Genomic DNA, 114,521 nt, shown 5'->3' with positions numbered 1-114,521 from the left:
CCGGCACGACGTGCACGCGGTGGGCATCGGCGCGGCCGGCTGGGTCGACGCCGACCGCTCCCGCGTCCTCTTCGCACCTCACCTGGCCTGGCGCGACGAGCCGCTGCGCGACGCGCTCCAGTCCCGGCTCGCCGTCCCGGTCATGGTCGACAACGATGCCAACACCGCCGCCTGGGCCGAGTGGCGCTTCGGCGCCGGCCGCGGCGAGGACCACCTCGTCATGATCACGCTCGGCACCGGCATCGGCGGGGCCATCCTGGAAGGCGGCCAGGTCAAGCGCGGCCGGTACGGGGTCGCCGGCGAGTTCGGCCACATGCAGGTCGTCCCCGGCGGCCACCGCTGCCCCTGCGGCAACCGCGGCTGCTGGGAGCAGTACAGCTCCGGCAACGCCCTGGTCCGCGAGGCCCGCGAGCTCGCCGCCGCCGATTCCCCCGTCGCGCACAACATCATCGCCCGGGTCGGCGGCAACGTCGCGGAGATCACCGGACCGCTCATCACCGAGCTGGCCCGCGAGGGCGACGCCATGTGCGTCGAACTGCTCCAGGACATCGGCCAGTGGCTCGGCGTCGGCATCGCCAACCTCGCCGCCGCCCTGGACCCCTCCTGCTTCGTCATCGGCGGCGGCGTCAGCGCCGCCGACGACCTGCTGATCGGCCCGGCCCGGGACGCCTTCCGCCGTCACCTGACCGGGCGCGGCTACCGGCCCGAGGCCCGCATCGCCAAAGCCCAGCTCGGCCCCGAGGCCGGCATGGTCGGCGCCGCCGACCTCTCCCGGCTCGTCGCCCGACGCTTCCGCCGCGCCACGCGCCGGCGCGTCGAGCGGTACGAGCGCTACGCACAGCTCGGCCGGCCAGACGCCGCCGTCGGCCCCGAGGACCAGGACCAGCAGTGACACCGCCGCCCACCCTGCCCCACCAGGCCTCCGCACCCGACGGGGACTCCGTACCGCCGCCCGCGGAGGACCGCAGACACGTCGTGCGCCGCCGCTGGGTGACCGCGATCATCATCCTGCTGCTGGTCGGCGTCCCCGCGGGCTACCTGGCCGTCTCGGCCCAGCAGAGTCGCCAGAGCGGCCGCGACAAGGCCGCCAAGGTGGGTGCGACGAAGGTCCGCCCCGGCTGGCCGTCCAAGGTGCAGCGCAGCATCTACGAGGTGCCGATCCCGGACAAGGCCTGGCGGGTCGGCTTCCTGGAGACGAACAACTGGCGCACCAGCCGGCTGTACACCCAGTTCGCGGTCTCACCCGCCGACCTGGACACGTTCCTGGCCTCCGTCGGCAGCAGCCGCGGGGAGCTGACCCCCGGGGTCGCGATCTCGGCGCACGACACCGAGATCGCGGGGTGGAACTGGAAGACCCACGAGGACTGGCTCGGCACCACCCTCGAACAGGACGACCCCCGTCCCACCCGCGACATCACCGTCGACGTCACCGACCCCCGCATCGCCAAGGTCTACGTGGTCTCCTCCACGACCCCCTGAACCCCGCGCGCCCGGCGCCGGGCCGTCTAGCCTTGCCCCCATGAAGCTCACCAAACGGCTGCACTCCTGCGTCGAGCTGGAGAAGGACGGGCGCAGGCTCGTCATCGACCCGGGCGCCTTCAGCGAACCGGACGCGGGCCGGGGCGCCGACGCCCTGCTGGTCACGCACGAGCACCCCGACCACTTCGAGGAGGGCCGGCTGCGGGCCGTCCTCGACACCAACCCGGCCGCGCGGCTGTGGACCCTGCGCAGCGTCGCCGAGAGGCTCGCGCCGGCCTACCCCGGCCGGGTGCACACGGTGGGCCACGGGGACTCCTTCACCGCGGCCGGCTTCGAGGTCCAGGTACACGGCGAGCTGCACGCCGTGATCCACCCGGACATCCCGCGGATCACGAACGTCGGCTTCCTCGTGGACGGTTCGCTCTTCCACCCCGGCGACGCCCTGACCGTGCCCGGCGCCCCCGTGGACACCCTGATGCTGCCGGTGCACGCCCCGTGGAACAAGATCGCCGAGGTGATCGACTACGTCCGCGAGGTCAAGCCCCGCCGGGCCGTCGACATCCACGACGCTTACCTCTCCGACCTCGCCCGGCCGGTCTACGACGGCGCCCTGGCCGCCCTGGGTGGCGCCGACCACGGCCGACTCACCGCCGGCGACAGCACCGAACTGTGACTGTCGGTGCCAGGCGATAGGTTGGCGGGTATGCGTATCGCCACGTTCAACGTCAACTCCATCACCGCCCGGCTGCCGCGCCTGCTCGCCTGGCTGGAAAGTTCGGGCACCGACGTCCTGTGCGTCCAGGAGACCAAGTGCTCCGCGGAGCAGTTCCCGCACGCCGAGCTGCGCGAGCTGGGCTACGAGTCGGCCGTCAACGCCACCGGCCGGTGGAACGGCGTGGCCCTGCTCTCCCGGGTCGGCCTGGAGGACGTCGTCCTCGGGCTGCCCGGCGGGCCCGACTACGAGGGCGTCCAGGAGCCCCGCGCGATCTCCGCCACCTGCGGCGGGGTCCGCGTCTGGTCGGTGTACGTGCCCAACGGCCGCGAGGTCGCGCACGACCACTACGGCTACAAGCTGGGCTGGTTCCGCTCCCTGGCCGCTGCCGTCGCGCAGGACGCGGCCGGCCCGCGCCCCTTCGCGGTGCTCGGCGACTTCAACGTGGCCCCGACCGACGAGGACGTCTACGACCCGGCCGTCTTCGAGGGCGCCACGCACGTCACCCCCGCCGAGCGCGCCGCCCTGGAGGCGCTGCGCGACGCCGGACTCTCCGACGTGTTCCCCCGCGCGCTCAAGTACGACCGCCCGTACACCTTCTGGGACTACCGGATGCTCGCCTTCCCGAAGAACCGGGGCATGCGCATCGACCTGGTGTACGGGAACGCGCCCTTCACCAAGGCCGTCACCGACGCCTACGTGGACCGCGAGGAGCGCAAGGGCAAGGGGGCGTCCGATCACGCACCGGTCGTCGTCGACCTGGACCTGGAACGGTAGGGCGCGCCCCGGGCCCGAACGGTACGGCTAAGGCGCGCCCTGTGGCCAGTGGCGGATCCTGGTGCGAGTCTGGGTGATATGAACATCCCTTTCCTGGACAACTGGCTGAACCGGCACGAAACGGAACGGGGTGCGGGGCTCGCAGCCGCCCTCGCCGATGATCCCGACGGCATCACCGAGTTGTTCTCGGAGTGCGAGATGCTGCGCGTCCAGGCGAGGGTCGCCGGGCTCGAACTCGACGAGAGCACCGCCTCGTTGGAGGCGCTCGACCAGCTGATGCCGCGCTGGCGCCGGGACCCCGAGGCGGTGCCGTGGCTGGGCAACGACGCGGGCTTCTACCTCGGTACGGTGATCGTCCGCTCGATCCCCGGTGCCGCCTGGCAGGTGTGGCCGAACGGCCAGCCGGTGATCCGGCTGGCCTCGGGCCGGGAGCTGAACGTGATCGAGTCGGGGGTGTCCTGGGCGATGACCGGTTCCCCCGAACTCAGCCAGGCCTACGCCGAGGCCTCCGAGGGCTGATCACACGCAGATGTAGCTTTATGCCCCCTTTAGGCGTGTCGAGGAGAAGTGCCCTTCCCGGGCTGGATAGTTTGCGCTGACCTCGACACCGACAAGTGGGCAGGGCAGCGCATGGCCGTCGATCCGTTGATCGAGCTGCGGAACGTGAACAAGCACTTCGGAGAGCTGCACGTACTCCAAGACATCAACCTCACCGTCGGCCGCGGGGAGGTGGTGGTGGTCATCGGCCCCTCCGGTTCCGGGAAATCGACCCTGTGCCGGGCGATCAACCGACTGGAGACGATCGAGTCGGGAACGATCACCCTCGACGGCAAGCCGCTGCCGGCCGAGGGCAAGGAACTGGCGCAGCTGCGCGCCGAGGTCGGGATGGTCTTCCAGTCCTTCAACCTGTTCGCGCACAAGACGGTCCTCGCCAACGTCTCCCTCGCCCAGATGAAGGTGCGCGGGCGCAAGCGGGACGAGGCGGACAAGCGGTCCCGGGACCTGCTGGAGCGGGTCGGCCTCGCCGACCAGGCCCCCAAGTACCCCGCCCAGCTGTCCGGCGGCCAGCAGCAGCGCGTCGCCATCGCCCGCGCCCTCGCCATGAGCCCCAAGGCCCTGCTCTTCGACGAGCCCACCTCCGCGCTCGACCCGGAGATGATCAACGAGGTGCTGGAAGTCATGCAGCAGCTGGCGAGCGAGGGCATGACCATGGTCGTGGTCACCCACGAGATGGGCTTCGCCCGCTCCGCCGCCAACCGCGTCGTGTTCATGGCCGACGGCAGGATCGTCGAGGACCGGACCCCGGAGGAGTTCTTCACCGCCCCCGAGAGCGACCGGGCCAAGGACTTCCTCTCCAAGATCCTGAAGCACTGAGGGACGGCGTGATGATCCGTACCCGAGCCCTCCTCGTCGCCCTGGTCGTCCTCGCCTGCTCCACGGGCTGCGGCAAGTCCGGCAGCCCCCCGGTCAAGGGACCGCAGCCCGAGGACCTGCCCGTCTACACCGTCGACACCGGCTTCCGGCTGCCCGACTCCCGCACCTGGGAGCGGGCCAGGAAGCGCGGACACCTCGTCGTCGGCGCCAAGGAGGACCAGCCGTACATGGGGGAGAAGGACCCCGCGAGCGGCCTCTACTCCGGCTTCGACATCGAGATCGCCAAGATGATGTCGGCGTCCCTCGGCTTCGACCCCAAGACGATCGAGTTCAAGACGATCGCCTCCGCCAACCGTGAGACGGCCCTGCAGAACGGCCAGATCGACTACTACGTCGGCACCTACACCATCAACGACAACCGCAAGAAGCAGGTCGGCTTCGCCGGCCCCTACTACATGGCCGGCCAGTCCCTGCTGGTCCGCAAGGACGAGAAGGACATCAACGGTCCCGACGACCTCGCGGGCAAGAAGGTCTGCTCGGCCGCCGGCTCCACCCCCTACCAGCGGCTCCAGAAGGAGTTCCCCGAAGCGGTGCTCGTCGCCTACGACACCTACTCCGTCTGCGTGGACAACCTGCTGACCTACCAGGTCGACGCCGTCTCCACCGACGACTCCATCCTCCTGGGCTACGCGGCCAAGGTCCCCGACGAGCTCAAGGTGGTCGGCAAGCCCTTCTCCCAGGAGCCCTACGGCATCGGCGTCCCGCGCAGCGACAACGCGCTGCGCTTCGCCCTCGACGACGCCCTGGAGGCGCAGGAGAAGAACGGCAACTGGAAGAAGGCCTACGAGGCCACGCTCGGCCTGTCCGGCGAGCCCGCTCCGACGCCTCCCGCCATCGACCGCTATCCGGCGAGCTGAGCGAGAGGGCCACCGCCATGAACGTACTCACCGACAACTTCGCGCTCTACGGCGAGGGATTCCTCGGCACGGTCGAACTGACCGTCTACGCCTCCCTGCTCGCCCTGGTCCTCGGCTTCCTCATGGCCTCCTTCCGGGTCGCGCCCGTCGGCTCGTTCCGGGCCTTCGGCACGGTCTGGGTCACCATCCTGCGCAACACCCCGCTCACCCTGCTGTTCTTCGCCGTCCTGCTCGGGCTGCCGCGCTTCGGCCTGGTCCTGCCCTTCCAGTTGTTCGCCGTCCTCGCCCTGGGCTGTTACACCTCCGCGTTCATCTGCGAGGTGCTGCGCTCCGGCATCAACACCGTGCCCAAGGGCCAGGGCGAGGCGGCCCGCAGCCTGGGCATGTCCTTCGGCCAGACCCTGGGCACGGTCGTCCTCCCGCAGGCCTTCCGCTCCGTCATCCCGCCCATCGGCTCCACCCTGATCGCACTCGCCAAGAACTCCGCGATCGCCGGCGCCTTCAGCGTCACCGAGCTGCTGGGCACGTACAAGACCCTCAACGAGCTCGGTTACAGCATCATCTGGACCTTCGTCTGGATCGCCGTGGGCTACCTGATCATCACCCTGTCCATCAGCGCGCTCTTCCACGTGCTGGAGAAGCGCTACGGAGTGGCCCGATGACCGCGCACGCGCTCCACGGCGACCTGGAGTCCACCGCCCTCTACGACATCCCGGGCCCCCGGGCCCGGCGCCGCCACCTGTACTACGGGATCGGCTCCACGGTGCTGCTCCTGCTCCTGGCCGGCTGGCTCCTCTACCTGCTCTTCGACACCGAGCAGTTCACCGCCGCCAAGTGGAGCCCCTTCACGTACGCGGGCATCCAGGAGCTGCTGCTGCGGGGCCTGGGGAACACGCTCAAGGCGTTCGCCTACGCCTCGGTGCTCTCCCTGCTGCTCGGCGCGGTGCTCGCCACCGGCCGGCTCTCGGTGCACCGGCCGGTGCGCTGGCTGGCCACCCTGTGCGTGGAGTTCTTCCGGGCCATGCCGGTACTGGTGATGATCTTCTTCATCTTCGTCGCGCTGAAGGTCCAGCCGCTGCCCGCGCTGGTGGCCGGGCTGACGCTCTACAACGGATCGGTGCTCGCCGAGGTGTTCCGCACGGGCGTCAACGCGGTGGAGCGCGGGCAGCGCGAGGCGGCGTACGCGCTGGGCATGCGCAAGACCCAGGTGATGTCCTACGTCCTCGCCCCCCAGGCGGTCCGGGCCATGCTGCCCACGATCATCAGCCAGCTGGTCGTGGCCCTGAAGGACACCTCCCTCGGCTACCTGATCACCTATGAGGAGTTCCTGCACGCGGGCAAACTGATCGCGTCCAATCTCGACTACGACCTGCCCTTCATCCCCGTCGTGATGATCATCTCGCCGATCTACATCGGCATGTGCATGCTGCTGTCCTGGTTCGCCACCTGGGTCGCGCGCCGCCAGCGCCGCAACCCGCAGACCCAGGGGGCCGGCGAGCCCCCGGCCGATCCCGCGGCGATGCTGCCGGGAACGGTGTAACTCCGAAGAGCCACACCCCGCCCGGCAGCAGCCGTGGATCACTGCTCGCGCAGCGGCACCGAGACGTACGAGGGATCGGTGCGCGGCGAGGAGAAGGTCAGCTGCGCGCCGGAGGGGTTGTGCTCGATGTAGAGCGGGTCGACGGTGTCGACGACGAGTGCCAGCCGGTGCCCGGCGGGCACGTCGTAGGCGGTGGAGAAGAGCTCCAGGTCCACGCCGAAGGCCTGGCCCGGGGTCTTGCCGTGGAAGGTGTACGGGGCGTTGCTGACGAGCTTGCCGATGCCGAGCGGGCCGACGTCGTAGAGGTACGCGACGAAGGTGCCGTCGCCCTTGGTGGGCGTGACGGTGGTGTGGAGCCGGACGTCGCCGCGGACGCGACGCTCCCGGTCGTAGCGCGGCGACTGCCATACGGCGGCGAAGGAGCGGGGCAGCAGGGGGATGGAGGCCACCGGCGGGGTCTTGACGAACTGGTCGAGGAGGTTGGAGAGCAGGACGATCCCGCCGTTGGCCCCGGAGTCGGCGTTCGCGAAGACGTGCTCGCTGTCGGAGAGCGCGATGCGCTCGGTGCCCGCCGCGCCGACCGACTTCCAGTCCGGATAGCCCTCGTAGCCGCCGGTGCTACGGGACTTGAGCTGGACCGGAGCCTCGGTGTCCACGCCGTTGCGCTCGCCCTTGAGGTAGCGGTCGAACCAGCGGTGGGCGCTGGTCCAGGTGTCGTTGGGCAGGCCGAGCAGACCGGTGAGCTCGGCGGTGGCGTGGTCGCCGGGGCGGAACTCCAGGCGCTTGGGGCCGGTCAGCTTCTCGAAGAAGTCGGCGTACTGGTTGGGCGGGAAGATGGTGTCGCCCCAGGCGTTCCCCATCATGATCGCGGGGGCGTTGGCGTTGATCCGGTCGACCTCGAAGGCCGCCGAGCGCTTCTTGCCCCAGTCGATCATCTGCTGCTCGCGGTCGAGCCGGGAGCCGAGGAAGTCGCTCAGGATCGACTGGAGTTCGGGACCGGGCCGGCCGGTTAGGTTGCCGGCGACGCCGAGCAGCCCGGCGGCCTGGAGGTGCTGCGTGCGGCCGGAGTAGATGGAGGCCACGAGGTCGGCCCAGCCGCTCATCGCGACCACGGCCTTGATCCGGGGGTCGTGCGCGGAGGCCAGCAGGCTGATGCCCGCGCCGTACGAGACCCCGCCGAGGCCGATGCGGTCCGCGTCGGCGGGGGTGTGGGCGAGGGCCCAGTCGATGACGGCGGACACGTCGGCGACGTCCGGCGGGCCGGCCACCTCGATCTCGCCGCCGGAGAGCCAGAAGCCGCGCGAGGTGTAACTGACCACGACGTAGCCGGAGTCGGCGAGCTTCTTGGCCTGGGCGATGTATTCGATCTGCGGCAGGCCCCAGCTGGTGGGCAGCACGATCAGCGGGTACTTCCGGCCCTGCACGGCTCCGGCCGGGGTGAAGACGTTGCCCTTGAGGGTGATGCCGCCGGAGCCGGGGATGTCGTGGAACCGCAGCTCCGACGAGGCGTCCGACACGTCCGAGACGTTCGAGGTGACGGCGGTGGCAGGTGCGGGGGCCGCCTGGGCCTGGTGGGGGGCCAGGCCCAGGGCGGCTGCCGCCAGCAGGGCTGCCACCGCCGCGGCGGTGGTGGTGCGTTCCATCAATCGCTCCTCGCGTACGCCGGGGGGTGAAAGTGACCCGACGGTAACGGGGAGGGATTACCGAAGGTAACCCATCGGTAAGTTACGTGGTGGTAACAATTGAACGAGAGTCAGTGATGGGGGCGTCGGGGGTCAGCCGTTCTGGGTGCCCCCGGTCAGTGCGCTCTTGGCCCTCCAGTCGTCCCAGGACAGGTTCCACTCGCCGTAGCCGTTGCCGATCTCCGCGTTGCCCTTGGAGCCGCTGCCGACCACCTCGAAGGGGTCGCCGACCTGGACCTTCGCGTAGAAGCCGCGGGCGTCCGCGTCGCTCATGCCCACACAGCCGGAACTGGTGTTGGCGCGGCCGAAGTTGCCGGAGTTCCACGGGGCGGCGTGGGCGTACATGCCGGACCAGGTCAGCCGCATCGAGAAGTCGACCATCTTGTCGTAGGAGTCGCCCAGGCCGACCGTCTGGGAGTCCATCCGGATGGTGCCCTCCTTCGACATGAGGACCATCTTTCCGGACCAGGACGCCTTCTGCCCGCCGGGAGTTCCGGCCGAGACCGGGATCGTCTCGACCACCTGGCCGTCCTCGCTCACCTTCATCTTCCGGGTGTCGAGGCTGACCTCCATCCGGCGGTCCTTGCCTATCTTGAACTCGGTGGTGTAGTCACGGGCGAAGAGCCCGCCGCCCTTCCCGGAGTCCACGCCGTTCAGGTTCATGTCGACCTTCACGTCGGTGCCGGACTTCCAGTACTCCTTCGGCCGCCAGTCCACGCGGTCCTTGCCGGAGTAGTCCTTGAACCAGCCCCAGGACCCCTCGGTGTTGTCCGAGGAGGTGACCTTCAACTGCTTCTCGACCTCGGCCTTGTTCGTGACCGGGTTGTCGAAGACGAGCGAGACCGGCATGGCGACGCCGACCGTGCTCCCCTTGGGCAGGTTGATCGAGACCTTGTTCACCTTGTCGGCGGGGGAGGTCTTGAACTGGGTGCCCGCGCTCTGGCTGTCGGTGTTCTGCGCCTCCACCTTGTAGTCCGTGCCGGGTGAGGCGTTGCGCTCGGAGGTCCAGGTGCGGCCGTCGTCGGATATCTTCCCCGGCAGCTCCCCGTTCTTGCCGTCGGTGACCTTCACCAGGGCCAGCTTGCCCTCGGCGACCGTCACCGTGACCGGCTCGCCGGCCTTGACCTGATCGCCCGTGAGGTTCACCGAGACGGCCATGTCCGGCTTGGGCTTCAGCTCCGCCTTGCCGCCCCCGGCGGCCGCGTCGCCGCCGCCTCCGCAGGCGGTCAGGGTCGCGGCCAGCAGCGCGGTGCCCGCGGCGGCGGCGTGGCGGACCCGGCGGCGGGACAGGGCGGTACGGCTGGTGCGGCTGGTGCGGCTCAACGAAATCCCCTCCGAAGTCATCATCGTTCGCAAAAGGAGAGCGAACACGGGGACTCTAGGTTGCGCATTCTCCGGAAAATCCCTCCATTTCGGTTGTGACGTGCACCGCAGCGAAACGGTCATCGTCCGGTCACAATCGCCGCGCGGAGCGGTCACCGGCTGCTGTGAGAGTCCTGTCCATCCACGCCCGGACGTACAGGAAGGACGACTGCCGTGTGCGCACTGCTCGTGAACACAGCCCAGCAGCACCATCGACAGGGGCAGGGCCCGGACGCGTCGCGCGGCCGGGACGGGGAGCCCGAGGTGTGCACGCTCTCCCTCGGCGAATACCGGGCGTTCCTCTCCCGGAACCCGCAGGCGAGTTTCCTCCAGTACCCGTCGTGGGCCCGGGTAAAGGACCAATGGCGCTCGGAAAGGGTCGGATGGCACTACCCGAACAGTGAGATCGAGGGGGCCGGACTCGTTCTCTACCGCCAATTCCCCGGAACCCGCAAATACTTCGCCTACCTCCCCGAGGGGCCCGTCGCCGACTGGTCGGACCCGCGCGTGGACCGCTGGCTGACCCCGCTCATGCGCCACCTGAAGGCGGCCGGGGCCTTCGCCGTCCGCATCGGCCCCACACCCGCCTACCGGAGCTGGGACGCGGCCGCCGTCAAGTCCGGCGCCGGGCCCGGCCGGCAGATCTCCGACGTCCTCGCCACCGAGGTCGACCCGGTCGGCGCGGCGCTCGCCGACCGGCTGCGCACCCGCGGCTGGAAGCGCTGCGGCGGCGAGGACGACGGCGACGCCCAGCCCCGCCACGTCTTCCGGGTACCGCTCGCGGGCCGTTCCCGCGACGACCTGTGGGCGGGCCTGAACCAGGAGTGGCGGCGCAACGTGCGCAAGGCGCGGAAGGCGGGCGTGCGGACCGTCGTCGGAACCGCGGCCGGCCTGCCCGAGTTCTACCGGCTGCTGCGGATCACCGAGGAGCGCGACGGGTTCCGCCTCGGCCGCTCACTGGCCTACTACGAGCAGCAGTACGCGGCCCTCAACGCGGAGGAGCCCGGCCGGATGCGGCTCTACCTGGGCGTCCACCAGGGCGAGGTCCTCGCCGCCCACACGATGATCGTGGCCGGCGGCCGGGTCTGGTACCAGACCGGCGCCTCCGCCGACCACCGCCGCGAGGTGCGTCCCAGCAACGCCCTCCAGTGGCGCATGCTGTGCGACGCCCACGACCTCGGAGCGCACGAGTACGACATGCGCGGGGTACCCTCCACCCTTGACCCCGGCGAACGTTCTTTCGGGCTGCTGCGCTGGAAGCTCGGCACCGGCGGAAAGGTAGTCGAGACGCTCGGCGAGTGGGAGACCCCGATGGACGGATACGCCAACGCGGCGCTCTACAAGGCCTTCCAGGCGTACCTGGCCCGCCGGTGAGGAACGGCACCACAGCCGATCCGGGCACCCCGGCCGCGCCCGTACCCGAGTCGGCGCCCGTATTTGAGCCGGCGTCCGTATCCGAGCCGGCGCCGATATCCGAGCCGGCGCCCGTACCCGCGCCCGCGTCCGTACCCGCCAAGGCCTCGGTACTGCGCAGCGGCGCGCTCATGGCGGCCGGTTCGATCGTCTCCCGCGCCACCGGCTTCGTCCGCTCGGCGGTCGTCGTCGCGGCCCTGGGCACCGGCCTGCTCGGCGACGGGTACGCCGTCGCCAACACCGTGCCGAACATCATCTACATGCTGCTCGTCGGCGGCGCGCTGAACGCCGTCTTCGTCCCCGAGCTGGTCCGCGCCGCCAAGGAGCACCGCGACGGCGGGGCCGCCTACACCGACCGGCTGCTGACCGCCTGCACCGCGGCCCTCGTGCTGCTCACCGCGGCCGCCGTCCTCGCCGCCCCGCAGATCGTCGAGGCGTACACCGGCTACGACGGCGCCCAGGCGAGCACGACGGTGGCCCTCGCCCGGTACTGCCTGCCGCAGATCCTCTTCTACGGGCTCTTCACCCTGCTCGGCCAGGTACTGAACGCGCGCGGCCGGTTCGGCGCGATGATGTGGACCCCGGTCCTCAACAACGTCGTCATCATCGGCGTCTTCGGACTCTTCCTGTACGTCTCCCACGGCGCCGCGGACGGGCTCTCCGCCGCCGAGACCCGGCTGCTCGGCCTCGGCACCACCGCCGGCATCGTGATCCAGGCCCTCGCCCTGGTCCCGTCGCTGCGCGCCGCCCGCTTCCGCTGGCGCCCCCGCTTCGACTGGCGCGGCAGCGGCCTCGGCCGGCCGCTGCGCAACGCGGGCTGGCTGGTCATGCTCGTCCTCACCAACCAGATCGCCTACTGGGTCGTCACCCGCCTCTCCACCACCTCGGGAGCGCGTGCCGTCGAGGCGGGCCTCGCCGGGGGCGCCGGCTACACCGCCTACAGCAACGCCTACCAGCTGTGGATCGTCCCGCAGGGCATCATCACCGTCTCCCTCGTCACCGCCCTGATGCCCCGGATGAGCACCGCCGCAGCCGACGGCGATCTCGGCGCCGTCCGCAGGGACGTCTCGTACGCGCTGCGTTCCAGCGCTGCCCTCGTCGTGCCCGCCGCCGCCCTCTTCGCCGCCCTCGCGCCCTGGGTGATCGGCGGCGTCTTCGAGTACGGCCGTACCGGCGCCGCCGACATCGAGGTCATGGCGGGCATCCTCGTCGCCTTCGCGCCCGGCCTGGTCGCCTTCTCCGCTCAGTACGTCCTGTCCCGCGGGTTCTACGCCCTCTCCGACACCCGGACCCCGTTCTTCCTGAACCTGGTCATCGCCGGGCTGAACGCCGCACTGTCGGCCTCCGCCTACTTCCTGCTGCCCCCGCGCTGGGCCGTCACCGGCATGGCCGCCGCCTCCTCCGTGGCCTTCGCGGCGGGGGCCGCCGTCACCGCGCGCACCCTCGCCCGCAGGCTCGGCCCGCGCACCGGCACCCGTACCGCGCGGCGCGCGACCGCCGTACGGACCCACTTGCGGCTGCTGGCCGCCTGCCTCCCGGCCGCCGCCGCCGCGCACGCGGCCGCCCGCGCCTGCGCCCGGTTCGGCGACTTCGCCGCGGCAGGGGCGGGAACCGCCGTACTGGCCCTCGTCGTCGTCCTCCTCGCCCGGCCACTGCGCCTGACGGAGATCACCGATCTGCTGGACTCCCTGCGGCGCAAGACCGGCCGTTAGCGGGAGGAAAGCGATGAACCACCTTGGGATACTGAGCGGATGCCACGCGTACTGCTGATCGAGGACGACCCGTCCATCCGGGAGGGCGTGGGCCTGGGCCTGCGCCGCCGCGGCCACGAGGTGAGCACCGCCGACACCGGCGAGGCGGGCCTCGCCCTGATGGGCGGCTTCCGGCCCGAACTCGTCCTGCTCGACCTGATGCTGCCCGGGATGAACGGCGTACAGGTCTGCCACCGCATCCGCGAGACCAGCGAGGTGCCGATCATCATGCTCACCGCGCGCGGGGACGACTTCGACATCGTCATCGGCCTGGAGGCCGGCGCCGACGACTACATCGTCAAACCCGCCCGCACCGAGGTCATCGAGGCCCGCATCAGGGCCGTGCTGCGCCGGCTGGCCGATCCGTCCGGGGTCCGCCCCGAGGTCGAGCACCACGGCGAACTGGCCATCGACCGCGCCGGGCTCACCGTCGCCCGATCCGGTGACCGGATCGCCCTGGCCCCCAGCGAGCTCAAGCTCCTGCTGCACCTGTCGGCCTCGCCCGAGCAGGTCTTCTCCCGCCAGCAGCTGCTGGAGTACGTGTGGGAGCACAGCTACCACGCCGACGCCCGCCTCGTGGACGCGTGCGTCCGCCGCCTGCGCCACAAGATCGAGGACCCGGACGCGGCGCCCCGATACATACAGACCGTGCGGGGATTCGGCTACCGCTTCGGCCCGGTCCAGGGCGCGCGACGGTGAGACGGATCGCCCCGTTCGGCCTGCGCACCCGGCTGATCGCCGCCTTCCTGCTGGTCGCCGCGATCAGCGCGGTGAGCACGGCCGCCCTCACCTACCAGAAGGCGCGCAACGCGATCCTCGCGCAGAGCCAGGACATGGCCGTCAGCACCCTGCGCGACCAGCTCGACTCCAAGAACCTCCGCATCCCCATGGACCAGGAGACCCTCCAGGCGCTGGTCTCCGAGTTCGCCAAGCGCGGCAAGCCCCGCCCGTGGGCGGTCTTCGGCGAGTACGCGGACCTGCGCGCCTCCTCGCACATCAACCCGCCGACCTCCTCCGTGGTGACCGACGAGCTGCGCCGTCAGGTGGTCTCCGCGAACCCCCACGGAGCCTTCCAGCGGGTGGAGGACGCGAGCGGGACCCCGTACCTCACCGTCGCGATGCCAGCCGTGTTCACCCACCAGGGGAAGCGCGAGCCCACCGGCCTCGTCGTGTACGCCGTGATGCCGCTGACCACCGAGCGGGAGACGGTCGACGCCATGGTCGACGCCGCGAAACAGGGCGCCGTCCCCGGCCTCGCCATCGCCGTCGTCCCCGCGTTGCTCGCCGCGCGCGGCGTACTGCGCCCGGTACGCCACATGCGCCGGGCCGCCGAGCGGCTCGGCCGGGGCCGCCTCGACACCCGGATCGAGGTCAGGGGCGCCGACGAGCTCGCCGGGCTGGCCCGCACGTTCAACGAGACCGCCCGCGCCCTGGAGCAGTCCGTGAGCGAACTCCAGGACGCCGAGGTCAGGGCACGCCGCTTCGCCTCCGACGTCTCGCACGAGTTGCGCACCCCGCTCGCCGGAATGCTCGCCGTCACCGAGGTCCTCGACGAGGACGCCGAGCGCCTCGACCCCGATACCGCCAAGGCCCTGCGGCTGATCAGCGCGGAGACCGGCAAGCTCGCCGACCTCGTCGAGGACCTGATGGAGATCTCCCGCTTCGACGCCCGCGCCGCCGAACTGAACCTCGACGACGTGGACATCGCCGTCGCCGTCACCAAGACCCTCGAACGCCGCCACTGGGACGACGGAAGGGTCACCGCCGAACTGCCGAGCGGCGTGCGCGCGCGGCTCGACCCGCGCCGCTTCGACGTGGTGCTCGCCAACCTCGTCGGCAACGCCCTCCAGCACGGCGGAGCCCCCGTCACCGTGACCGTCACCGCCCTTCCCGGTCCCGACGGCGAGCGGCTGCTGATCGAGGTCGCCGACAGCGGGCCCGGCATCGCCCCCGAGGTGCTGCCGCACATCTTCGACCGGTTCTTCAAGGCCGACGCCGCCCGCACCCGCTCCGCGGGCAGCGGCCTCGGCCTCGCGATCACCCTGGAGAACGCCCGCCTGCACGGCGGCACCCTGTACGCCGCCAACGGACCCGGTGGGGGAGCCGTCCTCACCCTCGACATGCCCCTGGAGGCCGACGCGTGACCCGGCTCCGGAACGCCGCGGCCGCCGTCGCCGCCCTCCTCGGTCCCCCGCTCCTGCTGGCCGGGTGCGGCATCAAGCCCACCGGGGTGGTCGAGAGCGGCGCGGCCGCGAACGTGGTGGTCAACGCGCCCGACCGCGCGGGCGTCGTCTACTTCGTCACGCCCGACGACAAGCTCGTCCCCTCGCCGCAGGTCGACTCCACGCTGCCGTCCCCCGTCGGCACCGTGCTGCGGCTGCTCTCCGGGCCCGGTCCGCAGGAACGGGCCGCCGGGCTCGGCACCCGGCTGCCGGGATGGGAGGGCGGTGCGCCCGCCGCGGTCAGCGTCTCGTTCACGTCCCCCCAGTCCATCGAGGTCAAGGTCCCGTTCACGGTCATGGACCTCCCTGAACTCGCGATGCGCCAGCTGGTCTGCACGGTGGCGTCCGTCGCGGGGAGCGAGATCCCCGACGTACGGGTGACCGTGAGGGGCCCGGGCACCACCCTCTTCGGCGAGAGGTGCGACATCGGCCGCTGAACCCGCCGGGGCCGAACCCGCCGGGGCCGAACCCACCGGGCGCCCCCTTGCGGGCGGTGGCCGCCGGGCGCCACGGTGGCCCCATGGATCACGAGGTTCCCTACGTGCCCGGTGTCCCCAACGTGCCCGGCGTGCCCGGTGTCCCCGAGGCCGACGGCATCCCCGGCGTCTTCGACCCCCGGATCTACGCCGAGGGCATCCCGCACGCCCGCTACCGGCTGCTGCGCGACCACCACCCGGTGGCCTGGCAGCCGGAGCCGGAGATCGCGGGCTGGCCCGCCGGCCCCGGCTTCTGGGCCGTCACCCGGCACGCCGACGTCGTCCGGGTGCTGCGCGGCCACCGGACGTACTCCTCCTGGCTGGGCGCCACCCAGATCCGCGACCCCGACCCCGCCGACCTGCCGTACCTGCGCCGCACCATGCTCAACCAGGATCCGGACAAGGACGCGGGGGACCACGGCCGGCTGCGCCGGCTCGTCTCCCGCGCCTTCACCCCCGCCCGGGTGGAGGCCTTCGCGGAACGGGTCCGCGAGCGGGCCCGTACGCTGCTGCGCGCGGCCCGCGACGGCGCCGCGGACGGGAGCGCCGACCTGGTCCGCACCGTCACCGACGAGTACGCGCTGCTCAACCTCACCGACCTGCTGGGCATCCCCGCCGCGGACCGGGGCCTGCTGCTGGACTGGACCGTACGGGTCATCGGCTACCAGGACCCCGAGGACGCGCCCGCACCCCTGACCGGCCCGGACGGCAAGCCGCTCAACCCGCGCTCGCCGGCCCTGCTCGGCGAGATGTTCGCGTACGCCCGCGAACTGGCCGACCACAAGCGCCGCCGCCCCGGCGACGACGTGATGACCTCGCTGGCGCTGGCCGGACTCGACCCGGCCGAGCTGGAGATGTTCTTCTTCCTGCTCACCGTCGCGGGCAACGACACCGTACGCAGCGCGGCCCCCGGCGGTCTGCTGGCCCTGGCCCGGGACCGCGACGCCTACCGGCGGCTCGCCGACGGCCTGGTCCCGGTGGACCGGGCCGTGGACGAACTCCTGCGCGTCCACCCGCCGGTGCTCAGCTTCCGCCGCACCGCCACCGCCGACACCGAACTGGCCGGCCGTACGGTCCGGGCCGGGGACAAGGTGGTGGTCTTCCACGCCTCGGCCAACCACGACGAGCGGGTGTTCACCGATCCGGCCCGCCTGGACCTCGGCCGCACGCCCAATCCGCACGTCTCCTTCGGCGACGGCCCGCACGTCTGCCTGGGCGCCCACTTCGCCCGGCTCCAGCTGCGGATCCTGCACGAGGAATGGCGCGCCGCCGCCATGCCCGCGCCCGAACTCACCGCCCCGCCGAAGCGGTTGGTGTCGAACTTCATCAACGGGATCACACGGCTGCCGCTGCGGGTGTCCGGGCCGCCTCGGTGACATCGGCGATCAGCTCGGTCACATCCGGCCCGTAGGCATCGGAGTTGACGACCTTCAGCAGCACGCAGAAGGACGAGCGGCCGTACGTGCGGGCCAGCCGCTCGTGCTGCTTGGCCAGGTAACGGGCCGCGGCCTGGTTGCTCGTCGCTGTCTGCCCCGACAGCAGGAACACCGGACGGGAGCCCTGCCCGGTCGTCAGCCGCGCCAGCAGCACGTGCTCGGCCACTCCCTTCTCCCAGCGGTAGGACTCCCCGCCCACCACGATGGCCCCCCGGTCCGGGCCCTGCTCCGCGCTGATGTCCACGCGCACCCCGGGGAGCATGGACGCCAGGTGGGCGGTCGTGCGGGTGTTGGAGACCGGGCCGCCGACGCAGAACTCGGCCCGCTCGCCGAACCCCTGGCGGGCGGTGTCGTGGGTGACGATCTGGACGTTCGCCCCGCAGTCCTTGATCAGGGTGGATATCTCCAGCAGGGCGAAGGCGTCGTTGCGGTGCAGCGACGCATCAGTACCGCCCATCTGCCGGTTGACCACGAACAGGCAGTCCGACCCGGCGGGCAGTCCGAAGAAGGCCTGCTTGCGGCGCAGGGCGCGGCGCCACAGGTAGGTCCGGGAGAACCAGCCGAATCCGCCGCTCACGGCGCTGGCCATCACCCCGAGCACGATGTTGCGCACGTCGTCGTCCATGCGGCGGATGGTAGCCCGCGGCAGGTGTTCCTGACGCGGGGGGTGCGGTGAAGTTAGAGTGCGCAGCCCAGGCCTGGACACGTCCTGACAGGCCGTCGACTGGAGGTACGGATGCGTCGCCCCGCCGCTCGTCAGTTAGCCCTCGTCGCCCTCGCCGGAGCCCTGGTGTCCACGGGCGCCGCGGCCCCGCCGCCCGCCGGCCCCGGGGGGATCCCGGCCAAGGTTCCGGTCGCCGCCGGCTACGGCGGTGCGGTGGCCAGCGTCGACGCGGAGGCCTCCGCCGTCGGCATCGCCGTCCTGCGCTCCGGCGGCAACGCCGTGGACGCGGCGGTCGCCACCGCGGCCGCCCTCGGCGTGACCGAGCCGTACTCGGCGGGCATCGGCGGAGGCGGCTACTTCGTCCACTACGACGCGAAGTCCCGCCGGGTGCAGACCATCGACGGCCGCGAGACCGCCCCGGCGAGCGCCACCCCGGCGCTGTTCCAGGAGAACGGCGTCCCCATCCCCTTCCCGGAGGGCCAGACCAGCGGCCTCGGGGTCGGCGTCCCCGGCACCCCCGCCACGTGGAAGAGCGCCCTCGACAGCTGGGGCAGCCGCCCACTGGGCCAACTGCTGCGCCCCGCCGAGAAGCTGGCCCGCGACGGCTTCACCGTGGACTCCACCTTCCGCGCCCAGACCCAGCAGAACCAGGACCGGTTCAAGGACTTCCCGGCCACCTCGAAGCTGTTCCTGCCCGGCGGCGCCCTGCCGGTGGTCGGGTCCACCTTCAAGAATCCCGACCTGGCCGCCACGTACGCCGAGCTCGCCCGCAAGGGCACCGGCGCGCTCTACCGGGGCCCGATCGCCGAGGACATCGTCCGGGCCGTGCGCAAGCCCCCGGTGGACCCGGCCGCCACCCGGATCGTCCGCCCGGGCGACCTGACGGCCAAGGACCTGAAGACGTACGCGACCAAGCGGCAGGCGCCGACGCGGGTGGGCTACCGGGGCCTGGACGTGTACAGCATGGCGCCCTCCTCCTCCGGTGGGACGACCGTCGGCGAGGCGCTGAACATCCTGGAGCGCACCGACCTCTCGAAGCTCTCCGAGAGCCAGTACCTGCACCGCTTCATCGAGGCCTCGCGGATCTCCTTCGCCGACCGCGGCCGCTGGGTCGGCGACCCGGCCGCCGAGGACGTGCCCACCCGGGAGCTGCTCTCGCAGCGGTTCGCCGACTCGCGCGGCTGCCTGATCAAGCCGGACCGCGCGCTGACCAGTCCGCTGGCCCCCGGTGACCCGCGCGAGCCGGTCGCCTGCGGCGGTACCGGACAGGCCGCCCCGACCACCTACGAAGGCGAGAACACCACGCACCTGACGGTCGCCGACCGCTGGGGCAACGTGGTCTCCTACACCCTGACCATCGAGTCCACCGGCGGCAGCGCCATCACCGTCCCGGGCCGCGGCTTCCTGCTGAACAACGAGCTGACCGACTTCTCCTTCGCCCCGGCGGCCCCCGGGGTCCCGGACCCGAACCTGCCCGGCCCCGGCAAGCGGCCGCGCTCGTCCATGTCCCCGACCATCGTGCTGGAGGACGGGCGTCCGGTGCTCGCGCTGGGTTCGCCGGGCGGCGCCACCATCATCACCACCGTCCTGCAGACCCTGACCGGCCACCTCGACCGCGGGCTGCCGCTCGTGGACGCAATCGCCGCGCCGCGCGCCAGCCAGCGCAACCAGACCACCACCGAGGTGGAGCCCGGGCTGTGGAACAGCCCGCTCCGCGCGCAACTGGAGGCGATCGGCCAGGCCTTCCGGCAGAACCCGGAGATCGGCGCGGCCACCGGCGTCCAGCGGCTGCCCGACGGGCGCTGGCTGGCGGCGGCGGAGACGAGCCGGCGGGGCGGGGGCTCGGCCATGGTCGTCCACCCGCACGGCAGGCCGTAACACCGACGGGGGTGCGACGGGCCGGGGCGGGCGTGCCGCCGCCGGGCCCGTCGCGCCGACGCCTCAGAGGGCGGTGAGGATCCTCGGGCCGTCGGCGGTGATCGCGACCGTGTGCTCCGCGTGCGCGGCCCGGCTGCCGTCGACGGTCCGCAGGGTCCAGCCGTCGCCGTCGCACGTGTAGTCGTCGACCCCGCCGGCGGTCACCATCGGCTCGATGGCGAGCACCAGGCCGGGGCGCAGCTTCATGCCGCGCGCCGGCGGGCCCTCGTTGGGGACGCCCGGGTCCTCGTGCATGGTGCGGCCGATGCCGTGGCCGCCGAAGCCGTCCGGTATGCCGTACCCGGCGGCGCGGCAGACGCTGCCGACGGCGTGGGCGATGTCCCCGATCCGGTTGCCGGGCACGGCGGCGGCGATGCCCGCCGCGAGGGCCGCCTCGGCGGTCGCGATCAGCCGCAGGTCCTCGGGACGGGCCCGGCCCACGGTGAAGCTGACCGCCGCGTCCCCGACCCATCCGTCGAGCTTCGCCCCGCAGTCGATGCTGACCAGGTCCCCGTCGCGGAGCCGGTAGTCGCCGGGGATGCCGTGCACGATCGCGTCGTTGACCGAGGCGCAGATCACCGCCGGGAAGGGTACGGGCGCGAAGCCCGGCCGGTAGCCGAGGAAGGGGGAGGTCGCACCGGCCTCCTGGAGCACCCCGCGCGCCACCTGGTCCAGGTCCCGGAGGGGCACGCCGACCCGCGCGGCCTCCCGTACGGCCGCCAGGGTGTGGGCCACGACGCGGCCGGCGGCGCGCATCTCGTCGATCGACTGGTCTGTCTTCAGTTCCACCATGCCAATAACTATACCGGTATAATTGTAACGGGATAATTGTTGGGGTGGCGGGTATGGTGGGGGCATGGTCCGAACTCCTCTCACCCCCGAAGAGCGCGAGCGCGGCGAGCGCCTCGGCGCGCTGCTGCGCGAAGCGCGCGGCACGCGCAGCATGGTCGAGATCGCGGCGGGCGCCGGCCTCTCGGCCGAGACCCTCCGCAAGATCGAGACCGGCCGGGCCCCGACTCCGGCCTTCTTCACCGTGGCCGCCCTCGCGGGCGTCCTCGGCCTCTCCCTCGACGAGGTCCTGCGCCGCTGCGCCCTTGTACCCGCACCCGCACCCGCGCCGGTGCCGGTGGCGGTCTAGCCCGTACCGGGTGTCGGTGTCGGTGCCGGTCTGGGGCGTCCCTGCCGGAACGTGCCGGACGAGTTCGCCGCCCCCGGGGTGCCGGCGGGGGTCGGCCGCCTAAGGTCGCGGTATGAATCTCGAAGAGCTCGGCCGGGCCCGCTACATCAGCCTCACGACCTACCGCAAAGACGGCACCCCCGTGGCCACCCCGGTGTGGGCGGTGGTCGACGGCGGTGAGCTGTGCGTGTGGACGCGAACCGACACGTGGAAGGTCAAGCGGATCCGCAACGAGGGCCGGGTCAAGGTCGCCCCCTGTGACGTGCGCGGCCGCATCGCCGAGGGCGCGCCCGTGCTGGAGGGCGAGGCCCGGCTGCTGGACGACGCCGGGATGCGGCGGGTGCGGAAGATGATGTCGCGCAAATACACGTGGCAGTTCTGGGCCGTGGACGTCCCCGCCACCCTGTGGCGCCGGGGGAAGCGGCCGCACACCGGGATCGCCGTCAATCTTTGAGACTCCCGTAGCCCGCCCGTAACACGGGTGGGATCCAATGCGGGCATGGAGACCGCGACTGCACGTGTGATCGGGCAACTCGCCGAGTACGTACGCGAATTGACGCAGAGGCTGGATTCCGGGGCGGGCTGGTACGGGGAGTTCCTGCGCCGCGATCCGGAAGGCGTGCGGGCCTGCGTGGAAGGGGCCGCGATTCCGCCGTGGGACGTGGTGGAGTCGCTGCTGCGGGACCTGGCCGGAGTCCGGGGCGCGGAGGCGGCGGCGCGCGAGACCGTATACGCGGGCCGGCTGCGGGCGGCGGCCGTCGCGGCCTGGGACCGGCTGCCGGGCGGGGCCGAGGAGCTGCGGACGCTGCTGGCCGCCGCGGCCAGCCAACGGGCCGACGCCGAGCGGGCGTTGCGGGACCTGACCGCCCGGCTCGGCGGCGCCGCCGACCACGCGGAGGCCGACGCGCTGGGCCGGGAGCTCTCGTGGACCCGGGACGACGCGGCCCGCGCGGCCTCCCGGTACGAGGACCTGCGGGCCCGCCTCGCGGCCCTGCCCCCGGAGGCCGCGGCGCCGTACGGCGAACCGCTGGCGGGGGTGCCGAGGCAGCGGGAAGCGGCGGCGGCCGGGGCCGGGGCACTGGCACCGCAGGCGCCCGCCAACGGAGTGCCCGCCGCCGGGGCGCAGGGTGCGGCGGCCCGGCCGGTCGGGCGGGCCGAGGGCCGCTGGCTGCGCGGGGCCCGCACGTCCGGGGGAGCCCGGTACGCGGGTGCGGCGGCCTTCGCCGCCCCGGTCTTCACCCCGCCGCCGGGCCATCCCGACGGCGGCGTCGCCCCGGCCGGCCCCGGTCCGGACGGCGCCCCGGCCCCGGCGTCGGGCCCGTCCCCGCAGCCGGGCCCGCCCGCCCCCCGCGGCGCCCGCTTCGGCCGCCCCGCGGCCGCGCCCCGGGCCCCGTCCCCGTCCCCCTCGGCCACCCCGTCCGCGCCCGCGGCGGCGTACGGGCCCGACGGCCGGGTGCCGGCTCCGGGGGGCCCGGGTCCGGGTCCGGGCACGGCCCAGGCCGAGGCGCCCGCCCCGGGCCGGTCCACGCGGGCCCTGGTCGGGGAACTGCTCGCGCTGCGCGGCCAGGGGCGTACCGGGGAGGCGCACGCCCTGCTCTGCGAGGCCGCCGCGTGGCCCGCCGACCGGCTGTCCGGACTGGCCGCCGAGCTGGGTCGCGCCGGGCTCTCCGCCGACTGGTCCACCCTGCTGTGGGAGGCCGCCGCCTCACTGCCGCCCGAGCGGCTCGCCGAGCTCGCGGACGCCCTCGGCGAGGCCGGGCGCGAGGCCGACCGCGACCGCCTGCTGCGCCAGGGCGTGGCCCGGCCCGCCGCCGAGATCGCCGACGCGGCCCTCGCGCTCGACGCGGCCGGCCGGGGCCGGGAGGCCGAGGCCCTGCTCGGCGCCTTCGTACGGGTCCGCACCGCCGAGGAGGCCGCCGCCCTCGCACGGCGCGCCCCGCAGTGGTTCGCCCCGCGGCTGCTCCGGGCCGCCGAGGGGCTGTCAGGGACCCGCCGACGGGACCTGGTGCACGCGCTGCGCGTGGCCGGAATCGCCCCCGTGTAGCCGGCGCAAGCGGTGCAAGGGGCCTATACCGGCCGCCCGGTGACCGGAAACGACCGCCGTCCGACGTATCTTGATCGACTACTCCAACCGCGCACGGCGCTCTTGCCCCACGCTGTGACGCGGCCTACGTTCTACTCCCTACGTACTCCGTCTACGTGCGTAGAGCCGTGGAAGTCGACGTCGGTTCCCCGTCGCGAGGAGCAGCTCATGGCCCAAGTCGTCCGCGCCGCACTGGTCCAGGCCACCTGGACCGGAGACACCGAGTCGATGATCGCCAAACACGAGGCGCACGCCCGCCGGGCCGCGGCCCAGGGCGCGAAGATCATCGGTTTCCAGGAAGTCTTCAACGCCCCCTACTTCTGCCAGGTCCAGGAACCCGAGCACTACCGCTGGGCGGAGGCCGTCCCCGACGGCCCCACCGTCCGCCGCATGCAGGACCTCGCCCGCGAGACCGGCATGGTGATCGTGGTCCCGGTCTTCGAGCTCGAGTCCGAGGGCTTCTACTACAACACCGCCGCCGTCATCGACGCCGACGGCAGCTACCTCGGCAAGTACCGCAAGCACCACATCCCCCAGGTCAAGGGATTCTGGGAGAAGTACTACTTCCGGCCGGGCAACCTCGGCTGGCCCGTCTTCGACACGGCCGTCGGCCGGGTCGGGGTCTACATCTGCTACGACCGCCACTTCCCCGAGGGATGGCGCGCGCTGGGCCTGGCCGGAGCCCAGCTGGTCTTCAACCCGTCGGCCACCTCGCGCGGCCTGTCCGCGTACCTGTGGCAGCTGGAACAGCCCGCCTCCGCCGTCGCCAACGAGTACTTCATCGCCGCGATCAACCGCGTCGGCCAGGAGGAGTACGGCGACAACGACTTCTACGGGACCAGCTACTTCGTCGACCCGCGCGGCCAGTTCGTCGGCGAGCCCGCCAGCGACAAGGAGGAGGAACTCCTCGTCCGCGACCTCGACTTCGGCCTCATCGAAGAGGTCCGCACCCAGTGGGCGTTCTACCGCGACCGCCGCCCCGACGCCTACGGAGGGCTCGTACAGCCGTGACCAACCCGATCCCCCTGCACAGCCGCCACCGCACCGTCCTGCCCGACTGGCTCGCGCTCTACTACGACCGTCCCATCGAGCTCACCCACGGCGAGGGCCGCCACGTCTGGGACGCCGACGGCAACCGCTACCTCGACTTCTTCGGCGGCATCCTCACCACGATGACCGCCCACGCCCTGCCCGAGGTCACCAAGGCCGTCGCCGAGCAGGCCGGGAGGATCATCCACTCCTCCACCCTCTACCTCAACCGGCCGATGATCGAGCTGGCCGAGCGCATCACCGCGCTGTCCGGCATCCCCGACGCCCGGGTCTTCTTCACCACCTCGGGCACCGAGGCCAACGACACCGCCCTGCTGCTCGCCAGCACGTACCGCCGCTCCAACCAGATCCTGGCGATGCGCAACAGCTACCACGGCCGGTCGTTCTCCACCGTCTCCATCACCGGCAACCGCGGCTGGTCCCCGACCAGCCTCTCGCCGCTCCAGACGTACTACGTCCACGGCGCCGTCCGCACCCGCGGCCCCTTCGCGGCCCTTCCTGACGCCGAGTTCACCGCCGCCGCCGTCGCCGACCTGGAAGACGTACTGGGCCAGGCGCGCGGGGGAGTGGCCGCGCTCATCGCCGAGCCGATCCAGGGCGTCGGCGGGTTCACCTCGCCGCCCGACGGCCTCTACGGTGCCTTCCGCGAGGTCCTCGACCGGCACGGCATCCTCTGGATCAGCGACGAGGTGCAGACCGGCTGGGGGCGTACGGGCGACCACTTCTGGGGCTGGCAGGCCCACGCCCAGAACGGACCGCCGGACATCCTCACCTTCGCCAAGGGCATCGGCAACGGCATGTCCATCGGCGGTGTCGTCGCGCGCGCCGAGGTGATGAACTGCCTCGACTCCAACTCCATCTCCACCTTCGGCGGTTCCCCGGTCACCATGGCGGCCGGCGTCGCGAACCTCGCGTACCTCCAGGAGCACGACCTCCAGGGCAACGCCCGCCGCGTCGGCGGCCTGCTCCTGGAACGGCTGCGCGCCATCGCCGCGGCCGCGCCCGCCGTACGGGAGGTCCGCGGCCGGGGCCTGATGGCCGGCCTGGAGCTGACGAGGCCCGGCACCGACGAGGCCGACCCGCAAGCGGCCGCCGCCGTCCTGGAGGCCGCCCGCGAACGCGGCCTGCTGCTCGGCAAGGGGGGCGGGTACAACACGAGCGTCCTGCGCATCGCGCCGCCGCTCTCCCTCACCGTCGCCGAGGCGGAAGAGGGCGCGGACATCCTCGAACAGGCCTTGCGCAGCGTCCAGTAAGGGAACCCCATGAGCATCCGCACTCTCATCCGCGGCGGCCTGGTCGTCACCGCCGCCGACGAACTGCACGCCGACGTCCTCATCGAGGACGGCCGCGTCGCGGCCCTGGCCGCGCACGCCTCGGCGGCCGCCGGGGCGTGGACCGCCGACCGCGTGATCGACGCGAGCGGGAAGTACGTCATTCCGGGCGGCGTCGACGCGCACACCCACATGGAGCTCCCCTTCGGCGGCACCGCGGCCTCGGACACCTTCGAGACCGGCACCAGGGCCGCCGCCTGGGGCGGCACCACCACCATCGTGGACTTCGCCGTGCAGACCCCGGGCCACGCCCTGCGCGAGGGCCTCGACACCTGGTACGCCAAGGCGGACGGCAACTGCGCGATCGACTACGCCTTCCACATGATCCTCTCGGACGTCAACGAGGGCACCCTGAAGGAGATGGACCACCTCGTCGGCGAGGGCGTCACCTCCTTCAAACTGTTCATGGCCTACCCCGGCGTCTTCTACAGCGACGACGGGCAGATCCTGCGGGCCATGCAGCGCGGCGCCTCCAACGGCGGGCTGATCATGATGCACGCCGAGAACGGCATCGCGATCGACGTGCTCGTCGAACAGGCCCTGGCCCGTGGCGAGACCGACCCCCGCCACCACGGCGAGGTCCGCAGGGTGCTCCTCGAAGCCGAGGCCACCCACCGCGCCATCCAGCTCGCGCGCGTCGCCGGCGCCCCGCTGTACGTGGTCCACGTCTCGGCGGAGGAAGCGGTGGCCGAGCTGGCCCTGGCCCGGGACAAAGGCCTGCCGGTCTTCGGCGAGACCTGTCCGCAGTACCTGTTCCTGTCCACGGACAACCTGGAGGAGCCGGACTTCCAGGGCGCCAAGTACGTCTGCTCCACGCCGCTGCGTCCGCGCGAGCATCAGGCGGCGCTGTGGCGGGGGCTGCGGACGAACGACCTCCAGGTGGTCTCCACCGACCACTGCCCGTTCTGCTTCCGCGGCCAGAAGGAACTGGGCCGGGGGGACTTCTCGAAGATCCCCAACGGGCTGCCGGGGGTGGAGAACCGCATGGACCTCCTCCATCAGGCGGTCCTGGACGGGCACATCAGCCGCCGCCGCTGGATCGAGATCGCGTGCGCGAGCCCGGCCCGGATGTTCGGCCTCTATCCGCAGAAGGGCACGATCGCGCCGGGTTCCGACGCCGACATCGTCCTCTACGATCCGCACGCCGAGCAGGTCATCTCCGCCGAGACGCACCACATGAACGTGGACTACTCGGCGTACGAGGGCAGGCGGATCACGGGACGCGTCGACACGGTCCTCTCGCGGGGTGAGATCGTCATCGACCAGCGCGAGTACACGGGCCGGGCCGGCCACGGGGCCTTCGTCCACCGCTCCACCTGCCAGTACCTGTAAGGAGAGTCCCCGCATGGACTTCGGCCTCGTCCTCCAGACCGACCCACCGGCCTCCCAGGTCGTCAGCCTCATGAAGCGGGCCGAGCGCAACGGCTTCCGCTACGGCTGGACCTTCGACTCGGCGGTCCTGTGGCAGGAACCGTTCGTCATCTACAGCCAGATCCTCGCCAACACGCAGAAGCTGCGCGTCGGCCCGATGGTCACCAACCCGGGCACCCGCACCTGGGAGGTGACCGCTTCCACCTTCGCCACCCTCAACGACATGTACGGCAACCGCACGGTCTGCGGGATCGGCCGCGGCGACTCCGCGATGCGGGTGGCCGGCCGGGCGCCCAACACCCTGGCCCGCCTGGGCGAGGCCATCGACGTCATCCGCGACCTCGCCGAGGGCCGCGAAGCCGAGGTCGACGGCAATGCCATTCGGATCCCCTGGATCAAGGACGGAAAGCTCCCGATCTGGATGGCGGCGTACGGGCCGAAGGCCCTCGCCCTCGCCGGGCAGAAGGCCGACGGATTCATCCTCCAACTCGCCGACCCCTACCTCACCGAGTGGATGATCAAGTCCGTCCGAGAGGCGGCCGTGGCGGCCGGACGGGATCCGGCGGAGATCACCATCTGCGTGGCGGCGCCCGCGTACGTGGGCGCCGACCTCGCGCACGCCCGCGACCAGTGCCGCTGGTTCGGCGGGATGGTCGGCAACCACGTCGCCGACCTGGTCTCCCGGTACGGGGAGCACTCCTCAATGGTTCCGGAAGAGCTGACCGAGTACGTCAAGTCCCGCCAGGGCTACGACTACAGCCACCACGGCCGCGCCGGGAACCCGTCCGCCGACTTCGTCCCCGACGAGATCGTCGACCGGTTCTGCCTGCTCGGCCCCGCCGAAGCCCACATCGAGAAGCTCCGGGCCCTGCGCGACCTCGGCGTCGACCAGTTCGCCGTCTACGACATGCACGACGCCCGGGAAGCGACCATCGACGCGTACGGCTCCCACATCATCCCGTTGCTCAGCTGACCTGCGCGTGGCGCGGGGCCGGCCGGGAGGTCGGCCCCGCACTGCGGGCCGGGTCATTCCGCGTAGTCGTTGCCCTGGAGATGGAGCGAGCGCAGGGCGGCCTCCAGTGCGAAGCGGTGGTCCGGGTCCGTGATGCGGTCGCCCAGGCGGGCGTCCAGGTTGCGCAGGCGGTAGCGGACGGTCTGCGCGTGGACGCCGAGCACCTCGCCGACCTGTTCGGCGGGGGCCCGTGTGGCGATGTGGACGCGCAGCGTCTCGACCAGGCGGCCGCGCCGGGAGCCGCCCAGCCCGCTGAGCGGGGCCAGTTCGCGGGCCGCGATGTGCGTGACCAGTGCGGGGTCGGACAGGAGCCACAAGGTGGTCAGATGGTCTTCGCAGTGCACGACCGGGCCGTCGGGCACGATCCCGTCCTCGATGAGCTGCAGCACCTTCCTGGCCCACCGGATGGAGTCGGCGGCCTGCGGCGGTGGCACGGTCAGGCCGATGACGGCCGGGGCGCCCGCGAGGGCGGATTCGAGCATCGCCAGGCGCTGGGGGGTGAGCGGCCCGGGGATCAGCAGGTGCGGCTGCGGGATGCCGAGGTCGGCGAGGACATCCCGGTCGAGGCAGGCCCGTACGTGGTCGGGGGCCGGGGCGCGCAGGGCCACCAGCGTGCACTGCGCCGGGAGTTCCCAGGACGCCTGCTCGCACAGCTCGGCGATGGTCGCCTGCGGCAGGGGCGACCCGACCAGGATGAGATGGAGCAGTTTCCGGCGTAACGCCGATAACTCGGAGGGCGCACGTTCCTGAACCTCCGCGTACCCCTCGCGCGCGACTGCCTCCAACTCGTCTACGTAGGCGAAGAGCGCGTCCGCGAAGGCGAGGATCAGTGAGGGGGACAGGTTGTACTGGCGGCCCATGGTCTTGGCCCGGCGCAACGCGATGCGTGCGCCGAGCCGGTAGGCACCCTGGAGGGTGTCGAGGTCACGGCCCTCGTAGGCCTCCACCCGGCCGAACTTGCGCAGCAGTTCGTCGCGCAGGACCGAACTCGTGCCGGGGTCGGCGACGCGGTCCACGAACGTGGCAAGTGCCTGCTCCACACCCTGCCGGATGGCGTCCGCGTTGGGGCCGTTGAGGAGACGGGCGTACACCGGATAGGCGCGCTGGACCTCGACTCGTATCTCTTTGATGAGCCCCGGGACCTCGGGCCTCATCAAGGCCGCGAACTCCTTGGGGAGCGGGTCGAGCGGTTCGCCGAGGTCCAGTGGTTCTGGCATCGAGGGCATGACTGATCCCTTGCTCTCCTGCGCGCCCGGTGGGGGGCGGCGTGACAGCGCCCTGCTGGCTGGAGGGCGCTGCGCGACCGTCAGGTACGTACCTGTGTGAGGTGCTGACGCTAGGTCAAGTCAGCTGTGCTGTACACCGTTTGAGCAGGAGATGCCCAGGAGGGCGGGTGGAGTCCGGCGAGTCGGCCGGGAATCGCCGTTCGCTGACCGTTAGTTGACTGCCGAGTGCCAGTTCCGGGCGAGCTGCTTGCCCGCGTCGGGGGCGATCGTGCCGGGGGCGAAGAGCCCGCCCAGGTAGGTCTGGGTGTTGTTCAGGGTCAGGTTGTTCTTGCCCGCCGCGGACGGCAGTCCGGTCTTGAGGTTGACCGCCGCGTCGATCAGGCCGAAGAGCCCCAGCCCGCAGCCGCTGGCGCCGGGGACGGCGAAGGACGTGTCGCTCTGGGTGGAGCCGAGAAGGTTGAGGCGGCTCATCTCGCCCTCCTCGTTCGCGCTGCCGTCACCGTCGAACCGCTCCACGGCGAACGACGGGTAGTTCAGGTTCTTCGGCTTCAGGACGATCGGGTTGCTCTTCGTGCCGATGTAGCAGTTGCTGCCCAGGAACGGGTTCTCCAGGCGGATGCGGACCGGGATGTTCACGATCGTCTGGTCGGTGACGACGCCCGCTATCTGGTCGAAGTCATACGGGGTGCCCACCGACTCCAGGGTCGCGGTGATCTTGTTGAGCTTGGCGTCCGAGAGCTGCTTGCAGATGGCGGTGATGCCCGGGATGTTGCTCGGGCACATCAGCCCGAGGAGACCGCCGGGCACCGTCGCCGAGGCGGCGGTGATCGCGCCGGAGGCGGGCGCGACGACCGTGCTGCTGCCGTCGGAGTTCTGGACGACGCCCATCTGGAGGTTGCTGTTACCGGTGATGACCGTCGTGTTGCCGAGCTTGATGGACCCGCTGGCGGCGTAGGAGACGACGCACTGCGGTGCCTTGTCCAGACCGTCCGCCCCGAGCATCGTCGGCGAGTCGACGGGACAGCGGGTGAACGGACCCCACGCCCCGTTGAGGGCCGGCGTGGCGGCGGTCGCCGTACCGAGGGAGGCGAACGCGCCGAACGCGGTCAGCGCCGAGACGGTGGCGAGCCGGGTACGTGCGGAGGCGAGTGGCATGGAGGTGCCTTTCGAAGACGGGGGACGTTCGGGTCTCTGGTGCGGGGGTGCGGGGGTGCGGGGGTGCGGGGGTGCGGTGTGCCGGTGTGCGGTCCGGAGGTGCCGGGGTGCGGTCCGGAGGTGCCGGGGTGCGCCCGGCGTCTGGGCAGGGGTGCGGATCAGCGCTCCGGGGCGGGGACCACGTACGGCTGGCGGTCCTCGGTGCACTGGCCCTCGGTGGGTACCTCGACGCCCACCGCGCAGGTCTGCCCCTGGATCTGCTTGACGTAGTTGCCGGGGCCCGAGATGGACGCGGTCAGCAGCCGGTCGAGGTCCTCACCGCCCGCGCCGCAGCCGGTGAAGGGCGGGATGGTCACCTCGCCCGTCAGTGGCCCGCCGGAGGTCAGGACGTAACCGGTGGCGTCCGTACCGTTGATGAGCTGCCCCTTCCCGAGCATCACGAGGTGCGGGCCCGGGTACGTGTCCGGATCGGGCTCGGGGGAGCTGAGCGGGGTTTCCGAACGGCACGACGGGCCGACGTCCAGAGGCGTGCCGTTGACCTTGACGTCCAGTACGCGCAGGACCAGCGGAGCGCGCACGTACGTCTCCGCGATGTTGTCCGGGAAGACGAGCAGGACGTCCGACGCGACGGTCATGGGCCCCGCCTGCTCCAGGATCATGGTCGCGGTCGTCGGGGTGAAACCGAAGGTCAGGAAGGTGGACTGGAACGGCGGGGTCTGCTTGCGGCCCTGGTAGTCGAGATAGGCCTCCGACTTCTGGAGCAGGTGGATGCTCCCGTCCGGAGGGAAGGCGATGTCCGGGTCGCCCTGCTCGATCTGCACGCACGACACCGGGATCAGGGAGGCGCCGCCCAGTTTGCGGACGTTGGAGTAGCCCGTGATGAACGCGTTGAGCGACTTGTCGGTCGGGTTCTGCTTGACGCAGGGCGGAGCCGGCGGTCTGGCGGCCGGCGCGCCGGCGCGGGCGTCGCCGACCTTCGGAGCCTTGTCCTTGTCCTTGGCCCCGCCCGCCCGTTCGGGGGGCGTCCCGGGCGCCGTCGACTCCTTCGGGGTTCCGGGGGCCGTCGGGGACGCCGGATCGGTCGGGCGCCCGGACGCCGGGGCGGTGGGGGCCGACGGGGAGGGTGAACCGCTCGGGGCTGGCGTGGAGGGGGCCGGACCGACCGGCACGGTGGCCAGCAGGCCGTGGCCGTCCGCGTCCTTCGCCAGGGTGCAGGCGAGGGAGAGGGACGCGGGAGTGGCGGGCGCTCCGTCGGCCGTACCGAGGGCGAGGTCGATGCCGAGGTCCGCGGCCGTGAAGGTGAGGTCGCCGTCGGCGGCCGCCGTTACGGCCGGGGCGTCGCCGGTGGTGGTGAGGGTCAGCGGGCCCGCGGCGGGAACGGCGACGGGCGGGGCTCCGGCGGTGCCGCGCCAGAGGGCCTGCGCCGAGGCCCCGCGCTGGGCGACTTGGAGCGTCAGCCTGGTCTCGGGCAGCACCGTGGCGGCCTTGAGGGCCGTGAGGTCGGCGACGGCCGCGGCCGGGAGCTCGACCGTCGTGGTCACCCCGGTGGGAAGGATCCTCTCGCCGGCCGTGGCCCGGCCGGGGAAGGTGGCCGTCACCCGAACCGCGGCGCGCTGGTGCCCCGAGGGCAGCGCGCAGTCGTAGTTCAGCTTCGCGGTGATCTCCTGGGAGCCCACCGCGGCGGCCGCCGACGGGATCAGGGGGGCGAGCGCCGCGAGGGCGGCGAGCGCCGCACCGCGCGCGCGGACGCGGCGTGTCTCCGGGACGGGAGGGTGGCCTCTCATCGCTTGCTCCGCTCGGGCATCGTGCGGGGCGCCGACGGCCGGCGCGGCCGGTCGGCGTGTCTGGTCGGCGTATCTGTTCCGGTGTCGAGGGCCGGCGTCCAGGGTCGGCGCCGAGAGCCGGCGTCGAGGGTCGGCGAACGCCCGGCCGGTTTCACCGGCCGGGCGCACGGACCCGGGGGAGTGCCGGTGGCACTCCCGCACGCCTTACGGGTTGGAGCCGACGATGGTCGGGATGATCGCGGTGCCGGTCTTCTTGACGAGGTAGGCGCCGGTGAAGATCGGCTTGGCGCCGACCGGGACGGCGCTGCCGCAGTTGGTCGACGAGACGACGGTGAGCTGACCGGAGGTGCTGGCGACCGCGAGCTTGCCCGTCGAGTTGGTATACGTGGCGGCCGCCTTGCCCGTCACGCGGAAGACGCAGGCACCGACGGTGACCTTGGCGTCGACGTTGCCGATGTAGCCCTTGGTGACGCCGGTCGAGGCGGTGTAGTCCTGGGCCACCACGGTCCACGGGGTGGTCGGAACGGTGGTCACGTTGCCCAGGACGCTCGTGCAGGGCGAGCCGCTGGCACCGAAGTTGATGGCGCTGATCGAGCCGACGGTGGCCGGGTTGCCGGTGGCGCTGGCCATCGAGCCGGAGGCGCCCGACGTCGTACACGTCATGGCGATGCCGTTGACGCTGAGGACGATGTTCCCGCTGTTCGTCGCCGTGTAGGTCGACGGGGACGGGTTGACGGTCCACGTGGTGGACGGCACGGCCGATGCCGTGCCCACGGTCAGGGTGAACGCGGCGGCGGCGGCACCGGTGACGACGGCGAGGTTTCTGATGGTCTTCTTCATGGCTCTGGGACTCTCCTTGGGGATTGACCGGCAGAGGTGGGCCGCAGCTGTGCGATGGGGGAGACACAGCGGACCCGCGGCTCGGTGTTCCTCGGCCGCGACGCTGACGTTACTTGCGGGAAACTTGGCTGAACAATGGCGCAGTTCAAGATTCTTTGAAGAGCCGGAATTACCTGTTCGCCCGGTGAGCGGTACTCGCCGCCGCCTTAGCCTCCGGGTGCGCAATGTCGACAAATTCAATCAATCACGCACCGCGCTGCCACCTTTTCCGCCGGGTGGGGCGTGTGAATCTCGATATGAAGAGGAAGTGCTCTCCGCCGTGACAAGCGACGGTGCGCATGTGTAATCCGCGTGACAAGGAATGCGGGGGCGCGTGCGGCGTGGGGAAAAACTCCGACCCGCGTATTGCCGTCGGATGTTACCCAGCCGTAGCGTTCCGGGTGCGACGCTCGACCCCTGGTTGGCGGCCCCTGACGGCAGAAGTCCTGTCCGATGGTCTCGGCCCGGCCTCCCACCGGGACCGGCACCCTTCGGCAAGGCCCCGCGGATCCGGCTCACGGCCCCGTGAGGCCCCGGCCCTGTCTCTCCGGAGACAAGTGGCGCACCCGGATTTGTCCGCGCGGTGACAAATTCCGGGGCGCCGGGCCGAATTGATGTCACGCCTATTGTCCCGATGATCGTGAACGACCTAACGTGCGGCCTGCGAAGCGCACGCGACACGCCTGCTGGAGGTGATATGGGAATCGAGGTGGCTGTTGAGGGTCTGACCATGTCCTTCGGCAAGCAGAACATCTGGCAGGACGTGACCTTGACCTTGCCCGCGGGTGAAGTCAGCGTCATGCTCGGTCCTTCCGGTACCGGGAAGACGGTGTTCCTCAAATCGCTCATCGGTCTGCTGAAACCGGAACGGGGACGCGTCCTCGTGGCGGGAGTCGACATGGTGAACAGCCCGGAGCGCGACATATACGAGGCCCGCAAACTCTTCGGCCTCATGTTCCAGGACGGAGCGCTCTTCGGATCCATGTCCCTCTTCGACAACATCGCCTTCCCGCTGCGCGAGCACACGCGGAAGAAGGAGTCGGAGATCCGCCGGATCGTCATGGAGCGCATCGACGTCGTCGGGCTCGTCGGCTCCGAGGGCAAGCTCCCCGGCGAGATCAGCGGCGGCATGCGCAAACGGGCGGGACTGGCCCGCGCGCTCGTGCTCGACCCGCAGATCGTGCTGTGCGACGAGCCGGACTCCGGACTCGACCCCGTCCGCACCGCCAACCTCTCGCAGCTGCTGATCGACCTCAACGCACAGATCGACGCGACGATGCTCATCGTCACCCACAACCTCGACATCGCCGCCACCGTCCCCGACAACATGGGGATGCTCTTCCGGCGCAACCTCGTCACCTTCGGCCCGCGCGAGGTGCTGCTCACCAGTGACGAGCCGGTCGTGGCGCAGTTCCTCGCGGGACGGCGCGAAGGCCCCATCGGGATGTCCGAGGAGAAGGACGCGGCCACGCTCGCGGCCGAGGCCGCCGTCCCCGCCGCCGCACCCGCCGCGCCCCGGGTCATCGTTCCGCAACTGGAGCCCTCACCCGGACTGCCGCGGCGCCAGGCGGCCCTGCGGCGCCGCGAGCGCGTCCTCGGCATGCTCGACACCCTGCCGCCCGCCGCCCGCGCCGCCATCGAGGACACCTACGCGCGCGGGGCACAGGCGCCCACCCTGCGGCTGCCGGCCACCGGGAGCGGTTCGTGATCACGGGCGGGCTGCGCCATACCGGCCGCCTCTTCGCCCTCGCGGCAGAGGTGGGCCGATCCATCTTCAGACGGCCCTTCCAGTTCCGGGAGTTCGTCGAGCAGTTCTGGTTCATCGCCAGCATCACGATCCTGCCGGCCGCGCTCGTCTCCATTCCGTTCGGCGCGGTGATCGCCCTCCAGGTCGGCTCGCTCACCCAGCAGCTCGGCGCGCAGTCGTTCACGGGGGGCGCCAGCGTCCTCGCCATCATCCAGCAGGCGAGCCCGCTCATCGTCGCCCTGCTCATCGCCGGCGCCGGCGGCTCCGCCATCTGCGCGGACCTCGGCTCCCGCAAGATCCGCGAGGAGCTCGACGCGATGGAGGTCATGGGCGTCTCGCCCGTCCAACGCCTCGTCGTGCCGCGGGTGCTGGCGACCATGGGCGTGGCCGTGCTCCTCAACGGCCTGGTGTCCGTCGTCGGGACCCTCGGCGGCTACTTCTTCAACGTCATCCTCCAGGGCGGCACCCCGGGCGCCTACCTGTCCAGCTTCTCCGCCCTCGCACAGCTCCCCGACCTGTACATCAGCGAGTTCAAGGCCCTCGTCTTCGGGTTCATCGCGGGCATCGTCGCCGCCTACCGCGGACTCAACCCGCGCGGTGGCCCCAAGGGGGTCGGCGACGCCGTCAACCAGTCCGTCGTGATCACGTTCATGCTGCTGTTCTTCGTGAACATGGTGCTGACGGCCGTCTACCTGAACATCGTCCCGCCGAAGGGAGGCTGACGCCGATGGCCTCCCCGTTCGTCTGGCTCGACCGGTCCGGCGACCAGTTCCTGTTCTACGTCAGGGCGCTGGCCTGGATCCCGCGCACGCTGCGCCGCTACCTCAAGGAGGTCCAACGGCTTCTCGCCGAGGTGGCCTTCGGTTCCGGCGGGCTCGGTGTGATCGGCGGCACCATCGGCGTGATGATCGCGATGACGCTGTTCACCGGCACGGTCGTCGGCCTCCAGGGGTACGCGGCGCTCGACCAGATCGGCACCGCCGCGTTCACCGGGTTCATCTCCGCGTACTTCAACACGCGGGAGATCGCCCCCCTGGTCGCCGGGCTCGCCCTCTCCGCGACCGTCGGCGCAGGCTTCACCGCCCAGCTCGGCGCGATGCGGATCAACGAGGAAGTGGACGCCCTCGAAGGCATGGGCATCCGCTCCATCCCGTACCTGGTCACCACCCGCATCATCGCGGGCGTCGTCGCGATCATCCCGCTCTACGCGATCGGCCTGCTCTCGTCGTACCTCGCCTCCCGGTACGTGACCGTCCTGTTCAACGGCCAGTCCCAGGGAACGTACGACCACTACTTCAACCTGTTCCTCTCCCCGACGGACGTCGTGCTCTCCGTCCTCAAGGTGTTCATCTTCAGCGTCATGGTGATCCTCGCCCACTGCTACTACGGCTTCCGCGCCTCCGGCGGCCCCGCCGGCGTCGGCGTCGCCGTGGGCCGCTCCGTGCGCAACGCCATCGTGATCATCAGTGTCACCGACTTCTTCCTGTCGCTGGCCCTGTGGGGCGCGACCACGACCGTGAAGGTGGCGGGGTGAGAATGAGCAGCCCACGGAGTAAGACCCTGAGCCGCCGGTTCGCCGGAATCGTCTTCCTGCTGGTCCCCGTCCTCCTCGTCTGGCTGGCGATCGCGGTCTACGACAAGCAGTTCACCGACAGTGCCCCGATCACCGTCGAGACGGGCAGCGTCGGCAACGAGATGCACCCGGGCGCCGAGGTCAAACTGCGCGGCGTCGTCATCGGAGAAGTCCGCTCCATCGAGGCCACCGGCACGGGAGCCCGGCTCACCCTCGCGATGGACCCCGGCACCCTCGGCCGGGTCCCCTCCGACGTACGCGCCCAGATGCTGCCGACGACCCTGTTCGGCGAACGGTTCGTGGCGCTCGTCCCGCCGCCGGCGCCCTCCCCGGAGCCGATCGGCGCCGGGGCCGTCATCCCGGAGGACCGCTCCAGCAACGCCGTGGAACTCCAACAGGTGCTCGACAACGTCCTGCCCATGCTCACCGCCGTCCAGCCCCAGAAGCTCTCCGCCACCCTGTCCGCCGTGTCCCGGGCCCTCGAAGGGCGCGGAGACACGCTCGGCGCCACGCTCGCCCAACTCGACGCACACCTGGCGAAGTTCAACCCGGAGCTGCCCGCGCTCAACCGCGACCTCCAGCAACTCGTGAAGGTCAGCAACCTGTACGCGGACGCGGCCCCGGACATCATCACGGCGCTCACCGACTTCACCACCACCAGCGGCACCCTCGCCGAGAAGGAGGGCGAACTGGCCGCCACCCTCGGGGCCACCACCCGCACCGCCCAGGACGTCACCGCCTTCCTGCGCCAGAACAAGGACACCATCATCCGGCTCAGCGCCGCCGGCCGCCCCACCCTGGAACTGCTCGCCGAGTACTCCTCGTCCTTCCCCTGCACCCTGCGCACCCTCGCCGAGTTCGTGCCGGCCATGGACAAGGCGCTCGGCAAGGGCACCGACCAGCCCGGCCTGCACGTCAACGTGGTCACCGTGCCCTCGCGCGGCGCGTACGCACCCAGCCGCGACACCCCCTCCTACACCGCGGGCGGCGGTCCGCGCTGCTACCCCGTGCCCTACCTCGGCATCCCGGCCGCACCCGCCGCGCGGGCCACGGCGGCAGCCGAGCAGAACCTCGGACCCGCCAACTCCCCGCAGGAGAACGACTTCCTGAACGAGCTCCTCGCTCCCGCCGCCGAGAAGCGGGCCGGTGACCTGCCCGACTGGAGCAGCCTGCTGGCCGGACCCGCCTACCGAGGCACGGAGGTGATCCTCAAGTGACGAACGACCTCGCACACACCCGACGGCGGCCCCTCACCGGCCCGCTGGTCAAGTCCCTCATCTTCGTCCTGGTGACCGCCCTCGCCACGACCGTGCTCGCGCTCAGCATCGCCAACACCGGCGTGGGCTCGGACACCCGCTCGTACAAGGCGCTGTTCACCGACGCCACCGGGCTCATCGACGGCGACAGCGTGCGGATCTCCGGAGTGAAGGTCGGGGAGGTGACCGGCGTCCGTGTCGTCGACCGGCGCACCGCCCAGGTCACCTTCCGCATCCGCGACGACCGTACGCTCCCCGGCTCGGTGACCGCCGCCGTGAAATACCTCAACATGGTCGGGCAGCGCTACATCGCCCTCGACCGGGGCAGCGGCGATGTCGGCGCCGCCCTGCGGCCCGGTGCCACCATCCCGCTGGACCGCACCACACCCGCGCTCGACATGACGCTGCTCTTCAACGGGTTCAAGCCGCTCTTCGAAGGCCTGTCGCCCGGTGACGTCAACGATCTCGCCGGCTCGCTCATCCAGGTCCTCCAGGGCGAGGGCGGCACGGTCGACAGCCTCATCCGGCACATCGGCTCGCTCACGCACACGGTCGCCGCCAAGGACAAGGTGATCGGCCAGGTCGTCACCAACCTCAACACCGTCCTGGACACGCTCAACAGCCGTGAGGCCGCCTTCGGCGACCTCGTCGTCACCCTCCAGAAGCTCGTCACGGGCTTCAACGACGACCGCGAACCCCTCGGTGAGGCCGTCCAGGCGATGGGCGACCTCACCACCGCGACCGCGGGACTCCTCCAGGACGGGCGCGTCCCCCTGAAGCAGAGCATCGGCGAACTGGGCCGTCTCTCGAACACCCTCGGCGACCACACGCCGCAGATCGAGGACTTCCTCAACAGGACACCAGCCAAGATGGCCGCCCTGGCCCGTCTGTCCTCGTACGGATCGTGGTTCAACCTCTACCTCTGCGAGGCCCGCGTGAGCGGTGTGAGCACCTCCGACGGCTCCGAACCGCCGACCGGCATCGTCGTCACCGAATCGAGGTGCAGAGGATGAGCCGCCCGCCCCGGTTCACTCCCGTCAGGGCCCGCAACCCCGTCGCGTCGGCCGCCGTCGGACTCGTCGTGCTCGCCCTGATCGCCGTCCTCGCCTACAACGCGGACCGCCTGCCGTTCGTCGGCACGGGCACCACCTACAGCGCCGACTTCACCGAGGCCGCCGGTCTCGGCACCGGCGACGAGGTGCGCATCGCCGGGGTCAAAGTCGGCTCGGTCACCGGCGTAGCCCTCGACGGGCCCAAGGTGAAGGTGACGTTCGAGGTCGGTGACGCCTGGATCGGCGACCGCTCCACCGCCGCCATCGCGATCAAGACCCTGCTCGGCGACAAGTACCTGGCCCTCGACCCGCTGGGCGCCGGACGCCAGGACCCCCGCAGCCGTATCCCGCTGGCGCGCACCACATCCCCGTACGACGTGACGCAGGCCTTCCAGGACCTGAGCGGCACCGTCGACGCCATCGACACCAAGAAGCTCGCCGAGAGCTTCGAAACGATCTCCGACACCTTCAAGAACTCGCCGCCGAACGTGCGCAGCGCCGCCACCGGCCTGTCCGAACTGTCCAAGTCCGTCTCCAGCCGTGACGCCCAGCTCACCCGGCTCCTCCAGGGGAGCCGGACGTTCACCAAGACCCTGGAGGGCAAGAAGTCCAGCTTCGAGACCCTGCTGGAGGACGGCGGTTCGCTGCTCGGCGAACTCAGGCAACGGCGCGACGCCATCCGAGCCCTGCTGAAGGGCAGCCGGGACCTGGGCACGCAGCTCAGCGGCATCGTCGACGACAACGACCGGCAGCTCGGACCCACCCTGAAGGCGCTGAGCCGCGTCACCAAGGTGCTGGAGGAGAACAGCAGCCAGCTCGACAGGACCCTCGCCCTCGTCGGCCCGTACTACCGGCTCGTCGGCAACACCCTCGGCAGCGGTCACTGGTTCGACAGCTACCTGTGCGGAGTCGTGCCCCGGAACTACCTGCCCGAGGCGTCGCAGCCCAAGACCGGATGCCAACCGCCGCAGCAGACACCGGCGGCCGCGAAGGGGAGCGGTGAATGATGACCACACCCAGAAGGCCCCTCGCCATCGGGCTCGCCCTCGTGGTGCTCGCGGCCGTCGGACTCGTCGGCGTACGCCTCCTCGGCTCCGACGGCACCCGTGTCACCGCCTACTTCGACCGCGCCGTCGGCGTCTACGCCGGATCGGACCTGAGGATCCTCGGGGTGCGGGTCGGCGAGGTCGAGTCAGTGGAGCCCGAGGGCACCCGGGTACGCGTCCGCCTCCGCGTCGACGACGGCGTCCGCGTCGCGGCCGACGCACGGGCCGTCATCGTCGCGCCGAGCATCGTCGCGGACCGGTACGTCCAGCTGACCCCGGCATACAGTACGGGCCCGGCGCTCGCCGACGGAGCCCGGCTCGCGGCGTCCCGCAACCGCACCCCCGTCGAGATCGACCAGCTGTACGCCTCGATCACCGACCTCGGCAAGGCCCTCGGCCCCGACGGCGCCAACGCGACCGGCGCCCTGTCCGGGCTGCTCGACACCGGGGCCGAGAACCTCAAGGACAACGGTGACGCGATCGGCACGTCCATCCGGGAGTTCGGCAAGGCCGCCAAGACCCTCGACGGCAGCAGCGACGACCTGTTCGCGACCCTCGGCCAGCTCCAGACGTTCACCACGATGCTGAAGGACAACGACGGCGACGTCCGCACCGCCCAGGAGCGCCTCGACGACGTGGTGACCTTCTTCGCCGCCAACAAGGACGACCTCGCGGGCGCCCTCGCCGAACTCGGCAAGGCCCTGGCCCAGGTGAAGACCTTCATCCAGAACAACCGCGCCGAGCTGAAGCAGAACGTCGACCGGCTCGTCCCCCTCACCCAGGCCCTCGTCGACCAGCGGGCCTCCCTCGCCGAGGCCCTGGACGTGGCCCCGCTCGCGGCGGCCAACGTGGTGGGCGCGTACAACGAGGACACCCGCACCCTCGACGGCCGGGCCAACCTCAACGAGATCAGCATGGGCGGACCGCTGCTCCCGCTGCCCGTGACCGGCGGCTCCTCGGCCACCAGCGGGAAGGGGGACCGGTGAAGCGCCGCAGCCCCTTCCCCGGCAAGGGCACCGGGGCCCGGGCCGGCGGCATCGTCGCCTTGGGCGCGGTCGTCGTGCTCACCGTGACGGTGCTGCCCGGACTGCCGCGCTTCGACGGCATAGAGAGCCTGCCGCTGCCCGGCGGCGCGGACCTCGGCTCCCACCCGTACACGGTCACCGCCGAACTGACCGACGTCCTCAGCCTCGTCCCGCAGTCCGCGGTCAAGGTCAACGACGTCGCCGTCGGCCGCGTCACCGAGATCCGCCTCGGGACCGGCAGCTGGACGGCGCGCGTCACCATGAAGATCAACGGCGACATCCGGCTGCCCGCCGACGCGGGCGCCCGCCTGCAGCAGTCCAGCCTGCTCGGCGAGAAGTTCATCGAACTCACCGCCCCCACCGAGGACACGGGCGGTGCGCGCCTCACCGACGGCAGTACGATCCCGCTCTCCCGCACCAGCCGCAACACCGAGGTCGAGGAGGTCTTCGGCGCCCTGTCCCTGCTGCTCAACGGCGGCGGGGTCAACCAGCTGAAGACCATCTCCAAGGAGCTGAACGCGGCCCTCGGCGGACGCGAACCCGAGGTCCGCTCCATGCTGGAGCGGGTCAACACCCTCGTCACCGACCTCGACGCCCACCGGGAGGACATCACGCGGGCGCTCGACGGCGTCAACCGGCTCTCCGCCACCCTGGCCGGGCGCAAGGAGGACGTGGGCAAGGTCCTCACCAACCTCGCGCCCGGCCTCAAGGCCCTGGAGGAGCAGAGGGGTTCGCTCCTCACCATGCTGCGTGCCCTCGACACGCTGTCCGACGTCACCGTCTCCACCGTGCACGCGAGCAAGGACGACATGGTCGCCGACCTCAAGGCCCTGGCGCCGACCCTGAAGGCCCTCGCCGACGCCGGCACCGACCTGCCCGACTCCCTCCAGGCGCTGCTGACGTACCCCTTCACCGACGAGGTGATGCGGGGCGTCAAGGGCGACTACCTCAACACCTACCTGTACATCGCCGCCGTACCCGGCACGCAGGTCATTCCGCCGCTCGTCCCGCAGTCCACACCCACCCCGCCTTCCGATCCGGGCACCCCTCCGGCCGATCCGGACACCCCGCCTGCCGATCCGGACGTCCCTCCGGCCGATCCGGACACCACCTTCGGCAGGGGCACCTCCGGGAGCGGGCCGGCGAAGCCGACGTCACCGCTGCCGCTGCCGCCCGTTCACAGCGCCACCCCGGCCGGGCCGTCCGCCACTCCGGGCGCGACGGGCACCGCGACCGGAGCCGAAGCCGGAGGGAAGACCCCGTGATCACCCTCGCCGTACGGCTGAAGAACCTCGCGTTCCTCGTCATCGCCGTCCTCGTCCTCGGCTTCCTCGGCATCCGCTACGCCGACCTGGGCCGCCACGTCGGTGTCGCCGACCACTACACCGTCAACGTTCACCTCTCCCGCACCGGTGGCCTGTTCCCCCACTCGGACGTCACCTACCGGGGGGTCTCCGTGGGCCGCGTCGGTGCCATCGACCTCACCGCCGACGGAGTCGTGGCCCGGCTGCGCATCAAGAAGTCGGCCGCCCGCGTCCCCGCCGACGCGAAGGCCGTCGTCGCCGGACTGTCCGCCGTCGGCGAGCAGTACATCGACCTGCGGCCCGAGAGCGACCAGGGCCCCTACCTCGCGGAGGGGGCCCATATCGACCAAGCCGACACCGAGGTCCCCGCACCCGTCACCGACCTTCTGACCAGCATGAACGACCTCACGCGGTCCGTTCCGCTCGACTCGCTGCGCACGGTCGTCGACGAACTGGGCAAGGCGTTCGAGGGGCACGGCGACGACCTCCAGGCCCTGATCGACAGCGGCAGCGCGTTCGTCCAGGCAGCCGACCGCTCCCTGCCCGCGACCACCCGCCTCATCAAGGACGGCGAGGTCGTCCTGCGCACCCAGGCCGAAGAGGGGCAGGCCATCCGTGACTTCGCCACCGGCGCGCGCGACCTCGCCGGCACCCTCAAGGGCTCCGACAGCGACGTGCGCCGCCTCCTCGCCGTCACCCCGGACGCGGCCACGCAGGTCAGCGGCCTCCTGCGCGACCTCGATCCCAGCCTCGGCGTGGTCCTCGCCAACCTGCTCACCACCTCGGAGATCGCCGTCACCCGGCAGCGCGGCATGGAGGAGCTCCTCGTGAAGTTCCCCGCGGCCGTCTCCGCGGGCGCCACCACCGTCGACGGAGGACGGATGAACCTCGGCATGGCCGTCACCTTCTTCAAGCCCCTTCCCTGCACCTCCGGCTACGGCGGTACGCGCTACCGCAACGGCCTCGACCTCGGTACCGCGCCCGCCCTGAACACCGGAGCGTCCTGCACCAGTCCCGCCTCGTCCGGGACGAACGTGCGCGGCTCCGCGAACGCCCCGAAGGGCGGGGCCGTCCCCGCCCCGGCCCGGCCCGGCTCCCTGCCCTCGGGCAGCGCCGGCTCCGCCGCCGCGCCGGCCGCGCCCGCCCTGCCCGGGGCGCTCGGCCTGCCGGCCCAGGACGGCGGGCCCACCGACCTGGCCGGGCTGCTCGGCCTCGCAGCCGGGAGCGGCCGATGAGGCGGGCGCGCGTCCTCGCGGGCGCGGGACTGGCGGTGGCGCTCGCCTTCTGCGGGACCGGCGCCTGGACGTACGCACAGGCCCGTACCGACGACGCTCTCGCCTTCAGCCGCGAGCGGGACGACGCCCTCGCCCAGGGCCGCGACCACCTCGCGGTGCTCAACACCCTCGACGCGTCCACGCGCGAGCACGCGGAGACCGGGATCAAGGCGTGGCGCGACGCCTCCACCGGGCCGCTGCACACCGAACTGAGCGCCACCCGGGCGGCGACGGGGGCCTCGGCGCGCGCCACCGTCACCGAGGCGGCTGTCACCGCGCTGGACGTCCGGGCCGGTACGGCGAAGCTCATCGCGACCGTGCGCGTCGACGTCACGCCCCAGGGCGCCTCGAAGACGACGAGCGACCGCAAGCGGCTCGAGGCCGTACTGGAGCGCACGGGCGACGACACGTGGAAGGTCAGGGCGCTGAGCGCCGTCCCGGTGGCGGGCGCGGGCGCCGCCGGTTCCGGGACCGCCACCGGGGGGAGCGAGGCGAGGTGACGCGGGTGCCGGGGAAGGCTACGGAGGAGCATGCGGAGAGCGGGGCACCGCCGGCCGCGCAGGGGACGGTCGCACAGGACACGGCCGGTGGTGGTCCGGAGGCGGCGGGCGAGGCCGCCGGTGGTCCGGAGGTGCCGGGCGAGGCCGCCGGTGGTCCGGAGGCGGCGGGCGAGGCCGCCGGTGGTCCGGAGGTGCCGGGCGAGGCCGCCGGTGGTCCGGAGGCCGCGGACGGGGCCGGTGGTGGTTCCGACGGCCATGGCGCCCCGGACGGCCGGGGCTCCGGCTCCCGCTTCGGCGGCCGGTGGCACGCGGCCGCCTTCGCGGCAGCCGTCGCCGTGCTGCTCCTGGGCGGGAGCGCCTTCTTCTACGGCGCGCACCAGCTGCGCTCCACCCCGTCCGCGCAGAACCGTGCCCTCACCGACACCGTGGCCACCGAGCGGGTGAGCGGCGAGGTCGGCGACGGCCTGGCCAGGATCTTCTCGTACACCCCCACCGGCGCCGACGCCACCGCGCGGTCGGCGCGGACGGTGCTCGGGGGGCGGGCCGCCCGGCAGTACGACGACCTGTTCGCCCAGCTCCGCACGAACCTGGAGACACAGAAGATCACCCTGAACACGCAGGCCGTCCGCACCGGGGTGATCGAACTGGACGGGGACACCGCACGGCTGCTGGTGCTCCTCGACCAGACCTCGCGGCGGGACGAGGGCGCCGGCACCTCGGCCGCGGCCCAGCTGACCGTCACGGCCCGGTTCCAGGAGAACCGTTGGCGGATCGTCGACATCAAGGCCCGCTGAGAGATGAGCGGGAGACGGGACCACCCCATGAAACTCGCGGTCCGCGCCCTCGCGGGCACCCGGCCGATCCTGGCCGCCGCCCTCGCGCTCACCCTGGTCGCGGGCGGCTTCGCCGCCTGGACCGGCCTGGGTTGGTACGAGGCGAGCCACGACGAGTCCGCCGCGTACGCCGTCCAGCGCGACCGGGCGCTCGCGGCCGCGGAACAGGCCGTGCAGAACCTCAACACCCTCGACCACACCAAGGTGGACCAGGGCCTCGACCTGTGGGAGTCGTCCACGACCGGTGACCTGCACAACCAACTGGTGCAGGGGAGGAGCGAGTTCGCGGATCAGGTCAAGGCCGCGAAGACGGTGACGACGGCCCGGGTACTGTCCGGCGCCGTCACCGAACTGGACGACCGCGCGGGCCGGGCCAGGGTGCTGGTCGCCCTGCGGATCACGGTGAAGGCGGCCGACGACAAGAGCAGCGAGAAGGACAGCCGCATGCTCGGTGAACTGACCCGCACCGGGACTCACTGGAAGCTCAGCGCGCTGGGTCAGGCGCCCGTGGGTGGCACGGCGTCCGGCTGACCGGCCGCCGCATCGATCGAGCCACCCGCATCCGAGAGGACACGCACGATGTCGACGACCCGCCACCTCCTCAACCGCCAGCGCCGCCGCCAGGCCGTCGGCAGCCAGCCGGTCCCCGCGGCGCGCGCCTCCGGGGACACGGGAACGGAGGAGGCCCCCGGCAGCGCGTCCCGCCCCCCTGCGGGCAGCCCGCGCGCGCCCGCGTCACCGCGGACACGGACACGGACACGGACACGGACACGGGCGGGGGAGGCGGAAGGCGCGCGGAAGGCCGCCGGCTCGAAGCGGAACGAGCCGCCGGAGCGCGACGAAGGGGCCGGTGCGGCCGGCACGCGCCGGGGCGGCGGGAAGCACCTCGCCCCCCTCCTGATCCTCTGCGCCCTCACCGTCGTCCTCGGGGCCTTCGCCGGCTTCGCCCAGAGCCGGGCCGCGGCGCTGCGGGACGATCCGGTACGCGGCAACACCGCGCTCACCGACCTCGCCCGCACCAGCGAGATCAAGGGCCAGGCCGCCAAGGCCGTGGCCTCGCTCTTCTCGTACGACCACGCGAAACCGGCCGCCTTCGAGAGCGCGTCGAAGACCTCGCTCACCGGCAAGGCCGTCACCCAGCACCGTGCGCTCTTCGGCGACGTCCTCGCCCAGGCCGGGAAGCAGAAGACGGTGATCACCACGACGGTCACGGACAGCGCGGTCGAGCGCATCGACGGTGACCGGGCGCGCGTCCTGATCTACGCGGACCAGAGCAGCGTGGGCACGGCGGGGACCGAGAAGCAGACCCCCCAGGACCAAGGCGTCTACGCCGGCGCGATGCTCGCCCTCGACCTCGTCGCACGCGACGGCCGCTGGCTAGTGGAGGGCATCGACACCTTCGGCCGCTGAGCCGGGTCGCGTGGTCCACGGCGGGGGCGGGGCCCCGGGGCCAACCTCCGCGCCAGGACGCCGGTCTCTCCAACCCTGGTGTGAGAACGGGAGGTGGAGGCACGCCCGAACCGGCGCGGATACGCTGCGGCGATGCGCATCCGCCCCTCGTACACGGACGTCCTGACGGCCGCCGCGCAGACCGGCGTGGCCGTGCTGCTGGGCCGGGAGGCCGTCCAGCAGGGCTGGCCCGCGCTCGACCTCGCGGGATTCCTGCTGGTGGGGCTCGTCAACGCGCCGGGCGCCGTCCGCACGAAGGCGCCCCTCGCGGTCTGCCTGTTCGTACTGGCGGCGTGGTGCGTGTACGTCACCGCCGGCTACTGGCCCGTGGTCAACTCCTTCGGCCCCATGCTCGCCGTGTACACGGTGGCCGCGCTCCGCCCCGTGCGGACCTCACTGGCGTGCGCCGCCCTCATGAGCGCCGTGTGGATCTACGCCGGCCTGCTCGGGCACGGGCCCGGCGGCGGCTCGATGGCCGCCGTGCTCGCCCAGGCCGTCGTCTTCCCCGCGGTGCTGTGGCGGTTCGGGCTCATCGCGCGCCGGTCGGCCGCCCTGGCCCGGCAGCTGCGCCGGGAGCAGGACGAACGGGCCCGGCGGGAGGTCGCCGAGGAACGCGGCCGGATCGCCCGCGAACTGCACGACATCGTGGCCCACCACATGTCCGTCATCTCGGTGCAGGCGGGGCTGGCGGGCTTCGTCTTCACCTCCGCGCCCGCCACCGCGCGCGCCGCCCTGGACACCATCCAGGACACCAGCGCCGAAGCGCTCGACGAACTGCGCCGCATGCTGCACCTGTTGCGGGCCGGGGACCACGACGACGGGGCGGACGGCGCCGAGCCCGGCGGCCGGGACGCGCCGATGCCGGGACTGTCCCGGCTGGGGGAGATGGCCGAGCGGGTCCGGGCCGCCGGGGTGCCGGTCGAGCTGCGCGTCACGGGCGAACCGCGGCCGCTGGCCCCCGGGGTGGAGCTGTGCGCGTACCGCGTGGTCCAGGAGGCGCTGACCAACGTGCTCAAACACGCCCGGCACGCCCGCGTGAGCGTCGCCCTCGACTACCGGCCCGCGCACATAGCCGTCGCCGTGACCGACGACGGCGAGGTGGCGGATCCGGCCAAAATCGCACAGGGGAGCGGACACGGGTTGATCGGCATGCGCGAGCGGGCCAAGCTCTACGGAGGAACGATCAGCATCGGGCCCCGCAGCGAGGGAGGGTACGCCGTGTGCCTCACCCTGCCGACCTCCGCGCGGACCGTACCGCGGGCGGACGACCTCCCGGCATGACCGCAGGCACACCGCTCAAGGTGCTCGTGGCCGACGACCAGTTCCTCATCCGGGCCGGCCTCGTGGGTCTCCTGGAGGCCGCCCCCGGGCTGGAGGTGGCAGGGCAGGCCGCCGACGGCGCCGAAGCGGTCGAACTCGCCCTGCGCCTGAGGCCGGACGTCATCCTGATGGACATCCGGATGCCCGGCACGGACGGCATCACGGCCACCGAGCTGATCCTCGCCCGGGCCCCGCGGCCCGCGCCGCGCGTACTGATCCTGACCACCTTCGACCTCGACGAGTACGTGTACCGCGCGCTGAGGGCCGGCGCCTCGGGGTTCCTGCTCAAGGACTCGGGGCCGCAGCGGTTGCTCGCCGCGATAGCCGCGGTGGGCAACGGCGACGCGCTGTTCGCGCCGACGGTCACCCGGCGGCTCGTGGAGGCGTTCGCGATGCGGGGAGCCGGCCGGGAGGGCCTCGCGGAACGGGTCGGCGCCGCCGCGCTGGAGGCGCTCACCGGCCGGGAGACCGAGGTGCTGGAGCTGGTCGGCCGGGGGCTGGCGAACGCGGAGATCGCCTGGAGGCTTTTCATCAGCGAGGCGACGGTCAAGAGCCACCTCAACCGCACGATGAGCAAGCTGAGTCTGGAGAGCCGCGCGCAGGCGGTGGTGGCGGCCTACGAGAGCGGCCTGGTGGTACCGGGCGGCCACACCTGAGCCCCGGGCGCCTCCGGCCGGCCACACCTGAGCTCCGGGCGCCCCGTACGAGCCTCGGGCGCCTCGTACGAGGTCCAGGCGCCCCGTACGGGGTCCGGGCGCATCCGGCGCCCCGTCTGAGGTCCGGGCGCCGGCCCCCGGTTCACCGCACGGCCACCCGGTGTCCGGCGGGCCGTCCGGAACCGGCGGTGGGGTTTGTCGGTCCGGCGTGCTTTGCTGGGGGGCATGATCGATGAGTTCCTGGCCCGTGGCCTGTCCGATGTCGAAGAAGCCGTCCGCAAGGCGGCGGCGATAGAGATCATGCCGAGGTTCCGGCAGCTCGCCGACCACGAGGTCGACCAGAAGAGCGGTCCCCACGACCTGGTGACCGTCGCGGACCGTCAGGCCGAGGAGCACCTCACGGCCTCCCTGACGCGACTGCTGCCCGGCTCGGCCGTGGTCGGCGAGGAGGCCGTGCACGCCGACCCCGCCATGTACGGGGCGCTGCGCGAGGACGCCCCGGTGTGGATCGTCGACCCGGTCGACGGCACCCGCCAGTTCGTCAACGGCGACCCCGCCTTCTGCACCCTGGTCGCGCTCGCCCACCGCGGCGAGATCCTGGCCTCCTGGACCTACGCCCCGGCGCTGGAGGAGCTGTCCACCGCCGTCCGCGGGCAGGGCGCGTACGTCAACGGCGTCCGCATCCACAGCGGTTCACCCGATCCGGGCGCCGACCTGCGGGTCGCCACCGCCCACCCGCTGTACACCTCCGAGGCGGACAAGCGGGCCCTGGCCCGGCTCGAGGTGCCCGGCGTCGCGGCCCGCCCCTGCGGCTCGGCGGGCCTGGAGTACCTGCGGGTGGCGCGCGGCGAGATCGACGGCCTGGCGTTCACCTGGCCCTCCGCCTGGGACCACGCGGCCGGACTGCTGCTGGTCGCCGAGGCGGGCGGTTTCCAGAGCACGGTCGACGGGGTGCCCTTCCGGGTGGACCGCGACAACGCGCTGCCCTTCGCGGTCGGCCGGGACGAGACCACCGCGCTGCGCATCCGGGAACTGCTCCGGGGCGCGTAGCGGACCGGCCGCCCCGAGGGGCGCCATATCCTGGTGGCGCAGGCGCCGCCGGACGAAGGAGTCGCAAGTGCCGTCGATTCTCGATGCGGTCGTGGTGGGGGCGGGGCCCAACGGGCTGACCGCCGCCGTCGAACTGGCCCGCCGCGGCCTCTCGGTGGCCGTCTTCGAGGCCGCCGACTCGATCGGCGGGGGAGCGCGGACCGAGGAGCTCACCCTCCCCGGCTACCGGCACGACCCCTGTTCGGCCGTGCACCCGCTGGGCATCGGCTCGCCGGTCTTCGCCACGATGCCCCTGAAGCGGTACGGGCTGGAGTGGCTGCACGCCCCGCTGCCCATGGCGCACCCCTTCGACGACGGCACCGCCGCCGTCCTGTCCCGCTCCGTCGCCGAGACGGCGGGGTCCTTGGGGCCCCGCGACGCGGGCGCCTACCGGCGGCTGGTCGCACCGTTCCTCGGCAAGTGGGACACCCTGGCACGGGACTTCATGTCGCTGCCGGACACCGCGCTGCCCCGGGACCCCGTCACGCTCGCCCGCTTCGGGCTGGCCGGGCTGCCGCCCTCCACCTGGCTGCTGCGGCGCTTCCGCGACGAGCCCGCCCGCGCCCTGTTCTCGGGACTCGTGGCGCACGTCAACGCCCCCCTCGGCGGGATCGGCACCGGCGCCGTCGGCCTGGTCTTCGCCCTGGCCGCGCACGCGAACGGCTGGCCGCTGCCGCGCGGCGGCTCGCAGTCCGTCTCCGACGCCCTCGCCGCGTACCTGCGCGACCTCGGCGGGAGCGTCCACACCGGCGTCGAGGTCAAACGCCTCGACGAGCTGCCGCCGGCCCGCGCGTACGTCTTCGACACCTCGCCGACCGCGCTCGCCCGCATCGCCCGCCTGGGCAACGCCTACGACGGCTACCGGTACGGCGCCTCCGTGTTCAAGATCGACTACGCGCTCGACGGCCCGGTCCCCTGGACCGCCGAGGAACCGCGCCGGGCCGGCACCGTACAGATCGGCCCGCGCGGCCGGGACATCGACGCCGCCCTCCAGCTGGCCTCGGGCGGCCGGGCCCCCCGTACACCGTTCCTCATCACCGCGCAGCCCAGCCTCGTCGACCCCGGCCGGGCACCCGCCGGCAAGCACGTGTTCTGGGCGTACGGGCACGTCCCCGCGCGCTGGGACGGCGACCTCACCGACGCCGTCGAGCGCCAGCTGGAACGCTTCGCACCCGGCTTCCGCGACCTGGTGCTGGCCCGCGCCACGGCCGGACCGCCGCAGCTGGCCGCCCGGAACGCCAACTACGTCGGCGGGGACATCGCCTGCGGTGCCACCTCCGGACTCCAGCTCCTGCTGCGCCCGAAGCTCAGCCTCTCCCCGTACACGACCGCGCACCCCGCCGTCTTCCTCTGCTCCTCGGCGACCCCGCCGGGCCCGGGCGTGCACGGCATGTCGGGCCACAACGCGGCCAAGGCCGTCTGGCGCCACTTGCGCAAGGGCTCCTGAGCGGCGGGCCCGGGCGGCGGCGGGCCGCCGCTCAGCCCGCCCGGTTGCCCGGCCACTCGGCCGCCCCAGTCGGCTGTTCGCGACGCAGAGCCTGCCGGCGATGCCTCGGATAGGGTGAATCGAAGGAATCGGGCCCCCCGGGTGAGGTCGGTGCGTTGGACACTTACCAGTCGACGAGCGAGGTGCCGGATCAGCCGGCGGCGGCTGTCGGGTACGCGGGTGTGCTCCGCGAGCTGCTGCCCATCGCCCTGTGGCGGGAGGACGCCGACGGGCGGATCGTGGAGTGGTCCCTCGCCGCCCAGGACCTGCTCGGGCACCGCCCTGAGGACATCCTCGGCCGCCCCGGGACCTCCGTACTCGTCCCCGAGGCCAACCGCGGACTGGCCGACGAGCTGACCCGCCGCGTCCAGGCCGGGGGGACCGTCGTCGGGACGCTGCCCGTGCGCCACCGCGACGGCCACCGCGTGATGATGGAGATGTGGATCGTCCCCGCCGCCGACCCCCAGGGGCGCACCGGGGCGATGCTGATCGCCGTGGAGACCTCCGAGGTCCTCCACATGCGGGACTCCCTCGCCGCCCTCCAGAGCCTGTTCACCCAGTCGCCCATCGGCCTCGCCACCCTCGGCCCCGACCTGCGGTTCCTGCGGGTCAACGACGCGCTGGCCCGGATGAACGGCGTCTCCGCCGCCGAGCACCTGGGCAAACGCCTCACCGAGGTGGTGCCCGGAGTCAACGCCATCGCGCTGGAGGCGACGATGCGCCAGGTCCTCGACAGCGGCACGGCCGTCGTCGACGTCCGCCGCACGGGCCGCACCCCCGCCGACCCGGACCGCGACCGGACGTGGTCCTGCTCGTACGCCCCGCTGCTGGACGGCGGCGGGCGGCCCCTGGGCGTGATCGCCTCCCTGATCGACATCACCGAGGGCCAGTGGGCCCAGGCCGAGGCGGGCCGGGCCCGGAGCCGGTTCGCCCTGCTCGCGGAGGCCGGCACGCGGATCGGAACCACCCTGGACCTGAAGCAGACCGCCCAGGAGATCGTCGAGGTCCTGGTACCGCAGCTCGCCGACTCGGCCGACGTACAGCTCCTGGAAGCCGTGCTCGAACCGGACGACGCCGGCGGCTCCACGCGCGGCGTCCTGCGCCGGCTGGCCGCCCGGTTCCCCGACCCGACGGCCCCCACCGCGAAACTCGCCGCGGGCCAGACCTTCCAGATCCCCCGGGGCACCGTCTACGAGCGGGTCATCGAGGGCGGGCGGGCCATGAACCTCTACCGCTCCGACGTCCCCGCGCTGATCACGGACCCGCGCGCCGAGGCCCTGCGCGCCTACCTCGCGACCCTCGGCTCCGCCCGCCTGATCCCCCTGGTCGCCCGGGGCACCGTGCTCGGGGCCGTCGCCGTCACCCGGGTCCGGGAGCGGGAGCCGTTCGACGACGAGGACTGCGTGCTGGTCGACGAGCTGGTCGCCCGCGCGGCCCTCAACATCGACAACGCCCGGATGTACACCCGTCAGCGCCAGGCCGCCCTGACCCTCCAGCGCAGCCTCACCAACAGCGAGCTGCCCCGGGTCGCCGGTCTGGAGCTCACCGGGCGCTATCTGCCCGCCAGCGACCACGACGTCGGCGGGGACTGGTTCGACGTGATCCGGCTGGCCGGAGGGCGCACCGGTCTGGTCATCGGCGACGTCATGGGCCACGGCATCCACGCGGCGGCCGTGATGGGGCAGCTGCGCACGGCCGTCCGTACCCTCGCGCGCCACGAGGTGCCCCCGGCGCGGATGCTCCGGTCGCTCGACGCCGTGGTGGCCGACCTGGGGGAGGACGAGATGGCCACCTGCGTGTACGCCGTCCACGACCCGGTGACGGGGGTGTGCGAGATCGCCCGCGCGGGCCACCCGCCGCCGGCCGTGGTCACCGCGGACGGGACGATCACCTTCCTCGACGGCCCGCCCGGGACCCCGCTGGGCACCGGAGGGCAGGACTTCCGCACCGAGGAGGTGCGGCTGCCACCGGGGACCCTGCTCGCGCTCTACACCGACGGCCTCATCGAGGCCCGGGACCGCGACCTGGACCAGGGCATGGACCAGCTGGCGCTGGCCCTGGGGGACGTGCGGCAGCCCTTGGAGGAGCTGTGCGACGGAATCCTGGCGGGGCTGCTGCCCGGCGCCCCGCAGGACGACGTGGCGGTGCTGCTGGCGCGCACCCTGCCCGTGACCGGTGAGGTGCGACCGCTGACGCGTACGGCCCCTGACGCGCACCGTCGGTGACGCGTACGGCCGCCGGCGCGTACGGTTCGGGCGGCCACCGCGGCCCGCGTCACCAGGCCAGGTCCTCCAGCGCGTCCAGGTCCAGCGGCGCCGGCGCAGGCGGTTCCGCGCCGCCGGTCAGCGGCAGCTCGGCCCAGATCACCTTGCCGCGCTCGGTGTAGCGGGTGCCCCACCGGTCGGCGTACTGCGCGACGAGGAACAGCCCGCGTCCGCCCTCGTCGGTGGTGGCCGCGTACCGCAGGTGCGGGGAGGTGCTGCTGCCGTCGGAGACCTCGCAGATCAGGCTCCGGTCGCGCAGCAGCCGCACCCGTACGGGCGCGCTCCCGTACCGGATGGCGTTGGTGACCAGCTCGCTGAGGATGAGCTCGGTGGTGAAGGCGATCTCCTCCAGGCCCCAGGCGGTGAGCTGCGCCGACCCCGCGTTGCGCACGCGCGACACGGCCGACGGCTCCCCGGGCACCTCCCACTCGGCGATCCGGTCGGCCTCCAGCCGCCGTGTGTCGGCGATCAGCAGGGCGATGTCGTCGCCCGGCACCGGGAACAGCATCGCGGCGAGCACGTCCGCGCAGGCCTGGTCGGGGCTCCGGCCCGGCCGGGACAGGGTCTCGGCGAGCAGGCCCAACCCGGTGTCGAAGTCCCGGTCGCGGTCCTCGACCAGGCCGTCGGTGAACAGCGCGAGCCGGCTCCCCTCCGGCAGCCGGAGTTCGGTGGCCTCGAAGGGCATGCCGCCGACACCGAGGGGGAGGCCGGCCGGCAGCTCGGGGAACTCCACGCGCCCGTCGGGGTGGACCAGGGCGGGCCCAGGGTGCCCGGCGCTGGCCATCACGCACCGGCCGGAGACGGGGTCGTAGACGGCGTACAGGCAGGTGGCGCCGGTGACGGCGGCGGGCTCGTCGAGGAACTCCGTCCCGCCGTCACCGTCGCCGTCGCCGGGTCCGGGGCCGGCGAAGGTTCCGTCGGAGCCCTCGCCGGAGACGTCGTCGGCCGGGCCCGGGCGGGTCTCGCTCTGGTCGATCCGGTTGATCAGCTCGTCCAGGTGCCCGAGCAGTTCGTCGGGGGGCAGGTCCAGGGTGGAGAAGTTGTGCACGGCGGTCCGCAGCCGGCCCATCGTGGCCGCCGCGTGCACCCCGTGCCCGACGACGTCCCCGACCACCAGCGCCACCCGGGCCCCGGGCAGCGGGATCACGTCGAACCAGTCCCCGCCCACCCCCGCCTTCGCCGGCAGGTAGCGGAACGCCACGTCCACGGCCGTCTGGTCGGGCAGCACGCGGGGCAGCAGGCTCCGCTGGAGCGCCACGGCCGTCGCGTGCTCCCGCGTGTAGCGGCGGGCGTTGTCGATGGAGACGGCCGCGCGCGCCCCCAGCTCCTCGGCGAACGACAGGTCCTCCTCGTCGAACGCCTCCGGGGTGTCGGCGGCCCGCCAGAAGTTGGCCATGCCCAGGACCACCCCCCGCGCCTGGAGCGGTGCGGAGATCAGCGAATGCAGCCCGTAGTCGAGGGCCACCCGGGTCCCGGCCGCGTCCTGGGCCCGCCACCCCATGGCGGCGTTCAGATCGGCCGCGAGCACCGCGTGCCCGGCGCTCAGCGCCGCCGACATCGGGGCCGTCGGCACGATGAAGCGGATCACGTCGCCGACCGGCTGGAGCGGCTGGTCGGTGCGTACGCCGGTCATCGCCGCCCGGCGCATCTCGGTGTACACGCCGGCGGCGCGGACGGGCTCGTCCCCGCGCAGCACCGGCTCCAGCAGCTCCACGGTGACGAAGTCCGCGAAGCGCGGCACGGCGACCTCCGACAGCTCCTCGGCGGTCCGCACCACGTCCAGGGTCGTGCCGATCCGCACCCCGGCGTCGTACAGCAGCTGCAGCCGCTCCCGGGCCACCTCGGCCCGGCCGGAGAGCGCGGCGAGCTCGGTGGTGTCGCGCAGGGTCATGACGCTGCCGGAGGGCCGGCCCGCGTACGGCTCGGTGGGCCGTACGTTGACGGCCAGCAGCCGGTCGCCGGCGAGGTGGACCTCGTCCGTGGCGACCCGCCCGGAGACGAGCAGCTCGGTGGTGCGCGGGTCGAGGCCGAGGCCGGTGACGTGGCGCTGCTCGGAGTCCGCGGGCAGGTTCAGGAGGCGGCGGGCCTCGTCGTTGGCGAGGACCAGCCGGCCGTCGGCGCCGATGATGAGCACGCCCTCGCGGACGGCGTGCAGGACCGCCTCGTGGTGCTCGTTCATCCGGTTCATCTCGGCGGCGCCCAGGCCGTGCGTCTGGCGCCGCAGCCGGCGGCTGACGAGCGCGGCGCTGCCGGTGCCGAGCAGCAGGGCGCAGACGGCGGCGCCCAGGAGCAGCGGGAGCTGGTCCTCGACCACCTCGGAGACGTTCTCCACCTCGATGCCGGTGCTGACCAGGCCCACGACGGCGCCGCGCGCGTCCCGTACGGGCACCACGGCCCGGACCGCGTCGCTGGGCGCGCCCTCGAAGGACTCGGTGAACGACTGCCCGGCGGCGGCGCGCGAGAGGTCGCCGGTGGCGCGCCGGCCGATCAGCTCGGGCCGCGAGTCGGTGTAGCGGATCCCGGAGGTGTCCATGACGGCGAGGAAGTCGATTCCCGAGGCCCGGCGGGCGGCCTCGGCCAGCGGCTGGAGCCCGAGGGTCGGGTTCGGTGCCCTCAGGGCCTCGGGCAGGCCCGGGGCGTGGGCGAAGGCCTCGGCGGCCGCGAGCGAGCGGTGGCGGGCGTCGCGCTGGCTGTCGAAGCGGGCCTGGACCACCAGGGCCACCGAGGCGGCGGTGATCAGCAGCAGCACGATGGCGGCCTGGAGGGCGAAGACCTGACCGGCCACACTGCGCGCGCCCAGGGACAGGCGCGCGAGCAGCCGCGCACCCCACCCGGTCGGCTGGCGACCCTTACGTCCGGTCATGAGCCATTTCTAACACTGTCGCGGTGGTTTGGCGGCGGTTGCGGGGACACCTGCGGCCGCACGGCACCGGCGCCGGGTCCGAAGGCGGCGCCGGGGCCGCCGCCGTACGGGCCCGCACGAAGACTCCGGCCCGGGAACGGGCCGGGCCCGGACCCCCGAAGGGGCCCGGGCCTCGGAAACCGTGACGGGGCGGGGACGGGGACGGCGACCGGGGCGGGGGGCCCCGGGTCCGTGACCGGCTTCGTCAGAGGATGTCGGCGGCGATGCGGGCCGCGACCCGCTCCAGCAGGGGGCCCGCGTTCGGGATGGACTTGGCCGGGTCCGGCTCCAGGTCCGTCAGCGGGTACGCCCGGCGGATGCCGGCCGCCTCCAGGGCCTCCTGGCTCAGCAGCAGGCGTCCGCAGACCGCGACCACCGGCTTGCCCGCCGCGCGCGCGGCTGCCGCCACGCCAGCCGGGGCCTTGCCGTGCAGGGTCTGCTCGTCCAGCGAGCCCTCGCCGGTGATGACCACCGTGGCGCGCTCCAGCGCCGGAGCGAAGCCCAGCACCTCCAGCATCAGTTCGATGCCGGGGCGGAACGTCGCGCCGAGAAGCAGCGCCCCGTAGCCGATGCCGCCGGCGCCGCCCGCGCCCGGGAGCACCGCGCACTCGGCGGCCTTCGCGCCGATCGACTTCTCCAGCACCACCGCGAAGTGGGCCAGTGCCGCGTCGAGGGTCGCCACGTCCTGCGCGGAGGCGCCCTTCTGCGGGCCGTAGACCGCGGGCGCGCCCTTGGGGCCCGTCAGCGGGTTGTCCACGTCGCTGGCGAGGACGAAGTCCACGTCGGCGAAGCGCGGGTCGACCCCGGACAGGTCCGCGGAGGCCAGCGAGGCCAGCGCGCCGCCTCCCGGGCCGACCGGTTCGCCGTTCGCATCCAGGAACACCGCGCCCAGCGCGGCCAGCATGCCGGCGCCGCCGTCGGTGGTGGCGCTCCCGCCCACGCCGAAGACGATCGAGCGGGCGCCCGCGTCCAGGGCGGCCTTCAGCAGCTCGCCCGAGCCGTACGTGGTCGCGGTCAGCGCGGCGAAGGTGCCCGCCGGCAGCAGCTGCAGCCCGGAGGCCTCCGCCATCTCGACCACCGCGGTGCCGTCGCGCAGCGCGAAAGCGGCCGTGACCTGGTCACCGAGGGGCCCGGTGACCCGTACCTCCCGGCGTTCGAAACCGGCCGCCACGGCGGCCGCGACCGTACCGTCGCCGCCGTCCGCGACGGGGAGGGTCTCGATCTCCACGCCCGGTACGGCCTTGCGAAGGCCGGCCGTCACCCGCTCCGCGACCTGCACGGCCGTGAGCGAGCCCTTGAATTTGTCCGCGGCGATGAGCACGCGCGCGGTCTCAGTTACTGCTCCGTCCGTCACTTGCCATTCCCTTGCTATCGAACAGTGCAGTCGCGCCGCCATGAGCCTAACCGGAGGATCCTCCTATGCCCATGGGTGCCCTGGGTCACACCCGGCACGCCATCGCCTTAAAGGGATACATACACCCCCATAGCGGGACGGCATGAGCGTGGAATCGTCACCATCGAGGTGATCGACGTGATCGCTGTACTGGCCGTCGTGGCCTGGGCGGCCCTGGGCAAGGGCTCGTTCGACAGCGCCTCGGGCACCGCGCTCGCCCGGGTGCTGGACGACTTCGCCTGACTCCTCGTGATCGCGGCCGACGTCTTCCTCGCGCGGGCCGCAGGACGCGGTCAAGGCGATGGGAAGCGTGAACGGACGCGGGTGGCACGGGGGTGCGGTTCCGCATTCACGGCGGTCCGGCGCGGAGGGTGCGGTTCCGTCTCCGCGGCCGGCCGGCGACCGATTGATCCGCAATGGCGCCCTTCGGGAGGGGGCCTCCGCCCGCTCGGGTCGCGTGGGTAGGGTGGCGTCGTGACCACCACGGATGACTACGCCACCTACATCGCGAGCCTGCCCCGGGTGCTGGCCGGAGCCGCCGCCCTCTACCGCGACGCGGAGGGCCGGGTGCTGCTCGTCGAGCCCAACTACCGCGCCGGCTGGGCCCTTCCCGGCGGCACCATCGAGTCGGACCTCGGTGAGTCGCCGCGTACGGCCGCCCGCCGCGAGAGCGCCGAGGAGATCGGCATCGACGTGCCGCTGGGCCGGCTGCTCGCGGTGGACTGGACCCTCGGCACGGCCCGCCCGCCGCTCGTCGCGTACCTCTACGACGGCGGGGTGCTGGACGCCGGGCAGCTCGCCTCCGTCACGCTCCAGGAAGAGGAACTGCTCTCCTGGCGGCTGGTCGAGCCCGCCGAGCTGACGGCGTACCTGCCCGGATCGCTCGGCCTGCGCACCGCGGAGGCCTACCGGGTCCTCCAGTCGGGCGAGGGCGCCGCGGAGCTGGAGAACGGCCTGCGGCCGGCAGCCGACTAGGACGCCCCGGGCCCGCCCGGAGCCCGCCATCCGGAGCCCGGGGCCCGGAGCCCGGGGCCCGGAGCCCGCCATCGGTCATCCGCCATCCGTCATCCGGAGCCCCCGCAGGCCCGCCCTCGCCGGCCGGCCGGCGACACCGCGCCCCCTTCGACCAGGACACGATTCAGCAGATGATCACGATGTACGCCTGGCCCAGCACCGCCGACGGCCCGGACGCCCTCCCCATGGTCCACTTCACCACCGACGAACAGGCCGGCGCCGAGGTCACCCCCGAGGGCACACCGGTCTGGCTGTTCGACTCCGCGATACGCGACGGCGGCTGGGCCCAGTTCACCGACTTCGAGGGCTGGTCCGTCCCTGCCGCCGGGTGGCAGGCCTTCTACCGCCGCGAGGACGACTTCCTCGCCGTCACCGGACCGGGCTCCTGCGAGGGCTGGTACGAGGGCGGGCTCGGCGCCGAACCCGACTGGGTCGAGGCGGCCGCAGCCCGGCAGAGCGTGGTCCTGCTCGCCGCTCCCGTCCAGCACCCCTCGCTCTACGCGTACGCCGTCGAGGCGGGCGCCGCCTTCGCCCTGCTGATCCCGCTCGCCGTGGTCTGAGCGGAGCCGGTCGGCCGCCTTTCGTACACTCAGGGGCATGGCATGCCGCATCAGTGAGCTGGTCCTCGACGCCGCCGACCCCGAACGGCTCGCCGCGTTCTGGAGCGAGGTCCTCGGCTACGTGGAACTCGGCCGGGAGGACGACGGGAGCATCGAGATCGGCCCGCCCGACGGCGGCCCGCAGCCGACCCTCGTCCTCAGCCCCAGCAGCGCCCCGCGACCCGGGAAGCTCCCCCTGCACATCGACGTCAGCGCCACCGACCGCGACCAGGACGCCGAGCTGGAGCGGCTGCTCGCCCTCGGCGCCCGGCCCGCCGATGTCGGCCAGACCGGCACCGAGAGCTGGCACGTTCTGGCCGACCCGGAAGGCAACGAGTTCTGCCTCCTGCGCACCCGGATCCGCCCCGCCTGACGCCCGCCTGACGCCCGCTCGACACCCCCTAGACCAGCCGGCCCGCCCCCGACTCGAAGTCCAGCAGGCGGACCTTGCGCTCCAGACCGCCGCCGTAGCCCGTCATGCCGCCCGAGGCCCCGATCACCCGGTGGCAGGGGACGATGATCCCGATCGGGTTCTTCCCGTTGGCCAGGCCGACCGCGCGGGAGGCGTTCGGCTTGCCGAGTTCGTCCGCCAGCCGCCCGTACGACCAGGTCTCGCCGTAGGGGATGCGGACGAGCTGGCCCCACACGCTGCGCTGGAAGTCGGTGCCCTCCAGCCGGAGCGGCAGGTCGAACGCGGTGAGCTCGCCGGCGAAGTACGCGGCCAGTTGCCGCACCACCTCGGGGAAGGGCTCCTCGCCCGCGGCGACCCGCTCACCGAACGACTCCTCCGCCGGACGGTGCCGCTGCTCCGTCATGTACAGGCCGCTGAGGACGCCGTCCGACGCGACCAGGGTGAGCGGTCCGTACGGGCTGTCGACGACGGTGTGCTGCTTGCCGCTGATGCTGCTGGGGTTCATGGTCGTACGCGCCTTTCAGGCGGGGAGGTGGTTGACGGCGTGGTCGTCGGTGGCCCACAGGTACTGGACGGCGTAGGCGCGCCAGGGCCGCCAGCCGGCCGCCCGGGCGGTCAGCGCCGACGGGGTGGACGGCAGCCCGAGGCCCCGCGCGGCCCGCCGGACGCCGAGGTCGGACGGAAGGAACGCGTCCGGGTCGCCGAGCGCCCGCATCGCGATCACCTCGGTGGTCCACGGCCCGAAGCCGGGCAGCGCCGAGAGCCGGGCGCGGGCCGCGTCCCAGTCGCTGTCGATGCCGAGCGGCAGCGAGCCGTCGGCCAGCGCCGCGACCAGGGTGGTGAGCGTGGCGCGCCGGCTGCGCGGCAGGGCCAGCGCCTCCGGGTCCAGCCCGGCCAGCGCCTGCGGGGACGGGAAGAGGTGGGTCAGCCCGCCGTGCGGGTCCTCGACGCGCTCGCCGTGCGCGCTCACGAGCCGGGCCGCGTGCGTGCGCGCCGCAGCCGTGGACACCTGCTGCCCGAGCACGGCCCGTACGGCGAACTCCGCCGCGTCGACCGTACGGGGAACCCGGCGCCCCGGAGCCTTGTCCACCAGCGGGGCCAGCAGCGGATCGGAGCGCAGCTGACCGTCCACCGCCTCCGGGTCGGCGTCCAGGTCGAGCATCCAGCGGCAGCGGCTGATCGCGATGGTGAGGTCGCGCAGGTCGGTCAGGGCGAGCCGGCAGGCGATGTGGTCGGGCCGCGGGGCCAGGGCCACCACCCCGGTGCCGTACGGCAGGCGCAGCGTGCGCCGGTAGGCCCCGTCGCGCCACTCCTCGACCCCGGGGACGGCGGTCGCGGCGAGGTGTCCGAACAGGTTGTCGGGATTGAGGGGGGCGCGGAACGGCAGCCGCAGGCTGATCGTCCCGGGGAGGCGGGGCTGCGCGTCGGGCCGGCGGCTCGCCTTCGCCGCGCGCTCCCGCAGGTCGCTGGGGGAGAGGGCGAAGACCTCGCGCACGGTGTCGTTGAACGTGCGGATCGAGGAGAACCCGGAGGCGAAGGCCACGTCGCCCATGGGGAGTTCGGAGGTCTCGATGAGCAGCCGGGCGGTCTGCGCGCGCTGCGCCCGGGCCAGGGCGAGCGGGCCCGCGCCCAGCTCGGCGTTCAGCTGCCGCTCCACCTGGCGGGTCGAGTAGCCGAGACGGGTGGCGAGGCCGGGCACGCCCTCGCGGTCGACGACCCCGTCCTGGATGAGCCGCATCGCGCGGGCCACGGCGTCGGCGCGGGCGTTCCACTCGGGCGAACCCGGGCTGGAGTCGGGCCGGCACCGCTTGCAGGCCCGGAATCCGGCCTGCTGGCAGGCGGCGGCACTGGGCAGGAAGGTCATGTTCGCGACCTTGGGCGGTACGGCGGGGCAGCTCGGCCGGCAGTAGATCCTGGTGGTCAGGACGGCGGTGAAGAACCAGCCGTCGAAGCGGGCGTCCTTCGACCGCACGGCTCTGACGCAGCGCTCGGTGTCGGTGTGCATGAGTCCAGGATCCCCGGGCGGGGAGAGGTCGGCTAGCGGTTTTCCGACATCAAGACTACGCGACCGGGCCGGTCACCGATTCGGTCGGGAACCGTCCGCGGCCGGTCGGCCGGTCTACCCGCCCGCCCCCGGGTCACCCTCCCGCCGGAGCCGGGCCCGCCGCCAGCCGGTGGGCGGCCCGGGCCAGGGTCAGGGCGATCAGGTCGTGCGGGCGCGACAGGGAGCGGGACCGGCAGGCCCTGTTCGGCGCGCCGACGCCCCAGCTCCTGCGCGTACGCCAGGTCCTTGCGCGGTTCGCAGCGGCGCGCGGCGAACGCCTCGATGCCGTACCGCATCGCCTCGGACACCTGCTGCCAGTGCTCGTCACGCGGCACCGCCAGGTCGAACAGCGGCGAGTGCTTCGCCAGATCGCCGATCAGCCGTTCCGTCAGCGCCGGAACGCGCTCCAGCAGCACCTCGGCCGCCGTCAGCAGCACCGACCATTCCGCTTCCGTGCGCGCGCCCTGCGTCCGCCCATGGCCGCCGAGGATGTCACCCCCCGGCCGCCGGCGTAAGGGGCCGCGTCGACAGGTCTGTGCCACTGCACAACGGCACCCCGCCCCCGGCTGGTCATCCGCAGCGATTGCGCTTCCGGCCGTGGACGCCCGTCCCACCCGGTGCTGGTCTGTGCGCCAGCACAACGTCAAAGAAAGGAGGGCATGTGGCTTCGCTCCAGGTGCGCGCACTGTCCGTCGGCTACGGGCCGGTACGGGCGCTGCGCGACGTGTCGCTCGACGTGCCCGAGGGCGCCGTGGTCGTCGTACTCGGCGGGAACGGCGCGGGAAAGACGACCCTGCTCCGGGCGGTGTCCCGGACGCTCGCCTTCCACCGGGGCGCCGCGACCGGCGGGAGCGTCACCTTCGACGGCAGAGCGCTGGACGGGATCTCCCCGGCCCGCGCGGTGGCCGCCGGGGTGGTGCAGGTCCCCGAGGGACGGCAGGTGTTCGCCCGGATGACGGTCGCGGACAACCTGCGGGCCGGAGCCCTCGGGTCCCGGGCCGGCTCCCGCGCCGACACCGCCCGTTCGCTGGCCCGCGTCCACGAGCTGTTCCCGGTCCTCGCCGGGCGGTCCCGGCAGCGCGCCGGGCTGCTCTCGGGCGGCGAGCAGCAGATGCTGGCGCTGGGCCGGGCACTGATGGCCCGGCCCCGGCTGCTGCTCCTCGACGAGCCCTCGCTGGGGCTCGCGCCGAAGATGGCCGCCACCATCGCCGAGACGATCACCGAGATCAACGCCTCGGGCACCTCGGTGCTCCTGGTGGAGCAGAACGCCGCGCTCGCGCTGCGGCTCGCCTCCCACGCGTACGTCCTGGAGGTCGGCGAGGTCACCCTGTCCGGACCGGCGGCCGAACTCGCCGCCTCCGACGAGGTCCGCCGCCGCTACCTCGGCATCACGGACGAGGCGGCCCCGCCGCCGGCGGCGACCCGCCCGCTGGCGAGGTGGTCGGCGTGACCGCGTCCACGGCGCCGCACGAGGCGGGGCCCCCGCCGCTCACCGTCAGCGACGTCACCGTCCGCTTCGCCGGCCTGACCGCCCTCGACGCGGTCTCCTTCACCGTCGAGCCGGGCAGCGTCCACGCCGTCATCGGCCCCAACGGCGCCGGCAAGTCCACCTGCTTCAACGTGCTCTCCGGGGTCTACCGGGCCGCCTCCGGCAGCGTCCGTTTCGGGGACACCGAACTCACCGGCCTCGCCCCGCACGCGGTCGCCGCCCTCGGCATCGCCCGCACCTTCCAGAACCTGGCGCTGCCCCCGCACACCACGGTCGCCGACAGCCTGCTCCTCGGCCGCCACCGGCTGATGAGGTCCGGCTTCCTCGCCGCGGGCCTGCGGCTGCCGGCCGCCGTCCGCGAGGACCGGCGCCACCGCGAACGGGTCCGCGAGATCGCCGCCTTCGTCGGCCTGGAAGCCGACCTGGCCGCCCCCGCGGGCTCCCTCCCGTACGGCAAACAGAAACTCGTGGAGCTCGCCCGGGCCCTGTGCATGGAGCCCCGGCTGCTGCTCCTGGACGAACCGGTCGCCGGGATGACCGCCGACGAGCGGCAGCGCACCGCCGCCGTCGTCGCGGGCGTCCGGGACGGCCTCGGCATATCGATCGTGCTGGTCGAACACGACATGGGGGTGGTGATGCGGCTCGCGGACGCGGTGACCGTACTCGACTTCGGCAAACGGATCGGCGGCGGGACCCCCGCCCAGGTGCAGAGCGACCCCGCGGTCGTGCGCGCCTACCTGGGCGAGGAGGAACCGGCCGCGTGACCACCTTCCTGGAACTGCTGCTCGGCGGCCTGTCCATGGGCTCCGTGTACGCGCTGATCGCCCTCGGCTTCGTCGTCATCTTCAAGGCCACCGAGGTCGTGAACTTCGCCCACGCCTCCCTCCTCCTCGCCGGCGGGTGGGTGACCGCCGTCCTCCACGACGACATCGGCTTCTGGCCCGCCCTCGCCGTCGGCATCGCCTCGGCCGCAGCGGTCGGCGCCTCGGTGGAGTTCCTCGTGATGCGGCGCTACCGGGGCCAGGACCAGAGCGTCCTGGCCATCGTCACCATCGGCGTGGACATCCTGATCACCACCGACCTCACCCGCCGCATCGGTACGGACGTCCTCGCGCTCGGCGACCCGTGGGGCGACGCCGTCGTCCACCTCGGGCCGGTCACCCTCCCCCAGACCCGGATCGCCGCCCTCGTCTCCGCCACCGTCCTGATCGGCGCGTTCCTGCTGGTCTTCCGGTACACCTCCTGGGGGGTCGCCATGCGGGCCGCCGCCGAGAAGCCGGAGACCGCCGCCCTGATGGGCGTACGGCTGGGCCGCGTCTCCCTGGCCGCCTGGGCGGTCGCCGGGGCCCTGGCCGCCGTGGCCGCGCTCTTCCTCACCGTCTTCCCCACCCCCGGCCTGGAACGGGCCACCTCGCTGGCCGCCCTCAAGGCCTTCCCCGCCGCCATCCTCGGCGGCCTCGACTCCACCACCGGAGCCCTCGCGGGAGGCCTGATCGTCGGCGTCACCGAGGCCATGGCCACCGGGTACCAGAGCCAGCTCGCCTTCCTCGGCCGCGGCATCGGGGACCTCGCCCCGTACCTCGTCATGGTCGCGGTCCTGCTCCTGCGCCCGGCGGGCCTCTTCGGAACGAAGGAGCCCGCCCGTGTCTGAGCACGAGACCGCGGTACCCGGCCCGCAGGGCGCCCCCACCGGCCCGGCCGGGCCCACGGCCCCCACGACGCCCGCCGCCGCGCCGGGCCCCGAGGCGCCCGCCGGGCACACCACAGCCTCCGGCCGGGTCCCCGCGCAGCCCGACGGCGGGCGGAGCCGCACGGCCGTCCGCGGGCTCCGGCCCCCGGCAGCGCGGTACCGCCTCCGGTACGCCCTGTGGGCCGCGGGGGGAGTCGTGCTGCTGGCCCTGCCGTTCTACCTGGACCGCTTCTGGCTCCAGGCCGGCCTGTTCGCCATCGCCGCCGGGATCGGCGCCATCGGCCTCAACCTGCTCACCGGATCCACCGGGCAGCTGTCCATGGGACACGCCTTCTTCCTGGCCGTCGGCGCGTACGGCTACTGCGTCCTGGCCGGCGAGGGCGGCCGCTCCGGCGGCCACCAGCTGGTCGGGCTGGGCCTGCCGAGCTGGCTCGCCGCCGTCCTCGCCGTCGCCCTCGCGGGCGCCGCCGGGGGCCTCTTCAGCCCCATCGCCGGCCGCCTGCGCGGCGCCTACCTCGGCATCGCCACCCTCGCGCTGATCTTCATCGGCCAGCACGTGCTGTTCAACGCCACCGCCCTCACCGGCGGCTTCAACGGCCGCCCCGTCGAGCCCCTGTCCCTCCTCGGCATCACCTTCGACGACACCGAGACCGTGATCGCGGCCGTCCCCTTCCAGTCCGCCGAGAAGCTCTGGTACGTCGCCCTGGCCGCACTCCTCGCCTGCGCCCTGTTCGCCCGCGGCGTCCTGCGCGGGCGCCCCGGCCGGGCCCTGAACGCCATCCGCGACCACAACATCGCCGCCGGGGTGATGGGCGTGCCCGTGGCCCGCTACCGCGCCGCCGTGTTCGTCCTGTCCTCCATGTACGCCGGCCTCGCCGGGGTCCTGCTCGCCCTCGTCTTCCAGCGGACGGTCCCCGACTACTTCGGCATGGTCCTGTCCCTCGAGTACCTCGCCATGATCGTGATCGGCGGTCTGGGGACCGTCGCCGGCGCCGTCGTCGGCGCGGCCTTCGTCTCCCTGCTGCCCCAGCTGCTCACCCGGTACAGCGACGCCCTGCCCCTGGTCTCCGCCCCCGGCAGCGGCGGCGTCTCCCCGGGCGAGGCGTCCCGCTACCTGTACGGCGCGGCCGTCGTCGCGGTGGTCCTGTTCCTCCCCGGCGGCCTGGCCCGCCTGCGCCCCTCCCAGCCCGCACGCCCCCCGAAGGAGCCAGTGTGACCAGAGCCCGTACGACCGCCCGCCCCCGCAAGCGCGCGCGACTCGCACCGGCGGCCCTCGCGGCCGCCCTCGTCCTCACCGGCGCCGCCGGATGCAGCGGAAAGGCGGGCGGCGCCGCCGGTGACAAGCAGGCCGAGGACGGCCTCAAGACCGGCAAGGGCGTCTCCGCCACCGCCATCCGGCTCGGCGCCCTCACCGACATGACCGGCGTCTACGCCTCCCTCGGCAAGAGCGTCACCCAGGCCCAGCAGCTGTGGGTCAAGCAGGCCAACGCCTCCGGCGGCATCTGCGGCCGGCAGCTGGAGCTGACGGTCCGCGACCACGGCTACGACCCGCAGAAGGCGCTCGCCGGCTACACGGAGCTGGAGCCCGAGGTGCTCGGCTTCGCCCAGTTCATCGGGTCCCCGTTCGTCGCCGCCGTCGAGGACCGCGTCGACGGCCAGGACAAGGGCCTGGTCATCCCGCAGGCCTGGTCCGCGTCGCTGCTGGGCAGCCCGTACGTCCGCACGATCGGCGCCACGTACGACATCGAGACGGTCAACCTGATCGGCTACCTCCTCGAACAGAAGCGGATCGCCTCCGGCGACAAGATCGGGCAGGTCTACTTCGAGGGGGACTACGGCGAGAACGCCCTGGCGGGGGCCAAGCACGCGGCCGCGGAGGCCGGGCTGACCGTCGTGGAGCAGAAGATCAAGCCCACCGACAACGACATGTCCGCGCAGGTCGCGGCCCTCAAGCAGGCCGGGGTCAAGGCCGTGGTGATCAGCGCCGGACCCCGGCAGGCGGCCTCGCTCGTCGGCGTCGCCGCGGCCGGCGGCTGGAACGTCCCGGTGGTCGGCAACAACTCCGCGTTCTCGCCCCAGCTGCTCGCCACCCCGGCGGGCGCGGCCCTGCAGAAGGACTACTACGTCGCCGCGTCCACGCTCCCGATCGGCTCCACCGAGCCGGGCCCGGCGGCCCTCGCCGCGGCCTACACGGCGGAGTACCCGGGTGCGGCCCTGGACAACGGCGTGGTGGCGGGGTATTCGGCGGCCGGGGTCTACGGCGAGGCGCTGAAGAAGGCCTGCGCCGGCAAGGACCTCACCCGCGAGGGCGTCGGCAAGGCGTTGCTGACCCTGAAGTCCTACGACGGCGGCTTCGGGATCACGCACGACTTCTCCGACCCGAAGGCCCCCTCGACCCGGCAGAGCGTGATCATGAAGCCGGACGCGAAGACGCCGGGTGGCCTGAAGGTGGTCAAGGAGGCCGGGGTCGTCCCCGCGGCGGAGAAGTACACCCCGGCGGGCTGACCCCCGGAGCCGTACCCCGCTCGCGGCCGGTAGCCCTCGAGGGCAGCCGGCCGCGAGCGCGCGGCGTCCCCGGCCCCGCGTCCCCGGCCTGGCGTCCGGACACCACGAGAGCGCGGTGCCCGCGGCCGCGGACGCCACGAGCGCGCGGGTTCCCCCCGCCCCCGCGGCCGCGGAACCCTCACGCACCCCCTCCCGGCCTTCGGCGGGCCCGTGCGGGCCCTCCCCGGCCCGCGGTGTCCCTCCGCGGCCGGGAGGGGGGCCGGGGGCGCCTGCGGCGGCGTACGGCCCCGGACCGAGGGGCGCCGCATACGCCGCGGCAGGCGCCCGTACGACGAGAGGGCCCCGGATGCCATATGGCATCCGGGGCCCTCTCACACGTGAAGCACGGCGCTACGGCTGCGTGGCCCGCGCCTCGCGGCGGTTGTGCCGGAAGGTGTTGGCCCTCCGCGTCGTCGCGAACAGCGGGATGGTCGCCGCCAGCGCGATCTGCAGGGCGCAGCCCGTCTGCAGCAGCAGCTGGCCGCCCGGGGCGTCGAACGCCCAGGCTGCCAGCAGGCCCATCGCCCCGACGATCCAGCTCAGCATCGCCACCGCGAGGACGCCCCGCGGCTTGGGGTACTCGACCCGGCTCACCATCAGCCAGGCGACCCCGATGATCGCCAGCAGCGTCGGGACGAACGGCAGCTCCAGCAGCACGATGGAGACGACCGTGAGCGCGCCGAAGGGGCTCGGCATGCCCTGGAACATGCCGTCCTTCAACGTCACGCAGCTGAATCTCGCGAGCCTGAGCACCACGGCCAGCAGCACCACGATCGCGGCCAGCGCCGACATCTTCTGGTGCGCGTCGTCGGCGACCATGCCGTAGACGAGCACGAAGTACGCGGGAGCCAGGCCGAAGCTGATCAAGTCGGACAGGTTGTCCAGCTCGGCACCCATCGGCGAGCTGCGCAGCTTGCGGGCCACGATCCCGTCGAAGAGGTCGAAGACCGCGGCGAGCAGCATCAGTATCACTGCCGTCGCGGCGCTGTGACGGGCCATGCCCGACTCGTTGCTGCCGGTGAGGTGCGGGATGAGGATTCCGGTGGTGGTGAAGTACACCGCCATGAATCCGCACGTCGCGTTGCCGAGGGTGAGGGTGTCCGCTATCGACAGCCGCAGCGAGAGCGGCATGTCGTCTTCGGCGGACTCCTCCTCGGCAGGCTCCGGCACCCAGCCGGCGGCGGGAGTCTCAGGGTCAGTCACGGTCAATTCGGGTCACCCCCGCGGTGGTGGCCTGACCGACCTCGACCGCGACCTCGACACCCTCGGGGAGGTAGATGTCGACTCGGGACCCGAAGCGGATCAGACCGATGCGTTCGCCCTGCTCCACCTTGGTACCGGCCGGCAGGTAGGGCACGATGCGACGGGCGACGGCGCCGGCGATCTGCACCATCTCGATGTCGCCGAGCTCGGTGTCGAAGTGCCAGACGACCCGCTCGTTGTTCTCGCTCTCCTTGTTGAACGCCGGAACGAATCCGCCGGGGATGTGCTCCACGGACGTCACGGTGCCCGCGAGGGGCGCCCGGTTGACGTGGACGTTCAGCGGGCTCATGAAGATCGCGACGCGGGTGCGTCCGTCCTTCCACGGCATGATGCTCTGCACCACACCGTCGGCGGGCGAGATGACACGGCCCTGGCTGATCTCACGCTCGGGGTCGCGGAAGAACCACAGCATGCCCGCCGCGAGCGCGGTGACGGGCACGGCCGCCGCGGCCCAGCGCCCGGACTTGCGAGCCCGGGTGAGGCTGAGCGCCGCGGTGGCGACGGTCGGCAGAAGCCACGGCGATGCTCCGCGCGCGAGGCGTACGCCAAGGAGGCTGTCGCGAGGTGCAGAGGTTTGGCTGTGGGGCATGGATGACCTTCGTAGCGGGTGATTGCCGCGCCGCAAACAGGGGGACGGGACGGCGGCTTTACTGGAATGCTATCGGTTGCGCGCAACAACTGGGCAAGCCAGAAGCCGAGTCGATGGCCGTCGGCCAGTGACTGGTAGTGACTCTTCTGCGACGAACCCATGGAGGATTCGCCGCAAAAGGTGACTTTCAGCCCTGGAGCCGGTACTCCTCAAGCAGACGTCGCCCGATGATCATTTTCTGGATCTCGGCGGTACCTTCACCGATCAGCAGCATCGGAGCCTCCCGGTAGAGACGCTCGATCTCGTACTCCTTCGAGAAGCCGTAGCCACCGTGGATACGGAAGGCGTCCTCCACGACCTCCTTGCAGTATTCGGAGGCGAGGTACTTCGCCATCCCTGCTTCGAGGTCGTTTCGTTCCCCGGAGTCCTTTTTGCGTGCTGCATTTACCATCATCGCATGGGCGGCTTCGACCTTGGTAGCCATCTCGGCCAGCTTGAACTGGATGGCCTGGTGTTCGGCGATGGCCTTGCCGAAAGTGTGACGTTGCTGGGCATACGAGACGCCGAGCTCAAAAGCACGCTGAGCGACTCCGCAACCACGCGCCGCCACGTTCACGCGGCCGACCTCGACCCCGTCCATCATTTGGTAAAACCCACGGCCGGTCTGGCCTCCGAGGACCCGATTGGCCGGAATGCGCAGTCCGTCCATGATGAGCTCGGTCGTGTCGACGCCCTTGTAGCCCATCTTGTCGATCTTGCCCGGGATGGTCAGGCCCGGACGGACCTCACCGAAGCCCGGCTCCTTCTCGACGAGGAACGTCGTCATCGACTTGTGCGGGGCCGTGCCCTCGGGGTGTCCTTCGTCACTCCGGACGAGAACGGCCACCAGGGTGGACGTGCCGCCGTTCGTCAGCCACATCTTCTGGCCGTTCAGGACGTACTCGTCACCGTCCTTCACCGCCTTGGACGTGATCGCCGACACGTCGGAGCCGAGCGCCGGCTCGGACATCGAGAACGCCCCGCGCACCTCGCCCAGCGCCATCCGCGGGAGGAAGTGGTCCTTCTGCTCCTGCGTGCCGTGCTGCTTGAGCATGTACGCCACGATGAAGTGCGTGTTGATGATGCCCGAGACGGACATCCAGCCCCGCGCTATCTCCTCGACGCACAGGGCGTACGTGAGGAGGGACTCACCCAGGCCGCCGTACTCCTCCGGGATCATCAGGCCGAACAGGCCGAGCTCCTTGAGCCCGTCGACGATGTCCTGCGGGTACTCGTCTCGGTGCTCCAGCTGGGTGGCGACCGGGATGATCTCCTTGTCGACAAACTCCCGGACGGTCTTGAGGATCTCCCGCTGGACGTCCGTGAGCCCGGCGGTCTGGGCGAGTCGGGCCATGGCTACTTCACCTGTTCCTTCAGCGTGGGGCGGCCGGGCTGCTCGCCGCCGCGCTCCTTGATGTACGTCTCGGTCGGGACCATCACCTTGCGCCGGAAGACGCAGACGAGGGTGCCGTCCTGCTTGTAGCCCTTGGTCTCCACGTACACGATGCCGCGGTCGTTCTTCGACTTCGACGGGGTCTTGTCGAGGACCGTGGTCTCGCCGTAGAGGGTGTCGCCGTGGAAGGTCGGCGCCACGTGGCGCAGCGACTCGATCTCCAGGTTGGCGATGGCCTTGCCGGAGACGTCCGGGACGGACATGCCCAGCAGCAGCGAGTAGATGTAGTTGCCCACGACCACGTTCTTGCCGAAGTCGGTGGTGTTCTCCGCGTAGTTGCTGTCCATGTGGAGCGGGTGGTGGTTCATGGTCAGCAGACAGAAGAGGTGGTCGTCGTACTCGGTGACGGTCTTTCCGGGCCAGTGCTTGTAGACCGCCCCGACCTCGAACTCTTCGTACGTGCGTCCGAACTGCATGGTCCTAGGCCTCCGCCGTCTTCTCGGTTGAGGGGTGCTCGAACTTGCTGGTGCGCTGCATCCCCGCCGCGCGCCCCTTGCCCGCGACGACCAGGGCCATCTTGCGGCTGGCCTCGTCGATCATCTCGTCGCCGAGCATCGCCGAGCCCTTCTTGCCGCCGGCCTCGGAGGTGCACCAGTCGTACGCGTCGAGGATCAGCTCGGAGTGGTCGTAGTCCTCCTGCGAGGGTGAGAAGACCTCGTTCGCCGCGTCGACCTGGCCCGGGTGCAGCACCCACTTGCCGTCGAAGCCCAGCGCCGCCGCCCGGCCCGCCACCTCGCGGTAGGCGTCCACGTCGCGGATCTGGAGGAAGGGGCCGTCGATCGCCTGGAGGTTGTGCGTGCGGGCCGCCATCAGGATGCGCATCAGGATGTAGTGGTAGGCGTCCGCGCCGTAGCCGGGCGGCTGCATGCCCACGACCAGCGTCTTCATGTTGATCGACGCCATGAAGTCGGCCGGGCCGAAGATGATCGTCTCCAGCCGGGGGGAGGCGGCGGCGATCTCGTCGACGTTCACCAGGCCCTTGGCGTTCTCGATCTGCGCCTCGATGCCGATCTTGCCGACCTCGAAGCCCATCGTCTTCTCGATCTGCGTCAGGAGGAGGTCAAGGGCCACGATCTGCTGGGCGTCCTGGACCTTCGGCAGCATGATGCAGTCGAGGTTCTGGCCCGCGCCCTCGACGACCGTGATCACGTCGCGGTACGTCCAGTGGGTGGTCCAGTCGTTGACGCGCACGACCCGGGTCTTGCCCGTCCAGTCGCCGTTGTTCAGCGCGTCCACGATCGTGTGGCGGGCGCCCTCCTTGGCGAGCGGCGCGCAGGCGTCCTCCAGGTCCAGGAAGACCTGGTCGGCCGGCAGGCCCTGGGCCTTCTCCAGGAAGCGCGGGTTCGACCCCGGGACCGCGAGGCAGGAGCGGCGCGGGCGGAGACGGTTCACCGGGTGGGGCGTGGTCATGCGGGGACCTCCGTGCTTGCAACGATGTCGGTGCTGATGAGGGGCTCGAGCTTGTTGGCCTTGCGGATCTCGTCGACGATACGGCCGATGATCTCCGTGATGCCGAAGTCCTTCGGCGTGAACACGGCGGCGACCCCGGCCGCCTTCAGCGTCACGGCGTCGGCGTTCGGAATGATGCCTCCGACGATGACGGGGATGTCACCCGCCCCCGCCGCGCGGAGCCGTTCGAGGACATCCGGGACGAGCGCGCAGTGCGAGCCGGACAGGATCGACAGTCCCACGCAGTGGACGTCCTCCGCCAGCGCCGCCGAGGAGATCTCCTCGGGCGTCAGCCGGATGCCCTGGTAGACCACCTCGAAGCCCGCGTCGCGGGCCCGCACGGCGATCTGCTCGGCGCCGTTGGAGTGCCCGTCCAGGCCCGGCTTGCCCACCAGCAGGCGCAGCCGGCCCGCGCCGAGCTCGTCGGCCGTACGGGTGACCTTCTCGCGGACGAGGGCCATCGGCGTGCCCTCTTCGGCGGTGACCGCCACCGGGGCCGAGGAGACCCCGGTCGGCGCGCGGAACTCCCCGAACACCTCGCGCAGGGCGATCGACCACTCGCCGGTGGTGACGCCGGCGCGGGCGCACTCCAGGGTGGCCTCCATCAGGTTCTCGGTGCCGGCCGCGGCGTCCTTCAGCCGGTCCAGGGCCTGGCGGACCGTCGGGAAGACGAACGGGTCGCCGTTGCCCTGCCGGTCCGAGGACTCCTGGCGCTCGGCCCGCCAGCGCCCGATCCGCTCGACGATCTGGGCCTCCACGGCCCCGTCGACGGTCATGATGGCGCCGTCCAGGTCGGAGGTGAGCGGGTTCTCCTCCGTCTGCTGGAAGCAGTTGACCCCGACGATCTTGTCCTCGCCGGCCTCGATCCGGGCCCGCCGCTCGGCGTGCGAGGAGACCAGCTGGGATTTCAGGTAGCCGGACTCGACGGCCGCCATCGCGCCGCCCATCTCCTGGATCCGGTCGATCTCGGAGAGGCACTCGGCGACCAGGGACTGGACCTTCGCCTCGATGACGTGCGATCCCTCGAAGATGTCCTCGTACTCCAGCAGGTCGCTCTCGTGCGCCAGGACCTGCTGGATGCGCAGCGACCACTGCTGGTCCCACGGCCGGGGCAGGCCCAGCGCCTCGTTCCAGGCGGGCAGCTGCACGGCGCGGGCGCGGGCGTCCTTGGAGAGGGTGACGGCCAGCATCTCCAGCACGATGCGCTGGACGTTGTTCTCCGGCTGGGCCTCGGTCAGGCCGAGGGAGTTGACCTGGACGCCGTACCGGAAGCGGCGCTGCTTGTCGTTCTCGATGCCGTAGCGCTCGCGGGTGACCTTGTCCCAGATGCGGCCGAAGGCGCGCATCTTGCACATCTCCTCGATGAAGCGGACGCCCGCGTTCACGAAGAAGGAGATCCGGGCGACGACCTCGCCGAACCGCTCCTCGGGCACCTGGCCCGAGTCGCGCACCGAGTCCAGCACGGCGATGGCCGTGGACATCGCGTACGAGATCTCCTGGACCGGGGTGGCCCCGGCCTCCTGCAGGTGGTAGCTGCAGATGTTGATCGGGTTCCACTTCGGGATGTGGTTGACCGTGTACGCGATCATGTCCGTCGTCAGGCGGAGGGACGGTCCCGGCGGGAAGACGTGCGTCCCGCGCGAGAGGTATTCCTTGACGATGTCGTTCTGAGTGGTGCCCTGGAGCTGGGAGATGTCCGCCCCCTGCTCCTCGGCGGCCACCTGGTAGAGCGCCAGCAGCCACATGGCGGTGGCGTTGATCGTCATCGAGGTGTTCATCTGCTCCAGGGGGATGTCCTGGAACAGCCGCCGCATGTCGCCCAGATGCGAGACCGGGACCCCGACCCGGCCGACCTCGCCGCGGGCGAGGATGTGGTCCGGGTCGTAGCCGGTCTGCGTCGGCAGGTCGAACGCGACCGACAGGCCGGTCTGGCCCTTGGCGAGGTTGCGGCGGTACAGCTCGTTGGACGCCTCGGCCGTGGAGTGGCCGGCGTACGTCCGCATGAGCCACGGACGGTCCTTCTGGCGCTCTGTCATCTCAGGCTGTCCCTTGGCCTCGGACGTCTCAGACGTTGCGGAAGCGGTTGATGGCGTCGAGGTGCGTCGCGCGCATCTCGTGGTCGCGCACGCCCAGGCCCTCCTCGGGGGCCAGCGCGAGGACGCCGACCTTGCCCTGGTGGAGGTTGCGGTGGACGTCGTAGGCCGCCTGGCCGGTCTCCTCCAGCGAGTAGACCTTCGAGAGGGTGGGGTGGATCTTGCCCTTCGAGATCAGGCGGTTGGCCTCCCACGCCTCGCGGTAGTTCGCGAAGTGCGAGCCGATGATCCGCTTGAGCGACATCCACAGGTAGCGGTTGTCGTACTCGTGCATGTAGCCCGAGGTCGAGGCGCAGGTGGTGATGGTGCCGCCCTTGCGGGTGACGTACACGGAGGCGCCGAAGGTCTCCCGGCCGGGGTGCTCGAAGACGATGTCGATGTCCTCGCCGCCGGTCAGCTCGCGGATGCGCTTGCCGAAGCGCTTCCACTCCTTCGGGTCCTGGGTGTGCTCGTCCTTCCAGAACTTGTAGCCCTCGGCGCTGCGGTCGATGATCGCGGTCGCGCCCATCGCCCGGCAGATGTCCGCCTTCTGCGCGCTGGAGACGACGCAGATCGGGTTGGCGCCGCCGGCCAGCGCGAACTGGGTGGCGTAGGAGCCGAGGCCGCCGCTGGCGCCCCAGATCAGGACGTTGTCGCCCTGCTTCATGCCGGCGCCGTTGCGGGAGACCAGCTGGCGGTAGGCGGTGGAATTCACCAGGCCGGGGGAGGCGGCCTCCTCCCAGCTGAGGTGGTCCGGCTTGGGCATCAGCTGGTTCGACTTGACCAGGGCGATCTCCGCCAGGCCGCCGAAGTTGGTCTCGAAGCCCCAGATGCGCTGCTCGGGGTCGAGCATCGTGTCGTTGTGGCCGTCGGAGGACTCCAGCTCGACCGAGAGGCAGTGCGCGACGACCTCGTCGCCCGGCTTCCAGGCGTTCACGCCGGGACCGGTGCGCAGGACGACGCCCGCGAGGTCGGAGCCGATGACGTGGTACGGCAGGTCGTGGCGCTTGGTGAGCTCCGACAGGCGGCCGTAGCGCTCCAGGAAGCTGAAGGTGGACACCGGCTCGAAGATCGAGGTCCAGACGGAGTTGTAGTTGACCGAGGAGGCCATGACGGCCACCAGGGCCTCGCCGGGACCCAGTTCGGGAACCGGGACCTGGTCGAGGTGCAGGGACTTGCGGGGGTCCTTCTCGCGGGTGGTGAGCCCCGAGAACATCTCCGCCTCGTCCTTGTGCACGGTGATCGCGCGGTACGAGTCGGGGAGCGGCAGGGCCGCGAAGTCCGCGGCCGTTGCGGTCTGCGACTGGATCGCGTCCAGGATGTCCTTCACGGTAGAGCCTCCGGCATGAGCGCTGATTGAGGGTGCGCTGGGGGATACGCGTTGCGTGCGTGTGGGTGGTTACTGCGAGGTGCTGTGTGCCGTCGGTTCCGGCTGGTGCGGTGGTGCCGGGCGTGCCCGTGTGAGGGCGTGCCGTGCCTGGTGACGCAGGCATCCGGGGCGCGTTCCGTGCCGAGTGGGCGTGGGTCGCGGGGACATCCGGACGAGATTCAACGTATGGCACCCGGTGTCACTCAGCAAGGCACCGCGTGCCAAAACTTTCTCTCATTTGCCGATTGACCTGCGCAGATGAGCGATGATCGATCAGAGTTACCCGCGAGTAGGGGCAAGCCGGACAAACGCGGAGGGCCGCCCCCGGAGCGGGAGCGGCCCTCTGTGACGTGTGTCGCCTCGTGTGTCCTTACGTGCCGCGCAGTGCCTCTTCGATCGTCCGCATGACCTCGTCCAGCGGGGCGTCCGTACGGGCCACCGCCACCAGCACCTCGCCCTGCGTGCGGACCGCCGCCGGGGCGGCCGGCGCCGTCGTCAGGGTCCGGCCCGCGCCGATCCCCGAGCCGAAGGTCTTGCGCACGATCGAGAAGGCGTGGTCCAGCTGCGCCTCCACGTCGCCCTGGCCGCCCGCCCGCAGCCAGCGCCGCAGCACGTGGTTGTGGGCGGTCACCACCGCCGAGGCGGCCACCTCGGCGAGCAGCGGGTCGTCATTGCCGTCGTGCTGCTCGTGCTCGTCGAAGTGCGCCAGCAGGTAGCGGGTGAACAGCCGCTCGTACCGGGCCACCGAGGCGATCTCCCGCTCCCGCAGCGCCGGGACCTCGCGGGTCAGCCGGTAGCGCTCCACCGACACCGCGGGCGAGGCGGCGTACATCTTCATGACTTCCTTGATCCCGCGGCACACCGTGTCGAGCGGGTGCTCGTGCGCCGGGGCCACGTCGAGGACGGCCTCGGCGCGAGTCAGGGTGTCGTCGTGGTCCGGGAAGATCGCCTCTTCCTTGGACCGGAAGTGCCGGAAGAAGGTCCGGCGCGCCACCCCGGCGGTCGCCGCGATCTCGTCGACCGTCGTCGCCTCGTACCCCTTGGTCGCGAACAGCTCCATCGCCGCCGCCGCGAGCTCGCGGCGCATCTTGAGCCGCTGGGCGGCCGCCTTGGTGCCGGCCGGGCTCTCCGGGGCGTCGGAGGCCGAGGAAGCGCGGGGCGAGGTCTTGGCGGGCTGGGACATAGAGCGAAAGTACTTCATTCGCGCAGGGGAGCGCGCCTGCGGGGGGTGGGGCGGGGGTGGATGCGGGGGAGGGCCCGCACTGGGCTCGGGAGGGTGTGTCCGCCGTGAGGGTCCGGCGGACCCGAGCAGCCCTCCCCACGCATCCGGCTCGTGGCCCGTCGGCTTACCGGCGGGCGTACTCACGGAAACCGCGGCCGGTCTTCCGGCCCAGGCAGCCCGCCGCCACCAGGTGCTCCAGCAGCGGGGACGGGGCCAGGCCCGGGTCGCGGAACTCCTTGTGGAGGACCTTCTCGATGGCCAGCGAGACGTCCAGGCCGACCACGTCGAGGAGCTCGAAGGGCCCCATCGGGTAGCCGCCGCCCAGCTTCATCGCCGCGTCGATCTGGTCGAGGCTCGCATAGTGCTGCTCGACCATCTTGATCGCGTTGTTGAGGTACGGGAACAGCAGCGCGTTCACGATGAAGCCCGCCCGGTCCCCGCAGTCCACCGGGTGCTTGCGCACCTTCACGCAGATCTCGCGGACCGTGGCGTGCACGTCGTCGGCGGTCAGCACGGTGCGGACCACCTCGACCAGCTTCATCGCCGGCGCCGGGTTGAAGAAGTGCATGCCGATCACGTCCTGCGGCCGCGAGGTCACGCGGGCCACCGCGATCACCGGCAGCGAGGAGGTGGTCGTGGCCAGGACCGCGCCCGGCCGGCACACCTTGTCCAGGGCCGCGAACAGCTCCTGCTTGACCGCCAGGTCCTCCGCGACCGCCTCCACGGCCAGGTCGACCTCGGCGAAGGCGTCCAGCGAGCCGGCGGGGGTGATCCGGTCCAGGGTCTGCGCGGCGGCCTGCTCGGTCAGGCGGCCCTTGGACACCGCACGGCCCAGGGACTTCCCGATCGCGGCCTTCGCGGCCTCGGCCTTCTCCTGGCTGCGGGCGGCCAGCACCACGGCGTACCCGGCCTGCGCGAAGACCTGCGCGATCCCGCTCGCCATCGTGCCCGAGCCGGCCACGCCGACCGAGGTCACGGGACGGCCCCCGCCCGCGCCCCCGCCGTCCGCCGGGGTCTGCGGGTCGCGGACGACCGCCGAGCTGCCCGGGCCCTCGTACGTGTAGAAGCCGCGGCCGGACTTCTGCCCGGTCAGGCCGGCCTCGGCGAGGTGCCCGAGGATCGGCGCCGGGGCGTGCAGCCGGTCGCCGGAGGAGGCGTACATGGCCTCCAGGACGGTACGGGCGGTGTCCACGCCGATCAGGTCGAGCAGCGCGAGCGGGCCCATGGGCAGGCCGCAGCCGAGCCGCATCGCCGCGTCGATGTCCTCGCGGGAGGCGTACTTCGACTCGTACATGGCGGCGGCCTGGTTGAGGTAGCCGAACAGCAGGCCGTCGGCGACGAAACCGGGCCGGTCGCCGACCGAGACGGGCTCCTTGCCGAGGGCGCGGGCCAGGGCCGTGACCGCCTCGACGGCCGTCGGCGCGGTGAGGACCGAGGAGACCACCTCGACCAGCTTCATCGCCGGAGCCGGGTTGAAGAAGTGCAGGCCGAGCACGCGTTCGGGGCGCTGCGACTCGGCGGCGAGCCGGGTCACCGACAGCGCGTTCGTGCCGGTGGCCAGGATCGTGTCGGGCCGGACGACCGCGTCGAGCTCGCGGAACACCTGCTGCTTGACCTCGTACGACTCGGGCACGACCTCGATGACGAGGTCGGCCGCGGCGGCGGCCCCCAGGTCGCCGAAGGTGCGGAAGCGGGCGAGGACGTCCGTGCGCTCCTGCTCGGTGAGGAGCTCGCGGGACACGGAGCGGGCGGTCGCCGCCTCCAGGGAGGCCGACGCCCGGCGGGCGGCCGCCTCGCTGATGTCGATGCCGATGACCTCGTGACCGGCCCGGGCGAGGACCTCGGCGATGCCGGAGCCCATCGTGCCGAGGCCGACGACGGCGATGGTCTGGAGGGAGGAGTGACTGGACTGACGGTCCATCGAGGGACTCCAGTGGAAGAGGGTGACGACTGAAGGGGACGCGCGTGGCGCAGAGTGCACGCGGAGGCCGAACGGAAGGAAGGCCGTGCGGAGAGGACCCGCGGGGCGCGCCCGTGACCGATGGGCCCGGAGGCGAAGACGCCCGGAGGGAAGAAGCGGCACAGCCCTGTCCCGGGGCCGCGCCGTGAGGTCGTGCAGAACCGACTGGCACGGGGCGGCTGCGTCACCAGGCCGCCCTCGTACGTGTTGTAACGACAGTAACCCGTCGGTAACTGGTCCGCCAGAGAGCGGAGATGTGACCTGTACCGCCCAAATGTACCGATCATCGATCATCGATCATCGGCATGTCCGGAACCCCGCGTGCGCGCCCCCGCCGCCCCCTAGGGTGGCCGGGTGAACGACGTGCTGGAGCGCCTGCGGGCGGAGGCCGGGCAGTCACCGGAGTACGAGGTGCTGCGCACGGCCCAGCCGGAGGCCCTGGCCGCCTCCCTGACCTCGGCCGGGCTGCCCCTGTGGGCCCGCGAACTGGCCGCGTACCGGCTGGGACTGGCGGGTGACCCGCGCGCCTTCGAGTCCCTCGTGCTGCTGCTCAACCACCGCGACCCGCCCCGCTGCGCGGCCGCCGCCACCGCCCTGGCCGTGCTCGCCGACCCGCGCACCGCCCGCGCGGCGGCCGCCCTCGCCACGAACTCCCTGCGCACCGCCTACGCCCTGCACCCGGTCCGGCTGCTCACCGCGCTGCGCGCACCGGAGTCCGTACCGGCCCTGATGACCACGCTCTCGCGGCTGCTGTCCCCGCACGACCCGTACTGGCGGGTGGCCCTGGCCTGCGTCGAGGGCCTCGGCAGCCTCGGCGACCGGCGCGCCCGCGACCTGCTGGTCCGCGCCCAGTCCCACCCCCGCCTCGCCGTGGCCGCGACCACGGCGCTGCGGGAGCTCGGCTGACGCCCCGGATCAGCCGCGGAACCCCAGCAGGCCGTGCAGGGCCGCGCCGCCCGCCGAGGGCGGGACCGCGCGGGTCGCCGTCGCCGGCTTCGGGGCCGGCTGGGCGGGGCAGGTGGCGTCCGCGGCCGTCCCCGTCCTCAGGTACGCCGCCACCTTCTCGTCCAGGCACTTGTTGCCGCTGAGCGCGATCCCGTGGTTGCCGCCGCCCTCCTCGACCACCAGCGCCGAGCCCTTCAGCCGGTCGCGCATGCTGAGCGCGCCCCCGAACGGGGTCGCCGCGTCCTCCGTCGCCTGGAGGAGCAGGGCCGGCGGCAGACCGGCGTTGGTGACGTCCGGCGCCCGCAGCGACTCCGCCGGCCAGAACGCGCACGGGGCGTTGTACCAGGCGTTGTTCCACGTCATGAACGGCGCCTCGGCGTGCGTGCGCCACATGTCCGCGCGCCACCGGTTCCAGTCCTTCGGCCAGGCCGAGTCCCGGCACTGCACCGCCGTGTACACGCTGTAGCCGTTGCCCGCCGAGGGCTCCACCGCCCCGAACCGCTCGTACGCCGCCACCAGCGGCTTCGGGTCCTCGTCCCGGGCGTACGCGGCGAAGGCCTCGGCGAGGTTCGGCCAGTAGCCGTTGTAGTAGCCGCCCGGCATGTAGGTGTCCTCCAGCTCGGCCGGCCCCACCTTGCCGCCCGCCGGCGTCGCGCGCAGCGACTCCCGCATCGCGTACCAGCGTTCCTCGACCTCCTCCGGGTCGGTGCCCAGCCGGTACGTGGCGTCGTACTTCGCCACCCAGGCCAGAAACGCCTTGTGGCGGGCGTCGAAGGCCCGGTCCTGGGCGAGGTTGTCCTCGTACCAGACGCCCGCCGGGTCCACCACGGAGTCCAGGACGAGCCGGTGCACGCGGCCCGGGTGGAGCTTGGCGTACACCGCGCCCAGGTAGGTCCCGTACGAGTAGCCGAAGTAGCTGATCCGCTCGGCGCCCAGCGCGATGCGCACCGCCTCGATGTCGCGGGCGGCCGAGACGGTCCCCACGTGCGGCAGCACGTCCGCGTGCCGGGTCCCGCAGGACTCGGCGAAGGAGCGGACCCGCTCCAGGTTGGCCCGCTCGGTGGCCGCGTCGCGCGGTACGGAGTCCGGCCGTACGGGCTTGAAGTGCCCGGCCGCGCAGTCGAGGACCGGCTCGCTCTTGCCGACGCCCCGGGGGTCGAAGCCGATCACGTCGTACTGGGCGGCGACGTCCTGGGGGAGGGCGGAGGCGACGAACCCGGCCAGGGCGCGGCCGCTGCCGCCGGGACCGCCGGGGTTGACCAGCAGCGGCCCCTGCGAGGAGGCGGCGGTGTGCGGGACCCGGGTCAGGGCCAGGGAGATCTGCCGCCCGCCGGGGCGGTCGTGGTCGAGCGGGACCTTGAGGGAGGCGCACTGCAGGGTGGGGTAGCGGGGGGTCGCGCAGCCGGTCCAGGCCGGGGCGGCCTTCGGTGCGCCGGGGGCCCCGGCCGGCGCCGGCGCGGCGGTGACGGGGCCCGCGAGGGCGGCGGCCACGGTGGAGATCGACAGCAGGACAGCGGCGCGCTTCTTCAGGGGGTGCAGCATGGGGCCTCCCAGCCGAGGGTTCTGGGCGGAATCGTCCCGGAAACCACGGCCGGAAAGCGGGATTGGGCGGTCCATTGGCCCGATGTGATGACCCTCCGGCGAGCCCCCGGGGTCACAGCAGCGCGAGCTGCGCCGGCTCCCCTGCCCCCGGCGCGCCCGGGGGGCCGACGGGCCGGTCCGGGGTGAGGACGCGGCGGGCCGCCCCGGGGCCGTTCGGGCCGATGCCGAATTCGGCCGCCGGTTCGTGGACTTGGCGGGCGACCTGCCGCTGGTACCAGGTGGGGGCGTACGAGCCTCCCGCGTACATCCGGGCGTACCGCTCGACCAGGTGCGGGTGGTGCGCGGCCGGCCAGGACGCGAACCACTGGCGCGCGCCCGGCCGCAGATGGAGTACCAGGGGTGTCACCGAGGTCGCGCCGGACGCGGCGACGGCCCGGACGGCGTCCCGCAGCCGCTCGTCGCCGGGCCACCGCCGTCGGGCCGACCGGGCGGGTGCTGGGCGCGGGGATCCGGTGGGCAGACATGTGGCTTTGCCTGTCCCGCAGATCGGCGTGCTCGCGCGCGGCGATGCCGACGAACGTGCTGACCCACCCGTACCGCTTGAGCGCGTCCGTCCGTGCTTCCGGGGTCAGGGGTTCGCCCGTCCCCTCCGGACCCCGGAGCCCGTCTTCGTGCGGGCGGGATCGCCGGGCACCCGGACCGGCGCCGGTGCGGACCCGGATTTGGGCGCCCGGGCCGGAGGTGGTTGGCTTCGCCGTGACGAGCGATCACAACTGCTGGAGGAACAGCCATGGCGCAGGTCGAGGCCACCACGGAGCGGATCATCGCGGCCGACGCGGAGACCGTGTTCGACGCGCTGGCGGACTACGCCGGCACCCGGGGCAAGGTGCTGCCCGAGCACTTCAGCGAGTACGAGGTGCGTGAGGGCGGCGACGGCGAGGGCACCCTCGTGCACTGGAAGCTCCAGGCCACCAGCAAGCGCGTGCGCGACTGCCTGCTGGAGGTCACCGAGCCCACCGACGGACAGCTGGTCGAGACCGACCGCAACTCCTCCATGGTCACCACCTGGGTCGTCACCCCGGCCGGCGAGGGCAAGTCCAAGGTCGTCGTCTCCACCGTGTGGAACGGCGCCGGCGGCATCGGCGGCTTCTTCGAGCGCACCTTCGCCCCCAAGGGCCTCGGCCGGATCTACGACACCCTGCTGGACAACCTGGCCGCCGAAGTCGAGGGCTGAGCGCCCCCCGCGTCCGCGCGCCGACGCGGCGGCTCACCGGTTCGGGTGGACTTCCCGGCCCGGCGGCGGCCCGCGCCGCCGCCCCGGAAGCCGGGCGTGGCCCCCGGGGCGCCGACGGGCCCGACGGTTAGGGTGGGGCCCTGCGCGCGTGCCGTCGCACGCGCGCGACCGACCGCCCGGGGGCCCGATGAAGATCCTCATCTCCGCCGACATGGAAGGCGCCACCGGCGTCACCTGGCCCGCCGACGTGCTGCCGGGCACGCCCCAGTGGGAGCGCTGCCGGTCCCTGTTCACCTCCGACGTGAACGCCGCCGTCCTCGGCTTCTACGACGGCGGCGCGGACCAGGTCGTCGTCAACGAGGCGCACTGGACGATGCGCAACCTGCTGCTGGAGAAGCTCGACGCCCGCGCCGAGATGCTCACCGGCCGCCACAAGACCCTCTCCATGGTCGAGGGCGTGCAGCACGGCGACGTCGACGGCATCGCCTTCGTCGGCTACCACACGGGCGCCGGCACCGAAGGGGTCCTCGCCCACACCTACCTCGCCAACTCCATCACCGGAGTCTGGGTCAACGGCGTCCGCGCCAGCGAGGGCCTGCTGAACGCACACGTCGTCGCCGAGTACGGCGTCCCGGTCGTCCTTGTCACCGGCGACGACCTGACCTGCGTCGACGCCGCCGGCTACGCCCCCGGCGCGGTGACCGTCGCGGTCAAGGACCACGTCTCGCGCTACGCCGCCGTCTGCCGGACCCCCGCCCGCACCGCCGCCGACATCCGCGCCGCCGCCAAGGAGGCCGCGGCCCTCGCGGTGTGCCACGAACCCGTGCGCGGCGGCCCCTTCGCCGTGGAGCTGGAGTTCGACGCCGAGCACCTGGCCATGGCCGCCACCGTGGTGCCGGGTGTCGAACGGTGCGGGGAGCGCAGGGTCGGGTACGCCAGCGAGACGATGTACGAGGGGATCCGTGCCTTCAAGGCGGTCACGACGGTCGTCTCGGCGGCCGTGGAGGAGCAGTATGGCTGACATGCCCGCAGTCACCGCCGAGGCCCCGGCCGCCGCCGTGGACCGGGTGGCGCTCGACGAGGCCGTCGAGTTCACCTCCGGCCTCATCAGGATCGACACCACCAACAGGGGCGGCGGCGACTGCCGCGAGCGCCCCGCCGCCGAGTACGTCGCCGAGCGGCTCGCGGCCGCCGGGCTGGAGCCGGTCCTGCTGGAGCGGACCCCGGGCCGCACCAACGTGGTGGCCCGGATCGAGGGCACCGACCCCTCGGCCGACGCCCTCCTCGTCCACGGCCACCTCGACGTGGTCCCGGCCGAGGCCGCCGACTGGAGGGTGGACCCCTTCTCCGGCGAGGTCCGCGACGGCGTGGTCTGGGGCCGCGGCGCCGTCGACATGAAGAACATGGACGCGATGGTCCTGGCCGTCGTACGGGCCTGGGCGCGCGCCGGCGTCAGACCGCGCAGGGACGTGGTGATCGCCTACACCGCCGACGAGGAGGACAGCGCCGTCGACGGCGCGGGCTTCCTCGCCGACCACCACCCGCACCTCTTCGAGGGGTGTACCGAGGGCATCAGCGAGTCCGGCGCCTTCACCGTGCACGCCGGACCCGGAGGGCCCCTCTACCCGATCGCCGCCGGTGAACGCGGCACCGCTTGGCTGAAGTTGACCGCCCACGGCACCGCCGGACACGGCTCCAAACCCAATCGCGCCAACGCCGTCAGCCGGCTCGCCGCCGCCGTCGCACGGATCGGCGAGTACGCCTGGCCGGTCCGGCTCACCGACACCGTCACCGCCTGTATCACCGAACTCGCCTCCCTCCAGGGCCTGTCGGTAGACCCCCGGGCCCCCGGATTCGACCTCGGGGCCGTCCTGGCCGAACTCGGCCCCGCCGCCGCCCTGGTCGAGGCGACCCTGCGCAACAGCGCCAACCCGACCATGCTCAGCGCCGGCTACAAACTGAACGTGATCCCCGGCCAGGCCACCGCCTACGTGGACGGGCGGATGCTGCCCGGCGGCGAAGCCGAGTTCATCGCCACCCTGGACGCGCTCACCGGACCGGACGTGCGCTGGGAGTTCCACCACCGGGAGGTCGCCCTCCAGGCCCCGGTGGACGGGCGGACGTACGGGATCCTGCGCGAGTCCGTCGAGCGGTTCGACCCGGACGGGCACGTGGTCCCCTTCTGCATGGCGGGCGGCACCGACGCCAAACAGTTCTCCCGGCTCGGGGTCACCGGCTACGGCTTCTCCCCGCTGAAGCTGCCGCCCGGGTTCGACTACTGGTCCCTCTTCCACGGCGTGGACGAGCGGGTGCCCGTCGAGGCCCTGCACTTCGGCGTCCGCGTCCTCGACCACGCGCTGCGCACCCTGTGAGGGAGACCCTGTGATGGCGGCGGTGACCCGGCCCTACGGAAGCTGGCCCTCGCCGATCGACGCGGCCCTGGCCGCCTCGCTCGACGGGCACCCCGAGTACGTCGGCACGGTCGGCTCCGAGGTGTGGTGGACCGAACCCCGGCCCGAGGAGGGCGGCCGCCGCACCCTGGTGCGCCGCCGCCCCGCCGACGACGGACCCGAGGTCACGGCGCTGCCCGCGCCGTGGAACGTGCGCAGCCGGTTCACCGAGTACGGCGGCCGGCCCTGGGCGGGTGCCGAACGGCCCGCGGGCGGGCCCCTGGTGGTCTTCGTCCACTTCGCCGACCAGCGCCTGTACGCGTTCGAGCCCGACGCCTCCGGCGGGCCGGACCCCCGGCCCCTCACCCCGCCGTCCTCCGTCGGCGGCGGGCTGCGCTGGGCCGACCCGGTCCTGCGCGACGCCGAAGTGTGGTGCGTGCTCGAGGAGTTCACCGGGCCCGCGCCCACCGACGTACGCCGGGTGCTGGCGGCGGTCCCGCTCGACGGATCGGCCGCCGCGGACCGCTCCCGGGTACGGGAACTCGCCGACGCGCGGCACCGGTTCAGCACCGGCCCCCGGATCTCCCCGGACGGGCGGCGCGCGGCCTGGCTCGTGTGGGACCACCCCCGGATGCCCTGGGACGGCACCGAGCTGCGGCTCGCCGAGGTCACCGCCGACGGGGAGCTGACCGGGGCCCGCACCGTGCTCGGCGGCCCCGAGGAGGCCGTCGCCCAGGTGGAGTGGACGCCCGGCGGAACCCTCCTCGCGGTGAGCGACCGCGGCGGCTGGTGGAACCCGTACCGGGTGGACCCGGAGGGCGGCGACGCCGTCAACCTGTGCCCCCGGGACGAGGAGTTCGGCGGCCCGCTGTGGAAGCCGGGGCTGCGCTGGATCGCCGCGCTCCCCGACGGGCTCGTCGCCGTGCTGCACGGCCAGGGCTCCTCGGTGCTCGGCGTCCTGGACCCCGACAGCGGGGACCTCGTGGACGCCGCCGGGCCGTGGACGGCCTGGCAGCCCACGCTCGCGGTGAGCGGCACCCGGGTGTACGGGGTCGCCGCCAGCCCGCGCAGCGCGTACGAGGTGGTCGAGCTGGACACCGCGACCGGGCACGCCCGCGTGGTGGGCGCGGAGGGGGTCGACCCGGTGGACCCCGCCTACTATCCGGAGCCGCAGAGCCGCACCTTCCCCGGCCCCGACAACCGGGAGATCCACGCGCACGTCTACCCGCCGCACCACCCCGCCTGGCGGGCCGCGGCCGACGAGCTGCCCCCGTACGTGGTGTGGGCGCACGGCGGCCCCACCGACCACGTGCCGCCCGTACTCGACCTGCACATCGCCTACTTCACCTCGCGCGGCATCGGCGTCGTCGAGGTGAACTACGGCGGGTCCACCGGCTACGGACGCGCCTACCGCGAGCGGCTGCGCGAGCAGTGGGGCGTGGTGGACGTCGAGGACTGCGCGGCGGTGGCCCGGGCGCTGGCCGCCGAGGGCACCGCCGACCCCGACCGCCTCGCCATCCGGGGCGGCAGCGCCGGCGGCTGGACGGCGGCGGCCTCGCTGGCGGCCACCCCGCTCTACGCCTGCGCCGCGATCATCTACCCCGTACTGGACCTGACCGGCTTCGCGGAGGAGACCCACGACCTGGAGTCCCGCTACATCGAAGGCCTGGCCGGGCCGCCGCAGTTCCTCGCCGCGCGCTCCCGCGAGCGTTCGCCGGTGTCCCGCGCCGACCGGATCACCGCGCCGTTCGTGCTGCTCCAGGGGCTGGACGACGCGGTCTGCCCGCCGTCCCAGGCCGAGCGCTTCCTGGCGGCCCTGCGGGGCCGGCCGGTGCCGCACGCCTACGTGACCTTCGAGGGCGAGGGGCACGGCTTCCGGCGGGCGGACACCATGATCCGGGCGCTGGAGGCCGAACTTTCCCTGTACGCGCAGGTCTTCGGCATCGAGCGGGCCGACGTGCCGCTGCTGCGGCTGGAGCCGTGAGCACGATGAGCCCCAAGGGCGGTGCCCGGCCTGTTCCCGCCGCTCAGGCCGCCGCGATCCAGACGCGGAGCGGGCCGAGGGTGGTGAAGCCCGCCCGGAGGGCGGCGTCGAGGTCGTCCCCCGACTCGTAGCCCACCACCGGCAGCCCCGGCCAGCGGGCCGCGACCGCGGCCAGGGTGCCCGCCCAGGCGGCGCCGACGGGCGTGTCGCCGCGGGCGAACAGGTTGGAGACGCCCACGACGGGCCCGGTACGGTTCACGACCGCCCCGGCGACGATCCGGCCGCCGGGGTCGGCGCGGCCCGCCAGGAAGACGGTCCCGCCGGTCAGCAGGGCGGGCCGGAACAGGCCGGAGGGCTCCCCGTCGCCCCAGGCGGCCTCCCACCGGTGCAACTCTCCGGCGGTGGACACCCCGGACCACTCCAGGGGCGGTCCGCCGGCCGGCGCCGGGGGCCCGGCGGGGCGGTGGATCCACTGCGCCTCGAACAGCACCCGGAAGCCCTCCGGGCCCAGGTCGAGCGCCGCGAAGCTGTCCTTGACCGAGCAGCCCGGGGAGCCGGTGTCGATCGCCGCCAGCAGCGCGGCCGCCGACGCGCCGCCCGGGGTGAGCGTCACCGCGTCCGGGTACAGCGGCGGGGTGCGCCGCGGGCTGGTCCAGGCGTCCGCGGTGGACACGCCCGGGAGCCCGTGGGCGCGGCAGACCGCTTCGCACCACGCGGCGTTGTCGAGCGCTGCCGCGAGCAGGAGCGAGTGCGGGTCCTGGGTGGTGATCATGCCGGGGATCCTGTCACACCTCCTAACCTGGACGGATGTCCTTTTCCACGTACCTCCGCGAGGGCGGCCGGGTGGGCCTGCGCCCCCTCCGGGCCGCCGACGGGCCCGAATTCACCGCCCGCGCCCACGAGAGCCGCGAGCTGCACCGCCCCTGGCTGTTCCCGCCCGCCACCCTGGAGGAGTTCGAGCCGTACGCGGCCCGCCTGGCCGGGGGCGACGGCCGCGCCGGGTTCCTGGTCTGCGAACGTGCCACCGGCGCCATCGCGGGCTTCGTCAACGTCAACAACATCGTGCGGGGCGTCTTCGAGTGCGGCGCCCTCGGCTACGGCGCCTTCGCGCACGCCGCCGGCCGGGGCCTGTTCCGGGAGGCCCTCGCCTTGGTCCTGGACCACTCCTTCGCCCCGGAGGGAGAGGGGCTCGGGCTGCACCGCCTCGAGGCCAACGTCCAGCCCGGCAACGCCGCCTCGATCGCCCTCGTCCGCGGCGCGGGCTTCCGGCTGGAGGGGCTGTCCCCGGACTTCCTCCACGTCGACGGGGCCTGGCGCGACCACGAGCGGTGGGCCATCACGGCCACCATGCTGCGCCGCTGAGAGCGACGCGGCGCGGCGCGGGACGCTGAGACACAGGACCTCGTGGCGCGGGGCGCCGTGGCGCAGGATGGGTCCATGCGATCCCTCGTGCTCCTCGACGCCCCGTCCAACCTCGGTCTGAAACCGCCCGCGCCCGGCACCGTGCCCGGGGTGTACAAACTCGCCGGAGCCCTGCGGGAGCAGGGCCTGCTGGCCCGGCTCGGCGCGCGGGAGGGCGGGGTGGTGGTCCCGCCGCGCTACGACCGCGGCGACTGGAAGGAGGGCGACGGCGTGTTCAACGCCGACGCCCTCGCCGCGTACACGGTGGCCCTCGCCGACCGCGTCGAACGGCACCTGCGGGACGGGGAGTTCCCCGTCGTGCTCGGCGGGGACTGCTCCATCCAGCTCGGCGCGTCCCTGGCCATGCGCCGCATCGGCCGGTACGGGCTGGCCGCGATCGACGGGTCCGCCGACTTCCGCCACCCGGGGAACGAGGCGGTGAACGGCCCGGTCGGCGCCGCCGGCGGCGAGGAACTGGCCCTGGGCACCGGACGGGGGCAGGCCTGCCTCGCGGACCTGGAGGGGCTGCGGCCGTACCTGCGCGACGAGGACGTACGGCTCTTCGGGCTGCGCGACGGGGACGCGGACCTGCCCGAGCTGCGGGCGGCCGGGATCCGGACGGCCACCGTCGGCGAGATCCGCGAGCGCGGCGCCGGGCCGGTGGCGCGGGCCGCCCTGGACGGGCTGCACCCGCCGGACACAGCCGGGTTCTGGGTGCACCTGGACGCGGACGTGCTGGACCCCGGCGTGATGCCGGCGGTGGACAGCCCGGACCCCGGCGGCCTCGTCCCCGACGAACTCGCCGAGCTGCTCGGGGTGCTGCTGCGCTCGCCGCGCTGCGTCGGCCTCAACGTCACCATCTACGACCCGGACCTCGACCCGGACGGGCGCGCCGGAGTGCTCCTCGCGGACCTGGTCGCAGGCGCCTTCGCGTGAGCGGTACCGGCCGCGCCGGTCCCCGCCGGTCCCCGCCGGTCCCCGCCGGTCCCCGCCGGTCCCCGCCGGTCCCCGCCGGTCCGGCCCCAGCGCGCGGCGCCGCGCGGGATCCCGCGCAGGGGCCTTTGCGTAATCCTGACCGGTGGTCCTGCGCGGAACCCCTGTGCACCGGCCGTCGTGGCGTGTTCCCTTTCCCCATGGCCACCACCGTCCGACGCGCCGTACTGACCCTGCCCGCCGCCCCGTTGGGCCCCGAGAACCCGCTGCCTGCCCTGCGCGCGCCCGACGCCGTCCCCGCCCCGGACGAGCGCACGTACGCCGGGCTGCCGCGCGACTCGGTGCGGCAGATCGGGTACGGGGCGCTGCGCTCCCTGCTGCCGGTCCGGATCCGGGACGGCTACCGACGCGACCGCTCCGAGCGCGAGTTCGACACGATCGTCATCGAGAACGAGCACCTGCGGGTCACCGTCCTGCCCGGCCTCGGCGGCCGGGTCCACTCGCTCGTCCACCTGCCCACCGGACGCGAACTGCTCTACCGCAACCCGGTGTTCCAGCCCGCCGACTTCGCCCTGAACGGCGCCTGGTTCTCCGGCGGCATCGAGTGGAACACCGGCGCCACCGGGCACTCCGCGCTCTCCTGCACCCCCCTGCACGCCGCGCTCGTCCCGGCCCCCGACGGGGGCGTGATGGTCCGGCTGTGGGAGTGGGAGAGGCTGCGCGACCTGCCGTTCCAGGTGGACCTGTGGCTGCCCGGGGACTCGGAGTTCCTGTACGTCGGCGTCCGCGTGCGCAACCCCCACGAGCGGCCCGCCCCCGTGTACTGGTGGTCCAACACCGCCGTCCCGGAGGAACCCGGCACGCGGGTCCTGGCCCCCGCCGACGAGGCCTGGCACTTCGGGTACGAGCGCGCCCTGCGCCGCGTCCCGGTGCCCGAGTGGGAGGGCGCCGACCGTACGTACCCGGCGGCCGGCGAGTACCCCGCCGACTTCTTCTACGAGGTCCGGAGCGGGGAGCGGCCCTGGATCGCCTCGCTGGACGCCGCCGGCAAGGGGCTCGTGCAGACCTCCACCGGGCGGCTGCGCGGGCGCAAGCTGTTCGCCTGGGGAGCGGGCCGTGGCGGCCGCCGCTGGCAGGAGTGGCTGACCGAGCCGGGCACGGGCGGCTACGCGGAGATCCAGGCCGGGCTGGCCCGCACCCAGCTGGAGCACGTACGACTGGACGGCGGGGCGGAGTTCAGCTGGCTGGAGGCCTACGGCCCGCTCGCGGCGGACCCCGGCGCGGTGCACGGGTCCGACTGGGCGGCGGCGTCCGGCGCCGCCGGGGCCGCGCTGGAGGCCGTACTGCCCCGGGAGCGGGTGGACGCGGCGTACGAGGCGTGGCGCGGGTGCGCCGACACCGAACCGGGGGAGCGGCTGGCCGCCGGGACGGGCTGGGGCGCCCTGGAGGTGCTGCGCGCGGGCTTCAAGCTGCCGGGCACGCCGTTCGGGGAGTCCACGCTGGGCGAAGAGCAGGCCCCGTGGCTGGAGCTGTGGCGCACGGGCGTCTTCCCCGCACCGCGCCGGGTGGCGCCGCCGGGGCCGAGCCTGGTCGCCGCGCACTGGCGGGACATGCTGGAGACGGCCCCGGCGGACCCGCTGACCGAGTACCACCTGGGCGTGGCGCAGTGGCACGCCGGCGACGTGGCCCAGGCGGTACGGAGCTGGGAGCGCGGGCTGGCGTCGGCCCCGTCGCGGTGGCCGCTGCTGAGGTGCCTGGCGGTGGCGGACGCGCTGGCCGGCGCCCCGGAGCGGGCGGCCGACGGCTTCGCGGAGGCGTTCGAGGACCTGGCCGTGGAGAGCCGGGGCGGCGAGCCGTGGGCCGCGGCGGAGTCGGCGCTGGGCCGGGAGGCGATGGAGGCACTGCTGGCCGCGGGGCGGCTGCCCGAGGCCCGCCGGGTCTGGGACCGGCTGCGGCCGGCCCAGCGCGAGCAGGGGCGCTTCCGGCTGCTGGCGGCGCGCCTCCTGGCGGCGGAGGGCCACGTGGCGGCCGCCCGGCGGGTCTTCGAGGACGGCTTCGAGATCCCGGACCTCCGGGAGGGCGAGGAGACCCTCGGCGAGGTCTGGGCCTCCCTCACCGGCCGGCCCCTGCCGGCCCGCTACGACTTCCGGATGCGGCCCCCGGGGTAGGGAGCCGGTCCGGCGGGGCCGCGATGGCGGGGTGCTTCAAGGCCCGCCGGGGCCGCGGTTCACGCCCGGCACAGGACCTCCCCGTTCAGGACCGAGAACCAGGCGTCCGGGTCCGCGCCCCAGGCGTGCCAGGCCGCGGCGACGGCGGCCAGCTCCGCGGGCGTCGCGTGGCCGCCGCGGGCGGCGATGTCCGCGTAGGCCGAGGCCGTCGTACGGTCCGCCCACAGGGACGACCACCAGGCGGCCTCCCCGGGGGTGGCATAGCACCACGACGTCGCCGAGGACGCGACCTCGGTGAAGCCCGCCTCGCGGGCCCAGGCGCGCAGCCGGCGGCCCGCGTCCGGCTCGCCGCCGTTGGCGCGGGCGACCCGGCGGTACAGGCTCAGCCACTCGTCCAGGCCGGGGGTGGCCGGGTACCAGGTCATGGCCGCGTAGTCGGCGTCCCGCGCGGCCACGATCCCGCCCGGACGGCACACCCGCCGCATCTCGCGCAGGGCCCGGACCGGGTCGCCGACGTGCTGGAGCACCTGGTGGGCGTGGACCACGTCGAAGGAGTCGTCGGGGAAGTCCAGGGCGTGGACGTCGCCCGTGGCGAACTCGATGCCCGTCAGGCCGCGTTCCGCCGCGTACCGCCGGGCCTGGTCCACGACGCCCGCGGCGGCGTCCACGGCGGTGACCCGGCCGCCCGGCGCGACCCGTTCCGCCAGGTCGGCCGTGATCGTGCCCGGACCGCAGCCGACGTCCAGCACCGACATGCCGGGGCGCAGCTCACCGATCAGGTACGCGGCCGAGTTCTCCGCGGTGCGCCACCGGTGCGAGCGCAGCACCGACTCGTGGTGGCCGTGGGTGTAGACGGCGGTCTCCTTGGCGGCGTCCATGGCCGGCTCCTCGTCGTCGAAGGGATGCCCCCACCGTAAGGGATGTGTTCGTCATTCGAGATGGCCGTTTCGTCATGTGGACACCATCGTGCCGTGCCAAGTGCCAAGAATGGCGGCGGGCAGGGAGGCGGCGGGCAGGGAGGCGGCGGATGGTCGCCGGCCGTGGCGTCGGTGACGTCCGGGCGGGCTCGTCGGCCGCGACGCCCGGAGCGGTGCGCCGGCCCGTCGGCTGCCGGCCGCCCTCTCCGTGGCACGACAACGGGCATGGCGGGGTGAACCATCGTATAAAGGTCAGGGCGGGTCGACGGGACGAGCCCGGAAGGCGGGACGCGGTGGCGGGGACGCAGCGCACGACGGCGGAGGGCCGCGGTCCGGTCCGGTACGGCCCTCCCGCGCCCCAGCCGGGCCTGCCCGTGCTGCCCGAGCTGGTGTCGGTGCTCGCCGCGGCCGCCGGACGCGCGGCGCCCGAGCCCGTCGGCGGCGGGAGGTCCGTACGCGAGGCCGCCTGCCGGTACTGGGGGCGGCGGGGGCTGGCGACCACCCCGGAGAACGTCACCGCGGGCCCCGGCGCGCCCGCGCTGCTGCTCGCGCTGATCGGCGCGTACGGGGGTGACGTGCTGCTGCCCCGCCCCTGTCCCGCCTGGTGGACGCCGCAGGTCCGGCTGCTGGGACGACGGGCCTACCACGTGCCGACCCCGGCCGAGTGCGGCGGCGTACCGGACCCGTACGCGCTGCTGGAGACCGTACGACGGGTGCGCGCCGAAGGCGGCGACCCGCGCCTCCTGCTGCTGTCGGTCGCCGACGACCCGACCGCCACCGTGCCGCCGCCGGAGATGCTCCGCGAGGCCTGCGAGGCCGCCGAGTCGGCCGGGCTGTTCGTCGTCAGCGACGAGAGCTGGCGCGACACCCTGCACCGGCCGCACGAGACCCTAATCCTGAGTCCCGCCGAGATGCTCCCCGACCAGGCCGCCGTCCTGGTCGACCTGGCCGTGGCGCTGCTGCCCGCGGGCTGGCCGGCCGCCGTGGTCCGCTTCCCCGACACCCCGCGCGGGACCTGGCTGCGCGCCCGCACCCTCGACGTCCTCACCGCGACCGGCGCGTTCACGGCCGGACCGGTCGCGGGAGCCGCCGCGTACGCCCTCGACGAGCCGGTCGCCGTCGCCGAGCGGGCCCGCGCGTCCGCCGCCCTGCACGGCGCGGTGGCCGCCGCCGCACACCGCGAGCTGCTCGCCGTCGGGGCGCTGGCCAGGCCCCCGCAGGCCGGCCGGCACGTGTACGCCGATCTGACCCCGTTGCGCGCCGGACTCGCCCGGCAGGGGGTCGGCGACGCCATGGAACTGGAGGACTGGCTCGGCGGCCGCCTCGGCGCGCCCACCCCGGGCGGGCAGCGGTTCGCGGACGAGTCGGTCGCGCCGCGGGTCAGGCTGTCGACCGGGCCGCTGCTGGGCGCGGACCCCGAGGAGCGGCTGGCCGCGCTCACCGCCCGGGACCCGCTGGAACTCCCGTACGTACGGCGGTCCCTGGAGCGGCTCGGGTCCGTCCTGCGGGGGCTCGCCTGACGCCGGCCCGCCCGCCCGTCCTCCCCGCCGCAGCCGCCCGCCCTCACCGCCGCAGCCTCCGCGCCCCGGGGCGGACGCCCGCGTCATTGTGCGGGCACCGCACGGCGGATACGCTCCGTTCGCTGCTCAAGATCACCCCAGCAGGACGACTCCGCCGGACGACTCCGCCGGACCGGACGACACCTGTGGACAACACCGTGCGAACCGAACCCCACCCGAGGTCCGGTCCGTCCCCGGGAGGCGCGCACATGGACGACGCGGAGCTGCTGTACCTGGGGGTCGCGCGGCAGGCCGAACTCGTCCGCGCGGGCAAGGTGACCGCCCGGCGGCTGGTGGAGGCCTCGCTGCGCCGCACCGCGCGGATCGACGGCCACCTGGGCGCGTTCCGCGTGGTCCGCGCCGACCGGGCCCTGGCCGAGGCGGACGCCCGGGACGCGGCACGCGCGTCCGGCGCGGACGCCGGCCCCCTGGAGGGCGTGCCGATCGCGGTCAAGGACGAGCTCGACGTCGAAGGCGAAGTGACGACCTTCGGCGGCGCCGCCAACCGCACCCCGGCCGTAGGCGACTCCGAGGCGGTGCGCAGGCTGCGGGCGGCCGGCGCGGTGATCATCGGCAAGACCGCCATGCCGGAGTTCGGCCAGTGGCCGTTCACGGAGTCGGCGGCCCACGGCTACACCCGCAACCCCTGGGACACCGCCCGGACCACCGGCGGCTCGAGCGGCGGCAGCGCGGCCGCCGTCGCGGCCGGCCTGGTCGCCGCCGCGCTCGGCGGCGACGGGGGCGGCTCCATCCGCATCCCGGCGGCCTGCTGCGGCCTGTTCGGCCTCAAGCCGCAACGGGGCCGCGTCTCCACCGCCCCCCACCCGCACCTGTGGTACGCCCTGGGCACCGTGGGACCGCTCACCCGCACCGTGCTGGACAGCGCCGTCCTGTACGACGTCCTCAGCGGACCCGCCGCCGGAGACCGCTGGACCGCGCGGCCCACCCGTACGAGCTTCACCGCGGCGGCGTCCACCGACCCGGGCAGGCTGCGGATCGGGTACTCGGCGAAGGCCGCGGTGCCCGGCGTACGCCCGCACCCCGACCACGTACGGGCCCTGCGCGAGACCGTACGGGCGCTGCGCGAGCTGGGCCACGACGTGCGGCCGGTCGACCCGCGCTACCCCGACACCACGGCGGCGTTCCTCCCGCAGTTCGGCGGCGGGGTCCGGTCCGAGGCGGCGGCGATGGAGCGGCCGGAGCTCCTGGAGCGGCGCACCCGGCAGACGCTGCGGCTGGCCCGGCTGGCACCCGAGGCCGTCGTGGAGCGGGCGGTCCGCGCCGGGGAGCGGATGGCCGTCCGCGCGAACCGGGTGTTCGAGGAGGTCGACGTGCTGCTGACCCCGACCCTCGCCGTACGGCCGCGGCGTGTCGGTGCCCTGGACGGCGCGGGCCTGTTCCGTGCGATGGCCCGCTCGTTCCCGATGATCGCGTACACCGCGCTGTGGAACGTCACGGGCAATCCCGCCGCCTCCGTGCCCGCCGGATCAGGGGCGGACGGGATGCCGCTGGCGGTCCAGCTGGTGGGCCGGGAGCACGACGAGACCACCCTCGTGGGGGTGGCCGCACAGCTGGAAGCCGTGCGGCCGTGGGCGGGCCGCAGGCCCGTCCTCCCCGAGTGACGCGGACCCGCGACGGTACGACGAACACGCATCGGACATTCCCCCCGTCAACAGCGGACAGGACAACGGTCTCCCGCACTGTGGGTCCGCCCCTGCGGCCGCCGCCATGGCGCGCCGCCCGCCGCCACGTCGTCGGCCCGCGTCGTCGGCCCGCAGCGTCGCCGCCCCGTCAGACCGGGCCGGCCGCCCCGTCGGACCGGTCCGGCCTGAGCCACCGCCAGAGCGCCGGGCCCGCGCTGATCAGCAGGGTCAGGACGACGGCCAGCGCCACGCCCTTCCACGGTTCCGAGAAGAGCGAGCCGCCCAGGATGCCGATCAGACCGTACGCGGCCGCCCAGGCGAGACAGGCCGGGGCGTCGCCGTGGGCGAAGCGCCGCAGCGGCAGCTCCGCCAGCAGGCAGGCCAGCATGACCGGGATGCGGCCCGCCGGCAGCAGCCGGGACACCACCAGCACCAGCACCCCGTGCTCGTCCAGCTTCGTCTGCGCCTGCTCCAGCCGCTCGGGCGTGGCCCGGCCGCGCAGCCGCTTCAGCCACCGCGAGCCGCCCCGCGAACGCACCCCGCGCTGCCCGAGCCAGTACAGCGCGATGTCCCCGGTGAACGCGGCCACCGCCGCGACCCCGACCACCAGCAGCACCCCGAAGGGCGGCGACTGGTGGTGGAACGCCACCACCGCCGCCGAACTGACCAGCGCGCCCGTGGGGATCACCGGCACCAGCGCCCCGAGCGCCACCAGGACGAACAGCGCCGGGTAGCCCAGTGCCTGCTGGGCGGATTGCGGCGACTGGCCGGCCGCCGCCGCCAGGTCGAGCGGGTTCACGGCAGCCGCACCCGCTCGCCGTGCGCGGGGGCCCGTACCGTCACCTTGGGCGCGAGCCGCCGCGCGCGGCGCACGAACTCCTCGCCCGGCGCGTGGAACTCGTGCGGCCGCACCGCGTCCATCCCGATCGGCCAGTACGTCCCGTAGTGCACCGGGACCGCCGCCGCCGGGGCCAGCTCGGCCAGCGCCCGCGCCGCCCGCCCGGCGTCCAGGTGCCCCGGACCGAGGTACGGGCCCCAGCCGCCCACCGGCAGCAGGGCCACGTCCACCGGGCCGACCTCCTCGGCCATCGTGTCGAACAGGCCGGTGTCACCGGCGAAGTACGTGCGAGCCGCACCCTCGACGACGTACCCGAGCGCGGGCGCGATCTGCGGCCCGTACGGCAGCCGCCGTCCGTCGTGCCGGGCACTGACCGCCCGCACCCGGACCCCGGCGCGTACGGAGAACTCGTCGCCCGGCGCGACCTCCGTCACGGCCAGGTCCCGCTGCCCGGCGGTCCGGGCCAGTCCCGGCACCGCCCGGCGGGCGCCGCGCGGCACGAGCAGCCGGGTTCCGGGCGCGAGCAGCGCCAGGGAGGGGAGGTGGAGGTGGTCGGAGTGCAGGTGCGACACCAGCACGACGTCCGCGAGCGCCGCCTCGGGCGGGGGCAGCGCGCCGCGCCGCCGCCGCAGGTGCGCGAGGCGCCGCGCGAACAGCGGGTCCGTCAGCAGCCGCACCCCGGAGTCCTCGACCGTGCATGTGGCGTGCCCCCACCACGTGATCTCGACCGGCACCCGGGCCTCCCTCCCTCGCACGTCCGCCACCGAGCCTAGAGGCTGCCCCGCCGATCCGCCCCGAACCGGAGCCGGCGGACCCCTCCTCCCCGGCACCGGATCCGAGTAGGGTCGGGGGCCATGGAAGAGCTGCGCGTGGCCGCTATCGCCAGCCTGACCCCGCTCGAGGACCTGGACGCCGATCCCTTCGCCGTGGACACCCGCAGCCAGCAGGCGATGTGTGCGCGCTGGGCCGCGGACCACGGCTACGTGGTGACGCGTCAGCTGCTCGTCTACGGGACGCGTCCGGACCACTGCGGACTGTGGTCGGGCGTGGACGCGGGCGAGGTCGACCTGTTCGTCGCCGCCAACCACCGGGTGCTGGCCCGGGCGCTGCGCTCCGTCGAGGAGTTCGCCGCCGAGTGCGGGCGCCGCGGCGTACGGCTGGAGACCGCGGGGTACGAAGAGCCCGCCTACACCTCCGGAATGAAGGCCGAGGTGCACCGCCGGCTGTCCATGCCGACCGCCGGCTACGACGGCACGTGACCTACGGCTCGTGACCTACGGCTCGTGACCTACGGCTCGTGACCGACGGCCCGTGACCGACGGCACCTGTATCCGCGCGTGACCGGTGCCCCGGGGCGCACCGTGCCTGACCTGCGGCCGCGAACATCCGTGCGCGGCCGGTGTCGCCCGGCCGGGTGAGCGCGGTTGTGCGAGCCTTGAGGCCGGGCCCAAGGGGCGGGACGGTGAGGCGGGTGCGGCGTGTTGCGAGGACGGTGGCGGACCACGGGCGCCGCCCTGGTGCGGGTGATCCTCGTCTGGGCGGTGTCCACCCTCACGATGCTCGCCCTGGCCGGGATCCTGCCGGACTTCCGGCTCCGGTCCGGCGACGGTGACAGCGTCACGCAGATCGGGCTGACCGCCGCCTGGGGTGCCGGGGTCTTCGGCCTGCTGAGCGCGCTCGTCTGGCCCGTCCTAGTCCGGGCCCTGCTGCTGGTGCCCGCGCTGGTGCTCGGGCTGCTCGTCTTCTTCCTGAACGGCTCGGTGCTGCTGATCGCGCTCAGCCTGGTCCCTTCCGGCGGCGAGGTGGCCCCCGACACCGCGGTGGTGGTCGCCGCGGTGATGTCCGCGGTGGCGTCGGCGACCTCCACCGCGCTCGCCGTACGCGACGACGAGGCGTACCGCAGGCGGCTCTACCGCCTCGCCGACCGGCGCCGCCGCCGGACCGGGGCGCCGGGAGCCGGCGCGGCCCCGCCCGGGCTGGTCTTCCTCCAGCTCGACGGCGTCGGATACGAGGTGCTGCGCCACGCGGCGGGCAGCGGGCTGATGCCGACGGTGGCCGGCCTGCTGGAGAGCAGCCACCGGGTCACGTCCTGGCGTACGGACTGGTCCAGCCAGACCGGCGCGAGCCAGCTCGGCATCCTGCACGGCTCCACCTTCGACGTGCCCGCCTTCCGCTGGTACGAGAAGGACACCGGCGAGGTGGTGGTCTGCAACCGGCCCACCAGCGCCGCGGAGCTCCAGCGCCGGGCCATCGCGCGCACCGGTGACGGCGGCCTGCTCACCCTGGACGGCGCCAGCCGGGGCAACCTGTTCAGCGGCGGCGCCGACCAGCTGGCGCTGGTGCTCTCCGTCTCGGCCCGGCGCGGCCCCGCGAACCGGTCCCGCGCGGGCTACTTCGCGTACTTCTGCGATCCGGCCAACGCGGTGCGCACCGCGCTGTCCTTCGTCGCCGAGGTGGGCCGCGAGATCGGCCAGTCGGTCCGTGCGCGGCTGCGCGAGGAGGAGCCGCGGATCGGCCGGGGCGGGCTCTACCCGCTGATCCGGGCCTTCGCCACCGTCGTCGAACGGGACGTGGTCGTGGCGGCGGTGATCGGCGACATGCTCGCCGGCCGCGCCGCGGTCTACGCCGACCTGGTCGCCTACGACGAGGTCGCCCACCACTCGGGCCCGCGCGGCCGGGACACCGACAAGGTGCTGGCCCGCCTCGACCGCAGCCTCGCGCTGATCAACCGGGTCGCCGAGCACGCACCGCGGGCCTACCGGGTCGTACTGCTCTCCGACCACGGCCAGAGCCCGGGGGAGACCTTCCTCGGCCGGTACGGGCTCACCCTCAAGGACCTGGTGCGGGCGGGCTGCGGGCTGCCCGTCTCGCGCCGGGCGGGCCGTACCCGCAGCGGAGCCGAGGCCCGGGCCGCCTTCCTCACCGTCCTCCACCGGCCGGTGGAGGAGGGTGAGGAGGCCCACCCGGGGCCGGGCTCCGACCCGGTGGTGCTCGCGTCCGGCAACCTCGGGCTGATCTCGTTCCCGGACGTCCCCGGCCGCGCCGCGCGGGAGTGGATCGAGCGCGCGCACCCGGCTCTGCTGACGACGCTGGCCAACCATCCGGGCGTCGGCTTCCTGCTGGTCGACGGGGTGGTGCTCGGCCCGGGCGGGGCGGAGGCCCGGCTCGACGTCCCCGGCGCGGCGGAGGCGCTGCTCGCCCCCTTCGGCCCGGGCGCCGCGGCGGCGGTCCGGCGTACCGACACCTTCCCGCACGTGGCGGACGTCATGGTGAACTCGGCGTACGACCCCGAGACCGGGGCGGTGCACGCCTTCGAGGAGCAGATCGGCTCGCACGGCGGACTCGGCGGGGAGCAGGGGCACCCGTTCCTGATGTGGCCGACCGTGCTGTCCGAGCCGGGCGCGGGCCTGGTGGGCGCGGAGGCGGTGCACGGCGTACTGCGGCGCTGGGTGCGCGAGGCGGACGGTCCGCAGGTCCCGGTCGGTCTCCCGCAGGGCGCACGGCCCGGGGCGCGCGCGGCGGGGGCGGTGCCCGGCGGGGTGACCGAACCAGCGGCCGGGGCGGCTGCCGAACCAGCGGCCGGGGTAGCGGCGGAGAATCACCGGCCGGAGGGGGCCGCAGGCGGAACCCTTCCTTCCGTAGAGGGTGCCGTACGGGACGAAACCCGCTGATTTGGAGCGCCCTTCGCGGTGGCCGACCATGGGGCGACCTGCCCACCATGTGAGACATCCCGAGGCGCACCACCGATGACCAGCACCGCAGCCCCAGCCACCAGGGGCGACGCCCCGCAGGACACCGCGCCCCGGGGAGCCACCGCAGACCCCGCCACCCCGGAGCCCCACCCGCAGGACGGCCGGCACGCCCGCCGCTTCGGCCTCCCCGTCGCCACCTGCCTGGTCATGGGCAACATCATCGGGGGCGGGATCTTCCTCCTCCCCGCCTCGGTGGCACCCTTCGGCACGATCAGCCTGGTCGCCTTCGCCGTGCTCACCCTCGGCGCGATCGCCCTCGCCCTCGTCTTCGGCCGCCTCGCGCGGCGCCACCCGCGGACCGGCGGGCCGTACGTCTACGCCCGCGCCGCGTTCGGCGACTTCGCGGGCTTCCTGGCCGCCTGGAGCTACTGGATCACGGCCTGGGTCTCCAACGCGGCGCTGGCGGTCGCCGCCGTCGGCTACCTCACCGTGCTCTTCCCGGCCGTCGGCGACCACACGTGGTCGATGTGCCTGGCGGCCCTCGCCGTGCAGTGGCTCCCGGCGCTCGCCAACCTCGCGGGCACCCGCTACGTGGGCGCCGTCCAACTGGTCGCCACGGTGCTGAAGTTCGCCCCGCTGCTGCTCGTCGCCGTCGGCGGTCTGTTCTTCTTCGACCCGGCCAACCTCGGCCCCTTCCGGGCCACCGACCAGAGCGCGGCCGGCGCCGTCTCGGCCTCCGCGGCGATCCTGCTCTTCAGCTACCTGGGCGTCGAGTCCGCCGCCGTCAGCGCCGGCGAGGTCCGCGATCCGGCCCGCAACGTCGGCCGGGCCACGATCCTCGGCACCGCCGGCGCGGCCACCGTCTACCTGCTGGGCACCCTCTCCGTGTTCGGCCTGGTCGCCCACGACACCCTGGTCACCTCCCAGGCCCCCTTCACCGACGCGGTCAACGCCATGTTCGGCGGCACCTGGGGCGGCACCCTGGTCGCCTGCGCCGCCGTGGTCTCGATGATCGGCGCCCTGAACGGCTGGACCCTGCTCAGCGCGCAGACCCCGTACGCCGCCGCCAAGGACGGGCTCTTCCCCAAGGTCTTCGCGAAGCGCAGGCGCGGCGTCCCGGTGGTGGGCGTCCTCGTCACGGTCACCCTCGCCTCGGCCCTGACCGTCTACAACCACACCGCCGGCCCGGAGGGCGTCTTCGAGGTCCTGGTCCTGGTCACCACCTTCACGGCGACCGTCCCCTACCTCCTGTCAGCCGCCGCGCAGATCTACTTCCTGCTCTCCGGCCGCTCCGAGCGCGTGCACCGCGGCCGCCTGGTCCGCGACACCGCCCTGGCCGGCCTGGCCTTCGGCTTCTCGCTGTGGCTGGTCGCCGGCTCCGGCTACGCCGCGGTCTACCAGGGCGTGCTCTTCCTCTTCGCGGGCGTCCTCGTGTACGCCGCGATGGCGGCCCGGAAGCGGCGCACGGCCTCCGAGCGCTGACGCGCGGCCGCGGACAGCCGGAAACACCCCGCGGATCCGGCGCGAGCACGCCTTCCTGGTTCCGCAGGGTGCCTCCCCGCCGTTCACCCCCCGGGGGCCGGTCTTCCGGCCGGCCCGGGAGGCCGGGCCGACTCAGTCGAGGTAGTCGCGCAGCACCTGCGAACGCGACGGGTGGCGCAGCTTCGACATGGTCTTGGACTCGATCTGGCGGATCCGCTCACGGGTGACCCCGTACACGCGGCCGATCTCGTCCAGCGTCTTGGGCTGGCCGTCGTTGAGGCCGTAGCGCATGGAGACCACGCCCGCCTCGCGCTCCGAGAGCGTGCCCAGGATCGACTGGAGCTGCTCCTGGAGGAACGTGAAGGACACCGCGTCCGCCGGCACGACCGCCTCGGAGTCCTCGATGAGGTCACCGAACTCGCTGTCGCCCTCCTCACCCAGGGGGGTGTGCAGGGAGATCGGCTCACGGCCGTACTTCTGGACCTCGATGACCTTCTCGGGGGTCATGTCGAGTTCCTTGCCCAGCTCCTCCGGAGTGGGCTCGCGGCCCAGGTCCTGGAGCATCTGGCGCTGCACGCGGGCGAGCTTGTTGATGATCTCGACCATGTGCACGGGGATGCGGATCGTGCGCGACTGGTCGGCCATGGCACGCGTGATCGCCTGCCGGATCCACCAGGTCGCGTACGTGGAGAACTTGAAGCCCTTGGTGTAGTCGAACTTCTCCACGGCGCGGATCAGACCGACGTTGCCCTCCTGGATGAGGTCCAGGAAGAGCATGCCGCGGCCGGTGTAGCGCTTGGCGAGGGAGACCACGAGGCGGAGGTTGGCCTCCAGCAGGTGGTTCTTCGCCCGGCGGCCGTCCGCGACGAGGATCTCCAGCTCGCGCTTGAAAGCGGGCTTGTGGTCCTCCTCCTCTTCGAGCTTGTACTCGGAGAACAGGCCCGCCTCGATGCGCTTGGCGAGCTCGACCTCCTGCTCGGCGTTGAGGAGCGGCACCTTGCCGATCAGCTTCAGGTAGTCCTTGACGGGGTCGGCGGTGGCGCCGGCCACCATGACCGTCTGCGCCGGAGCGTCGTCCTCGTCGTCGTCGGACAGGACGAAGCCCGCGGTGCCGCCGGGCTTGGGGGTCCCCTCCTCGGCCTCGTCGGCGAGGTCCTCGGCCGCCCAGTCCTCGCCGACGGCGGGGGTCTCGCCCTCGGCGGCGTCCTTGGCACCGGTCTTCTTGGCGGCGGCCGTCTTCTTCACGGCCGTCTTCTTGGCGGCGGTCTTCTTGACCGTGCGCTTCTTCGGCTCGGCGATGGCGTCGGCCGCCGCCTCGTCCTCGGTCGCGGCGGCCGGCGAAGCGGATATCGCCGCAGCGGTGGCCGTGGCGGCAGTCTTGCGCGCGCCGATGGGGCGGGGCGCGGCCGCCGCCTTCTTGGTCACGGCGCGTGCCGGAGCGGCGGCCGCCTTGCGGGGCTTCTTGGCCGCGGCCTTGGTGGCGGGAGCCGCGCTGACGTGAAGGGCGACACCCTCCTCGTCCAGGACCTGGTTCAGGCTGCGCAGGACCCGCTTCCACTGGTCCACCGGGATGCGACCGGCCTCGAAGGCCTGGCGCACGTCGTCACCGTTGATGTGACCCTGCTCGCGGCCGCGCTCGACGAGCGCGACGAGGGCCTCCGATTCGGCGATCTCCGGAGGGAACGTACGGGACGGGCTGAGCGACACAAGGAGCCTCTCGTTGCGAACAAATAAGGGGGTGGGCGGGACATCATCGCGCGAACTCGGGAAACAGACCCGAGGGGGGTCTGTATTCCGGGGCCGCGCGAGGACACCTGTCGGTTCATCGCATGCCCGAGTAGATTCGTTACGCGCTGAATTGAGTGACCTGCGCCACGCTGTGGCCGCGCAACCGATCCGGCGTGGATCCGTCCGCGCTTTTCGTCAGCCCGTTTTGCGGGCTTCGATCAGGAAGCGGGCGGTCTGCGCGACGAACGGGCCGTCGCTTTCGATCTGTTCGTGCAGCTCGCGCAAGCGGTCCCGGTACTGCCCGACCGTGAAGCCGGGCACCATCCAGATCACCTTCCTCAGAAAGTAGATCACGGCTCCGATGTCATGGAACTCCGTCCGCAGCCGCTCGGAGCGCAGTTCGACGACTTCCAGGCCCGCCGCGGCGGCCGCGGCGACCGCGTCGTCGGGGTGCCGGCCGCGCCGGACCCGCTCCGGCTGGGGGCCGAGGAAGAACTCGACGAGCTCGAAGACGCTCGCCGGACCGACCTGCTGGGAGAGGTACGCGCCGCCCGGCCGCAGGACGCGCGCGATCTCGTCCCACCACACGGTCACCGGATGCCGGCTGGTCACCAGCTCGAAGGCCTCGTCGCCGAAGGGCAGCGGCGGCTCGTCGGCGTCCGCGACCACCGCGGCGCCCAGCGGGTGCAGCAGCCGGGTCGCCTTCTCGATGTTCGGCGGCCAGGACTCGGTGGCGACCGTCAGCGGGGGCAGCGGACCGGCCCCGGCGAGGACCTCGCCGCCGCCGGTCTGGATGTCCAGGACGGAGCCCACCCCGGCCAGCCGCTCGCCCAGGAGCCGCTGGTAGCCCCAGGAGGGGCGCTGCTCCGTGGCGCGGCCGTCCAGCCACGAGAAGTCCCAGCCGTCCACCGAGACGGATTCGGCCTCGCCGACAAGATGGTCGAAAGTACGCGTCATGCCTCGATCGTCCCAGGTCGGGCACCGGTCAACCACCCGATATGTCGACTACAGTGGACGCCGGGCCGTGACTGGCGTTCGGGTGGATCACCACCGGGGAGCGGCCCGGCGTACGTGTGTACGCCGACTGCCGCGCGCCTGGGCGAACCGCGATCCCGCAGCGACGTTCAGGAGACCCCGTGACGACCGCCCAGACCAGTGCCCAGCTCATGGACGGCACCGCGCTCGCCCGCCGCATCTCGGAGCGGACCGCCGAACTGGCGGCCGCGATCACCGCGCGCACCGGCACCGCGCCCTGCCTCGCGACCGTCCTGGTCGGCGAGGACCCCGCGTCGGTGACGTACGTCCGCATGAAGCAGAACCGGTGTGCCAAGGCCGGCATCACCTCCCGCCACGTGGAGCTGCCGGCCGCAACCACCACCGAAGAGCTGGTGGCCGCCCTCACCGCGCTCTCCGCGGACCCGGAGATCAGCGGCATCCTGCTCCAGCACCCCGTCCCGCACCACATCGACGAGCGCGCCGCCTTCGAGGCCATCGCCCCCTCCAAGGACGTCGACGGGGTCACCATGCACTCCTTCGCCGCCATGGGCTTCGGCCTGCCGGGCTTCGTCTCCTGCACCCCCGGCGGCATCATGCGCCTGCTGGAGGCCTACGACGTGGACCTCACCGGCAAGCACGCCGTCGTCATCGGCCGCAGCGCGATCCTCGGCAAGCCGGCCGGGATGCTGCTGCTGGAGCGCAACGCCACCGTCACCTACTGTCACTCCCGCACCGTCGACCTCCCGTCGATCGTGCGCCAGGCGGACGTGCTGGTCGCCGCCGTCGGCAAGGCCGAGTTCATCCGGGGCGAGGACATCAAGCCGGGCGCCGTGGTCCTGGACGCCGGGTACAACGAGGGCAACGTCGGCGACGTGCACTTCGAGTCGGCCGCCGCCCGCGCCTCGCTGATCACCCCGGTGCCGGGCGGGGTCGGCCCGATGACCATCGCCGTCCTGCTGGAGCAGACCGTCCAGGCGGCCGCCGCGCAGGCCGGGCTGGACCTCGCGGACCTCTGACCCGCTCCGCGCGCACCGCGCACGGCGAACGCCCCGGGCCCTTCGGTCCGGGGCGTTCCGTATGCGTCTTCACCCGGCGGCTGAAGACCCTCACCGGCGAGGCCCCGCGTCCCGGACGCACACCGTCCCGGTCCGGACGGCCTGATGCCCCCCGGCCCCGTACGCGCCCCGGGGGACGCCGGGCCGCCCGCCCCGGGCCGCGCGTCAGTCGCGGTGGATCCGGTCGACGCCGTACCACCGCGACACGCAGGCGGCGACCCAGTCCCGCTCGTAGGCCCCCGTGAAGAAGGGCTCGGCGAGGCTGCCGATGTACAGCGGCCGGTAGCCCACGTCCGAGGAGCCCCGCGCCACCTCGGCGCGGATGCGGGCGTCCTGGGCGTCCCAGGCCACGGAGCGGGTGACCGTTGCGGTCGTCAGCTGCCGTACGTTCGGCACGAGCACGGCTACCGAGGCCAGTGCCAGGCAGCCCGCCACGACGGCGCCGACGGCGAGGACCGCGTCGGCGGTGCGGCGCTCGAGGCGGGCCGGGAGCCACCGGGCGCCCCATGCGCCCAGCAGCGCGCCGTAGCCGCAGAGGGCCAGTTGCATCGGTACCAGGTAGCTCGTCCACGTACGGGCGTACGTCCACCCGCTCGGGCCGTACCCGCTGCGCAGGCCCACCACCACCGCGAACGAGCCCAGCACCACCACGGGCACCGGGAGCAGCAGCAGGGCCGCCAGCACCTTGCGCGGCACGGTCCGCCGCAGGTCCCCCCCGGCGCGCGCCTCCCGCGCTTCCCGCCTTCCGGGCGCGGTCCCGCTCAGCCGGCTCGCCAGCCCCAGGAGGACACCGACGGCGACGGCTCCGAGGTAGGCCCACTGGCCGCTGACGGAGTCCCACATGTACAGCCAGTCCCTGACGGTGCCCCGGAGCTCACCCGCGGACAGCAGCGACTCCTTGTCCGGCTGCTGCGCCCGCCGCCACCGGGCGCCCGGGGAGGTGTAGAGCACGGCCAGGCCGCAGACGAGCCCGGAGCACCAGAGCAGGCACCAGGTGAACGGGCGCCGGCTGCGCGCCAGGCCGAGGCGGGGCAGGCAGAGCAGCCCGACCCCGGCGGCGAGGAGCCCGCTGACGAGCGCGAACGGCTCGCTCAGGGTGCCGAGCGCGAAGGCGATGAGGAACGCCGAGACGAAGCCGGCCGTACGGACGCCCGCGCGGGGATGGCCGACGGTCCGGACGGCCAGCAGGAACGCCCACAGGCCGATGACGCTCGGAAGGGTGTGGGAGATCGTGGCGGGCGCCCACAGCAGCACCTGGTAGCCGCGGGTGCCCGCGAAGTAGAGCAGCGCCTGGACGACCAGCGCGCAGGCGGTCAGCACCAGCACCGGGGGCCTGCCGCCGAGGAAGCGGGTGAAGTGCCGTCCGAGCAGGACCAGTCCCACGGTGAAGGAGACGGCGATGACCGTCGGCAGGAGCTTCATCCCGGCCAGTCCGTCGCCGTACACGACGCCGCTGAGGAAGGCGTTGGCGATCCTGCCGTTCTGCGTCGAGTAGAAGTCGGAGGTGATGCCGAGGACGCCCATGTCGCGGGCCTTCCACGCGGCGCACCAGTCGTCGGACGTGGGCCGCAGGTAGAGGCCGAGGAAGCAGCCGACGGCCGTCAGCGCCCCCGCCGCCGCGACGAGCGCCGCCCCGGCCACCGGAAGGAGCCCGCGCAGGAGGGGGCGGCCTCCGGCTCTCCGGCCCGTCCCGGAGGCAGGGGCCCGTACGCCCTCCTCCTCGTGCTCGTCCTCGACCGCGGCGGTGCTCATCCACCACTCCTTCGCAGTGGGGCCCGGCAGCGGCGGCGGCCGGTGCGCCCCGCCGGCGGCGGTGATCGCACGGCCCGTCGAACACCCATGATGTGCACGGCCCTCCGCCACCGGCATCCGGGGGTGGGCCAGGACGGGGTACGGGCCCCGGCGCGGCGCGCCCCCGCACCCTCCGGACGGCCGGGGCGCCCTCACCCGGGCGGCGGGCCATCCGTGGCGGCCTCCGCGCGGCGCTCCCAGGATGGGGACTCCAGGTCCGCTGCCCCGCGGGCCCGGCGGAGGGAGCGGCGGTGCCCGGAGTCCAGCTCGTCCGGTGGGCGGTCGTCACGGCGGCCCTGGCGTGCGCCGCCGTTCCCGTGTGCGCCGCCGGGGGCCCCGGCGCGGGGCGGGACTCCGGCGCGGCGCGGCCGGTGCTCGTCCGGCCCGGGGGCCACGACGGCCGCGGCGAGGTGGACCGCCTCTACGGGCCGATGGCGCTGCGGGCCGTCCCCGCCGTCGGCCTCCTGTCCAACACGACGGCCGCCGAGGGCGTCCCGCCGTCCGTCGCCGAAGGCGCGCGGTACGTCCGGGGCAGCAACGTCCTGCGGCTGGCCTCCGGCCGGCTCATGTACCTTCCGGCCGCCCGGACTGCATCGGCCGTGGTCGCCCCCGACCACCTGCCGGCGTGGTGGCAGATCGCGCGCAGCCGCGCCTGGCTGGCCTCCGGCCGGGTTCCGGGCAGGACGCCCGCGCAGCGCGGGGCCGCCGAGCGAGCCCTGCTGTCCATGCGCGCCCTGCTCCAGCCGAACGGCGCCCTGGCGGCGGGGTGGAGTCCCGGGTGGAAGTACTCCTGGCCGCGCGACTCCAGCTTCGCCTCCGCCGCGTTCGCGCACACCGGCCACGACGCCGAGGCCTACCGGATCCTGCGCTACAGCGCAGCGACCCAGCGCGCGGACGGCACCTGGGAGGCACGGACGAAGCTCGACGGATCCGGCCCGCCCGACGGCCGGCGGTGGCAGCTCGACGCCGGGGGCTGGGTGCCCTGGGCCACCTGGCAGTGGTACCGGACGGCCCCGCCCGCCACCCGCACGGTCCGGCTGGCCGCGCTCTACCCGATGGTCCGCAAGGCGGCCGACCACGCGGCGGGCTCCCTGCGGGCGGACGGGCTGCCGCCTGCCTCCCCCGACTACTGGGAGCTGACGACGGCCACCCCGAACATCGGTACGGCGGCCCCGCTGCTCGCCGGGCTCAACGCCGCCGCGGACCTCGCGCGGGAGGCGGACCGGCCGCACGAGGCGGCGCGCTGGGCCGGGGCCGCGCGCCGGCTCTCCGCGGCGATCTCCGTACGGTTCGCCCCGCTGGGCTACCAGCGCACCGCCGACGGCAGGCACGGGCACGACAGCGCGGTGGCGTTCATGGCGCCCCCGTTCAACACGGCCCCCGCGGACCTGCCCCGGGCGCTGGACGCCACGTACCGGGCGCTGCTGCTGCCGAGCGGGGGGCTGACCCCCGGCAACGACCGTACGGCGCCCTGGGGCGGGAACGCCTGGACGCCCAGTACGGCGTTCTTCGCGCTCGCGTGGGCCGGCACGGGGAGGCCGGCGCAGGCCGGACGGGTCCTGGACTGGGTCCTCTCCAAGCGGAACGCGCTCGGCGAGCTGCCGGAGAAGGTGGACGAGAAGGGCCGTCCCTCGTCGGTGGCGCCTCTCGCGTGGACGGGCTCGATCGCGGTCCTGGCCCTCGTGGCGCTCGACGGCCCTCCGCTCCCCACCCCGCCCCCGCCGTGGTAACGGCAGGGCGGGTGACCGTCACCACGGGACCCGCCCCGTGCGGGGACCACCGGTCAGCGCTGCCACCCGGAGCCGGCGCGCGCGGCCTGCGCGACCGTCGGGGGCGGGACCGCGCCGTGCCACGGAGAGGAGGGCGGGAGGCCGCCGAGCGGCCCGGACCCGGCCGGGGGAGCCGCCGTGACGTGCAGTCCGGCGTCCAGGCCGAGGGCGGCGGCGACGGCCGTGCCGTCGGGCTGGGCCACGGCCGCCGGTGCGCCCGTGTAGAGCATCTGGGACTCGGACCAGGACGGCGCGCCGCCGGGGCCCCCCGACAGGCCGGCCGTGCCCGCGCCCGCACGGCCCGTCAGCAGGTGCCCCGCGACGCCGACCGCGCCGTAGCCGCCCTCGCCGCCCGCCCCGGTGACCGGGGAGAACGACGGTCCGGGCCCGTCGGCGGTGACCAGGGTGGTACCGACGGCGCCGGTGCCGGGGAGGCGGAAGTACAGTCCGACGCCGTCGCCCCGCGGGCTGGCCGAGAGCGGGCCGGTGGTGGCCGGCAGCCCGGTGGGGAAGGGGCCGCGCAGGGGGGCGTCCGAGACATCCGGGGTGTACGGGGCGTCCGGGGCGTCCGGCGACGGCTGGATCCAGGCCAGCACGCTCCGGGCCGTCGCCGCGTAGACGTGGCGCCGCCCCGCGCTGTCGGTGGCCGTCACCGGATCGCCCTGCAGTCCGGCGCCGCCCAGGGACTGCCACCCGCCGAAGGCTCCGTCGGGCGTCGCCTGCGCGCGGGCGCGCAGGGTGCGCGCGGAGTCGCGTACGTACACGGTCAGCCGGCCCGCGGGGTCCACGGCGACGGCCGGTGCGCTGATCGCCGAAGTGCCCGGTATGTCCTTCGTGTCCGGGGTGCCCAGCGACCGCCACGGGCCGAAGGGGCCGTCGGGTGCCGACTGGACGGCGTACACGAGCGCGCGCCCGTACTCCCCGGGCGTGGCGCCCAGGGTGGTGCGGGTGCCGAAGACGGCGACCCTGCCGTCGGGGAGCCGGGCCGCCGTCGCGCCCGTGTCCATCCCGGCGCCGGGGAGGAACCGGGGCCCCTGCCAGGGGGTCCCGGGGCCGCCGCGCGACCAGTACGCCATCCGGCCGTCCAGGACGGCGACGGCCCACAGGCGGCCGGAGACACCCTCGGTGAGCCAGGAGGTGCCGTCGCCCCGGCTGTAGCGGATGGCCTGGTTCCATCCGGCGCCGGTGGGCCGGGTCGCGGTCTTGCGGTCCCCGCAGCCGGCGGGGCTGCCGCACCAGTCCCGGCGGTCCGTCCAGGCGTAGGTCTTGAGGTAGCCGAGCTTTTCCTCGGCCGCCTGCGGGCCCAGGGTCGGGGGCAGGGAGCTGTTGGGGTAACTCACGTAGTTCTGGACCGAGAAGTGCGGCCGGCCCGCGAAGCCCGCGCCCCCGAAGCCCGCGCCCCCGGCGCCCGCGTCCGTCGACTTCGCGTAGCGCTCGGCGGCGGCCTGCACGAAGCGGGCGCCGTACACGTGGTCCTGGTGGTCGAGGAACGCGCCGCCCGGCGACCGGCCGGGCGTCGGGTCCTGCGTCCGTATCGTGGTCGGCCGGTACCGCGCGAAGACGCCCGCGATGGCCTCGACGGCCTGCTCCTTCGTGTAGGAGAACGGAGCCGAGACCGGCGTCCCGGAGGTCAGCTGCGAGCCCAGGGCGGTCACCCCGCCGTCCCACAGGCCGCGCAGGCTGTCCGGATTGTCGCCGGAGATGCTGCGGGCCTCGCGCAACTGCATCCACACCAGGCTGACGTGGGGCCGGGCCACGAGGACGTCCACCTCGGCGCTGCCCCCGCCGGCGGTGGGTACGGCCGTACGCCGCCAGGCGCTGGTGCGGTCGCCGGTGGCCATCTCCGCGTACGCGGCCCGTATGCCGTTCTGCCGGGCCTCCGCGTAGGCGGCGCGGTCGGCGGGGCGCGCGGGGTCCTCCAGGTGCGGGCCGTGGGCCTCGTTGCGGCCGTCGGACTCGCCGGAGGTCAGGTACACGGTGGCGACCTCGACGCCGGTGGATATGGAGCGGCTCAGGTCGGGGTTCATGAAGAACAGGTCGTCGTCGGGGTGCGCGACGACCTGGACGACCGTGCCCTCGGTCACACTCGGGCGGAGCCCCGCCCCGAGCGCGGTCGGCTCGGGCGCGCCGCCGCGCCCGTAGGCCCAGGTCGTCACGCCGGTGGCGCCGACGGCGAGCGCGGCGAGCAGGGCCGCGAGACGGGTGCGGCTGGCCAGGTACATCGGGAACGCCTTGAGGATCGGTCCGGTGCGGAATTCCGCTGAGGGGGCGGGTCGGTGCCCTGGGGGCTCCACCGCTTCCGGAGGCGACCGGGGCCGATTGTGCCCGATGTGTGTGCGACTGACACAGCATCAAGCGGCATATGAACCCCAATCAAACTGAATGCACGATTTCCCCGAGATGCCCTATTTAGTACGACTCGCCCCGACTGCTTGTCGGCTCCGTGCGGGCCCCGCCGTCCTACAGGATGCGGCCGGCTCGGGCCATGCTGGTCCCTTCGGTTCTGTCGCGGTTCCGGGAGGCCGGAACCGCGACAGGAAGAGGAAGAGGGGGAGGGCGGCTGTGGTCGACGACGTGGTCACGGAGCGCCTGCACCGGCGCATCCGGTCGGACTTCCCGGACCAGCGGGCCGCGCGGGGCGTCGCCGGATCCCTGCGGGCGCTGGTCGCGGAGCTGGGCCGTTACCTCTCGGGTAATCGACCGCCATGGCGGGGCGCCGCAGAGTGGGGGTGCGGGTTCCGGGGTCGCGCACTCGGCTCCGGGGCCCGTACCCGAACGGCACGCCCCACCTCGACGGAGGCTGATCCCCCATGTCCACAACCCTTCTCGGCGGCATCGCCCGCACCCCCGAGCCGCAGGTCGCGCTGCGGCGGTTCCTGGCCCTCGACGCCGTGGTCACCACCGCCAACGGACTCGCCTACCTCGCCTTCCCGGCCGCGCTCGGGCGGCTGCTCGGGGTCGGGGAGGGGCTGCTCCTCGGCCTGGGCGTCCTGCTGGCCGCGTACGGCGCCGGCGTCGGGTGGCTGGCCTCGCGGCGGCAGCCGCCCGGCCTCGCGGTGCGGCTGGTCGTCGAGGTGAACTACGCCTGGGCCGCGCTGAGCCTGGTGTCGCTGCTCGTCTGGCTCTCGCCCACCACGGCGGGCCTGGTGTGGATCCCGGCGCAGGCCGCCACCGTCGCCGCGTTCGCCGTACTCCAGCAGCTGGCAGTGCGGGCGGGATCAATCCGACAGTGAGCGGAGGTACTTCGCCGTCGCCGGGTCCGCCGGGAGCATCGTCTCGATGGCCAGCTCGGCGACGGTGACGTCCATCGGGGTGTTGAAGGTGGAGATGGACGACACGAAGGACAGCAGGCGCCCGTCGTGCTCGATCACCAGCGGCAGCGCGACGTACGGGACGGCCTCCTCCGGCTCCGCGTCGCCCGGCCGGTCCGCCACCGGGTACGCCGACACCTCCTCGTAGAGCTCCCGCAGCTTCCGCGAGCGGGCCAGCGCGATCTGCCGCTCCATCTGGCCCAGCAGGTGACCCCGCCACTCCTTGAGGTTGTGGATCCGCGGCGCGAGGCCCTGCGGGTGCAGGGTGATCCGCATCGCGTTTAGCGGCGGTGTCAGCAGGTGCTCCGGCAGGCCCTCCAGCAGCATCGCGATGCCCCGGTTGGCGGCCACCACCGTGTACGTCCCGTCCACGATCAGCGCCGGGTACGGCTCGTAGCCGGTCAGCAGCCGCTCCAGCCCCTCGCGCAGGGCGGCCATCGCGGGGGCGTCCAGCGGGGTGTGCGCGTACCGGGGCGCGTAACCGGCCGCCACGAGCAGGGCGTTGCGGTCGCGCACCGGTACGTCGAGGTGCTCCGCGAGCCGCAGCACCATCTCCTCGCTCGGCCGCGACCTGCCGTTCTCCACGAAGCTGATGTGCCGGGACGAGGAGTCGGCGCGGCCCGCCAGCTCCAGCTGGCTGATGCCGCGCCGCTCCCGCCACGTCCGCAACAGCGCGCCCACGCCGGTCGTCGTCATGCCCCGACGTTAGCCGAGCGCCGGGGGTGCCGGGGGCCCGGAGCCCGGCGCCGGCCTCACCCGAGGTCGAAGACGTTCGGCAGGCCGAGCCGGTGGCGCCACCTGTCGTGCCGCTTGGCCGACTCGACCTCCGGCGCCCGGTACAGAGGGTGCACCGTGCACCGCCGCGCCGCCGAACCGTCATGGTCCAGAAGGGAGTTGACGGCCGCGCGGGCCGAGGCGTTGGCCCCCTCCATCGTCGCGAGGTCGATGTCGACCGCCACGTAGTCCCCGCTGAGGAAGAAGTTCGGCACCCGGGTGCCCGCGGTCGGCCGGTTGTGGAAGGTGCCGACCGGGTGGATCAGCAGCTCGTCCTCGTTGGTGGGGTTCGGGGTGCCGAGGCCGTCCACGCCCGGGTCCAGGAACCACGAGTGCAGCCGCGCGTCCGACAGCAGGGTCTTCCCGGTGTCGTTCAGGGAGGCCTTCAGCTGCGCCCACACCTCGCGCGCCACCTCCTCGCGGGTGCACTGTCTGGCCGTCTTCCCGTACAAGATCCCGGGCTTGTCCCACTCCGAGATGTCCACCGACAGGCAGTCGGCCACCGTGCCGTCGCCGTAGTCGGCGGGGAAGTTCCGGGAGGGCCAGTGCTCCGCCTGCTGGATCGCCGTCAACGACCAGGGCGAATCAATGCAGTTGAGGTGGCCGTGGACCAGTTCCGCCCGCTCGGTCAGGTAGAACTGGATGCCCGTCATCCAGTCCGTCCTCAGCCGGTCGCAGCGCCCCAGCATCGGATCGGCCGCCCGCAGGGCCGCGCTCCACGTCCGGCGGGCGTGCTCCACCGGCAGCGCCGAGACATAGTGGTCGGCGGTGACGGTCCGCTGGGCGCCGTCCGGGTCCGACACGGCGACCCCGCTCACCCGGCCGTCGCCGTACCGCACCTCCCGTACGGTCCAGCCGATCCGGAACTCCACGCCCAGGGAGCGCAGACGGGCCTCCCACGGGTCGATCCACGCCTCGTTCGTCGGCAGGTTCAGGATGCGGTCCGGCGGGCCGTCCGCGCCGCGCCCCAGCAGGTTGAAGACGAAGGCCTCGCCGAGCGTTCCGACCGTACGGGTGGAGGCCTCCTCGGCCTTCGTCGCCACGATGTTGCGGGTGACGCCGATCGCGAGGACGCGCTGGTACTCCTGCGACATCCGCGCGGCGCGCACGAAGTCCCACCAGGGGGTGCGCTCCCACACCTCGTCGCGCCGCTCGTCGCAGCTGGTCAGGAAGACGAGCGCGCGGTTGACGAAGTACGCGGTCTCGTGCGGCGGCAGCCGGACCAGCGACTGCAGGATCCCGGTCAGGGCGCGCCGCAGCTCCTCCGGCGTCAGCTCGGCGGGGGAGTGGCCGGGCCACGGGATCGGGGCGCGCAGGTCCTCGCGGCCGCCGGCGCGGGCGAACATCATCTCGCGCGGGGCGACGAGGTTGTCCCACACGCCGTTGGCGTTGCCGGGGAAGGGGATGCGCCGCAGGGTGTCGGGCAGGTTGTGGTAGATGCCGGGGATGAAGCGGAAGCCGTGCTCGGCGGGGAGCGGACGCCGTCCGCCGCGGGCGCTGCCCGGTACGTCCATGCTGCGGGCCTTGCCGCCGAGCGCCCGGCGCTCGTACACCGTGACGGCGTACCCGCGCTCGGCCAGCTCGTGCGCGGCGGTCAGGCCGGCGACGCCGCCGCCGAGGACGGCCACGGTACGCGGCGCACCGGCTGCGGCCCCGGACGCGTGCGCCTCCCCGGCAGCGGGTAGGGCGCCGGCGGTGGCGGCCGCCCCCGCGCCCGCGATGAACGTACGCCTGGAACTGCCCGTGTCCTTCATGCCCATGCCCATGCCCCTGCCACTAGTTACCGCTGGTAACAGTCACGTCCGGCGCAGGAGCATATGAGGGGCGTGCCCGGCGCGGAAGGCGCAGGAGTACCCGGGTGCACTATGGCGCGAAAGGGCCGCCCCGGCGCACGCTGTGGGAACCTTGACACCCCCGTCATGAGGAGAAGGAGCCGCCCGATGCCGAGTGAGCCGCTGTCACAGAAGGAGATCGAGGACCGGCTGCGGGAACTCCCCGGCTGGGCCTTCGAGGACGACCGCATCATCCGCACCTACCGGCTGGGCACGCACTTCGCCGCGAGCGCCCTCGTCGCCCACATCGCCTCCGTCCAGGACGAGTTGAACCACCACTCGGACCTGACCCTCGGCTACAACACCGTCCGCGTGTCGGTCAACAGCCACGACGCCGGCGGAGCCGTCACCGAGACCGACTTCGCGCTCG

Annotated in this window: 99 protein-coding genes, 1 pseudogene and 1 riboswitch (2 of these 101 only partly in view); of the genes and pseudogenes, 66 read left to right on the top strand and 34 right to left on the bottom strand. The window is 73.3% G+C overall.

Annotation, left to right across the window (positions count from 1 at the left end):
* The 9 genes from OTB16_RS15515 to OTB16_RS15475 form a co-directional block, all read left to right on the top strand.
* Nucleotides 1–892 carry the 3' portion of an ROK family glucokinase gene (locus tag OTB16_RS15515; protein ID WP_267720740.1) on the top strand. It extends 272 nt beyond the left edge of the window, so only the last 892 of its 1,164 coding nucleotides appear in the window; its start codon lies beyond the left edge, outside the window; it ends in the stop codon at nt 890–892.
* A complete protein-coding gene (locus OTB16_RS15510; RefSeq protein WP_267720739.1) occupies nt 889–1,479 on the top strand; it encodes a hypothetical protein in 591 nt (196 codons plus the stop codon). The genes OTB16_RS15515 and OTB16_RS15510 overlap by 4 nt, the downstream gene beginning before the upstream one ends.
* A 40-nt stretch (nt 1,480–1,519) precedes the next feature.
* Nucleotides 1,520–2,152, top strand: coding sequence for an MBL fold metallo-hydrolase (locus tag OTB16_RS15505; RefSeq protein WP_267720738.1), 633 nt, complete (start codon nt 1,520–1,522; stop codon nt 2,150–2,152).
* 30 nt (nt 2,153–2,182) lie between these two features.
* Nucleotides 2,183–2,968, top strand: a complete 786-nt coding sequence (locus OTB16_RS15500; protein WP_267720737.1) for an exodeoxyribonuclease III — start codon at nt 2,183–2,185, stop codon at nt 2,966–2,968.
* 78 nt (nt 2,969–3,046) lie between these two features.
* Nucleotides 3,047–3,487 carry a DUF6278 family protein gene (locus tag OTB16_RS15495; protein ID WP_267720736.1) on the top strand — a complete coding sequence of 147 codons (441 nt, stop codon included), beginning with the start codon at nt 3,047–3,049 and terminating at the stop codon, nt 3,485–3,487.
* A gap of 111 nt (nt 3,488–3,598) precedes the next feature.
* On the top strand, nt 3,599–4,342 hold the full coding sequence (locus OTB16_RS15490; RefSeq protein ID WP_267720735.1) for an amino acid ABC transporter ATP-binding protein: 744 nt from the start codon (nt 3,599–3,601) through the stop codon (nt 4,340–4,342).
* A gap of 11 nt (nt 4,343–4,353) precedes the next feature.
* Entirely contained in the window at nt 4,354–5,259 is a 906-nt protein-coding gene (locus OTB16_RS15485) for a glutamate ABC transporter substrate-binding protein (protein WP_267720734.1), read from the top strand.
* Nucleotides 5,260–5,276: 17 nt separating this feature from the next.
* Nucleotides 5,277–5,921 (top strand): amino acid ABC transporter permease, encoded by a 645-nt coding sequence (locus OTB16_RS15480; protein WP_267720733.1) that lies wholly within the window; start codon nt 5,277–5,279, stop codon nt 5,919–5,921.
* The gene (locus OTB16_RS15475) at nt 5,918–6,799 is read left to right on the top strand and encodes an amino acid ABC transporter permease (RefSeq protein ID WP_267720732.1); all 882 of its coding nucleotides are present in this window, start codon (nt 5,918–5,920) and stop codon (nt 6,797–6,799) included. Before OTB16_RS15480 ends, OTB16_RS15475 begins: the two co-directional genes overlap by 4 nt.
* Nucleotides 6,800–6,837: 38 nt before the next feature.
* Here OTB16_RS15475 and OTB16_RS15470 read toward each other — a convergent pair whose 3' ends face one another.
* Together OTB16_RS15470 and OTB16_RS15465 are read right to left on the bottom strand one after the other, a co-directional pair.
* On the bottom strand, nt 6,838–8,442 hold the full coding sequence (locus OTB16_RS15470) for a CocE/NonD family hydrolase (RefSeq protein ID WP_267720731.1): 1,605 nt from the start codon (nt 8,440–8,442) through the stop codon (nt 6,838–6,840).
* Between the two features lie 132 nt (nt 8,443–8,574).
* Nucleotides 8,575–9,825 (bottom strand): L,D-transpeptidase, encoded by a 1,251-nt coding sequence (locus tag OTB16_RS15465; RefSeq protein WP_267720766.1) that lies wholly within the window; start codon nt 9,823–9,825, stop codon nt 8,575–8,577.
* Nucleotides 9,826–10,107: 282 nt separating this feature from the next.
* Between OTB16_RS15465 and OTB16_RS15460 the strand changes: the two genes are divergently transcribed.
* From OTB16_RS15460 to OTB16_RS15435, 6 genes are all read left to right on the top strand, one after another.
* The gene (locus tag OTB16_RS15460; protein ID WP_267720765.1) at nt 10,108–11,217 is read left to right on the top strand and encodes a lipid II:glycine glycyltransferase FemX; all 1,110 of its coding nucleotides are present in this window, start codon (nt 10,108–10,110) and stop codon (nt 11,215–11,217) included.
* A gap of 95 nt (nt 11,218–11,312) precedes the next feature.
* Nucleotides 11,313–12,968, top strand: a complete 1,656-nt coding sequence (gene murJ / locus OTB16_RS15455) for a murein biosynthesis integral membrane protein MurJ (protein WP_267720764.1) — start codon at nt 11,313–11,315, stop codon at nt 12,966–12,968.
* Nucleotides 12,969–13,007: 39 nt separating this feature from the next.
* Nucleotides 13,008–13,706 (top strand): response regulator transcription factor, encoded by a 699-nt coding sequence (locus OTB16_RS15450; RefSeq protein WP_267720730.1) that lies wholly within the window; start codon nt 13,008–13,010, stop codon nt 13,704–13,706.
* Nucleotides 13,703–15,151, top strand: a complete 1,449-nt coding sequence (locus tag OTB16_RS15445) for a sensor histidine kinase (protein WP_267720729.1) — start codon at nt 13,703–13,705, stop codon at nt 15,149–15,151. Before OTB16_RS15450 ends, OTB16_RS15445 begins: the two co-directional genes overlap by 4 nt.
* Nucleotides 15,148–15,666, top strand: coding sequence for a hypothetical protein (locus OTB16_RS15440; RefSeq protein WP_267720728.1), 519 nt, complete (start codon nt 15,148–15,150; stop codon nt 15,664–15,666). Before OTB16_RS15445 ends, OTB16_RS15440 begins: the two co-directional genes overlap by 4 nt.
* A gap of 83 nt (nt 15,667–15,749) precedes the next feature.
* The gene (locus OTB16_RS15435; RefSeq protein ID WP_267720727.1) at nt 15,750–17,081 is read left to right on the top strand and encodes a cytochrome P450; all 1,332 of its coding nucleotides are present in this window, start codon (nt 15,750–15,752) and stop codon (nt 17,079–17,081) included.
* Here OTB16_RS15435 and OTB16_RS15430 read toward each other — a convergent pair.
* On the bottom strand, nt 17,041–17,766 hold the full coding sequence (locus OTB16_RS15430; protein WP_267720726.1) for a hypothetical protein: 726 nt from the start codon (nt 17,764–17,766) through the stop codon (nt 17,041–17,043). The genes OTB16_RS15435 and OTB16_RS15430 overlap by 41 nt on opposite strands.
* Nucleotides 17,767–17,877: 111 nt before the next feature.
* On the opposite strand from OTB16_RS15430, the gene ggt reads away from it, so the two are divergent.
* Nucleotides 17,878–19,683: a gamma-glutamyltransferase gene (gene ggt, locus OTB16_RS15425; protein WP_267720725.1), complete on the top strand. Its 1,806-nt coding sequence runs from the start codon at nt 17,878–17,880 to the stop codon at nt 19,681–19,683.
* A gap of 63 nt (nt 19,684–19,746) precedes the next feature.
* On the opposite strand, the gene map is transcribed toward ggt, so the two are convergent.
* Nucleotides 19,747–20,514 (bottom strand): type I methionyl aminopeptidase, encoded by a 768-nt coding sequence (gene map, locus OTB16_RS15420; protein WP_267720724.1) that lies wholly within the window; start codon nt 20,512–20,514, stop codon nt 19,747–19,749.
* A gap of 64 nt (nt 20,515–20,578) precedes the next feature.
* Here map and OTB16_RS15415 point away from each other — a divergent pair, with 64 nt between their 5' ends.
* The 7 genes from OTB16_RS15415 to OTB16_RS15385 all read left to right on the top strand — a co-directional run bounded on the left by OTB16_RS15415 (nt 20,579) and on the right by OTB16_RS15385 (nt 27,707).
* Nucleotides 20,579–20,860, top strand: coding sequence for a helix-turn-helix domain-containing protein (locus OTB16_RS15415; RefSeq protein ID WP_267720723.1), 282 nt, complete (start codon nt 20,579–20,581; stop codon nt 20,858–20,860).
* Nucleotides 20,861–20,972: 112 nt separating this feature from the next.
* Nucleotides 20,973–21,353 (top strand): PPOX class F420-dependent oxidoreductase, encoded by a 381-nt coding sequence (locus OTB16_RS15410; protein ID WP_267720722.1) that lies wholly within the window; start codon nt 20,973–20,975, stop codon nt 21,351–21,353.
* Between the two features lie 45 nt (nt 21,354–21,398).
* Nucleotides 21,399–22,943, top strand: a complete 1,545-nt coding sequence (locus OTB16_RS15405) for a hypothetical protein (RefSeq protein WP_267720721.1) — start codon at nt 21,399–21,401, stop codon at nt 22,941–22,943.
* A 207-nt stretch (nt 22,944–23,150) separates the two neighbouring features.
* Nucleotides 23,151–23,993 (top strand): nitrilase-related carbon-nitrogen hydrolase, encoded by an 843-nt coding sequence (locus OTB16_RS15400; protein WP_267720720.1) that lies wholly within the window; start codon nt 23,151–23,153, stop codon nt 23,991–23,993.
* Nucleotides 23,990–25,285, top strand: a complete 1,296-nt coding sequence (locus OTB16_RS15395) for an aspartate aminotransferase family protein (protein ID WP_267720719.1) — start codon at nt 23,990–23,992, stop codon at nt 25,283–25,285. Before OTB16_RS15400 ends, OTB16_RS15395 begins: the two co-directional genes overlap by 4 nt.
* A gap of 9 nt (nt 25,286–25,294) precedes the next feature.
* Nucleotides 25,295–26,695, top strand: a complete 1,401-nt coding sequence (hydA, locus tag OTB16_RS15390; protein WP_267720718.1) for a dihydropyrimidinase — start codon at nt 25,295–25,297, stop codon at nt 26,693–26,695.
* Between the two features lie 13 nt (nt 26,696–26,708).
* On the top strand, nt 26,709–27,707 hold the full coding sequence (locus tag OTB16_RS15385; protein WP_267720717.1) for a TIGR03842 family LLM class F420-dependent oxidoreductase: 999 nt from the start codon (nt 26,709–26,711) through the stop codon (nt 27,705–27,707).
* Nucleotides 27,708–27,760: 53 nt separating this feature from the next.
* Here OTB16_RS15385 and OTB16_RS15380 read toward each other — a convergent pair whose 3' ends face one another.
* From OTB16_RS15380 to OTB16_RS15365, 4 genes are all read right to left on the bottom strand, one after another.
* Nucleotides 27,761–28,972, bottom strand: coding sequence for a PucR-like N-terminal domain-containing protein (locus tag OTB16_RS15380; protein ID WP_267720716.1), 1,212 nt, complete (start codon nt 28,970–28,972; stop codon nt 27,761–27,763).
* A gap of 210 nt (nt 28,973–29,182) precedes the next feature.
* Nucleotides 29,183–30,127, bottom strand: a complete 945-nt coding sequence (locus OTB16_RS15375; RefSeq protein WP_267720715.1) for a hypothetical protein — start codon at nt 30,125–30,127, stop codon at nt 29,183–29,185.
* A gap of 158 nt (nt 30,128–30,285) precedes the next feature.
* Complete coding sequence (locus OTB16_RS15370) at nt 30,286–31,911, bottom strand: DUF6801 domain-containing protein (RefSeq protein ID WP_267720714.1); 1,626 nt, start codon at nt 31,909–31,911, stop codon at nt 30,286–30,288.
* A 204-nt stretch (nt 31,912–32,115) separates the two neighbouring features.
* Nucleotides 32,116–32,751 (bottom strand): hypothetical protein, encoded by a 636-nt coding sequence (locus OTB16_RS15365; RefSeq protein WP_267720712.1) that lies wholly within the window; start codon nt 32,749–32,751, stop codon nt 32,116–32,118.
* Between the two features lie 736 nt (nt 32,752–33,487).
* On the opposite strand from OTB16_RS15365, the gene OTB16_RS15360 reads away from it, so the two are divergent.
* From OTB16_RS15360 to OTB16_RS15275, 18 genes are all read left to right on the top strand, one after another.
* Nucleotides 33,488–34,498 (top strand): ABC transporter ATP-binding protein, encoded by a 1,011-nt coding sequence (locus tag OTB16_RS15360; protein WP_267720711.1) that lies wholly within the window; start codon nt 33,488–33,490, stop codon nt 34,496–34,498.
* Nucleotides 34,495–35,259 (top strand): MlaE family ABC transporter permease, encoded by a 765-nt coding sequence (locus tag OTB16_RS15355; protein ID WP_267720710.1) that lies wholly within the window; start codon nt 34,495–34,497, stop codon nt 35,257–35,259. Before OTB16_RS15360 ends, OTB16_RS15355 begins: the two co-directional genes overlap by 4 nt.
* Nucleotides 35,260–35,264: 5 nt before the next feature.
* Nucleotides 35,265–36,071 (top strand): MlaE family ABC transporter permease, encoded by an 807-nt coding sequence (locus tag OTB16_RS15350; protein ID WP_267720709.1) that lies wholly within the window; start codon nt 35,265–35,267, stop codon nt 36,069–36,071.
* Between the two features lie 2 nt (nt 36,072–36,073).
* Complete coding sequence (locus OTB16_RS15345) at nt 36,074–37,327, top strand: MCE family protein (RefSeq protein ID WP_267720708.1); 1,254 nt, start codon at nt 36,074–36,076, stop codon at nt 37,325–37,327.
* Nucleotides 37,324–38,379 carry an MCE family protein gene (locus OTB16_RS15340; protein ID WP_267720707.1) on the top strand — a complete coding sequence of 352 codons (1,056 nt, stop codon included), beginning with the start codon at nt 37,324–37,326 and terminating at the stop codon, nt 38,377–38,379. Before OTB16_RS15345 ends, OTB16_RS15340 begins: the two co-directional genes overlap by 4 nt.
* Nucleotides 38,376–39,425: an MCE family protein gene (locus tag OTB16_RS15335; RefSeq protein ID WP_267720706.1), complete on the top strand. Its 1,050-nt coding sequence runs from the start codon at nt 38,376–38,378 to the stop codon at nt 39,423–39,425. The genes OTB16_RS15340 and OTB16_RS15335 overlap by 4 nt, the downstream gene beginning before the upstream one ends.
* Entirely contained in the window at nt 39,422–40,450 is a 1,029-nt protein-coding gene (locus tag OTB16_RS15330; protein ID WP_420717702.1) for an MCE family protein, read from the top strand. Before OTB16_RS15335 ends, OTB16_RS15330 begins: the two co-directional genes overlap by 4 nt.
* A complete protein-coding gene (locus tag OTB16_RS15325; protein ID WP_420717701.1) occupies nt 40,447–41,754 on the top strand; it encodes an MCE family protein in 1,308 nt (435 codons plus the stop codon). The genes OTB16_RS15330 and OTB16_RS15325 overlap by 4 nt, the downstream gene beginning before the upstream one ends.
* Nucleotides 41,751–43,028, top strand: a complete 1,278-nt coding sequence (locus OTB16_RS15320) for an MCE family protein (protein ID WP_267720705.1) — start codon at nt 41,751–41,753, stop codon at nt 43,026–43,028. Before OTB16_RS15325 ends, OTB16_RS15320 begins: the two co-directional genes overlap by 4 nt.
* The gene (locus OTB16_RS15315) at nt 43,025–43,567 is read left to right on the top strand and encodes a hypothetical protein (protein WP_267720704.1); all 543 of its coding nucleotides are present in this window, start codon (nt 43,025–43,027) and stop codon (nt 43,565–43,567) included. The genes OTB16_RS15320 and OTB16_RS15315 overlap by 4 nt, the downstream gene beginning before the upstream one ends.
* Before the next feature lie 131 nt (nt 43,568–43,698).
* Complete coding sequence (locus OTB16_RS15310; protein ID WP_420717705.1) at nt 43,699–44,361, top strand: hypothetical protein; 663 nt, start codon at nt 43,699–43,701, stop codon at nt 44,359–44,361.
* A 27-nt stretch (nt 44,362–44,388) separates the two neighbouring features.
* Nucleotides 44,389–44,931 (top strand): hypothetical protein, encoded by a 543-nt coding sequence (locus tag OTB16_RS15305; RefSeq protein ID WP_267720702.1) that lies wholly within the window; start codon nt 44,389–44,391, stop codon nt 44,929–44,931.
* Between the two features lie 48 nt (nt 44,932–44,979).
* Nucleotides 44,980–45,810, top strand: coding sequence for a hypothetical protein (locus OTB16_RS15300; RefSeq protein ID WP_267720701.1), 831 nt, complete (start codon nt 44,980–44,982; stop codon nt 45,808–45,810).
* A 132-nt stretch (nt 45,811–45,942) separates the two neighbouring features.
* Nucleotides 45,943–47,130 carry a sensor histidine kinase gene (locus tag OTB16_RS15295; RefSeq protein ID WP_267720700.1) on the top strand — a complete coding sequence of 396 codons (1,188 nt, stop codon included), beginning with the start codon at nt 45,943–45,945 and terminating at the stop codon, nt 47,128–47,130.
* Nucleotides 47,127–47,825 (top strand): response regulator, encoded by a 699-nt coding sequence (locus tag OTB16_RS15290; protein ID WP_267720699.1) that lies wholly within the window; start codon nt 47,127–47,129, stop codon nt 47,823–47,825. The genes OTB16_RS15295 and OTB16_RS15290 overlap by 4 nt, the downstream gene beginning before the upstream one ends.
* A 225-nt stretch (nt 47,826–48,050) precedes the next feature.
* Nucleotides 48,051–48,875, top strand: coding sequence for an inositol monophosphatase family protein (locus tag OTB16_RS15285; protein ID WP_267720698.1), 825 nt, complete (start codon nt 48,051–48,053; stop codon nt 48,873–48,875).
* A 67-nt stretch (nt 48,876–48,942) separates the two neighbouring features.
* Entirely contained in the window at nt 48,943–50,361 is a 1,419-nt protein-coding gene (locus OTB16_RS15280; RefSeq protein WP_267720697.1) for a phytoene desaturase family protein, read from the top strand.
* Between the two features lie 155 nt (nt 50,362–50,516).
* Entirely contained in the window at nt 50,517–52,625 is a 2,109-nt protein-coding gene (locus tag OTB16_RS15275; protein WP_267720696.1) for a SpoIIE family protein phosphatase, read from the top strand.
* A gap of 49 nt (nt 52,626–52,674) precedes the next feature.
* Here OTB16_RS15275 and OTB16_RS15270 read toward each other — a convergent pair whose 3' ends face one another.
* Entirely contained in the window at nt 52,675–55,527 is a 2,853-nt protein-coding gene (locus OTB16_RS15270) for a SpoIIE family protein phosphatase (protein ID WP_267720695.1), read from the bottom strand.
* A 244-nt stretch (nt 55,528–55,771) separates the two neighbouring features.
* Complete coding sequence (locus OTB16_RS15265; protein ID WP_267720694.1) at nt 55,772–56,920, bottom strand: glycerate kinase; 1,149 nt, start codon at nt 56,918–56,920, stop codon at nt 55,772–55,774.
* 513 nt (nt 56,921–57,433) lie between these two features.
* Between OTB16_RS15265 and OTB16_RS15260 the strand changes: the two genes are divergently transcribed.
* From OTB16_RS15260 to OTB16_RS15250, 3 genes are all read left to right on the top strand, one after another.
* The gene (locus OTB16_RS15260; RefSeq protein WP_267720693.1) at nt 57,434–57,934 is read left to right on the top strand and encodes an NUDIX domain-containing protein; all 501 of its coding nucleotides are present in this window, start codon (nt 57,434–57,436) and stop codon (nt 57,932–57,934) included.
* 170 nt (nt 57,935–58,104) lie between these two features.
* Nucleotides 58,105–58,533 carry a hypothetical protein gene (locus tag OTB16_RS15255; protein ID WP_267720692.1) on the top strand — a complete coding sequence of 143 codons (429 nt, stop codon included), beginning with the start codon at nt 58,105–58,107 and terminating at the stop codon, nt 58,531–58,533.
* 37 nt (nt 58,534–58,570) lie between these two features.
* Entirely contained in the window at nt 58,571–58,945 is a 375-nt protein-coding gene (locus OTB16_RS15250) for a VOC family protein (RefSeq protein WP_267720691.1), read from the top strand.
* A gap of 28 nt (nt 58,946–58,973) precedes the next feature.
* On the opposite strand, the gene OTB16_RS15245 is transcribed toward OTB16_RS15250, so the two are convergent.
* The 3 genes from OTB16_RS15245 to OTB16_RS15235 are packed head-to-tail and all read right to left on the bottom strand — an operon-like array spanning nt 58,974 to nt 61,465.
* Nucleotides 58,974–59,489, bottom strand: coding sequence for a methylated-DNA--[protein]-cysteine S-methyltransferase (locus OTB16_RS15245; protein ID WP_267720690.1), 516 nt, complete (start codon nt 59,487–59,489; stop codon nt 58,974–58,976).
* 15 nt (nt 59,490–59,504) lie between these two features.
* A complete protein-coding gene (locus OTB16_RS15240) occupies nt 59,505–60,989 on the bottom strand; it encodes a DNA-3-methyladenine glycosylase 2 family protein (RefSeq protein WP_267720689.1) in 1,485 nt (494 codons plus the stop codon).
* 32 nt (nt 60,990–61,021) lie between these two features.
* Nucleotides 61,022–61,465: an RsbRD N-terminal domain-containing protein gene (locus OTB16_RS15235; protein ID WP_267720688.1), complete on the bottom strand. Its 444-nt coding sequence runs from the start codon at nt 61,463–61,465 to the stop codon at nt 61,022–61,024.
* A 224-nt stretch (nt 61,466–61,689) separates the two neighbouring features.
* On the opposite strand from OTB16_RS15235, the gene OTB16_RS15230 reads away from it, so the two are divergent.
* From OTB16_RS15230 to OTB16_RS15210, 5 genes are all read left to right on the top strand, one after another.
* Complete coding sequence (locus tag OTB16_RS15230; RefSeq protein ID WP_267720687.1) at nt 61,690–62,478, top strand: ABC transporter ATP-binding protein; 789 nt, start codon at nt 61,690–61,692, stop codon at nt 62,476–62,478.
* Nucleotides 62,466–63,281 (top strand): ABC transporter ATP-binding protein, encoded by an 816-nt coding sequence (locus OTB16_RS15225; RefSeq protein ID WP_384130993.1) that lies wholly within the window; start codon nt 62,466–62,468, stop codon nt 63,279–63,281. The genes OTB16_RS15230 and OTB16_RS15225 overlap by 13 nt, the downstream gene beginning before the upstream one ends.
* On the top strand, nt 63,278–64,168 hold the full coding sequence (locus tag OTB16_RS15220; RefSeq protein ID WP_267720685.1) for a branched-chain amino acid ABC transporter permease: 891 nt from the start codon (nt 63,278–63,280) through the stop codon (nt 64,166–64,168). Before OTB16_RS15225 ends, OTB16_RS15220 begins: the two co-directional genes overlap by 4 nt.
* A gap of 214 nt (nt 64,169–64,382) precedes the next feature.
* Nucleotides 64,383–65,423, top strand: coding sequence for a branched-chain amino acid ABC transporter permease (locus OTB16_RS15215; protein ID WP_267720761.1), 1,041 nt, complete (start codon nt 64,383–64,385; stop codon nt 65,421–65,423).
* The gene (locus OTB16_RS15210) at nt 65,420–66,712 is read left to right on the top strand and encodes an ABC transporter substrate-binding protein (RefSeq protein WP_267720684.1); all 1,293 of its coding nucleotides are present in this window, start codon (nt 65,420–65,422) and stop codon (nt 66,710–66,712) included. The genes OTB16_RS15215 and OTB16_RS15210 overlap by 4 nt, the downstream gene beginning before the upstream one ends.
* A gap of 390 nt (nt 66,713–67,102) precedes the next feature.
* Here the strand turns inward: OTB16_RS15210 and pssA are convergent, their stop codons facing one another.
* From pssA to OTB16_RS15165, 9 genes are all read right to left on the bottom strand, one after another.
* Nucleotides 67,103–67,960 carry a CDP-diacylglycerol--serine O-phosphatidyltransferase gene (gene pssA, locus OTB16_RS15205; protein WP_324290111.1) on the bottom strand — a complete coding sequence of 286 codons (858 nt, stop codon included), beginning with the start codon at nt 67,958–67,960 and terminating at the stop codon, nt 67,103–67,105.
* A complete protein-coding gene (locus OTB16_RS15200) occupies nt 67,947–68,603 on the bottom strand; it encodes a phosphatidylserine decarboxylase (RefSeq protein WP_267720683.1) in 657 nt (218 codons plus the stop codon). The genes pssA and OTB16_RS15200 overlap by 14 nt, the downstream gene beginning before the upstream one ends.
* A 187-nt stretch (nt 68,604–68,790) precedes the next feature.
* Nucleotides 68,791–69,996, bottom strand: coding sequence for an acyl-CoA dehydrogenase family protein (locus OTB16_RS15195; protein ID WP_267720682.1), 1,206 nt, complete (start codon nt 69,994–69,996; stop codon nt 68,791–68,793).
* A 2-nt stretch (nt 69,997–69,998) separates the two neighbouring features.
* On the bottom strand, nt 69,999–70,511 hold the full coding sequence (locus tag OTB16_RS15190) for a MaoC family dehydratase (RefSeq protein WP_267720681.1): 513 nt from the start codon (nt 70,509–70,511) through the stop codon (nt 69,999–70,001).
* Nucleotides 70,512–70,515: 4 nt separating this feature from the next.
* On the bottom strand, nt 70,516–71,505 hold the full coding sequence (locus OTB16_RS15185) for an HpcH/HpaI aldolase/citrate lyase family protein (protein ID WP_267720680.1): 990 nt from the start codon (nt 71,503–71,505) through the stop codon (nt 70,516–70,518).
* A complete protein-coding gene (locus tag OTB16_RS15180; protein WP_267720679.1) occupies nt 71,502–73,580 on the bottom strand; it encodes a protein meaA in 2,079 nt (692 codons plus the stop codon). Before OTB16_RS15180 ends, OTB16_RS15185 begins: the two co-directional genes overlap by 4 nt.
* A 28-nt stretch (nt 73,581–73,608) precedes the next feature.
* Entirely contained in the window at nt 73,609–74,946 is a 1,338-nt protein-coding gene (gene ccrA / locus OTB16_RS15175; protein ID WP_267720678.1) for a crotonyl-CoA carboxylase/reductase, read from the bottom strand.
* 409 nt (nt 74,947–75,355) lie between these two features.
* The gene (locus OTB16_RS15170) at nt 75,356–76,168 is read right to left on the bottom strand and encodes a TetR family transcriptional regulator (RefSeq protein WP_267720677.1); all 813 of its coding nucleotides are present in this window, start codon (nt 76,166–76,168) and stop codon (nt 75,356–75,358) included.
* Between the two features lie 163 nt (nt 76,169–76,331).
* Entirely contained in the window at nt 76,332–78,128 is a 1,797-nt protein-coding gene (locus OTB16_RS15165; protein WP_267720676.1) for a 3-hydroxyacyl-CoA dehydrogenase family protein, read from the bottom strand.
* A 393-nt stretch (nt 78,129–78,521) separates the two neighbouring features.
* Here OTB16_RS15165 and OTB16_RS15160 point away from each other — a divergent pair, with 393 nt between their 5' ends.
* Nucleotides 78,522–79,073 (top strand): HEAT repeat domain-containing protein, encoded by a 552-nt coding sequence (locus OTB16_RS15160; protein WP_267720675.1) that lies wholly within the window; start codon nt 78,522–78,524, stop codon nt 79,071–79,073.
* Between the two features lie 9 nt (nt 79,074–79,082).
* Here the strand turns inward: OTB16_RS15160 and OTB16_RS15155 are convergent, their stop codons facing one another.
* Entirely contained in the window at nt 79,083–80,654 is a 1,572-nt protein-coding gene (locus tag OTB16_RS15155) for an alpha/beta hydrolase (protein ID WP_267720674.1), read from the bottom strand.
* 112 nt (nt 80,655–80,766) lie between these two features.
* Nucleotides 80,767–81,111, bottom strand: a pseudogene (locus OTB16_RS15150) (Rv2578c family radical SAM protein); the annotation flags it as partial.
* A 333-nt stretch (nt 81,112–81,444) separates the two neighbouring features.
* On the opposite strand from OTB16_RS15150, the gene OTB16_RS15145 reads away from it, so the two are divergent.
* From OTB16_RS15145 to OTB16_RS15130, 4 genes are all read left to right on the top strand, one after another.
* Entirely contained in the window at nt 81,445–81,888 is a 444-nt protein-coding gene (locus OTB16_RS15145; RefSeq protein WP_267720673.1) for an SRPBCC family protein, read from the top strand.
* Nucleotides 81,889–82,075: 187 nt separating this feature from the next.
* A complete protein-coding gene (locus OTB16_RS15140) occupies nt 82,076–82,909 on the top strand; it encodes a M55 family metallopeptidase (RefSeq protein ID WP_267720672.1) in 834 nt (277 codons plus the stop codon).
* Nucleotides 82,902–84,260 (top strand): M20/M25/M40 family metallo-hydrolase, encoded by a 1,359-nt coding sequence (locus tag OTB16_RS15135; protein ID WP_267720671.1) that lies wholly within the window; start codon nt 82,902–82,904, stop codon nt 84,258–84,260. The genes OTB16_RS15140 and OTB16_RS15135 overlap by 8 nt, the downstream gene beginning before the upstream one ends.
* A gap of 13 nt (nt 84,261–84,273) precedes the next feature.
* The gene (locus OTB16_RS15130; protein WP_267720670.1) at nt 84,274–86,262 is read left to right on the top strand and encodes a S9 family peptidase; all 1,989 of its coding nucleotides are present in this window, start codon (nt 84,274–84,276) and stop codon (nt 86,260–86,262) included.
* A gap of 43 nt (nt 86,263–86,305) precedes the next feature.
* On the opposite strand, the gene OTB16_RS15125 is transcribed toward OTB16_RS15130, so the two are convergent.
* Entirely contained in the window at nt 86,306–87,034 is a 729-nt protein-coding gene (locus OTB16_RS15125; RefSeq protein ID WP_267720669.1) for a hypothetical protein, read from the bottom strand.
* Nucleotides 87,035–87,069: 35 nt separating this feature from the next.
* On the opposite strand from OTB16_RS15125, the gene OTB16_RS15120 reads away from it, so the two are divergent.
* The 3 genes from OTB16_RS15120 (at nt 87,070) to OTB16_RS15110 (ending at nt 90,764) form a co-directional block, all read left to right on the top strand.
* The gene (locus OTB16_RS15120) at nt 87,070–87,624 is read left to right on the top strand and encodes a GNAT family N-acetyltransferase (protein WP_267720668.1); all 555 of its coding nucleotides are present in this window, start codon (nt 87,070–87,072) and stop codon (nt 87,622–87,624) included.
* A gap of 75 nt (nt 87,625–87,699) precedes the next feature.
* A complete protein-coding gene (locus OTB16_RS15115; protein ID WP_267720667.1) occupies nt 87,700–88,599 on the top strand; it encodes an arginase family protein in 900 nt (299 codons plus the stop codon).
* 197 nt (nt 88,600–88,796) lie between these two features.
* Nucleotides 88,797–90,764: a DUF5107 domain-containing protein gene (locus OTB16_RS15110; protein ID WP_267720666.1), complete on the top strand. Its 1,968-nt coding sequence runs from the start codon at nt 88,797–88,799 to the stop codon at nt 90,762–90,764.
* A 59-nt stretch (nt 90,765–90,823) separates the two neighbouring features.
* Here the strand turns inward: OTB16_RS15110 and OTB16_RS15105 are convergent, their stop codons facing one another.
* Nucleotides 90,824–91,642 (bottom strand): methyltransferase domain-containing protein, encoded by an 819-nt coding sequence (locus OTB16_RS15105; RefSeq protein WP_267720665.1) that lies wholly within the window; start codon nt 91,640–91,642, stop codon nt 90,824–90,826.
* 332 nt (nt 91,643–91,974) lie between these two features.
* On the opposite strand from OTB16_RS15105, the gene OTB16_RS15100 reads away from it, so the two are divergent.
* Together OTB16_RS15100 and OTB16_RS15095 are read left to right on the top strand one after the other, a co-directional pair.
* Nucleotides 91,975–93,201 carry an aminotransferase class I/II-fold pyridoxal phosphate-dependent enzyme gene (locus OTB16_RS15100; protein ID WP_267720664.1) on the top strand — a complete coding sequence of 409 codons (1,227 nt, stop codon included), beginning with the start codon at nt 91,975–91,977 and terminating at the stop codon, nt 93,199–93,201.
* Between the two features lie 248 nt (nt 93,202–93,449).
* Entirely contained in the window at nt 93,450–94,862 is a 1,413-nt protein-coding gene (locus tag OTB16_RS15095) for an amidase (protein ID WP_267720663.1), read from the top strand.
* A gap of 169 nt (nt 94,863–95,031) precedes the next feature.
* Here OTB16_RS15095 and OTB16_RS15090 read toward each other — a convergent pair whose 3' ends face one another.
* Entirely contained in the window at nt 95,032–95,682 is a 651-nt protein-coding gene (locus tag OTB16_RS15090; protein WP_267720662.1) for a DedA family protein, read from the bottom strand.
* Nucleotides 95,679–96,455: an MBL fold metallo-hydrolase gene (locus tag OTB16_RS15085; RefSeq protein ID WP_267720661.1), complete on the bottom strand. Its 777-nt coding sequence runs from the start codon at nt 96,453–96,455 to the stop codon at nt 95,679–95,681. The genes OTB16_RS15090 and OTB16_RS15085 overlap by 4 nt, the downstream gene beginning before the upstream one ends.
* 120 nt (nt 96,456–96,575) lie before the next feature.
* On the opposite strand from OTB16_RS15085, the gene OTB16_RS15080 reads away from it, so the two are divergent.
* From OTB16_RS15080 to OTB16_RS15070, 3 genes are all read left to right on the top strand, one after another.
* Nucleotides 96,576–96,980 carry a recombinase family protein gene (locus tag OTB16_RS15080; protein ID WP_267720660.1) on the top strand — a complete coding sequence of 135 codons (405 nt, stop codon included), beginning with the start codon at nt 96,576–96,578 and terminating at the stop codon, nt 96,978–96,980.
* A 219-nt stretch (nt 96,981–97,199) separates the two neighbouring features.
* Nucleotides 97,200–99,392, top strand: a complete 2,193-nt coding sequence (locus tag OTB16_RS15075) for a phage holin family protein (protein WP_267720659.1) — start codon at nt 97,200–97,202, stop codon at nt 99,390–99,392.
* A gap of 75 nt (nt 99,393–99,467) precedes the next feature.
* Nucleotides 99,468–100,895 (top strand): amino acid permease, encoded by a 1,428-nt coding sequence (locus OTB16_RS15070; protein ID WP_267720658.1) that lies wholly within the window; start codon nt 99,468–99,470, stop codon nt 100,893–100,895.
* Between the two features lie 132 nt (nt 100,896–101,027).
* On the opposite strand, the gene OTB16_RS15065 is transcribed toward OTB16_RS15070, so the two are convergent.
* Together OTB16_RS15065 and OTB16_RS15060 are read right to left on the bottom strand one after the other, a co-directional pair.
* Nucleotides 101,028–102,602, bottom strand: a complete 1,575-nt coding sequence (locus OTB16_RS15065) for an RNA polymerase sigma factor (protein ID WP_267720657.1) — start codon at nt 102,600–102,602, stop codon at nt 101,028–101,030.
* A gap of 216 nt (nt 102,603–102,818) precedes the next feature.
* Nucleotides 102,819–103,580 carry a class I SAM-dependent methyltransferase gene (locus tag OTB16_RS15060; RefSeq protein ID WP_267720656.1) on the bottom strand — a complete coding sequence of 254 codons (762 nt, stop codon included), beginning with the start codon at nt 103,578–103,580 and terminating at the stop codon, nt 102,819–102,821.
* 57 nt (nt 103,581–103,637) lie between these two features.
* Nucleotides 103,638–103,731, top strand: a riboswitch (ZMP/ZTP riboswitch).
* A gap of 58 nt (nt 103,732–103,789) precedes the next feature.
* Here OTB16_RS15060 and OTB16_RS15055 point away from each other — a divergent pair.
* Nucleotides 103,790–104,635, top strand: coding sequence for a bifunctional 5,10-methylenetetrahydrofolate dehydrogenase/5,10-methenyltetrahydrofolate cyclohydrolase (locus OTB16_RS15055; protein ID WP_267720759.1), 846 nt, complete (start codon nt 103,790–103,792; stop codon nt 104,633–104,635).
* Between the two features lie 204 nt (nt 104,636–104,839).
* Here OTB16_RS15055 and OTB16_RS15050 read toward each other — a convergent pair whose 3' ends face one another.
* On the bottom strand, nt 104,840–106,426 hold the full coding sequence (locus OTB16_RS15050; RefSeq protein ID WP_267720655.1) for a DUF6056 family protein: 1,587 nt from the start codon (nt 106,424–106,426) through the stop codon (nt 104,840–104,842).
* A 290-nt stretch (nt 106,427–106,716) separates the two neighbouring features.
* Here OTB16_RS15050 and OTB16_RS15045 point away from each other — a divergent pair, with 290 nt between their 5' ends.
* A complete protein-coding gene (locus tag OTB16_RS15045; protein ID WP_267720654.1) occupies nt 106,717–108,195 on the top strand; it encodes a glycoside hydrolase family 15 protein in 1,479 nt (492 codons plus the stop codon).
* A gap of 53 nt (nt 108,196–108,248) precedes the next feature.
* Here OTB16_RS15045 and OTB16_RS15040 read toward each other — a convergent pair whose 3' ends face one another.
* Nucleotides 108,249–110,456 carry a PIG-L family deacetylase gene (locus OTB16_RS15040; RefSeq protein WP_267720653.1) on the bottom strand — a complete coding sequence of 736 codons (2,208 nt, stop codon included), beginning with the start codon at nt 110,454–110,456 and terminating at the stop codon, nt 108,249–108,251.
* Nucleotides 110,457–111,044: 588 nt separating this feature from the next.
* Here OTB16_RS15040 and OTB16_RS15035 point away from each other — a divergent pair.
* A complete protein-coding gene (locus tag OTB16_RS15035; RefSeq protein WP_267720652.1) occupies nt 111,045–111,467 on the top strand; it encodes a hypothetical protein in 423 nt (140 codons plus the stop codon).
* On the opposite strand, the gene OTB16_RS15030 is transcribed toward OTB16_RS15035, so the two are convergent.
* Both OTB16_RS15030 and OTB16_RS15025 read right to left on the bottom strand, forming a co-directional pair.
* Nucleotides 111,453–112,241 carry a helix-turn-helix domain-containing protein gene (locus OTB16_RS15030; RefSeq protein ID WP_267720651.1) on the bottom strand — a complete coding sequence of 263 codons (789 nt, stop codon included), beginning with the start codon at nt 112,239–112,241 and terminating at the stop codon, nt 111,453–111,455. The two genes, OTB16_RS15035 and OTB16_RS15030, sit on opposite strands and share 15 nt — an antisense overlap.
* A 56-nt stretch (nt 112,242–112,297) precedes the next feature.
* Nucleotides 112,298–114,073, bottom strand: a complete 1,776-nt coding sequence (locus OTB16_RS15025; RefSeq protein WP_267720758.1) for a hydroxysqualene dehydroxylase — start codon at nt 114,071–114,073, stop codon at nt 112,298–112,300.
* Nucleotides 114,074–114,259: 186 nt separating this feature from the next.
* On the opposite strand from OTB16_RS15025, the gene OTB16_RS15020 reads away from it, so the two are divergent.
* Nucleotides 114,260–114,521: the 5' portion of a 4a-hydroxytetrahydrobiopterin dehydratase gene (locus tag OTB16_RS15020; protein WP_267720650.1), read on the top strand. It continues 44 nt past the right edge of the window; the window shows 262 of its 306 coding nt (coding positions 1–262); its start codon is at nt 114,260–114,262; its stop codon lies off the right edge, out of view.

The sequence above is a fragment of the Streptomyces antarcticus genome (genome assembly GCF_026627255.1).
Lineage (GTDB): Bacteria > Actinomycetota > Actinomycetes > Streptomycetales > Streptomycetaceae > Streptomyces > Streptomyces antarcticus.
Note: the sequence above shows the minus strand (reverse complement) of the source record. Positions and strands in the feature narration are given on the sequence as shown.

Bases quoted from the DNA above. Each gene is read 5' to 3' on its own strand.
- OTB16_RS15505 (WP_267720738.1), top strand. From the start codon at position 1,520: ATGAAGCTCACCAAACGGCTGCACTCCTGCGTCGAGCTGGAGAAGGAC.
- OTB16_RS15500 (WP_267720737.1), top strand. From the start codon at position 2,183: ATGCGTATCGCCACGTTCAACGTCAACTCCATCACCGCCCGGCTGCCG.
- OTB16_RS15495 (WP_267720736.1), top strand. From the start codon at position 3,047: ATGAACATCCCTTTCCTGGACAACTGGCTGAACCGGCACGAAACGGAA.
- OTB16_RS15490 (WP_267720735.1), top strand. From the start codon at position 3,599: ATGGCCGTCGATCCGTTGATCGAGCTGCGGAACGTGAACAAGCACTTC.
- OTB16_RS15485 (WP_267720734.1), top strand. From the start codon at position 4,354: ATGATCCGTACCCGAGCCCTCCTCGTCGCCCTGGTCGTCCTCGCCTGC.
- OTB16_RS15480 (WP_267720733.1), top strand. From the start codon at position 5,277: ATGAACGTACTCACCGACAACTTCGCGCTCTACGGCGAGGGATTCCTC.
- OTB16_RS15475 (WP_267720732.1), top strand. From the start codon at position 5,918: ATGACCGCGCACGCGCTCCACGGCGACCTGGAGTCCACCGCCCTCTAC.
- OTB16_RS15470 (WP_267720731.1), bottom strand. From the start codon at position 8,442: ATGGAACGCACCACCACCGCCGCGGCGGTGGCAGCCCTGCTGGCGGCA.
- OTB16_RS15465 (WP_267720766.1), bottom strand. From the start codon at position 9,825: ATGACTTCGGAGGGGATTTCGTTGAGCCGCACCAGCCGCACCAGCCGT.
- OTB16_RS15450 (WP_267720730.1), top strand. From the start codon at position 13,008: ATGCCACGCGTACTGCTGATCGAGGACGACCCGTCCATCCGGGAGGGC.
- OTB16_RS15435 (WP_267720727.1), top strand. From the start codon at position 15,750: ATGGATCACGAGGTTCCCTACGTGCCCGGTGTCCCCAACGTGCCCGGC.
- OTB16_RS15430 (WP_267720726.1), bottom strand. From the start codon at position 17,766: ATGGACGACGACGTGCGCAACATCGTGCTCGGGGTGATGGCCAGCGCC.
- ggt (WP_267720725.1), top strand. From the start codon at position 17,878: ATGCGTCGCCCCGCCGCTCGTCAGTTAGCCCTCGTCGCCCTCGCCGGA.
- map (WP_267720724.1), bottom strand. From the start codon at position 20,514: ATGGTGGAACTGAAGACAGACCAGTCGATCGACGAGATGCGCGCCGCC.
- OTB16_RS15415 (WP_267720723.1), top strand. From the start codon at position 20,579: ATGGTCCGAACTCCTCTCACCCCCGAAGAGCGCGAGCGCGGCGAGCGC.
- OTB16_RS15410 (WP_267720722.1), top strand. From the start codon at position 20,973: ATGAATCTCGAAGAGCTCGGCCGGGCCCGCTACATCAGCCTCACGACC.
- OTB16_RS15405 (WP_267720721.1), top strand. From the start codon at position 21,399: ATGGAGACCGCGACTGCACGTGTGATCGGGCAACTCGCCGAGTACGTA.
- OTB16_RS15400 (WP_267720720.1), top strand. From the start codon at position 23,151: ATGGCCCAAGTCGTCCGCGCCGCACTGGTCCAGGCCACCTGGACCGGA.
- hydA (WP_267720718.1), top strand. From the start codon at position 25,295: ATGAGCATCCGCACTCTCATCCGCGGCGGCCTGGTCGTCACCGCCGCC.
- OTB16_RS15385 (WP_267720717.1), top strand. From the start codon at position 26,709: ATGGACTTCGGCCTCGTCCTCCAGACCGACCCACCGGCCTCCCAGGTC.
- OTB16_RS15380 (WP_267720716.1), bottom strand. From the start codon at position 28,972: ATGCCCTCGATGCCAGAACCACTGGACCTCGGCGAACCGCTCGACCCG.
- OTB16_RS15375 (WP_267720715.1), bottom strand. From the start codon at position 30,127: ATGCCACTCGCCTCCGCACGTACCCGGCTCGCCACCGTCTCGGCGCTG.
- OTB16_RS15370 (WP_267720714.1), bottom strand. From the start codon at position 31,911: ATGAGAGGCCACCCTCCCGTCCCGGAGACACGCCGCGTCCGCGCGCGC.
- OTB16_RS15365 (WP_267720712.1), bottom strand. From the start codon at position 32,751: ATGAAGAAGACCATCAGAAACCTCGCCGTCGTCACCGGTGCCGCCGCC.
- OTB16_RS15360 (WP_267720711.1), top strand. From the start codon at position 33,488: ATGGGAATCGAGGTGGCTGTTGAGGGTCTGACCATGTCCTTCGGCAAG.
- OTB16_RS15350 (WP_267720709.1), top strand. From the start codon at position 35,265: ATGGCCTCCCCGTTCGTCTGGCTCGACCGGTCCGGCGACCAGTTCCTG.
- OTB16_RS15345 (WP_267720708.1), top strand. From the start codon at position 36,074: ATGAGCAGCCCACGGAGTAAGACCCTGAGCCGCCGGTTCGCCGGAATC.
- OTB16_RS15335 (WP_267720706.1), top strand. From the start codon at position 38,376: ATGAGCCGCCCGCCCCGGTTCACTCCCGTCAGGGCCCGCAACCCCGTC.
- OTB16_RS15330 (WP_420717702.1), top strand. From the start codon at position 39,422: ATGATGACCACACCCAGAAGGCCCCTCGCCATCGGGCTCGCCCTCGTG.
- OTB16_RS15315 (WP_267720704.1), top strand. From the start codon at position 43,025: ATGAGGCGGGCGCGCGTCCTCGCGGGCGCGGGACTGGCGGTGGCGCTC.
- OTB16_RS15305 (WP_267720702.1), top strand. From the start codon at position 44,389: ATGAAACTCGCGGTCCGCGCCCTCGCGGGCACCCGGCCGATCCTGGCC.
- OTB16_RS15300 (WP_267720701.1), top strand. From the start codon at position 44,980: ATGTCGACGACCCGCCACCTCCTCAACCGCCAGCGCCGCCGCCAGGCC.
- OTB16_RS15295 (WP_267720700.1), top strand. From the start codon at position 45,943: ATGCGCATCCGCCCCTCGTACACGGACGTCCTGACGGCCGCCGCGCAG.
- OTB16_RS15290 (WP_267720699.1), top strand. From the start codon at position 47,127: ATGACCGCAGGCACACCGCTCAAGGTGCTCGTGGCCGACGACCAGTTC.
- OTB16_RS15285 (WP_267720698.1), top strand. From the start codon at position 48,051: ATGATCGATGAGTTCCTGGCCCGTGGCCTGTCCGATGTCGAAGAAGCC.
- OTB16_RS15270 (WP_267720695.1), bottom strand. From the start codon at position 55,527: ATGACCGGACGTAAGGGTCGCCAGCCGACCGGGTGGGGTGCGCGGCTG.
- OTB16_RS15255 (WP_267720692.1), top strand. From the start codon at position 58,105: ATGATCACGATGTACGCCTGGCCCAGCACCGCCGACGGCCCGGACGCC.
- OTB16_RS15250 (WP_267720691.1), top strand. From the start codon at position 58,571: ATGGCATGCCGCATCAGTGAGCTGGTCCTCGACGCCGCCGACCCCGAA.
- OTB16_RS15245 (WP_267720690.1), bottom strand. From the start codon at position 59,489: ATGAACCCCAGCAGCATCAGCGGCAAGCAGCACACCGTCGTCGACAGC.
- OTB16_RS15240 (WP_267720689.1), bottom strand. From the start codon at position 60,989: ATGCACACCGACACCGAGCGCTGCGTCAGAGCCGTGCGGTCGAAGGAC.
- OTB16_RS15200 (WP_267720683.1), bottom strand. From the start codon at position 68,603: ATGCCCCACAGCCAAACCTCTGCACCTCGCGACAGCCTCCTTGGCGTA.
- OTB16_RS15195 (WP_267720682.1), bottom strand. From the start codon at position 69,996: ATGGCCCGACTCGCCCAGACCGCCGGGCTCACGGACGTCCAGCGGGAG.
- OTB16_RS15190 (WP_267720681.1), bottom strand. From the start codon at position 70,511: ATGCAGTTCGGACGCACGTACGAAGAGTTCGAGGTCGGGGCGGTCTAC.
- OTB16_RS15185 (WP_267720680.1), bottom strand. From the start codon at position 71,505: ATGACCACGCCCCACCCGGTGAACCGTCTCCGCCCGCGCCGCTCCTGC.
- OTB16_RS15180 (WP_267720679.1), bottom strand. From the start codon at position 73,580: ATGACAGAGCGCCAGAAGGACCGTCCGTGGCTCATGCGGACGTACGCC.
- OTB16_RS15170 (WP_267720677.1), bottom strand. From the start codon at position 76,168: ATGTCCCAGCCCGCCAAGACCTCGCCCCGCGCTTCCTCGGCCTCCGAC.
- OTB16_RS15165 (WP_267720676.1), bottom strand. From the start codon at position 78,128: ATGGACCGTCAGTCCAGTCACTCCTCCCTCCAGACCATCGCCGTCGTC.
- OTB16_RS15155 (WP_267720674.1), bottom strand. From the start codon at position 80,654: ATGCTGCACCCCCTGAAGAAGCGCGCCGCTGTCCTGCTGTCGATCTCC.
- OTB16_RS15145 (WP_267720673.1), top strand. From the start codon at position 81,445: ATGGCGCAGGTCGAGGCCACCACGGAGCGGATCATCGCGGCCGACGCG.
- OTB16_RS15140 (WP_267720672.1), top strand. From the start codon at position 82,076: ATGAAGATCCTCATCTCCGCCGACATGGAAGGCGCCACCGGCGTCACC.
- OTB16_RS15135 (WP_267720671.1), top strand. From the start codon at position 82,902: ATGGCTGACATGCCCGCAGTCACCGCCGAGGCCCCGGCCGCCGCCGTG.
- OTB16_RS15130 (WP_267720670.1), top strand. From the start codon at position 84,274: ATGGCGGCGGTGACCCGGCCCTACGGAAGCTGGCCCTCGCCGATCGAC.
- OTB16_RS15125 (WP_267720669.1), bottom strand. From the start codon at position 87,034: ATGATCACCACCCAGGACCCGCACTCGCTCCTGCTCGCGGCAGCGCTC.
- OTB16_RS15120 (WP_267720668.1), top strand. From the start codon at position 87,070: ATGTCCTTTTCCACGTACCTCCGCGAGGGCGGCCGGGTGGGCCTGCGC.
- OTB16_RS15115 (WP_267720667.1), top strand. From the start codon at position 87,700: ATGCGATCCCTCGTGCTCCTCGACGCCCCGTCCAACCTCGGTCTGAAA.
- OTB16_RS15110 (WP_267720666.1), top strand. From the start codon at position 88,797: ATGGCCACCACCGTCCGACGCGCCGTACTGACCCTGCCCGCCGCCCCG.
- OTB16_RS15105 (WP_267720665.1), bottom strand. From the start codon at position 91,642: ATGGACGCCGCCAAGGAGACCGCCGTCTACACCCACGGCCACCACGAG.
- OTB16_RS15095 (WP_267720663.1), top strand. From the start codon at position 93,450: ATGGACGACGCGGAGCTGCTGTACCTGGGGGTCGCGCGGCAGGCCGAA.
- OTB16_RS15080 (WP_267720660.1), top strand. From the start codon at position 96,576: ATGGAAGAGCTGCGCGTGGCCGCTATCGCCAGCCTGACCCCGCTCGAG.
- OTB16_RS15070 (WP_267720658.1), top strand. From the start codon at position 99,468: ATGACCAGCACCGCAGCCCCAGCCACCAGGGGCGACGCCCCGCAGGAC.
- OTB16_RS15060 (WP_267720656.1), bottom strand. From the start codon at position 103,580: ATGACGCGTACTTTCGACCATCTTGTCGGCGAGGCCGAATCCGTCTCG.
- OTB16_RS15055 (WP_267720759.1), top strand. From the start codon at position 103,790: ATGGACGGCACCGCGCTCGCCCGCCGCATCTCGGAGCGGACCGCCGAA.
- OTB16_RS15050 (WP_267720655.1), bottom strand. From the start codon at position 106,426: ATGAGCACCGCCGCGGTCGAGGACGAGCACGAGGAGGAGGGCGTACGG.
- OTB16_RS15040 (WP_267720653.1), bottom strand. From the start codon at position 110,456: ATGTACCTGGCCAGCCGCACCCGTCTCGCGGCCCTGCTCGCCGCGCTC.
- OTB16_RS15035 (WP_267720652.1), top strand. From the start codon at position 111,045: ATGTCCACAACCCTTCTCGGCGGCATCGCCCGCACCCCCGAGCCGCAG.
- OTB16_RS15030 (WP_267720651.1), bottom strand. From the start codon at position 112,241: ATGACGACGACCGGCGTGGGCGCGCTGTTGCGGACGTGGCGGGAGCGG.
- OTB16_RS15025 (WP_267720758.1), bottom strand. From the start codon at position 114,073: ATGAAGGACACGGGCAGTTCCAGGCGTACGTTCATCGCGGGCGCGGGG.